General features: G+C 48.8%; 94 protein-coding genes and 2 pseudogenes (1 of these 96 only partly in view). 25 read left to right on the forward strand and 71 right to left on the reverse strand.

Annotated elements, in window-relative coordinates; genetic code table 11:
- Positions 1-1,149 (reverse strand): hypothetical protein (locus tag PSHG_RS30885; protein WP_162137287.1); only part of this gene is annotated, 1,149 nt, incomplete at its 3' end.
- 849 nt (positions 1,150-1,998) lie between these two features.
- On the opposite strand from PSHG_RS30885, the gene PSHG_RS13585 reads away from it, so the two are divergent.
- The 3 genes from PSHG_RS13585 to PSHG_RS27645 all read left to right on the forward strand — a co-directional run bounded on the left by PSHG_RS13585 (position 1,999) and on the right by PSHG_RS27645 (position 4,198).
- Positions 1,999-2,421 carry a MarR family winged helix-turn-helix transcriptional regulator gene (locus tag PSHG_RS13585; RefSeq protein ID WP_010273652.1) on the forward strand — a complete coding sequence of 141 codons (423 nt, stop codon included), beginning with the start codon at positions 1,999-2,001 and terminating at the stop codon, positions 2,419-2,421.
- A gap of 74 nt (positions 2,422-2,495) precedes the next feature.
- On the forward strand, positions 2,496-3,542 hold the full coding sequence (locus tag PSHG_RS13590; RefSeq protein WP_010273654.1) for an LLM class flavin-dependent oxidoreductase: 1,047 nt from the start codon (positions 2,496-2,498) through the stop codon (positions 3,540-3,542).
- A gap of 233 nt (positions 3,543-3,775) precedes the next feature.
- Positions 3,776-4,198: a Cif family virulence factor gene (locus PSHG_RS27645; protein WP_010273655.1), complete on the forward strand. Its 423-nt coding sequence runs from the start codon at positions 3,776-3,778 to the stop codon at positions 4,196-4,198.
- Between the two features lie 389 nt (positions 4,199-4,587).
- Here PSHG_RS27645 and PSHG_RS13600 read toward each other — a convergent pair whose 3' ends face one another.
- On the reverse strand, positions 4,588-5,652 hold the full coding sequence (locus tag PSHG_RS13600; protein WP_010273656.1) for an NAD(P)/FAD-dependent oxidoreductase: 1,065 nt from the start codon (positions 5,650-5,652) through the stop codon (positions 4,588-4,590).
- A 435-nt stretch (positions 5,653-6,087) separates the two neighbouring features.
- On the opposite strand from PSHG_RS13600, the gene PSHG_RS13605 reads away from it, so the two are divergent.
- From PSHG_RS13605 to PSHG_RS13620, 4 genes are all read left to right on the forward strand, one after another.
- The gene (locus PSHG_RS13605; RefSeq protein ID WP_010273657.1) at positions 6,088-6,492 is read left to right on the forward strand and encodes a CBS domain-containing protein; all 405 of its coding nucleotides are present in this window, start codon (positions 6,088-6,090) and stop codon (positions 6,490-6,492) included.
- Positions 6,493-6,758: 266 nt separating this feature from the next.
- Positions 6,759-7,694 carry an endospore germination permease gene (locus PSHG_RS27650; RefSeq protein ID WP_010273659.1) on the forward strand — a complete coding sequence of 312 codons (936 nt, stop codon included), beginning with the start codon at positions 6,759-6,761 and terminating at the stop codon, positions 7,692-7,694.
- A 154-nt stretch (positions 7,695-7,848) separates the two neighbouring features.
- A complete protein-coding gene (locus PSHG_RS13615) occupies positions 7,849-9,372 on the forward strand; it encodes a spore germination protein (protein WP_010273661.1) in 1,524 nt (507 codons plus the stop codon).
- Positions 9,369-10,535, forward strand: coding sequence for a Ger(x)C family spore germination protein (locus PSHG_RS13620; protein ID WP_010273665.1), 1,167 nt, complete (start codon positions 9,369-9,371; stop codon positions 10,533-10,535). Before PSHG_RS13615 ends, PSHG_RS13620 begins: the two co-directional genes overlap by 4 nt.
- 67 nt (positions 10,536-10,602) lie before the next feature.
- Here the strand turns inward: PSHG_RS13620 and fur are convergent, their stop codons facing one another.
- From fur to PSHG_RS13640, 4 genes are all read right to left on the reverse strand, one after another.
- Positions 10,603-11,088: a ferric iron uptake transcriptional regulator gene (fur, locus tag PSHG_RS13625; RefSeq protein ID WP_010273667.1), complete on the reverse strand. Its 486-nt coding sequence runs from the start codon at positions 11,086-11,088 to the stop codon at positions 10,603-10,605.
- Between the two features lie 168 nt (positions 11,089-11,256).
- Positions 11,257-11,655, reverse strand: a complete 399-nt coding sequence (locus tag PSHG_RS13630) for a DUF2500 domain-containing protein (protein WP_010273668.1) — start codon at positions 11,653-11,655, stop codon at positions 11,257-11,259.
- Between the two features lie 100 nt (positions 11,656-11,755).
- Positions 11,756-12,583, reverse strand: a complete 828-nt coding sequence (locus PSHG_RS27655) for a hypothetical protein (RefSeq protein WP_010273670.1) — start codon at positions 12,581-12,583, stop codon at positions 11,756-11,758.
- A gap of 55 nt (positions 12,584-12,638) precedes the next feature.
- Entirely contained in the window at positions 12,639-13,079 is a 441-nt protein-coding gene (locus PSHG_RS13640) for an OsmC family protein (protein ID WP_010273671.1), read from the reverse strand.
- 396 nt (positions 13,080-13,475) lie between these two features.
- Between PSHG_RS13640 and PSHG_RS13645 the strand changes: the two genes are divergently transcribed.
- Positions 13,476-15,452, forward strand: coding sequence for a tetratricopeptide repeat protein (locus PSHG_RS13645; protein ID WP_010273673.1), 1,977 nt, complete (start codon positions 13,476-13,478; stop codon positions 15,450-15,452).
- Between the two features lie 7 nt (positions 15,453-15,459).
- Here the strand turns inward: PSHG_RS13645 and PSHG_RS13650 are convergent, their stop codons facing one another.
- From PSHG_RS13650 to PSHG_RS30890, 9 genes and pseudogenes are all read right to left on the reverse strand, one after another.
- A complete protein-coding gene (locus PSHG_RS13650) occupies positions 15,460-17,424 on the reverse strand; it encodes an FtsX-like permease family protein (protein WP_010273675.1) in 1,965 nt (654 codons plus the stop codon).
- A pseudogene (locus PSHG_RS13655) lies at positions 17,399-18,170 on the reverse strand (ABC transporter ATP-binding protein). The gene PSHG_RS13650 and the pseudogene PSHG_RS13655 overlap by 26 nt, the downstream one beginning before the upstream one ends.
- Before the next feature lie 501 nt (positions 18,171-18,671).
- On the reverse strand, positions 18,672-19,430 hold the full coding sequence (gene nfsA, locus PSHG_RS13660) for an oxygen-insensitive NADPH nitroreductase (protein WP_010273679.1): 759 nt from the start codon (positions 19,428-19,430) through the stop codon (positions 18,672-18,674).
- A 581-nt stretch (positions 19,431-20,011) separates the two neighbouring features.
- A complete protein-coding gene (locus PSHG_RS29410) occupies positions 20,012-20,716 on the reverse strand; it encodes a hypothetical protein (RefSeq protein ID WP_010273682.1) in 705 nt (234 codons plus the stop codon).
- A gap of 581 nt (positions 20,717-21,297) precedes the next feature.
- Positions 21,298-21,612: a pyrimidine/purine nucleoside phosphorylase gene (ppnP, locus tag PSHG_RS13670; protein ID WP_010273684.1), complete on the reverse strand. Its 315-nt coding sequence runs from the start codon at positions 21,610-21,612 to the stop codon at positions 21,298-21,300.
- Between the two features lie 1,145 nt (positions 21,613-22,757).
- Complete coding sequence (locus PSHG_RS27665; protein WP_052310065.1) at positions 22,758-26,828, reverse strand: FIMAH domain-containing protein; 4,071 nt, start codon at positions 26,826-26,828, stop codon at positions 22,758-22,760.
- Positions 26,829-27,408: 580 nt separating this feature from the next.
- Positions 27,409-28,389: a polyprenyl synthetase family protein gene (locus PSHG_RS27670; RefSeq protein ID WP_010273687.1), complete on the reverse strand. Its 981-nt coding sequence runs from the start codon at positions 28,387-28,389 to the stop codon at positions 27,409-27,411.
- 1 nt (position 28,390) lies between these two features.
- Entirely contained in the window at positions 28,391-29,041 is a 651-nt protein-coding gene (locus tag PSHG_RS13685; protein ID WP_010273689.1) for a response regulator transcription factor, read from the reverse strand.
- Complete coding sequence (locus PSHG_RS30890) at positions 29,038-30,360, reverse strand: sensor histidine kinase (protein WP_162137288.1); 1,323 nt, start codon at positions 30,358-30,360, stop codon at positions 29,038-29,040. The genes PSHG_RS13685 and PSHG_RS30890 overlap by 4 nt, the downstream gene beginning before the upstream one ends.
- Positions 30,361-31,784: 1,424 nt before the next feature.
- Between PSHG_RS30890 and sda the strand changes: the two genes are divergently transcribed.
- On the forward strand, positions 31,785-31,937 hold the full coding sequence (gene sda / locus PSHG_RS31990; RefSeq protein WP_392392016.1) for a sporulation histidine kinase inhibitor Sda: 153 nt from the start codon (positions 31,785-31,787) through the stop codon (positions 31,935-31,937).
- Positions 31,938-32,207: 270 nt separating this feature from the next.
- On the opposite strand, the gene PSHG_RS31875 is transcribed toward sda, so the two are convergent.
- Complete coding sequence (locus PSHG_RS31875; RefSeq protein ID WP_010273694.1) at positions 32,208-32,636, reverse strand: AbrB/MazE/SpoVT family DNA-binding domain-containing protein; 429 nt, start codon at positions 32,634-32,636, stop codon at positions 32,208-32,210.
- Positions 32,637-33,331: 695 nt separating this feature from the next.
- Here PSHG_RS31875 and pxpB point away from each other — a divergent pair.
- The 4 genes from pxpB to PSHG_RS13725 all read left to right on the forward strand — a co-directional run bounded on the left by pxpB (position 33,332) and on the right by PSHG_RS13725 (position 37,791).
- Positions 33,332-34,096: a 5-oxoprolinase subunit PxpB gene (gene pxpB, locus PSHG_RS13710; RefSeq protein WP_042122072.1), complete on the forward strand. Its 765-nt coding sequence runs from the start codon at positions 33,332-33,334 to the stop codon at positions 34,094-34,096.
- On the forward strand, positions 34,093-35,145 hold the full coding sequence (locus PSHG_RS13715) for a 5-oxoprolinase subunit C family protein (RefSeq protein ID WP_010273699.1): 1,053 nt from the start codon (positions 34,093-34,095) through the stop codon (positions 35,143-35,145). The genes pxpB and PSHG_RS13715 overlap by 4 nt, the downstream gene beginning before the upstream one ends.
- Before the next feature lie 301 nt (positions 35,146-35,446).
- The gene (locus PSHG_RS13720; protein WP_010273700.1) at positions 35,447-36,226 is read left to right on the forward strand and encodes a LamB/YcsF family protein; all 780 of its coding nucleotides are present in this window, start codon (positions 35,447-35,449) and stop codon (positions 36,224-36,226) included.
- Positions 36,227-36,573: 347 nt separating this feature from the next.
- Positions 36,574-37,791: a nitric oxide synthase oxygenase gene (locus tag PSHG_RS13725; protein ID WP_010273701.1), complete on the forward strand. Its 1,218-nt coding sequence runs from the start codon at positions 36,574-36,576 to the stop codon at positions 37,789-37,791.
- A 628-nt stretch (positions 37,792-38,419) separates the two neighbouring features.
- Here PSHG_RS13725 and glgA read toward each other — a convergent pair.
- On the reverse strand, positions 38,420-39,916 hold the full coding sequence (glgA, locus tag PSHG_RS13735; RefSeq protein WP_010273702.1) for a glycogen synthase GlgA: 1,497 nt from the start codon (positions 39,914-39,916) through the stop codon (positions 38,420-38,422).
- Positions 39,917-40,182: 266 nt separating this feature from the next.
- Entirely contained in the window at positions 40,183-42,135 is a 1,953-nt protein-coding gene (gene glgB, locus PSHG_RS13740; protein WP_010273703.1) for a 1,4-alpha-glucan branching protein GlgB, read from the reverse strand.
- A gap of 224 nt (positions 42,136-42,359) precedes the next feature.
- Here glgB and PSHG_RS13745 point away from each other — a divergent pair, with 224 nt between their 5' ends.
- Both PSHG_RS13745 and PSHG_RS13750 read left to right on the forward strand, forming a co-directional pair.
- Positions 42,360-43,229: a class I SAM-dependent methyltransferase gene (locus PSHG_RS13745; RefSeq protein WP_010273704.1), complete on the forward strand. Its 870-nt coding sequence runs from the start codon at positions 42,360-42,362 to the stop codon at positions 43,227-43,229.
- A gap of 3 nt (positions 43,230-43,232) precedes the next feature.
- Positions 43,233-43,943, forward strand: a complete 711-nt coding sequence (locus tag PSHG_RS13750) for an RluA family pseudouridine synthase (protein ID WP_010273706.1) — start codon at positions 43,233-43,235, stop codon at positions 43,941-43,943.
- A gap of 448 nt (positions 43,944-44,391) precedes the next feature.
- On the opposite strand, the gene PSHG_RS13755 is transcribed toward PSHG_RS13750, so the two are convergent.
- The 17 genes and pseudogenes from PSHG_RS13755 to leuC all read right to left on the reverse strand — a co-directional run bounded on the left by PSHG_RS13755 (position 44,392) and on the right by leuC (position 69,977).
- Complete coding sequence (locus tag PSHG_RS13755) at positions 44,392-44,802, reverse strand: MarR family winged helix-turn-helix transcriptional regulator (RefSeq protein ID WP_010273707.1); 411 nt, start codon at positions 44,800-44,802, stop codon at positions 44,392-44,394.
- 727 nt (positions 44,803-45,529) lie between these two features.
- Positions 45,530-47,974 carry a DNA topoisomerase IV subunit A gene (gene parC / locus PSHG_RS13760; RefSeq protein WP_010273708.1) on the reverse strand — a complete coding sequence of 815 codons (2,445 nt, stop codon included), beginning with the start codon at positions 47,972-47,974 and terminating at the stop codon, positions 45,530-45,532.
- A gap of 15 nt (positions 47,975-47,989) precedes the next feature.
- Positions 47,990-49,961 (reverse strand): annotated as a pseudogene (gene parE / locus PSHG_RS27675) (DNA topoisomerase IV subunit B).
- Positions 49,962-50,165: 204 nt separating this feature from the next.
- Positions 50,166-51,158 (reverse strand): ABC transporter permease, encoded by a 993-nt coding sequence (locus PSHG_RS13770; RefSeq protein WP_010273711.1) that lies wholly within the window; start codon positions 51,156-51,158, stop codon positions 50,166-50,168.
- Positions 51,151-52,290, reverse strand: coding sequence for an ABC transporter ATP-binding protein (locus PSHG_RS13775; RefSeq protein ID WP_010273713.1), 1,140 nt, complete (start codon positions 52,288-52,290; stop codon positions 51,151-51,153). The genes PSHG_RS13770 and PSHG_RS13775 overlap by 8 nt, the downstream gene beginning before the upstream one ends.
- Positions 52,291-52,325: 35 nt before the next feature.
- The gene (locus PSHG_RS13780; protein ID WP_010273715.1) at positions 52,326-53,144 is read right to left on the reverse strand and encodes a GDSL-type esterase/lipase family protein; all 819 of its coding nucleotides are present in this window, start codon (positions 53,142-53,144) and stop codon (positions 52,326-52,328) included.
- 451 nt (positions 53,145-53,595) lie between these two features.
- A complete protein-coding gene (locus tag PSHG_RS13785; RefSeq protein WP_010273717.1) occupies positions 53,596-54,354 on the reverse strand; it encodes a sugar phosphate isomerase/epimerase family protein in 759 nt (252 codons plus the stop codon).
- Positions 54,355-54,480: 126 nt separating this feature from the next.
- The gene (locus tag PSHG_RS13790; RefSeq protein WP_010273719.1) at positions 54,481-56,331 is read right to left on the reverse strand and encodes an ABC transporter ATP-binding protein; all 1,851 of its coding nucleotides are present in this window, start codon (positions 56,329-56,331) and stop codon (positions 54,481-54,483) included.
- Entirely contained in the window at positions 56,328-58,103 is a 1,776-nt protein-coding gene (locus PSHG_RS13795) for an ABC transporter ATP-binding protein (protein ID WP_010273721.1), read from the reverse strand. The genes PSHG_RS13790 and PSHG_RS13795 overlap by 4 nt, the downstream gene beginning before the upstream one ends.
- A 677-nt stretch (positions 58,104-58,780) precedes the next feature.
- Entirely contained in the window at positions 58,781-60,217 is a 1,437-nt protein-coding gene (locus PSHG_RS29415; protein WP_052310066.1) for a dynamin family protein, read from the reverse strand.
- Complete coding sequence (locus PSHG_RS29420; RefSeq protein ID WP_052310067.1) at positions 60,214-62,475, reverse strand: dynamin family protein; 2,262 nt, start codon at positions 62,473-62,475, stop codon at positions 60,214-60,216. Before PSHG_RS29420 ends, PSHG_RS29415 begins: the two co-directional genes overlap by 4 nt.
- A gap of 90 nt (positions 62,476-62,565) precedes the next feature.
- Positions 62,566-62,838: a hypothetical protein gene (locus PSHG_RS13805; protein WP_010273723.1), complete on the reverse strand. Its 273-nt coding sequence runs from the start codon at positions 62,836-62,838 to the stop codon at positions 62,566-62,568.
- A gap of 107 nt (positions 62,839-62,945) precedes the next feature.
- The gene (gene nth, locus PSHG_RS13810) at positions 62,946-63,623 is read right to left on the reverse strand and encodes an endonuclease III (RefSeq protein ID WP_010273724.1); all 678 of its coding nucleotides are present in this window, start codon (positions 63,621-63,623) and stop codon (positions 62,946-62,948) included.
- Between the two features lie 259 nt (positions 63,624-63,882).
- Entirely contained in the window at positions 63,883-66,195 is a 2,313-nt protein-coding gene (locus PSHG_RS13815; protein ID WP_010273727.1) for an S-layer homology domain-containing protein, read from the reverse strand.
- 81 nt (positions 66,196-66,276) lie between these two features.
- Complete coding sequence (locus PSHG_RS13820) at positions 66,277-67,725, reverse strand: N-acetylmuramoyl-L-alanine amidase (RefSeq protein WP_081505141.1); 1,449 nt, start codon at positions 67,723-67,725, stop codon at positions 66,277-66,279.
- 215 nt (positions 67,726-67,940) lie between these two features.
- The gene (gene leuD, locus PSHG_RS13825) at positions 67,941-68,549 is read right to left on the reverse strand and encodes a 3-isopropylmalate dehydratase small subunit (RefSeq protein ID WP_010273733.1); all 609 of its coding nucleotides are present in this window, start codon (positions 68,547-68,549) and stop codon (positions 67,941-67,943) included.
- Positions 68,550-68,570: 21 nt separating this feature from the next.
- Positions 68,571-69,977: a 3-isopropylmalate dehydratase large subunit gene (gene leuC / locus PSHG_RS13830; RefSeq protein WP_010273736.1), complete on the reverse strand. Its 1,407-nt coding sequence runs from the start codon at positions 69,975-69,977 to the stop codon at positions 68,571-68,573.
- Between the two features lie 190 nt (positions 69,978-70,167).
- Between leuC and PSHG_RS13835 the strand changes: the two genes are divergently transcribed.
- Positions 70,168-71,082: a LysR family transcriptional regulator gene (locus tag PSHG_RS13835; RefSeq protein WP_010273739.1), complete on the forward strand. Its 915-nt coding sequence runs from the start codon at positions 70,168-70,170 to the stop codon at positions 71,080-71,082.
- A gap of 18 nt (positions 71,083-71,100) precedes the next feature.
- On the opposite strand, the gene PSHG_RS13840 is transcribed toward PSHG_RS13835, so the two are convergent.
- The gene (locus PSHG_RS13840) at positions 71,101-72,069 is read right to left on the reverse strand and encodes a carbon-nitrogen family hydrolase (protein WP_010273742.1); all 969 of its coding nucleotides are present in this window, start codon (positions 72,067-72,069) and stop codon (positions 71,101-71,103) included.
- 218 nt (positions 72,070-72,287) lie between these two features.
- Between PSHG_RS13840 and PSHG_RS13845 the strand changes: the two genes are divergently transcribed.
- From PSHG_RS13845 to mtnB, 7 genes are all read left to right on the forward strand, one after another.
- Positions 72,288-73,481: a pyridoxal phosphate-dependent aminotransferase gene (locus PSHG_RS13845; protein WP_010273745.1), complete on the forward strand. Its 1,194-nt coding sequence runs from the start codon at positions 72,288-72,290 to the stop codon at positions 73,479-73,481.
- A gap of 283 nt (positions 73,482-73,764) precedes the next feature.
- Complete coding sequence (gene proB / locus PSHG_RS13855) at positions 73,765-74,865, forward strand: glutamate 5-kinase (protein ID WP_010273749.1); 1,101 nt, start codon at positions 73,765-73,767, stop codon at positions 74,863-74,865.
- Between the two features lie 212 nt (positions 74,866-75,077).
- Positions 75,078-76,325 carry a glutamate-5-semialdehyde dehydrogenase gene (locus tag PSHG_RS13860; protein WP_010273753.1) on the forward strand — a complete coding sequence of 416 codons (1,248 nt, stop codon included), beginning with the start codon at positions 75,078-75,080 and terminating at the stop codon, positions 76,323-76,325.
- A gap of 13 nt (positions 76,326-76,338) precedes the next feature.
- A complete protein-coding gene (proC, locus tag PSHG_RS13865) occupies positions 76,339-77,202 on the forward strand; it encodes a pyrroline-5-carboxylate reductase (protein WP_010273756.1) in 864 nt (287 codons plus the stop codon).
- 5 nt (positions 77,203-77,207) lie between these two features.
- Positions 77,208-78,509 carry a 2,3-diketo-5-methylthiopentyl-1-phosphate enolase gene (locus tag PSHG_RS13870; protein ID WP_010273760.1) on the forward strand — a complete coding sequence of 434 codons (1,302 nt, stop codon included), beginning with the start codon at positions 77,208-77,210 and terminating at the stop codon, positions 78,507-78,509.
- Positions 78,506-79,213 carry a 2-hydroxy-3-keto-5-methylthiopentenyl-1-phosphate phosphatase gene (locus PSHG_RS13875; protein WP_010273763.1) on the forward strand — a complete coding sequence of 236 codons (708 nt, stop codon included), beginning with the start codon at positions 78,506-78,508 and terminating at the stop codon, positions 79,211-79,213. The genes PSHG_RS13870 and PSHG_RS13875 overlap by 4 nt, the downstream gene beginning before the upstream one ends.
- Entirely contained in the window at positions 79,192-79,866 is a 675-nt protein-coding gene (mtnB, locus tag PSHG_RS13880; RefSeq protein WP_010273765.1) for a methylthioribulose 1-phosphate dehydratase, read from the forward strand. The genes PSHG_RS13875 and mtnB overlap by 22 nt, the downstream gene beginning before the upstream one ends.
- A 125-nt stretch (positions 79,867-79,991) precedes the next feature.
- On the opposite strand, the gene PSHG_RS13885 is transcribed toward mtnB, so the two are convergent.
- The 19 genes from PSHG_RS13885 to PSHG_RS13980 form a co-directional block, all read right to left on the reverse strand.
- Positions 79,992-80,657 (reverse strand): DnaD domain protein, encoded by a 666-nt coding sequence (locus tag PSHG_RS13885; protein ID WP_010273767.1) that lies wholly within the window; start codon positions 80,655-80,657, stop codon positions 79,992-79,994.
- Positions 80,658-80,772: 115 nt separating this feature from the next.
- The gene (locus tag PSHG_RS13890; protein WP_042121943.1) at positions 80,773-81,990 is read right to left on the reverse strand and encodes an alpha-D-ribose 1-methylphosphonate 5-triphosphate diphosphatase; all 1,218 of its coding nucleotides are present in this window, start codon (positions 81,988-81,990) and stop codon (positions 80,773-80,775) included.
- A 342-nt stretch (positions 81,991-82,332) separates the two neighbouring features.
- Positions 82,333-83,835, reverse strand: coding sequence for an AAA family ATPase (locus PSHG_RS13895; RefSeq protein ID WP_010273775.1), 1,503 nt, complete (start codon positions 83,833-83,835; stop codon positions 82,333-82,335).
- A complete protein-coding gene (locus PSHG_RS13900) occupies positions 83,822-84,361 on the reverse strand; it encodes a V-type proton ATPase subunit C (protein ID WP_010273778.1) in 540 nt (179 codons plus the stop codon). Before PSHG_RS13900 ends, PSHG_RS13895 begins: the two co-directional genes overlap by 14 nt.
- Before the next feature lie 197 nt (positions 84,362-84,558).
- Positions 84,559-85,059 carry a cell wall elongation regulator TseB-like domain-containing protein gene (locus PSHG_RS13905; protein WP_010273780.1) on the reverse strand — a complete coding sequence of 167 codons (501 nt, stop codon included), beginning with the start codon at positions 85,057-85,059 and terminating at the stop codon, positions 84,559-84,561.
- 56 nt (positions 85,060-85,115) lie between these two features.
- Positions 85,116-86,420 carry an amidohydrolase gene (locus PSHG_RS13910; RefSeq protein ID WP_026021373.1) on the reverse strand — a complete coding sequence of 435 codons (1,305 nt, stop codon included), beginning with the start codon at positions 86,418-86,420 and terminating at the stop codon, positions 85,116-85,118.
- A 185-nt stretch (positions 86,421-86,605) separates the two neighbouring features.
- The gene (locus PSHG_RS13915; RefSeq protein WP_010273782.1) at positions 86,606-87,253 is read right to left on the reverse strand and encodes a redox-sensing transcriptional repressor Rex; all 648 of its coding nucleotides are present in this window, start codon (positions 87,251-87,253) and stop codon (positions 86,606-86,608) included.
- Positions 87,250-90,108: an ATP-dependent DNA helicase DinG gene (dinG, locus tag PSHG_RS13920; RefSeq protein ID WP_010273783.1), complete on the reverse strand. Its 2,859-nt coding sequence runs from the start codon at positions 90,106-90,108 to the stop codon at positions 87,250-87,252. Before dinG ends, PSHG_RS13915 begins: the two co-directional genes overlap by 4 nt.
- Positions 90,109-90,278: 170 nt before the next feature.
- The gene (locus tag PSHG_RS27685) at positions 90,279-90,959 is read right to left on the reverse strand and encodes a tetratricopeptide repeat protein (RefSeq protein ID WP_010273784.1); all 681 of its coding nucleotides are present in this window, start codon (positions 90,957-90,959) and stop codon (positions 90,279-90,281) included.
- 198 nt (positions 90,960-91,157) lie between these two features.
- Positions 91,158-91,544 carry an aspartate 1-decarboxylase gene (gene panD / locus PSHG_RS13930; protein ID WP_010273785.1) on the reverse strand — a complete coding sequence of 129 codons (387 nt, stop codon included), beginning with the start codon at positions 91,542-91,544 and terminating at the stop codon, positions 91,158-91,160.
- 15 nt (positions 91,545-91,559) lie between these two features.
- Complete coding sequence (panC, locus tag PSHG_RS13935; protein WP_026021374.1) at positions 91,560-92,453, reverse strand: pantoate--beta-alanine ligase; 894 nt, start codon at positions 92,451-92,453, stop codon at positions 91,560-91,562.
- A 2-nt stretch (positions 92,454-92,455) separates the two neighbouring features.
- Entirely contained in the window at positions 92,456-93,307 is an 852-nt protein-coding gene (gene panB, locus PSHG_RS13940) for a 3-methyl-2-oxobutanoate hydroxymethyltransferase (protein WP_010273787.1), read from the reverse strand.
- A gap of 415 nt (positions 93,308-93,722) precedes the next feature.
- Positions 93,723-94,688, reverse strand: coding sequence for a biotin--[acetyl-CoA-carboxylase] ligase (locus tag PSHG_RS13945; protein ID WP_010273788.1), 966 nt, complete (start codon positions 94,686-94,688; stop codon positions 93,723-93,725).
- The gene (locus PSHG_RS13950; protein ID WP_010273789.1) at positions 94,681-95,985 is read right to left on the reverse strand and encodes a CCA tRNA nucleotidyltransferase; all 1,305 of its coding nucleotides are present in this window, start codon (positions 95,983-95,985) and stop codon (positions 94,681-94,683) included. The genes PSHG_RS13945 and PSHG_RS13950 overlap by 8 nt, the downstream gene beginning before the upstream one ends.
- A gap of 1 nt (position 95,986) precedes the next feature.
- On the reverse strand, positions 95,987-97,168 hold the full coding sequence (gene bshA, locus PSHG_RS13955) for an N-acetyl-alpha-D-glucosaminyl L-malate synthase BshA (RefSeq protein ID WP_026021375.1): 1,182 nt from the start codon (positions 97,166-97,168) through the stop codon (positions 95,987-95,989).
- Between the two features lie 55 nt (positions 97,169-97,223).
- The gene (gene bshB1, locus PSHG_RS13960) at positions 97,224-97,928 is read right to left on the reverse strand and encodes a bacillithiol biosynthesis deacetylase BshB1 (RefSeq protein ID WP_010273795.1); all 705 of its coding nucleotides are present in this window, start codon (positions 97,926-97,928) and stop codon (positions 97,224-97,226) included.
- Positions 97,925-98,350 carry a methylglyoxal synthase gene (gene mgsA, locus PSHG_RS13965; RefSeq protein ID WP_010273796.1) on the reverse strand — a complete coding sequence of 142 codons (426 nt, stop codon included), beginning with the start codon at positions 98,348-98,350 and terminating at the stop codon, positions 97,925-97,927. The genes bshB1 and mgsA overlap by 4 nt, the downstream gene beginning before the upstream one ends.
- Before the next feature lie 41 nt (positions 98,351-98,391).
- Complete coding sequence (dapB, locus tag PSHG_RS13970; protein WP_026021376.1) at positions 98,392-99,198, reverse strand: 4-hydroxy-tetrahydrodipicolinate reductase; 807 nt, start codon at positions 99,196-99,198, stop codon at positions 98,392-98,394.
- A 213-nt stretch (positions 99,199-99,411) separates the two neighbouring features.
- Positions 99,412-99,720 (reverse strand): nucleotide pyrophosphohydrolase, encoded by a 309-nt coding sequence (locus tag PSHG_RS13980; RefSeq protein WP_042122076.1) that lies wholly within the window; start codon positions 99,718-99,720, stop codon positions 99,412-99,414.
- 302 nt (positions 99,721-100,022) lie between these two features.
- Between PSHG_RS13980 and PSHG_RS13985 the strand changes: the two genes are divergently transcribed.
- Positions 100,023-100,883, forward strand: a complete 861-nt coding sequence (locus PSHG_RS13985) for a YitT family protein (protein WP_010273802.1) — start codon at positions 100,023-100,025, stop codon at positions 100,881-100,883.
- On the opposite strand, the gene PSHG_RS13990 is transcribed toward PSHG_RS13985, so the two are convergent.
- The 10 genes from PSHG_RS13990 to PSHG_RS14040 form a co-directional block, all read right to left on the reverse strand.
- On the reverse strand, positions 100,884-101,756 hold the full coding sequence (locus tag PSHG_RS13990; protein WP_010273804.1) for a sporulation protein YpjB: 873 nt from the start codon (positions 101,754-101,756) through the stop codon (positions 100,884-100,886).
- 19 nt (positions 101,757-101,775) lie between these two features.
- Positions 101,776-102,459 (reverse strand): DUF1405 domain-containing protein, encoded by a 684-nt coding sequence (locus PSHG_RS13995; RefSeq protein ID WP_010273805.1) that lies wholly within the window; start codon positions 102,457-102,459, stop codon positions 101,776-101,778.
- A gap of 84 nt (positions 102,460-102,543) precedes the next feature.
- Positions 102,544-103,428: a menaquinol-cytochrome c reductase cytochrome b/c subunit gene (locus tag PSHG_RS14000; protein WP_010273807.1), complete on the reverse strand. Its 885-nt coding sequence runs from the start codon at positions 103,426-103,428 to the stop codon at positions 102,544-102,546.
- Between the two features lie 17 nt (positions 103,429-103,445).
- Positions 103,446-104,117 carry a menaquinol-cytochrome c reductase cytochrome b subunit gene (gene qcrB, locus PSHG_RS14005; RefSeq protein WP_010273808.1) on the reverse strand — a complete coding sequence of 224 codons (672 nt, stop codon included), beginning with the start codon at positions 104,115-104,117 and terminating at the stop codon, positions 103,446-103,448.
- Between the two features lie 15 nt (positions 104,118-104,132).
- Positions 104,133-104,681, reverse strand: coding sequence for a ubiquinol-cytochrome c reductase iron-sulfur subunit (locus PSHG_RS14010; protein WP_010273809.1), 549 nt, complete (start codon positions 104,679-104,681; stop codon positions 104,133-104,135).
- A 299-nt stretch (positions 104,682-104,980) separates the two neighbouring features.
- Positions 104,981-105,418, reverse strand: a complete 438-nt coding sequence (locus PSHG_RS27690) for a DUF2487 family protein (RefSeq protein WP_010273812.1) — start codon at positions 105,416-105,418, stop codon at positions 104,981-104,983.
- A complete protein-coding gene (locus PSHG_RS14025; protein WP_010273813.1) occupies positions 105,415-105,930 on the reverse strand; it encodes a gamma carbonic anhydrase family protein in 516 nt (171 codons plus the stop codon). The genes PSHG_RS27690 and PSHG_RS14025 overlap by 4 nt, the downstream gene beginning before the upstream one ends.
- Before the next feature lie 75 nt (positions 105,931-106,005).
- On the reverse strand, positions 106,006-107,202 hold the full coding sequence (locus tag PSHG_RS14030; protein ID WP_010273815.1) for a hypothetical protein: 1,197 nt from the start codon (positions 107,200-107,202) through the stop codon (positions 106,006-106,008).
- A 799-nt stretch (positions 107,203-108,001) separates the two neighbouring features.
- Positions 108,002-108,649 (reverse strand): anti-sigma factor family protein, encoded by a 648-nt coding sequence (locus PSHG_RS14035; RefSeq protein WP_010273816.1) that lies wholly within the window; start codon positions 108,647-108,649, stop codon positions 108,002-108,004.
- A 2-nt stretch (positions 108,650-108,651) separates the two neighbouring features.
- Positions 108,652-109,239 carry an RNA polymerase sigma factor gene (locus PSHG_RS14040; protein WP_010273817.1) on the reverse strand — a complete coding sequence of 196 codons (588 nt, stop codon included), beginning with the start codon at positions 109,237-109,239 and terminating at the stop codon, positions 108,652-108,654.
- Between the two features lie 117 nt (positions 109,240-109,356).
- On the opposite strand from PSHG_RS14040, the gene PSHG_RS14045 reads away from it, so the two are divergent.
- Positions 109,357-109,671 carry a hypothetical protein gene (locus PSHG_RS14045; RefSeq protein ID WP_010273819.1) on the forward strand — a complete coding sequence of 105 codons (315 nt, stop codon included), beginning with the start codon at positions 109,357-109,359 and terminating at the stop codon, positions 109,669-109,671.
- Between the two features lie 448 nt (positions 109,672-110,119).
- On the opposite strand, the gene PSHG_RS14055 is transcribed toward PSHG_RS14045, so the two are convergent.
- The 6 genes in view from PSHG_RS14055 to trpC are tightly spaced (at most 46 nt apart) and all read right to left on the reverse strand, a layout consistent with a single transcriptional unit that may run on beyond the window.
- A complete protein-coding gene (locus tag PSHG_RS14055; RefSeq protein ID WP_010273821.1) occupies positions 110,120-111,256 on the reverse strand; it encodes a prephenate dehydrogenase in 1,137 nt (378 codons plus the stop codon).
- Between the two features lie 21 nt (positions 111,257-111,277).
- Positions 111,278-112,378: a histidinol-phosphate transaminase gene (gene hisC, locus PSHG_RS14060; RefSeq protein WP_010273823.1), complete on the reverse strand. Its 1,101-nt coding sequence runs from the start codon at positions 112,376-112,378 to the stop codon at positions 111,278-111,280.
- A gap of 46 nt (positions 112,379-112,424) precedes the next feature.
- Entirely contained in the window at positions 112,425-113,231 is an 807-nt protein-coding gene (gene trpA, locus PSHG_RS14065) for a tryptophan synthase subunit alpha (RefSeq protein WP_010273826.1), read from the reverse strand.
- Complete coding sequence (gene trpB, locus PSHG_RS14070; RefSeq protein ID WP_010273828.1) at positions 113,231-114,424, reverse strand: tryptophan synthase subunit beta; 1,194 nt, start codon at positions 114,422-114,424, stop codon at positions 113,231-113,233. Before trpB ends, trpA begins: the two co-directional genes overlap by 1 nt.
- Positions 114,421-115,119 (reverse strand): phosphoribosylanthranilate isomerase, encoded by a 699-nt coding sequence (locus PSHG_RS14075; RefSeq protein WP_010273830.1) that lies wholly within the window; start codon positions 115,117-115,119, stop codon positions 114,421-114,423. Before PSHG_RS14075 ends, trpB begins: the two co-directional genes overlap by 4 nt.
- A protein-coding gene (trpC, locus tag PSHG_RS14080; RefSeq protein WP_010273833.1) for an indole-3-glycerol phosphate synthase TrpC crosses the window boundary here: on the reverse strand, positions 115,109-115,343 show its 3' portion. 581 nt of this gene lie beyond the right edge of the window; the window shows 235 of its 816 coding nt (coding positions 582-816); its start codon lies beyond the right edge, outside the window — the gene reads right to left on this strand; it ends in the stop codon at positions 115,109-115,111. Before trpC ends, PSHG_RS14075 begins: the two co-directional genes overlap by 11 nt.

Genomic DNA, 115,343 nt, shown 5'->3' on the forward strand with positions numbered 1-115,343 from the left:
CTCGAGCAGCCCCGCCTTTTCCGCCTCCGGCACCTTCGCAGCGGCATACTCCGCCAGCGCTGACGCCAGCTCGCTCTCCGCCCGCGCAACCTCCGCTTCGTCTGTGGAACTATTATACGCTACAGCCTCAGCATCATCTATTGCAGCAGCTAAAGCAGCTCGGCTTGCCGCAGGGTACTGACCGGGGTCATTTCCCTCGCGGGTGTCAGCAAGCAATGTATGTGCTTCCGAGATCCGTTCCCACAGATTCGCTTTCCCTTTACTGAAATCAAAAATAAATGCCGGAGCCAACGTCCCGTTGCCGGCGGCATCGGCTGCGAAAATTTCGAATCTATTAATGCTTGACAGGATAGGAGCTTTAATAAAAAACCGGCCATCTTCATTATTAATACTTCCATCTACCCGGACAGGCCCGTTATCTTCATACTGCCCGTAGACTTCAACGGCTGAATAATCGCCCAGCACCTCAATCAGCAGGTCACAGATAATTCGGCCGCTTATCGTTACAGCATCCTCATCAACCATAATTGGAGGACGGTCCAATTGGGAATCCGGGGCACTAACATCGACTACAAAGGGCGATTGCTGGTTAATAATTGGTCTTAAGTTATCAACAGTTCCATAAAAAGGGATGATAACATAGGGGCCTTCCGGCAAAAGTTTAATTTCATCGAGATCTGTTACGGTTCCATCCCATTCTCTAATAGTATAGCCTCCTATGCTCATACCCGAATGAAATTCTACAATCGTCCCTGCCCAATTCATGCCTTCGAGAGTGTAGACATCCAGAGAAAAGTATTCGGTGGGCTCGTTGATTCTAAATCGGATATCGGTTGTATCCTTTTCTCCATCATCATTCGGGGAAAAATAGACAGGATCTAACCTAATATCGGTGGCCACGTCCGGCTTGCTTGGCTCTTCCGCATCTTCCGGATTCCCTGATTCTTCTTGTTCCCCCGGGTCTTGTAAATTTTCCAAGGAAAAGAGCTCACCGTCTATATGTAAGGAAAAGGCACTGTTACGGTCTGCTGAAATCCACGAGCTAATATCCTTATCGATACTTCCGCCATGCGCTGACCTATATTCCCTCACAACCTGCCAATCTATTTCATGATTACCTGCCAATCCTTGATAAAACGGGATGTCCATAGCTCTCCCGCTAGAAGGAAAAAAAAGAGTAAGAAATAATACAGATGCTATCCAACATGATAGCCATTTGCCATATAAACGGTACTTATCCATACATTCCTCCTGCTTGTAATCTTTTCTATTTTTAAAAGTGTCATTGTATCTAGTTCCTATGATCTGATATCTATATATTTACTGGCTATATATCTAGCGGCTATATATCTAGGACTTATATACGGGGCTTATATATGGGGCTTATATATCTAGTGCTTATATATCTGATGCTTATATATAGTGCCTATATATCTAGTGCTTATATATTTAGTACCTATACCTATAAATCTGGTGACTATGTATCGACAATCGTGAACCATTCTCGATAAAATATGCATGCTTATCTCGTAATATAAAATCTATCACCTCAATAACGAATCCGCTAGGATCAATGGTTCAGAATAATTAGCCGTCCACGCAAGATATTATTCTGGACAAGACTTCATCAGCTCTCTTTGCTTAACGAACCCGCGAAAAACTAATTGCGAAAACATTCTGGATAATAATCTCAATCCTGTACTAAGGTACCATAGTGCTCTTTCGTCCGCAATAATCTAAATTATCTTTATAAGTCCTTTTTATTCCCAGCTTGTAGGCTTGTAAATACTGGGATTTTTCACCGATCCGGTTCCATCATCCCTGCGTCTCTCCAAGCCATCCCCTTGACGCAAGAGCAACCAGGAGATATGATTAGGGTACTAACTATTTAGATGATATATCGGCTTTTGTCAGACTTAGATGAACTGAGCTATTTTAGCCAAATCTAACCATACGTGAAGAATATGAATGAATGAGGAATTTAGAGGGGGCTGCAGATTGATTGATAACGAGATTCGCGAGCTGCTGGTGAAGCTGAGCGCGCAGAGCCGCCGCAATTATGCCGGAGCGCTGCGGCAATATAATATTCATGTAGGCCAGGATCACGCCTTATGTCAATTGTGGCTGGAGGAAGGAATTACTCAGCTCGAGCTTAGTGAACGGCTTGGCTGTGAACCGCCTACCGTTACGAATATGATAAAGAAGCTGGAAGAATACGGCCTCGTATATCGCAAAAAAGATGCCCAAGATGGCAGAATAACCCGGGTTTATTTGACAGAAGAAGGACGAAGCTTGCGGCAGCCTATTCAACAAATGTGGAAAAAGCAGCAGGACAAACTGCTGGAGGGGATTGTGCTGGAAGAAAGAATGCTTCTTCGCCGTCTGCTTCAGCAGATGGTCAAAAACATCACACCCGAATAGCATTCCTATTCGAATAAAGACTTTTACTGCAAGCAATTAATTAGCAACCTAAACTTTAACAAAGGATGATTGCTATGATCGAGCAAACAAGAAGCAGCCGCTCATCCAGCCGACTGAAGCTTTCCATTCTAGATCTGGCCACCATTTACGACGGAGATTCCCCTCATCAAACGCTGCAGCATTCGACGGAGCTGGTACAGTTAGCTGATCGCCTGGGGTATACCCGCTACTGGTTTGCGGAACATCATAACACCAAATACCAGATGAGCACCTCCCCCGAATTGTTAAGCGCCCACGCTGCTGCATTAACGGGCCGAATCCGGATTGGATCAGGGGGCATTATGCTGCCGAATCACAGTCCGCTGAAAGTCGCCGAGAATTTCTCCCTGCTTGAAGCTCTCCATCCGGGACGAATTGATCTCGGGATAGGGCGTGCACCTGGCACCGACGGACTAACAGCTCTTGCCTTGCGCAGGTCGCGGGAAGCTGTGACAACCTACGATTTTCCCGAGCAGCTGGATGAACTGCTGTCTTATTTTTCCCGCTCTTTTGCAGAGACTCATCCGTTCAGGAACATCACGCCATCCCCTTCCGCAGATTTAATACCTGCTCTTTATCTGCTGGGCTCGAGCGACGGGGGAATGCAGTTTGCCGCTAAGCACGGGCTTGGCTTTGCATTCGCGGCGCACATCACTCCCCACTTGGCAATCCCTATGCTACGCGCTTACCGCCAATATTTTCGCCCTTCTGCATATTTGCAGGAACCGAAAGGCATCCTGTCCTTGGTTGTCATTGCGGCAGAAACTGAAGAGGAAGCCCGGTATTTAGCAGGGCCGGCGGAGCTGCAATGGGCCCGTTGGGGAAGCGGAACATTCCACTTGGCTCCGCCTACTTTAGAAGAAGCCGCAGCGCATGTGTACACATCTCACGAAGAGAGCGTCCGCCGTGAAAACGAAGGAAGATTCGTAATTGGATCCATTGAGCAGGTCGTAGAAAAGCTGCAGACACTGGCTCATGAAGCCGAAGTCGATGAAATTATGGTGCTGAATATGTTGACTGAACGAAGCAGTCGTCACCGTTCATATACGCTGTTGGCTGAGGCTTTTCAGTTGGCCCCCTAACCAGGTAGGCAAGAGTTGACATGCTTCTAACAGCTGTGATTGCTTCTACTGATCGCCTGCTTCTAACAGCTGTAACTGCTTCTACTGATCGCCTGCTTCTACTGTTTGCCTGTGTTTTTCCCAGTTTAACAGTTCAATCCCACATCGACCGACCCCTGTGAGAAAGAGCACCACACGCTGGGAGTTCGCGTGTATGTGATGGTGAAAATCGGACCTTAAAGGAGGCTGCTCTAATGAAGAATACAGTATACAGTGATGGTGTTTCATTCCAAAAGCCGCGGATGACTGCCCCGACAAACTGCGGCAACTCTCCACGGCAGGAGCTTCTGCTTGAACTGACTTCAGCATTCTCCGCTCACAATATCCAAGCCATAAATACTGCCTTTTTTTCTGACCAAATGATTTGGAAACTGGCAGGAAGTCACAGCTTGCTTGGGAAACAATCAGTGCTGGATAACTATAAGCAGGTATGGCCGGCCGGTATCGAGGAATTGCTTATTCAGCACATCATTACTCATGGCAAAACGGCTTCAGTAAATGGTGAGCTTATGATGAAGGGTGGCTCACGGCTCTTTTTCTGTGATATTTATGTTTTCAGCAGTGCCGGTAATAAGTCACCAATCAGTGAAATCACCTCATACCGGGTCCGCCATTGAACACTATACCATTAACGAATTAAGCTTCTTAATCTGGCTTTAAAAGAAGTCAAAGAAGCCAAAGAGCCAGTGAGCAGCCTGCTGCGAATTCTAACGCTCGCGGTGGTCCTTATTTAGTAAAATCAGGCGGTTAAAAATTGTAACGCTTGCCACTTATTTTGCTCAGATCGCGGTTTTCAGCGCCAATTGTCACAAATAAGAGCGAGGATGAGCGTTAGAAATTTAATCCCTGCTTTTTCGTCTGAATAAGAGCGAGGGCGAGCGTTAGCGCAGGGCACCTTGCATCAATGTCTGAAGAACAGACATCACGCTGGGCACATCGCGCGGATTGTCCCGCGGCGCACGTCGCGGACTTTCCCGCAGTATACAACTTGGGAATAAGTAATCGCTTATACCGCGCCTTGAGCTGTGCTATACATTTGTTTGCGCAGCTCACGGTTTCTTTCATCAAACACTTCATTGTGGGAAGATACACGGCCATAAGCTGTAGCTTCCGGCTCAATGAAGAGCTTTGCCTTATTCACAGCGTTGGCTGCGTCCTGGAAAGCGCCTGCGATTAGATGAAGCTTTCCTTCATGGTGGAGCACATCGCCGGCAGCAAACAGCCCGGGAACGGATGTCTCACTCATCGGTGTGCCGGCCACATAGTATTCGTTAGCCATTTCAATATTTAACGGACTATTATGAATCAATTCTTTATCTCTTTCATATCCATGATTAATTATGACATCATCCACGGTTAGCTGAATCGGAGTGCCATCCTCAGCCTTCAGCTCAACTCTGTCGATTGTCTCATGATTAGGGGCAGCAATCAGCTTCTCTATCGTGGTGTTGAACAGGCATTCCACGGAACTGGCCATCAATTTATGAATGACAGCCTCGTGGCCTTTCAATTTATCCTTGCGGTAGGTTAAGTAGATTTTAGCTGCCAGGGGCTCCAATTCTGTTGCCCAATCGATGGCGGCATTGCCGCCCCCTGAAATCAGCACCGTTTTCCCGCGAAAACGTTCCAGAGATTTCACTGTATAGTGGAGATTGGAAACTTCAAATCTCTCCGCCCCTTCAATATCCAGCTTGATCGGTCTGAGAATACCACCGCCAACAGCCAGGATGACGGTTCTGGAATAGTGAAGCGCGCCGGATAGAGTATGGAGTATGAACGTACCCTCATCGTCCTTGGTGATCGATACGACTTTTTCTCCTAACACGACCTCCGGATCAAACGTCATCCCTTGAGCGACAATCTGCTCAATCAATTGCGCTCCCGTAATCGGGGTTAGTCCCCCGACGTCCCAGATAAGCTTTTCCGGGTATACATGAACCTTTCCGCCGAGTACAGGTTGAAACTCGATTACTTTGGTGGACATTCCCCGCAGCCCGCTGTAAAATGCTGCAAACATACCTGCGGGACCCCCGCCAATAATCGTTACATCCTTAATTTCCTTTGTTTCCATACGGGTTGCTCTCTCCTTATGCTTCCTGTAAATGGATGACACCTATTATTAGAAAGCGTTTTTGCTTACATCCTTGAGACATCCTTGAGACGCATTTTTGCTTACATCCTTGAGACTTTCATAGCCATAGCTCATGCTAATGGCTAATGGCTCATAGCTGATGCTAATGGCTGATTATCGAAACAAATGCTAACCGGGTTTTCTGTGATAATGATAATCGTTATCATTAAGATCAGCATAGCAAATGTTTTTCTTATTTGCAATCCCTGTTGGAAATTCCTTCTCATGACCGGCGGCTTACAAAACTTTTAAAGCGATATGATGAACAAAATCAGCTGAAAATCATGCATCATGTTTAGCCAAAAGATCGTAAATATGGTTTAATAAAAGAACTAAACCTCGCGAACTGATTAAATCAAAGGAGAGATCGCCTATATGGAAGTATCCGCTTTTTTATTTCCTAAGGATCAGGTTTCCTATATTACGACATCACTTTCCATGCTGGAGGCCATGGAACAGTTGGAGCAGCACTCCTACTCAGCCATTCCTATCATTGATTCCGACGGAAAATATGTGGGCACCCTTTCCGAAGGAGACCTGCTCTGGAAATTGAAAAATACGCCCGGGTTGTCTTTTGACGGACTGCGAGATGTCCCCGTAAGCGACATCCAAAGGCATGTGCATAACGAATGCGTCAATATTAATGCCGATATGGAAGACATGCTTACTCTTGCTGCCGACCAGAACTTCGTACCTGTGGTTGACGATCAAGGAGTATTTCTGGGCATCATCCGACGAAAGGACATTATCGAATACTACACGCGCAGTATTACTGATTGAATATTGATCAAGATGGGGATGTCTCATCATGTGGCCGATCGACCTCCGTCACGCAGCGAAACACCGCGCGCTGGGAGCCGCTCGCGGCGCGAAAAGACTGCATTTCAGAGAACCGTTTGTTCTTACTACAAGCGGTTCTTTTTTATGTCCTTTTTTTTGTTCTTTTTACGACGTGTCTTCCGGGCATGCTTAGGGATGCATGAATTCCGGGCTTTCGGCTCACAATATGAAAATATTGGCGCAGTGCCGGAGGGGGGAGCAACGTCATGAATAACGCGAAAGAAATCACCATACTCCAAACCCTGTTTCTAATAATCACTGCCGTCGGCTTCTCTAATCACGTGACCATCATCCCTATGCTGCTGCAGGCCGGTCTTCGTGATTCGTGGCTCAGTGTGCTGCTTACTTACCTTATCCTCAACGTCTGGCTGATTATCCCGTTTTATATATCCAAAAAAATTGGCAAACAATCTATGTACGAATGGCTCAAAAGCCATTATTCCCGTTGGCTGGCCTATTTCTTTGTTGGACTTGTTGCAATTTATATGCTGTCGATCGCGGCTATTACCATTAAAGAAACGACAACCTGGGTAGCCATTACTTATTTGCCGTATACCCCGGACATCGTCATCGCGCTCGGCTTGATTCTAATCTGCATCTTTATCGCCGGGTCCGGGCTGCAATCATTAGCCATTACGGCCGGTATATTGCTGCCAGTGGTGTGGCTATTGGGTTATTTTGTTATGTCCGCCAACTTTTTGTACAAGGATTATTCCCGTCTGCTGCCCGTACTTGCAGAAGGTGCCGGGCCAGTCATGCACACCATGCTATACGCGGGCGGCGGTTTCATTGAATTGATCCTTGTTCTGTTTATTAACCACAGCATATCAAGGCCAATGAGGATGATTCACTGGCTCATACTGGCTTTTATCATTACCGGACTAACTCTCGGCCCCTTAATGGGGGCAATAGCCACTTACGGCCCTATAGAAGCCGCCAACCAAAGATACCCGGCCTTTGAACAATGGAGGCTTGTTGTCGTCGGCAAGTACATTGCCCATGTAGACTTCTTCGCATTGTATCAATGGCTGTCCGGGGCCTTGATTCGGATCGGGCTGGCGCTGTTTATTATACTTGACCTCATCCGGCCCAAAAACCGGAAAAGCAAGCTTGTCAGTCTGCTCCTTCTCACTTTTTTTTAATTGGTATCATCATGCTGCCAATCAGTGATATGACCTATGTCAATTGGATAGCAAACTTCTATTACCCTGTTACTCTTACCGTCATGCTGGCTCTTTCCTTCATCCTGGCATGCCTTGTTCTAATCCACTCTTTCCGGAAAGGGAGGGAAGCTTCTTGAAGCTATTCAACTATTTACGCAAGCAAATGCACCGAGAGACGCCTATTGATCACACTCATACAGATTGGGTGCCCAGACAATGGAACGAAGAGACGGTCCATGTCATGTTCGGCAAGAGCGCAGATATTTCGGTGCACACCCGATACTACGGACCAGATCAATCGCTGAAAACGATCATGATATATTGCGATGGATTGACAGATATAAAGCGGATCGGGGAGTTTGTTCTTCCGAACCTGGAGCTTATGCTGAACGATGTGACGCCCAGCCAACCACTCAAGCTCAAGAAAAATCCTTTGATCCAGCTTAATAAAATTCAAAATGGCGACGATTTGCTTCATCAATTGTTCGAGGGGAATATGATTGTCATACTGGAACATCAGCAGCAATTGTTCTCAATTGACGTGGCCGACATTCCCGGCAGGGAACCGGAGGAGTCCAATACCGAAGTGTCGATTAAAGGACCGCGGGACGGCTTCACTGAAGAATTGGCAATCAATGTGGCATTAATCCGCAAACGTCTAAAGACAACATCGCTGCACAATGAACAGTTCCGTATTGGAAGAAGAAGTCAGACGAAAGTTTCACTTCTTTACATGTACGATATTGCAAGACCGGAAGTTATTGAGGAAGCCCGGCGGAGAATAAACAAAATCGATATTGACGGCTTGCTCAGCAATGAACAAATGGAGGAGGCCTTGTCTGATTATTCGCACTCGCTTTTTCCGCTGTTCGATTATATAGGCCGGCCAGACTTTGCCGCAGCAAGCCTGCTTCGCGGACGGTTTATTATTCTCATTGAAGGATCCCCTATGGCGATCATAGCCCCGATTAATCTGTCAGCCCTGCTGAAATCTCCGGAGGATCTCCACTCTCCTTTTTATTATGTCGCCCTGCAGCGGCTGCTCCGTTTTATCGGTTTTTCCGTATCCATTCTGGCACCCGGATTGTGGGTTGCCCTCACGTCATTCGATATCGATCAGCTGCCTTTCCAATTGCTGGCTACCATTAGCAATTCCAGAATTGGCCTGCCGTTATCGGGACCTATGGAGGCTTTCATCATGCTCGGCTTATTCGAGCTCTTCCGTGAAGCAGGGGTCCGCCTCCCGAAAGCAGTTGGAGAAACGATAGCGGTTGTCGGAGGGCTCATTGTAGGGGATGCTGCCATCCGGGCGGGGATTACATCTCCCACGATTTTATTCGTTGCAGCCATTACCGCGGTGGCTACCTTCACTTTGGTCAATCAGTCACTCGGCGGAACCGTCAGTGTGGTCAGGCTGTTCATCCTGATCTGCTCCTCCTTTCTCGGCATGTACGGATTTTATCTCGGGGTGCTCACTGTCGTCATCTATTTGTCGCGTCTGGAATCCTTCGGCCTTCCATATTTAGCTCCCTTTTCTCCACTATCGTTCAGGGATCTAATCTCCGGGCTCTCTATGCTGCCTGGCGACAAAAACAAAAAAAGAGCGGAAATGCTGCGAACGATTGATTCCACCTCGCAAAAGGAGGGGCCTTCATGAAGACTGCACGGCTTCTCGCCTGTCTATTATCCCTGCTCCTCCTCCCTTCCTGCTGGGATATTAAGGATCTGCAGTCAGTCAATTATGTAACATCGCTCGGTCTGGACTTTAGCGATGGCCAATATGTCGTTTACGCACAAATGCTCGATTTCAGCTCGGTAGCTAAGCAGGAGAAGGACAAAACAAACACCACCCCCAATATGTATGTTGGAAAAGGAGTCGGCGATTCCCTTAATCTTGCCGTTAACGATCTGTTTCGGACCGCACAGCAGCAAACTTCATTCAGTCATGTAAGTACGATCATTTTTACTAAAAACTTTCTGGACAGGGGTATGACGAATGCTGCAGACACCTTGTTCCGGTTTAAAGAAATTCGTCACACTCCATGGGTATTCGGTACGGATAGCTCTTTGCCTGATATTTTCACCACCGGCGGATTTTTTAATCTAACCACTCTAGCTACCATATTGAACGAGCCCAACGAGCTGTACAGACAAAGATCTACGATTGCACCCATACAGCTGGTTAATTTCGTATCCCAAGTGAGAGAACCCGGCCTAACGGTTCTGCTTCCTTCCATTTACGTTAACAAATCGCAATGGCGGGAAAATGAAAAGCCCGACAAGAAACTTGCTCTCAGCGGGATCTATGCGGTTGATAATCTGGAATTTGTAGGGGAGATGAAACGCGGCGATATCAAAGGGCTGCGCTGGCTGGAAGAGAGGATGGTCCGGGCCCCCCTGCAGCTTGAAAAAGACGGCAGAACGATTGCCGTTATTTCTACTAGCAAAATAAAGAGGAACATACGTCCAGTTGAACATGCAGAAACAGAATTGCCAAAGTTTAGCTTTGATCTGGAGTACAAGGGGAGCGTTGGTGAGCTGCTAACTAATGCCTCTATGGCCGAATTAACCGAATTAGCACAACAAACAATTGAACAAGAGATCCGGGATACATTCCTAACTGCCCTGGAGAAAGGAATTGACATCTATAGTCTGGAGCACGTCCTATACCGGAAAGATTATGCTAAGTGGAAACAGCTTCACGATGAAGGCCGCTTCCTTCTCTCCAAGGATTCTATTGCAAACATAACCCTGAAAATAAAAATCATGGACTCCGGCATGAACCGGATTCAGAAATTGAACCTGCCGCGCGAGGAATAGATTGGATTGGCTACAAACAAGCCCAGAGCTTATGATCGATGATCAATTCTCTGGGCTTTACTGAATATTATGACATGGTGACGGTAGCTTTCTCACGGGTGCAATGTCCCTTTTTACAATCGGAATAATGGCCCATGAAATCAAGACGGTGATCCAATACCTTGAAGCCATACTCCCGCTCCAGCTTTTGCTCCAGAACTAGCAGCCAATCATCCTTAATCTCTTCCACCGCTCCGCACTCGTTACAAATGAGATGATGATGCATATGCTCATGATCGTCATGACGCAGATCAAAGCGGGCCACACCGTCACCGAAATTCATCTTCTCCACAATGTGAAGCTCGTTAAGCAGCTCCAACGTCCGGTAGACGGTTGCAAGCCCAATGCCCGGATAAGTATCTTTAAGACGCATGTACACATCTTCAGCACTAAGATGATCTCGTTCATTCTCCAAGAGCACCCTAACAGTAGCTTTGCGCTGAGTAGTCAGCTTATATCCCTTCTCCATCATATGGCGATTGATTTTGTCCATTTCTTCATCGATATGAACCATGATTGCCAAACCACCTTTCTTACCTTCTTGCCTGCCGTCCTGCAGCAGAGACTGCCGGACAAATCGCGCAGTTTCTAATTGAGAGTGGTTATCTGTTTAGAATAATTATAATTAAATAATACCCTAAAAAGGGAAAAGATGCAACGGTCCAATCAACGCTTCGCCTTCCTACTGTCTTGTAAAGCTAACAATCCAATCTCCTTGAACCTCCGCATAGCCTCGATCGCCTTCTATCAGAAGACCGTACAATTGTTTCTTGTCCAAATATTCGCGCCGTTCGCCATTTGAAAATTCCAATGTAATGTAGTAGAACGTCCTGGAACTTGAATGAGGATGCGAAGTTTCCCCATGATGATGCGAGTAATGCCGGACATCCATTCTTTTTGCAATTACAGTGGCGTAATGCGATTCAACAGGTGATGTGGAATTCCGCAAGTAACGCGCCCCATTCTTAACTAATCCGAATATAACCAGCGCGAAACCAATCACAATTATAATCGGGACCAGCGTAAACATAAACTGAAAAGACCCGGATCCTCCAAAGGGAGAAGGAGAAAACTCGAACATCCCATGCAGCCTCCTTCCTGAAAACCATGCTTATGTAGTTACCCTATATTACGGGATGTTTCGCAGAAGGTTCCTGCTGCTGTTCGGATAAACGGCAAAGTCACAGCTCTAGCTTGATATAGGTCCGGTCATCGAAGGAAACGCAGCCTTTCTTGACGCCCTTGGCCAGTTTGTACTCCCTAAAGCAGAGCGGATCATGATCCAAAATAAACCGCAATTCCGCTTCACTTTCTTCCAAACTATCTCTCAAGCGGGGATAGCCATCTGAAGCCAACACAAGGCTGCGGACATGCTGAGGCACATTCACTACCTTAACCTGATCCAAATCAAAGGGAAACCCCGTCATTCCGATATAAGAGAACTCCGAATCCGACTTCGCATTCTGCAGCTCATACTGGGCTTGTAAAAAAGGCAGGATTGCAGCAAATCCCGTGTCATTCTCCATAAGCTGCTCTATCGTTTTCCCACGCATTAGCTCAGCCTCTAAAAATAAAGCTCTTGCCTGCGCCGTTACGTTATCAACGTCCTTCTCATTCGTATACAGCAGTCCATCCAGCATACATTGGCAGTCACCAATCATCCATACCTGGCGGAGATGACGGCTAAAAATTACCATTGCTGCAGACGGAAGAGAATGAGCATTTTCCGTAACCGATTCGTATATGCCCCTCTGCTTATAGGCTTGCAGCACTCCTTCGTTCAAACGGCGAACCGCTTCTTCCAAGGCTGCTTCCGGGGGAAGCAGGCGCACTCCTTCCTCCAATAGAGAAGCAATAACCTGACCGGAAGTCCGGCCGTCGTATCGTTTGCCTGATACGTCGGTTGCTCCGTCAATGACGCAGGCATAATGCTCCGTAACACAGTAACGGTCTTCACAGTCTGCTAGCTGTCCGGTTTTCGCTGCCAAATTTATCTCTACGATATCCATGTTAATGTCATTTCCTCCAATTCCTTGCTTGCTTCACTACAGCCTTACTACACCCTTACTCCAGCTCTACAAGCTGTCCATTTAAAATGAGCCGCACTATTAGCTCCGTGTTTAATGAAGCCGCTACCGGACAATACTTTTCCTTCTCGAGCATGATCGCCCGTTGGAAGCGTTTCACGTCCACCTCTCCCGCAGCCGTGAACGTCAGCACGACATTGCGCAAAGCATGAGGAGGTTCGCAGTCACGCTCTCCGGCAGCACCGATATTAAGGCTATCCAGCTGCTGGCGCATTTTCTCCAACGTATGTACGACGCCGATTCCCATGCATCCTGCAAGACTGGATAGCAAAAGCTCCTTAGGCGTATGACCGCTGCCTTCCCCTCCCAGGTCCGAAGACGCATCCATCAGGACGGACTCGCCTGAAGAGCCGGATGCCGTGAATCGCCTCTTTCCGTTCCAATCGACCGTCACCTTTACTTTGTCGCCGGTCACCATAAGCCGTGAAGCCCTCCCTTAACGAATATTCGCCTGACTCCGAAGAACATCAACAAACACGCGGCAAAAGCGGTGTCTAATTTTGCTTATCCAGGAAAGTTGCAGCGCTTCTTTGTTTCGTTTATTGTAAACCGATCTGCAGGATCGTTCAAACCAAATTTTTAATGCCGGCCTGTCAATCGCATTACTGCTTAGCAAATTCCCGAAGACCGTCCCTCTGCTCCCGTACTATTTAGGCCTGGATGAACATATTACGTAATAATCCCGTTCGCCTTTCTCCCGAATTCTCCCACTGTAATGGTGACTTTCGCCGCTGGCCGTGCATCCAGCCGGCTTATTGACTTGATCGCTGATCTAAGATTTAATAAGTAAACAACTGAAGGAGGAGGGCATCCCATGAAGCTTACAGCATGGTATCACCGATGGCGGGGCAAACAATTATGGAGCAACAGGATGCTGGACCAGGCGCTGCACCATTACAGCAGGCTGGCACTCCGTGAAATTCCTGCCTCTGACCGTGTCGATTACGCAATGTATTTTTATGAAAAGGAGCAAACAGAGAAAGCCCTTGCTATTCTTAATCAAATTATTGAGATAGAACCGGCAAACGACTACGCTTACGAGCGGAGAGCCCATTTGCTGCGTGAGCTGAACCAGCCCGAGTTAGCCATGCACGATGTATCGGAAGCCATTCGCCTCAACCCGGACCGCTATTTGTACTGGTATACCCGGGGACTTCTGTTTCGGGACAGGGGCGAATGGGATAAGGCCGCCGAGGATTTCCAGGAATGCATTAAGCGGGAACCGGAGTCCTCTGTTCATTCCACCTATTACGAATTGGGTATGTGCTGCTACGACAAAGAGGATTTTGCGGAAGCAAGCCGGATTTTTGCCAGGCTTCTGGAAGATCGGGACAAAGAGATCCCTTTTTACTACTATCGTCTTGCGCTGTCATTGAGCGAGGAACGCAAATGGAGCGAAGCAGCCGATGTGCTGAAGAAAGGCATCGCCCTGTTAGACATGTTCCAGGCTCAGCCGGATCAGGGAAGACAATGGCTGCTGCAAAGGGCGCAGTATGGAAGCGGGGCTTTCCACGAATTTCAGCTGATTGTGCTCCGCAGTGCGTCGTTCCGCAAAGACCTGGCGGAGCTCTACGAACGTCTGGAACAGTATGACGCTGTAGCGGCTGCCTGCGGCGACGGCTTGCGGCTGCACCCGGAGCGCCCGGATTTATATGTTAAGCGGGGCATGGCTTACCGCCATCTCAAGCAGTGGCAGGCAGCAGAACAGGATCTGGACCAAGCGATCGAGCTGGATCCGCGTTATTTGGAGCCCTATTTTGAAAAGGCGCTTTTATATCGCGTGCAAGGTCAGGAGGACAAAGCTCTTGACGTCCTGCTTGCGCTCCGCTCCTTGAAGCCAGAACTCCCTCTCACCCATTACTGGATCACCGATTCGTACAGTGTTCTGCAGCAGCATGAGCTGGCATTGGAAAGCAGCGCAAAACTTATTGAATTGGAACCGGACGATCCGCTGAACTATACCCAGCGGGGGGAGGTCCTGCATGAGTTAGGCCGGACATCGGAGGCACTGGAAGCATATGGTCAATCGATCGCCTTGGGTGATCACAGTCAGACACGGATGAAAAGAAGCTACCTCTACTATTTGCAGGATAAAAATGAAGAAGCGATGATCGATCTGCAGGCAGCAGCCGAGCTTAATCCGGCTCTGCTGCAGGAGGGCTCCTACCATAATGCGCTTGGCCATATTCTTCAGGGCATGGGGCAGACCGACCTCGCTATAGATTCTTATACACAGGCTATCCGCCATGAACCGGAAACCGCCAGCTATTATGAAAACCGCGCCAAATGTTACATGGAAACCGGCGAATGGGATTTAGCTGAAGAGGATTGCTTGAACGGGTTGATGCAGGATAACCATAATGGAGATTTAATCAGCCTGCTCGGCAGCATCTATTACCTGAAAGAAGACTACGATGAGGCATACAGCTATGCCAAGCAATACTGCAGCCTGTACCCGGAGCACGCGGTCGGCTATTTCAACATCGGGGTCATCCGCTATAAAAAAGGGGAACATGCCGCCGCGCTGAAAGCTTTCGATAAGGCGCTTATGCTGAATCCTTACGGAGGCAAGAGCTATTTGTATAAAGCGCACATTTATTATGATCAGCTCGACACGACGGCATGTGTAGACAGTATCGTAAACTGGAATTTATTTACCTTCAAAGAGATGGATCTGGAGGAACGGCTCCGCCGCATTCGAGAGCTGGACGGATTGGATGAGCAAACACTCGAACTCGCGGTGAAAAGCTTGGAAGCTCTATTTCATTCCACGTCCACGAATCTGAATTAGGTCATGTTCAGACCATTATTCGCCTAAGCTGCATCACATACCGCGCCCGGATTACTAAGAAAAACAGCAATTGCGCGGCAAAAAATGCACTGGAGGCCATTAGCACAGGCAGAGTGGTGACCTCAAGACTGAAATTTTCACCGAGAGGAGTCAGCACGACCAGCGCCTGGATGGTGGAAATAACGATTGGAATAAAGAACAGCACCGCCATTTGAATGGTCGCTGACTGCCTCATTTCGTTACGGCTAAGCCCAATCTTGGATAAAGAGCGATAAATATGCCGGTCTTGATTCAGCTCACTGAACAGCTTGAAATACAAAAAGCTCGCTGAAGCAATGGAGAATATAGCAGCCACGAACACACCGATAAAACCAAGAACAGAGGTCGATTGCTTCAGCTCATAATAATCGGATACCTTGGAACGGACGAAGTTCGCTGATGCATGGCCGCCCTCACCCTCCATCCAGGCCAACACCTGATTGCTGACCGCGACCGCTTCATCCTGCAGGCCTGGCGGCCGTTTGCCCTCCCAGGCAGGAATATGATAAAACACCTGCATGCGGCTCCAAATTTGGTCCTGCTCCCCGTATTCCTCCACGTAACGGGAATAGGCTTCGTCCGAGACAATCAGCTGCCAGGATGCTCCCCCTTCAAGATAAGCCACAAGTTCAGAACCGACTACCTGAATTTGCTCAGGATCCGCTCCGTATTGAAAATCAGCGTATATCACTTCCTTCACCGATGCATGAGAATCCGCGTATGAACTGCTAACGAGCAAATACGCCTCATCTCCGGAAAGATGTTCTGGAATATTCTTAAGGTATTCGGCCTCAGACCGCTTGGCCTGACTTAGCGGAACGAATTCCGTGTAGTATTCCGTGTAATAACCTTGTGTTCCTTCGTCCGACCTGGCGTCCGTGTAAAAGGAAGGCCAATCTATTCTTGTAAACTCCACATTATTTTGCTCTAAAATAGCTTCAATTCCCTCGGTTTCTTCGGTTATCGTCTCTTCATTGTTGACTTTGTAGACAAACGCGTACGGCATTGCTTCATACTTTTTTTTGTAGTCCATATCAATGGAAATGATCAGACCGGCACTCATACATGCCAGAGCAATAAACACGTTAACCATGAACAGCATTCTGGCGTTGTCTTTGAGCTTGTAAGCCATCTCCGAGAGCCACAGCAGATTCGTCCCTTTCCAATATAGATGACGGTTTTTCTTAAGCGCACGAATGAGCGGCACGGTCAACTGGGTATAGAAAAAATAAGTGCCGGAAATCCCTGTAATGACAGCCGCAAACAGATTTTTGGACGACAAATGTTCGGAATTGAGGTTAATGACCGACAAAGTGAGCAAAAGAACGGCAAGCAAAGCCAGCCACCACGATGTTTTAGGCTCTTCCTTGGGCTTGCTGCTGCCCTTGAGCAGCTCCAGAATCCGATTTTTGCGGATAAATACCAGAGTAAACAAAGATAGCAGGAAAAACAAAATTAAAAATGCTGTACAAGTCAGCAAAATCGCCTGGAGTGGCCAGTAAAAGGGCAGCTCCAGAATAACAATATTAGAACTTATCAGAAGAAAGGCTTTGGACAGCAGCAAGCCGCTCGCCACCCCGGCAATTACCGACGCAAACCCGATAATCATGTTCTCCATGAACACCAGCCGGTTAAGCTGCCCGGTGGTCGCACCGAGCAGAACTAGCACTCCGAATTCTTTTTGCCGGACCTTCAAGAATGTGCTGATCGAGTAAAGCACGAACAAAAAGGAAAAGATGTAAATAATGTACTCCGCCACAATCATTCCGGTCCGCGTCATCTCACCAATCCTATGCTCAAGTAAACCCGGATGGAAGATCAGCATAGCATAGCAGAAAAATATCATAACCATAAACGAGCTGCTCAGAAAAAAAGCTAGATAAGCCCGTCCGTTGCGGCGCACATTGTTAAATGCGAATTGGCGGAAGCTCATGAGCTCTCCCTCCCTGTAATCGCAAGAGAATCCATGATGCGGTGAAAGAACTCCTGCCGGCTTTCTCCCCGCCGAATCTCGTGATCGAGTCTGCCGTCTCTAATGAACACAACGCGATGACAATAGCTGGCGGCTACCGGGTCGTGACTGACAAGCAGCATTGTCGTTTCATCGCTGCGGTTTATCGCCTCCAGCATTTCCATAACGATCCGGGAGGAATTTGAATCCAAAGCGCCTGTCGGCTCATCCGCCAGCAGCAGGGAAGGTGAAGTGATCATCGCCCGGGCGATTGCGGCACGCTGTTTTTGTCCTCCGGAAATTTCATAGGTTCTCTTGTTCAGGATTTCCTGGATGCCTAGTCGCTGTGCCAATGTTTTCAGCTTGGCGTCCATCAGCTTCAGACTCTGCTTGTCCAAGGTCAATGGCAGTACAATATTTTCAGCAACCGTCAGGGTATCCAGCAGGTTAAAATCCTGGAACACAAAGCCCAGCTGACGGCGGCGAAAGGCGGCCAGCTGCGATGCTTTAAGCTGATAAGGGTTGGTTCCGCCGATAATCACTTCGCCTGAGCTTGGCGCATCAATGGTAGACACCATGTTCAGCAGCGTCGTTTTACCACTGCCGGAAGGCCCCATGATCCCCACAAATTCTCCTTTTTTTATCGCCAGGTTAATCTCGCTTAACGCTTGTGTTTTTACCTTGCCCTCATACGTTTTGTTAAGGGACTTCACCATGAGCATGTCCATAAGCAGTACTCCCCTTCTGACATTCTTTAATTCTCTCAGTGGATCGAGTTTTTCTACTGGTTTTAATGGTAGCCGTAAAAGGATAAAGAATCTTATGATTTGTCTTAAGCGAATCTTAAGTTTATCTAAAAGCAAACTGCACGATTTTTAAGATTTGCTTTTGCAGGTACAACAGCAGCAAAAGCGATCATTAAGCCGTTACATGACGCTGGTCACGGCCTGCCGGGAAAGATCATTACTTAGTACTGAGGCTTGTTCACGTGAGCTAAGCGTTTTTAAACCCGGCCTTTGTGCAAATTAAACGTTTCCTAAAGTCTTTATCTTCCTATTGCAATAAAAAAACCGTCTCCAATCGGCATTTCACATGCCGTGAGACGGGTGTAAGTTAAACAGCATATCGATCTATTCTGGTTTGCACTGCCCTGGTACTGCTCTCCGCTGCCCTGGTGCTGCTCTCCGCTACTCTGTTACAACCATCTGCTTTCAAAAAATTTGTTGAGATTATTTCAGCGGAAGCCCCTTGCTCTCCAGGAAAGATTTCATGTACAAACGGCTGGGCCGAGCCATTCTCGCCTGCATTTGAGCCGTCCAGCGATCTGCTCTTTTTCCTTGGGTACGCTCAAGATAATAAGCAGATATTTCTTCGTTATACTGCTGAAGCTGTCTCTTATACCGCTCCAGGTCCTGAGGATAAGCATCCTCGTGGTAAATATGGTCTGAAGGAAGTCTCGGCTTAGTCGCGGAAGGGGCGGACGGATACCCTGCCGCAAGTCCGAATAAGGGAATAACCCGATTAGGAGTATCCAGCAGCTCGGCAACCTCATGAAGCTGATTGCGCAGTCCGCCTATGTAGCAAATGCCAAGCCCCATAGACTCAGCGGCTATAGCCGCATTTTGCGCTGCCAGGGCGGCATCAATCACCCCGACCATGAACCACTCTGTGGATTCAAAGGAAGCTTGATAGTCGTTAGGGTCTCCTCCTTCCAGCTCAACGGATATCTCATGACGGTAGGAATCGAGACAAAACACGAAAAAATGCCCGTTCCGCCGCACCGCTTCCTGATTTCCCGCCAGCTCAGCCAGTTTGGCTTTTTTCTCGGGACTTTTGATACCTATGATGGAATATGCCTGAACGAAGCTCGATGTAGACGCCGCCTGTGCGCTTTTGACAATCCACTGGACTTGCTCATCGGTTAACGCCCGGTCTTCAAAGGCACGAATAGAACGGTGATTCAATATGGTTTCAATGACCGTGTTCATAAATCCTTCCCTCCTTCATATGTGCTGGTGGGTGCTATGCAGCATACATTTTACAGGAATTACCGTTTCTTTTCCAACGTCGGTCAAGGACAAACCTGCCATTACGGAGCCTCTCTAACCGAACCGTAACAGGCCTGCCCAACGGGCAGACCTGAAATCAATTTATATTGGAGATAGTGAACAAGGTTGATAACGGTCAGGGTTGCGGCTGGCGATTAATCGAGAATGAGCATTTCCCCGCGGTCTGTATGGTCGTCTGCACTATTTGTGAATTCTAACGCTCGCCATCGTCCCTATTTTGCTTCAAATCGCGGTTTTGGGGGCTTTTTGTAACCAATAAGAGCGAGGATGACCGAGGATGAGCGTTAGAATTAAAATCCCTGCTTTTTCTGTTAAATAAGAGCGAGGGCGAGCGTTAGAGCAAAACATCTTGCTAAACACACTCGGCTCATGGAGCACTGCGCTATACAAGGACGCCTCGCCCAGAACCGCATAGGCTGAGCATCTTGCAGACCGAGCGCGCTGGACATTTGTAGTTAAAGTGGTGTCCATGATAAATCGACAGCCTTAGGGTCCAGGAACTACTCGTAAATGAGAAAGTCATCTATCTCGCTCAAATGAAATGTATACACCCTGGATTCATCTACATGATAGACGGTCAGCATCTTCTCCTGCCGGCGGTAATTAATTAAACGGCAGGGCATACTCTCCTGAACACCCCTCCCTCTATTCACAACAACTCTCACAAGCTTGCGGTTGGCGATATATGCCTCAATCTGTGAGGCAATCTCATCGGCGTCTTCACGGGAGGACAGCTGACCCAAATAGTTATTCCCGTCTAAACTTGCTCCTTCAGAAGCTGCTTCTTCGGAATTTCTGCCTGTAGCTTCAGAGTTTCTGCCTATACCTTCAGAAGATGCTCCTACTCGATTTATCTGCTTGTGCTGGAGCTCATTACCCTCAGCCGAAAAAGAGATAACTGTCTTATTCCGAACGCTCGAAGTTTGGCAGTCGTTTGAATACCCTTCAGGCGTGTGCCGAGACTCTGCTTCCGCCTCCAACAAGTCCTTGGCCTCTCCATCATTCGGTGCTGAGCAGTATTTACCCGCAGCCCTCCTTTGTCTAATATCTTGCGTGTCATCAATGGGGGTGATTCTATAGTGCATTAACCCAGCTCCATTCAGCAACTCGGTAAGATATTCCAACGCCTGATCCAGACTCATCTTCTCCACCGTTAAATCAATCTGAAAGGAATGGGCTGACGGATGTCCTTTTGTTAATGGCATTTATTCACTCCAACCCTTCTCCGCTGGCATTAAATTTTTTGTGACTGGAGACCCAAACAAAAGTACTCCCACCTTGGAAAAAGATGGGTGAACCTCCTCATATATGTATCAGTATACTAGGCACTTAGACTTATGACAACTAGGATAAGGAATCTAAATTGAAATAGACCATTAGACCTAAACCTTTTCCACATGCAGCCTCCGATCGTCTGTTCGGAACGTTGTTCGGAGAGCCCTTACCGGAAGCCTGTTCAGAGATTCTGTCCGGAGCACCGTTCAAAAGTGTGTTCAAAAACCTGTTCGGAGCAAGTGTTCTGAGAGCATCTGCCCAGAGCAACTGATTTGAGCAGTTCTGAGCAACTGAATTTCACTGGATGACAACGGTCGGGTAAATCCCATTTTTCCTGCACTTCTATCAAGCAACCCTGAGGATGGCGGGGCTCCAGATGAATTCATGCGCATTAAAAACACGCGGTTCTTGGCAATAAAGCCAGGGCCGCGTGTATTCCCGTTGTCCCTTTTTGGAAAGCAAGTTCCGTCACATCTGTCCAGCCATGCTGTGTAGGTAAGCAGGTTAATGGTTACTCTTCATAGTAAGAGCAGCAATAATCGGCTACCTCATGAACTTTCAGCTGAAAGCTTTGGTTCGCAGGCACTTCGAAGCTGCCCTCCTGATTGATGGATTGCCACTCTCCATCCTGCAGTTTATAATCCAGCTTTCCTGCGGAAAACTCCATAATCTCACGCTGTGTTGTTGAAAATTCATATTCGCCCGGCAGCATAATTCCTAATGTTTTCTTTGTACCATCGGCAAAAACGATCGTCCGGCTTGTAACCTTCCCCTCAAAATAAATATTCGCTTTTTTGTTGATACTCACCTGTGAAAATTGTTCCATTCAGTAATCCATCCTTCACTGTAATTTCTATGTAGCTGTCGTGCCCTTCCTGCTGCTGCATGCCTTCACTGCTGCATTTATTCTTGCAGCTGCATGCCTATCCTGCTTCATCTTATTTCTGCTGCTGCATCCAACAAGCTGCTCTACAGCCAGACGAATAGATCTTGTTGATCTTTCTTTTTTATCACAAAACCGTTCATTTGAAAAGAACCTTCTAACGTTTAGCACTTATGGTCAACAGATGTCATCCATGACTGTTCCAAGGGCGGCATAAACAAAGCGGGGTTTTGCTTGCTTAAGCCCCCGCTTTGTTTAGTTTAAATCTATTCCCTGATCGACAAGACCTTATCCCGGCTCGCCCGCCGCTCTCAGCTTTGGCAGAACCGTTCGCATTAAACAGGCTCTTTCTATACGGTTTTTCGTATACATTGGTCGAGTCAGCCCGGGTGACGGCTCTTTCATACGATTTTTCTGTGAAAATAAGACGCCCCGCATAATGAGCAATCCTCGGGTAATCGTACCTCAATCACATAACTTGCTTCGAAATTTCGTCTGAACCACTGGCTGCAGGTGGCTGCTGGCCCTTAATAGCTTAAAGACCTTGCATTTGTACGATTTGTCATACAAATTTTAGGTAATTGCCCTTCAATCCCTTGTATTTGTACGACGTTTCATACAAATCTCCGGTATTCGAACTTTAACCCCATGCATTTGTACGACATTTCGTACAAATTGCAGGCACCAATCCCGCGCAGCCCTCGAACCCAGCCAACCTTGGCTATTTTCATGCTGGAGTTGTGCCTGAAAATTCAAAGGCATGACTGTTTTCGTATACATTCGCCGGGTCTGTACGGGTAACGGAACTTTCTATACGGTTTTTCGCATATAATGGCCGGGTTACCCGCTAGCTTTGCACCCACCCAGCGGCTTAGTTTATATGTGCTTAAATTTAATTTGGTTCCCCTAAACCAATCATTCATAAAAGGCATAGGCGGAAAGTTCTGTACGCCCCCGATGGACTACCCGAAGCCCTCGTGGGACCCGTACGACTCCGGGGGACTCTCGTTGGGCCCTGTACGACCCCGACGAACTCTCGTCGGGATCGTACGACTCACAAGGACTTCAGAACCCTCTTGGCACTAGCTCTACTGCCACGCGTTAAGCAGAGCATCGGCCAAGCGGTTCAGCTCAGCCTTGGCGTCAGCGTCCACATGGGAGCTCATAGCATGATGATTGAGCCTATCCTTGAACTGCTCAATATGCTTGATCGCCTGTTTCATCATATTCCGGCTGTACATCCGTTCCGCGGTCTCCAGCCGATTGGTTAACTGCTGAGCCAGGGGGCGGCGCAGCTCACCGCTGTCGATATATTGCTGCACAGTCTGCTGCAATTGAGACAGCTCCACCTGTGCCTCTAGCGTGGTCACTTCCAACACCTCGCTCGGTGCGGATTCGTTGCCCCACTCATCTTTCGCAGTTACATGAAAGGTATATTTGGTAGCCGGGGTTAATCCCTCTGCATGATAAACCGCTTCAGTTACACTGGCAAGCTTCTGTCCGTCCAGGTATACATTGTACGACAGCTCTCCGGTATCCCCGGGTACAACAGCGTCCCATACCAGCTTCACTGAGGTGGCGGTTATGTCCTCTGCTCTCAAATCGGAGGGCGCAGGCAGGTCGGCATCCTCTCCGGTCGTAAAGCTCCAGATTGGGGATACCGTGCGGCCGCCGAATTCATCCTTGGCCTCTGCGTACCAATGATAGGTTTGATTAGGTGCAAGCCCCTGCCATACAGTCTCCACTACTGATCCGCTGGCAGTTTGCGGATGCTGGCTGATCGGCTGTGCTTTGCTGTATACACTGACATCTACATAATTTGTAGCCACCCTTTTAAGCTTCGGCTCCAGATCAAGTGACAAAGTATACTCATCTGCCCATGGGTGCTCAACCGGATCATACCAGTTGTAGTCATCTTTATATGGGGAATACGTACGAACATGAAGCGTGTCGCTGGTCGTGTCAAAATGGAACAGCTTCATGTAGCCATCTCCGCCTTCGTTATGGTTCTGGTAGTCAGACAGCATCTGAAACACTCTGCGATCTGGAACACCATCTCCATCATCATCAATATCATCGGTAAGCAGCGAAGCACCAGTGTAGTGACCGCTTAACACCATGATAACATTAGGATTAGGCACCACTACATTTTCAAACAAGTAATTACCGGTAGTTGATCGTGTACCATCGGCACGAAGGTAATCGTGGAAGCTCAGAATCGCTTGGCGTTCAGGATAACGGGCCAACACATCATTTAACCAGGCGACCTCTTCCTCACCCTCGCCCCAACCCATGTAGACCATGATATAGTCATTGCCATGGGAGGAAATCAGATCATAATGACCGCGGTTGTCCTTGTAGGATTCTCCGTAGTGCGGAAGGTGCTCATAACGCGAGGCCCCGAAATAGCGGCTGTACATCGTGTAATCATTACCCGGCAGCACATCGTGATTACCTGCAAGAACACCGTTCGGAATTCCGGTAGCTTCCAACTCGCCCATTAGCCTGTCGGCTACTATCCATTGGTACTCCTGATGAGCGTTTTCTACAATATCGCCGGTGTGGAAAACGTACTCAATGTTCAATTCGTCCTTCATTTCGGCGATCCAGTCAATCTGAGCCTGCATGACATGTGACAAGGTCTGGGTGTAGTACTGTGAGTCAGACATCCAAACGAACGTGTACTGATAATCTTCACCAAGCTCCAGCTCATCCTGAATGAGGATGTTCAAGGTTCTGCCATCGAGATAGTCGCCTGCAACTATATCTCCGCTTAAGGTGAAGTCCTCTTCGGAATCCGCTACATGCAGATCGATCGTATCCCAAGTGCTATCCACCACATTCCATGCATACATGGTCACCTTGCGGCCTGGCAAGGAATGGCCTTCCCATAACAGATGAATCTCATCTGCGGCCTGCACGTTGGTGTCAACCTCTACTTCCATACGCAGATAAGGGAATTCTGTTGTGGCATCTACCGTAACGTATTGGTCGTTAACATCTGTCAGCCGGCTGATCTCTTCATCTGTCAGCATACGCTCCCCATGCGGCCGCGGGGAATCGGGCGGCTCCGTGGCGGCAGCGCCGGCGTACCAAGTAACGCTGTCCGTCCGGGAAGCATTATATTTGTAACCTTGATAGAAACTAACTTCCAGCGGGTCAGCAGACGGATCGCTGACGGTTACAGCCAAGGCCGGACTGAAGCCCGCAACGCTTTCACCGTTGGCCGGCTGTATAAGAACGGGAGTATGCGGGTGCTCTTCTGCTGTCGAGAAGCGGATCACTTCTTCCGTAAGGTTCCCGGCTAAATCTGTCGCGGTAATCACCAGTTCATGCTCTCCGGGAGGCAGCTGGCCAGAGGAAGTCGCATATGGCAGCTCAATCGGCTCCCCATTCAATATAGCCTCTACGCTATCCACACCTGTAACCGTATCCGCTGCGCTTACATCAATTAAGATTTCGCCTTTATAGCTTTGGCCATTCTGAACAGTCGTATTGAGACTTGGGCCTGTGTTATCGACCACAACGGTGACCGAGGTCGATTTATGATCGGGAGTAACGGCCTCAACGACGTACTCTCCATCCGAAAGCTGAGTCGTATCCCACTCCAAAACCTTTGCCGTAGCGTTCGCTGCCGGAACGGTAAATTCAAAGTCGACGACAGGCAAATATCTTCCATTGTCCCCCATATCCAGAACAAGAGTAGGATCACTGTACAGCGGATCACGAAGCACCGTACCGTCAGCCAAGACAAGACGGACATTGCGGACGTCGAAATCATCCAGATTCTCATGCGGAGCGCCATTATAAGGCTCGACTTGAGAGCCGGCAACGATGGATATGGTATTGACCCCGCTCTTGATCGTCTCCACAGGGGTAACTATCGTTTCAAAACCAACAACCCGGTAATCAATCAGACGGATGATTTCGCCTTCGGTCTGAATCGTGTTCTTAAAGTAATTATCGAATCCGTTCACCTCAAACACGAAGAAAGCGGACTCTTCCAAACCTGGATGAGCCGATGCGGCTTCCTCTCCATCGATACGCAAAGAAATATGTTCAGGGCTGTAGCCATTCGCGCCGGCCTTCAGGAGGTAAGTGCCGCTAACGATTTGGCCATCCTCAGCATTCAGACGGGGAGTTTGCGGGCCATAAGTAATGTCCAGTGTGTAAACTTCACTTGTCGTCTCGTTCGTCCCGTCATCGCCCACATAATAGTAGTCTATTGACTCCGCCCCCGCGGCATCCAGCACATCCAGCGTATAGCGGAAATAGCCGTCCTCGCGGTCAACTCGTAATACCTGCTCGGTATACTCGCTTTCATTATCTTTTTTGTAGAAGAGAGATAAGTTCTTGACCAGATTCTCATCGCGGGCATCAACAGTAAAAGTGATAGGCGTCCCCGGAAGTGCTGTTGGCGCGGTGAGATCCTCAATGACTGGCGGGATGACATCATCTTCAACAAGCAAAAGTTCATCCGGCACCTGTCCGGGATCCACACTGCCCGGTGTGGCAAATCTTTCTCTGGAGCTAATCTTGATCATTTCGTTCGAACCAGGCTCCGGATAGCGGTATACGACACCGAGGTCCGCTGCCGCGTCCGTCATTCCCAGATTGTAGGCGGCTGACACCAGCTCATGACCCGAATTGGTAGCTACGATCAGCCAACGGGTCCGGCTGCTGTGCATACCGACATCCATTTTGACTATATCCACGTCCTCTACCAGATTGGTACCGAAATGGGCGTTAAACGTATCGACGGTCTCGTTCACATTAGCGCTATTCTGCCCCCACAGAACGAGCGTCTTGCCCGGCTGGATGACAATGTCTTCCTTATAAGGAACCCACGTCAAATCATTATCGGGACTGGTTGGGTAACGATAAAGAATTTTGTAATCGGAAAAATCTATTGGCTGATTCGTGTTGTTATAAATTTCTATGTACTCAAAAGCATCATTCGTGGCGCTGCCATGAGTGGACCCTATCGTTGTAGGGACAATCTCGGTGATCAGAATGGGGGGAACGGACCATGGGGTTTCCGCAGATGACGAGACGACGTTCTTACTGTTTTCAGCAAAAGCAAGCGGAACAACTGTGGTAAACAGTAAACAGAAAACCAGAACAAAAGATACTTTGCGCAACATCCTACTTTTTCGCATTTGCAGCCTCCCAATTTTTTTTGTGAACGCTTACAGACATGCTTGCTACAGATTTGGACATTTGCTCATTATTAAACCTTTGCTTGATGCATTTATATCGTACCACATGCTGTCAAAGGATGTAAACTATTGGAATATAGTTTTGTAGACCTATTTTTATAGATTTGGTTGAAAATATTACGGCTGGATGAATGGTAGAGTTATAGCATAAAAAGCCCTTCCAAATAAAAACGGATCAATCAAACTAGCGGTTACGCTGATGATTGATCCGTTTTTATAGGATTAGATAGCCTAAATCTGCCGGGAGACGCCGACAAACCTTATTTAGCACCACGCCAGCTCTCAGCGCGCGGTGTTTCGCAGCAAGACGGCGTTTAATCGAGTACATGATACATCCAAGATCAATAGCATGCCTTGTGATTGGGGTGCTATAGATCGGGTGCTACTGCTGTTGGGATGCTAGATTAGGGCGCTATTACTATTTTAGGGGGCTATTACTATTGGGATGTGCGCTGCCAGTACGGCACAAATGCTATAGTATGTATGATCATTCGAAACTGTTCCCGATTGGACAATCTGCCTAATCTTCAGTCCCTTCCGGATGAAGCAGAGCCGAAGCGGCTTCTGAAGCCGGGCTTCTCTCACCTATCGTCATTACCCGCAGCTTCTCTTTCCACTCTTCTACCCCTTCCAGCAGATCGAACAGCTCGTGTGCTCTATCTATGTAAAGATTTTGAATAGCTCTACCATATTGCAGACAGCCGGATTGCTCTACAAAAGCAAGGCATTCATCCTGATGCTGAAGAAACTTCTCTTTACTTAATGCCCCCTCATAATATTGCTGCAATATTGGGAAATCCTCTTCGCTATAGCTTAATAAATATAGAACAGGAAGTGTTTTTTTGCGGCTCAGCAAATCACTTTTAGCATCGAGGCGGCCAACATCGCGGAGATCGTTTTCCAGTTGGGCAATGATGCCTAAGCAGCTGGCCAATTCGTCAAGGACGGCTAGCTGGGGGGAAGACATGGGCGAGACAGCCAGACCGAAATACATGGCGAGACGAATCAGCGATCCTGACTTCTGCTGCACCATAATGATATAATCTTCCTCCGATTCCACCGCATTACTAATATCCCGGTACTGCCCTTCAATAGAAAGCGCAGCCAAGCGGCTGGCTTCCCCTAATAAAGGATAAATGGCAAAAGGCTCGCTTTCCTTCAATCGGCCCAGTTCTCCATAGCAGCAGTTAAGCAGCCCCAGAACGGCATTTAACGTGTGGGAAGGCGGGGAAACCATCCACGGCTTGTCCACGTTGTCCTGGTCTTGAAGGTCGTCAACTATATCCAGGGCAAGCATGAATAGTTCACTGATGGCAGCCAGCCTGTAGATAGAGTCTGAGCTGCCGCCGGCCATCCAATGGGAGTACAGAGTGAGCTGCTGCCAATAACAGCTTTCCTGCTGCTTGTCCCTCAGGTAGGAATGAACAAGAGTTAACAAATCATTGGGTTGAATATAGTCATTTACCAGGCCTTCTGCTTGCTCCCATACTTTATCCCGCATGCTAATCTTCCTTTCTGATTTCTTCATAGTAGGGACTTTGGATATACTTTTCGATCGCTTTCACCTTCGAAGGGACTCCCAGCTTTTTATATATTTTTTTCAAATAATTGTCTACAGACCGTTTACTGGCATGGATAATCTCCGCTACTTGTTCATGGGTGTAGCCGCTCACGATCAAATTCATAATCTTGATTTCTTCAGGGGTTAGTTCTTCCTCCAATGCCCCCTCTCCTGATATTAGCCGCAGCCGCGTAAATAAAGACAATGGAATGACCGTATGATTATCAAGTATCGCAGAGACCATCGATTTGATCGTATGCTCGCCCGATTCCTTGGAAATAATCCCGCTAACGGGAATATCCAGCAGCTTATTATAAAACTCCTCGACCTCCTTACCGGTAAAAATCACGATGTGAGTGTCCGGATATTGGGCTTTTACACGCTTGGCTACTTCACTCCCCGGCATATCCGGCAGCTGATAATCGAGCATGACCAAGCCCGGCTTGGAATGCTCAATCATATCGAGACAAGCTTGGCCGCTATGGACAACCCCGATCACCTCGATTCCCTCCAGTCCCTGCAGCAGCTGTTTGGTTGCCTGAGCAATTAACGGATGATCATCGACAACAATTACTTCTATAGTAGCATTCACGCTGTCATCTCCTCGCTAATAGGAATTTGGATCGAAATTTGAACACCCTTTCCTTTCTCTGATTGCATCGTAAACTGGCCATTCAAGTAGTAAACCCGGCTTCTCAGCTGGTTCAGACCCATTCCGGAAACGCTGGTATCCAGCGGCTGCTTCAGGTCTACCCCGACTCCATCGTCCTCATAATGCAAATAAAAGAAGTTTCGCTCAATGCCTAGGGCGAGGTATACATGTTTTGCCTCCGAATGCTTCTTGGCATTAGTCAGCAGCTCCTGGACAACTCTGAACAAATGGCGATGGGTTTCCTGCGGCCATGCTTCAATCTTATCGGTATCGTTGCTATAGAAATGGATCTCGTAATCGCTGTGAAGCTGTTCCTCTTTAACCAATTTGTTAATCGTACCGATTAAGCCGATTTCGTTCAGCAAGTGCGGGTGAAGCTCGAAGCAGCTGTAGCGTAGACTCATATTGATCGTCTCCACATATTCAACCTGCTTGTCTAACTCTTGGTAGGTTTCGTTACCGGAGGCAAAGGAATCCCGAATAGCCCCAAGCTTCCGCTTCAAGAAAAACAGGTCCTGCATCGTCGTATCATGTAAATCATTGGCAATCCGTATCCGTTCCTTCTCCTGAAGCTCGAACATCAGCTTGCGGAACCACACAAAATCACGGGCCGACTGCTCATTCGGAAGCTGCCCTGCAAGCTGCTCCAGCTTAACGGACAATTTGCGAATAAGGTAAATATTTTCCAAGCTAACAGCCAAATAAGTTGTAATTAAGCGCAGCCAATCCTGTTCCTCTTTGCTTATAAAGGTCCCGTTCTTCTTGTGCCCAATCACCAGATAGCATGTATAATCTTCGTGCTTGGTCACCTCTAATTGAAAATATTGCTTATCAGCATCCGGAACTGCCAGTTCTTTCTCTACTATTTCTTTGTCCATTGTGCCTTCTAGTATGAACTCGCTATTGTCAGAATAAATAAGAACCAGCGCAGCGCCTTCTGCGTGCAAAATAGTTGCGATATCTTTCAAAATAATATCTTTCAATTGCCCAAACTGCGTGATTGATCTTAAATCTTTAGCCACTTTATTAAGCCCTATGTGCAAGTAATATCTACGAGGAAACATAATTTTCTCAATTTTGTTCGTAATGTACTCGAGCCAATATAAAATGACAGACATTATAGTAAGTGTAACCATAAAGCTGTACAAAAACTGATTCCCGCTGCTCTCCGGATGAATCACATAGGAAAGAATAAACGTTATCAGTAATGAGGGAATTAAAGCAAGTAGAATCGTAAAGAGAATCCGTCGGATGATCAAATCTACATCATAAAGCTTTTTTGTAAGTATAAGGTAAGCAAATGTTAACGGAAAAAACAAGACAAACCAACCGGTCACAAAAGAATTTGCCCATTCATGTCCGAATAACATTAAAGGCAGCATAGACAACGAAATGATCGGAGAAAATGATATGATTAATGACCAAAATACAGTTTTTATAATAGAGAGGATGTAACTCTCAGATTTGCGAAACTTGTAATAAATGTAAACCAAATAAGCAAGACTTGCCAAAATCCCAACAATCATTATGAATATATTGATATTGAGAATTGAAGAATAAACCGGGTAAATGTAAGCACTATCTGAAAAGAATAGCAGTTTAGGTAAGCAAAGAATAGCAACAGAAATATACATAAACTTAAACAATTTTGTGGAAAAAGAGATTCCTGTTTTTTCTTTAAGAAACACAATTAAAAAATGCAAAAACAAAATCGGGAGTACAGTTACTAATGTGCCTATAATTATTTTTCCTAGCGCATCTCCTCGGCTTGATGCCCCAAGACACATAAAAATAAAACCGATTATTACAAATAACATGCTTAAATACAAAGCAGAACGTGATTTTTTTAGATTTCGATACAGGAGAAAAGCTAGAGCAAAGCTAATTACTTCTCCGACTAACGGAAAGAAATCGAATATAGGCGAGCTTTGCGTGTTCTTAAAATTCATTGAGTAAGTTTTCCCGTCCCTCAAGTACTCAATCCCATTCGCCTGTTCTATTGTTCTCCATTTCTTCACAGTAAAATAATCTTCAGCCGGCATACCATCTATAGTTAAGATAATATCGTTCAAACGAAGACCGTTTTGGATCGCATTATTGTTCTCGTACAACATGGAAACTTCAGTTTGATTCAGTTCATTAAATTCAACAACAATTCCTTGAATGGGAGTTTTAAACGTAATACTCATAAACCAAAGCTGAACTACACAAAATATGATCAATAAAATGCCAAAAAAAACTTTGTTACGCAAATAAAAAACCCCCCACATTTTGACATTATTTGATATAATTCATTTGTAATTACAAAATATCAACAGCTAGAAAGGGAGATGTCGAATGAACAAAGTGTCCGTTAGCTGGTCACCCGCATTAAAGCAATCTGTCAGAGAGAACGCAGCCAAGCAAGCAGAGCTTCATCCTGTTAAAAAAGAAGCTCTTACACCATGGTTTTAATTTCTACTCTCTAAAGCTTGTCCATCTAATTAATAGATGGACAAGCTTTTTTTGCGCAAAACACAAATGGAAACTGATGGAAACGAAAAGAATTTTGCACTTTTATGCAACAAACTTGCGCTGACAACCTAACATCATCCCCATATAATGGAATACAAGATGGTTCATTACAAATTCGGCCGTCAGATGCCGATCTAACATATTGTGTGGAGGGGTAAGAATCATGCATATGCTTAGCAATCACCACTTAATAGGTTTGTATGAACAATCTGTGGCACTTGAACTGGATCAAGAGTTTCTAGATTTGATACTCTCGGAAATCAAGCGCAGAAATCTCAAACCTTACAACCAAGAATTAACTAGTACTTTAGGGCAAATCTAGTCTTAAAGTACTGATTGCTGAACTCATAATGGCAAAGCCTTACAGAAATTATACTACACTTAGTTAAGAGCCACTACGTTTTTTTACATTTCACGACCTTTACTCCAATCTTTTCCTTTTCAACCTAGAAAAAGCCCTAAACCTGCGAGGCTGCCACCTCTTTAAGTTTAGGACTGTAAATATACTTCATTATTGCTACGCCAGGTGGCGCAATTAAATCTCTTCTGCTAAAGAGAGTCTTTCTCCAGTGGCTGCTACCAACTTGAGAAATTACGTCAGTTCCTTAATCAATTGGCTGACACGCCCTTGTGAAATTCCCACCTGAGCGGCCAATTCCTTTTGCGAAGCGTGAGGAAACTTTTGCATTGCGGTCAGCAATCTTTGCATCGTATCCTTTCGCTTGACACGCTTCACTTCTATTTCCGGTATAGGTTCAGGTACCGGTTCTTTGTGTTTGCCCATACTGGTTATACAATGAGCACATATAAAGCGCTCCTTGAAGTAGCGAAGCTCTACTGTTCCTTTGCAGAATAAGCATTCCTCCGCCCGATATTTGCGAATCATGATACTCTGCTTTTCATCGTCGTAAAAAAACTCTACCGGGTCGCCCTCTTCCAATTCTAGTACTCTTCTTAATTCGATTGGAAGTACGATTCGCCCTAGTTCATCCACCAAGCGGACAATTCCCGTACTCTTCACTTGCTACCCTCCTTTCATGTCATCATTTTCCATATTATATCATAACTCACAAAATGACCAGACCTAATTGAATACGTTTCCCTATAGTCCTATATCCGGACAGCTATGGTTTTTCCCAGCAAAACCCTTGATTTCACTGAGTTTTTCTGCTCAACCGATGGTCAGATTCTAGCTAAAACGGATAATGAAGATTCTTGGTTTTATTACTTATTATTAGGTTAAGCCCATTTTTGTTTCCGGCCTGATCCTGTTAATAACCAAAATACTTTTTTGAAAAACGGATGCAGGCACAGCCCCTTTCATGTTAATGACTCCGACTGCAACTTACGCTTCCTGCAGGCTGCTTTTCATATCGGAACCATAGATATTTTATGGAACTTTTTTGATTACACCTATGACTTTTTCCAGCGGGTTCACTGTTTGCCGCAGGCCTTGGGTGACCTTGCGTGGCCCTTCGCCTTGCATGGCCTTCGGTGGTCTTATGTGTGGCCTTCGGTGGTCTTATGTGTGGCCTTTGGTGACCTGCTTGGCCCTTCGCCTTGCATGGCCTTCGGTGGTCTTATGTGTGGCCTTCGGTGGTCTTATGTGTGGCCTTCGGTGGCCTTGCGTGGACAGCGGCTTCCATTGTATCTTAGGATAATAGAATGATGATGCGGCGCTTCATCATCTGCTTAACCATTGGAGTTGATCAGCCTATGACCAAGTTTAGCTTGAGTCCAAAACAGCCCCGGCTTTTTCCGCTCGGGGAGGAAGCTGTACTCGCTCAATTCGCCAATGAAATCGGAGAGGAATGGTTGGTCCAAGTAGCCTCCCTTCACCAGGAGCTGCTGCTCCACCCCTTCCCGGGAATGCGGGAGATCGTTCCCGCTTATGCCTCGTTAGCCATATATTACGATCCATTGGAAGTGCTTTATGGCAGCGTGAAAACTGCCGATTGGCGCACCCCGTCTTCCACCTCTTCCCCTTATGAGCAGGTATGCCGATTTGTCGAAAAAGCTTGGCAGACGATGAACGGGATTAGCCTGGATCATCATCGCACGGTGACACTGCCGGTATGCTACGGTGGCGAATACGGCCCCGATCTGCTGGAGGTGGCCAGCTATCACGGCCTTACGGCTGACGAAGTCATTCGTCTGCATAGTGAAGCGGCTTACCGGGTTTACTTAATCGGGTTTTTGCCAGGATTTGCTTATATGGGAGGGCTGCCTGCCGAGCTGCATACTCCCCGCCTGGCGACACCGCGCAAGGAAATTGCTGCCGGTTCGGTTGGCATTGCCGGAGCCCAGACCGGTATTTATCCGCTTGCCTCACCGGGAGGGTGGCAGCTGATCGGGCGTACGCCGCTACCCTTGTTCGACCCGGCAGCCGCCCCTCCCTCTCTTCTGAGGGCCGGAGATATCGTCCGCTTCCAGCCCGTCACCCGTGACGAATATCAAAAATGGCAGGAGGATGCACGATGATTATAAATCCGAAGAATCACCTGCACATTTTGGAGCCCGGGCTGTGGACGACGATACAGGACAGCGGCCGCCGCGGCTACCAGCACGCGGGAGTCCCTGTCTCGGGAGCGCTGGATGCCACCGCTTTGCGGATTGCCAACCTCCTGGTTGGCAATCCGCGCGGTGCCGCCGCGCTCGAGATCACGATGGCGGGGCCTAGCCTCCGCTTTGCGGGCGATGCACTCATCGCCCTCTGCGGCGGGGACCTGGGCCCCTCCATCAACGGTGAAGCGGTGCCGGGCTGCCGCCCCGTTCTCGTCCGGGGCGGCAGCGAGCTTCGCTTCACCGGCGCGGCGCATGGCTGCCGCGCGTACCTCGCCGTCGCCGGCGGCGTGGACGTAGCGCTGGTGCTGGGCAGCCGCAGCACGTACGTCCGCGCCGCCCTTGGCGGGCTCGGCGGGCGGCCGCTCCAGCGCGGCGATAAGCTGCCGCTGGGCACGCCACCGGCCGCGGCGCTGGCGCTGGCGCAAGCGCTCGCTGAGACGCACAGCTCAGCAGAAGCGCGGGCGTTCCGAGCGGTGCGCTGGTACGCGGCGCTGGGCGCGGCTGCGGCGTCCGGCAGGGAAGCACTCGTCCGCTTCGTGCCGGGACGCGAGCACGGGCGCTTCACAGCGGACAGCCAGCGCCGCTTTGCGCAGGAGCGCTATACGCTTACGCCGCAGTCCGATCGGATGGGGCTGCGGCTCGCCGGCGCGCCCCTGCGGCTGGAGCAGCAGGAAGAGCTCGTTTCCTCTCCGGTTACGGAAGGAACTGTGCAGGTACCGGCTGACGGGCAGCCCATCATACTGATGGCCGACCGCCAAACGACTGGCGGCTATCCCCGCATCGCCCAGATTGCTGCTGTTGATCTGCCGAAGCTCGCCCAGCTGCGACCTGGGGCTTCCGTCGTTTTTCAGGAAGTCTCCAGAGAAGAAGCAGAACAGCTCTACTTGCAGAGAGAGCTTGAGCTGCTTGCTCTCGAGACCGGAATTCAAACCCTCATCCGCAGCAGTGAACCTATTAGCTGCTGACGGCCTTCAGAAGCTGCAGCAGTTGCTGGGCTGTGCCGCTCACGAAACTCACCATGCGTGCAATAGCAGACTTTACTGTGGCTTGCTGGGGCTGTGGCGCAGCAGACTTTGCTGGGGGCTTGCTAGGGCTGTGCTATAGCAAGCCTCGCTGATGCCGTGCGGTATTTCCGGACATCCGAAACAACATCGGCACATTTTGAATAGCTCGTGCCATGACAGCAGATAAAAGTTTAACCACAGATTTCTGAGCTGAGCCTATTGGTTCAGAACTCTGTAAACCTATAAAAAGGAAGTGTAAGTCATGCCGTCCACATACATCGATTTGAATAGCGACTTGGGAGAGCAATTCGGAATCTATCAATTAGGTCGGGATGACGCTATTTTGGAGCTGGTAACTTCAGCCAATATCGCATGCGGGTTCCATGCTGGAGATCCTTCCGTCATGCGCAGCACCGTAAAAAAAGCTTTGCAGCAAGGAGCCGCCATCGGTGCTCATCCGGGCCTGCCCGATCTTGCAGGCTTTGGCCGCAGGAATATGGCGGTTAGCCCACAGGAAGTTTATGATATGGTGCTTTATCAGATAGGAGCTTTAGCCGCTTTTGTCCAGTCTGAAGGCGGGAAGCTGCAGCATGTTAAGCCCCACGGAGCGCTATATAATATGGCCGCAGCTAATAAGAAGCTTGCCGCAGCGATTGCCGAGGCAACAGCGCGCTTTGATTCGTCGCTGGTGCTGTACGGGCTAGCCGGATCTGCGCTGATCGAAGCGGGACAGCAGTTCGGCTTACGCACAGCGAGCGAAGCATTTGCCGACAGAACCTACCAGGAGGACGGTTCCTTAACACCGCGCCATCTGCCCGACGCCTTAATTCATCAGCCTGAACAGGCCGCTGCCCAGGTCGTTCGCATGATTAAAGAAGGCAAGGTCCGTACCGTTCAAGGCAGTGACTGGACGCTGCAAGCGGACACGATTTGCATACACGGAGATGGAGATCAGGCGCTCGCTTTTTCCAGACATATTCGGGAAGCGTTGATCACCTCAGGTATTGAACTGCGAGCAATTGGCAGAACGGACAGCATATGAAAGAATATTTTCCAGTCTTAAGCAAACGTATTAGCTGATTAGGGGTTGTCCAGAAGTCAGTGAAAACTGACAACGGAACGCCCCGTTTCTGTTGTATAGCAAAAATCAGGCTGCGACCTAGGTCCTTCGCGTTTGCTTGAAATAACTATCAAGCTGCTCCCTCTTTAACTCAGCTTTTATAACAGCTTAGACAGTTTTGTGAACAAGCTTGTAAACAGCGGTGCTTCTGGTAGACTTTTAACTAACTCGTTTTGCTTATCGTGCCTCTTCAGGACAAGCTAAAATTACGGCAGATTTAACTTATTCTTTGGCGGATGCAGGTGGATGATATGAAGAAGGATAGTTTAATGAAGGATAGTTTAATGAAGGATAGCCTTGTGAGTGATAGCTTAGCGAAGAATAGTCTGGTTAGAGGTAATCTAGTGAGTGATAGCTTAGTGAGTAGCAGTCAGCTGAAGGGCGCTCTATGCAAGGACAGCCTTTTGAAGGAGGCTGGCGCCTTTATCGAAACCTGCTATGCAGAACTTAACAAAAGCAAGGAAGAAATCAATCGCCGTCTCCGGGAAGTTGCTGACAGTATCTATGACTCAGGAACGTATACTCATACCTATGAAGAGTTGGAGTACGGGGCCCGGATGGCTTGGCGCAATAACAGCCGCTGTATAGGGCGCTTGTTCTGGAAAAGCCTGCATGTCCTCGATCAGCGACAGCTCACGGACGAAGCTTCCGTCATGAAAGCTCTCCTGCACCATCTGGATTATGCCACTAATGGCGGTAAAGTCCTGCCTGCCATTTCCGTTTTCAAGCCGCAGACTGAAGACTTTCACTTAAGAATCTGGAACCATCAGCTAATTCGCTATGCCGGTTACGAAACATCAGAAGGAATACTAGGCGATCCGCATTCTCTCGCTTTCACTCGCTTATGTACGGAGCTCGGTTGGTCCGGCAGGGGCACTGCCTACGATGTTCTTCCTCTTGTCGTCCAGCTTAACGAGCGCCCTCCCATCTGGATGGAAATACCTAAAACGCTGATCAAGGAAGTCAGCATCACCCATCCCGTGAAGCGGGAGCTGGATGCATTGAATTTACGGTGGTATGGTGTTCCTTTCATCTCTGATATGCGTATGGTAATAGGCGGCTTACAGTATACGGCTGCTCCTTTTAACGGCTGGTATATGGTTACGGAAATAGCAGCGCGCAATCTGGCTGATGAACAACGCTACAACGTTTTGCCGCTAGTGGCAGAAGCTATCGGTTTGGATACTTCCTCGAACCACACCTTCTGGAAGGATAAAGCGTTGGTTGAGCTGAATGAGGCCGTCTATCACTCTTTCCGGGAGCACAAGGTAAGCATCGTCGATCATCATACTGCAGCCGAGCAATTCGCTATATTCGAGCGGCAGGAAGAGGAGCAGGGCCGAGAGGTGAACGGCAGGTGGTCCTGGCTAATCCCGCCCCTATCTCCGGCAACGACCGCTGTTTGGCATAAAGCCTACCAAGAGCGGAAAGTCAGCCCGAATTATGAATACCAGGAACCGAAAGGAAGCTGTCCGTTCAGCAAATAGCCTTTGTCCCCACTCGTGTGCCGATCGACCGCCGTCATGCAGAGAATCACTGTGCGCTGGGGGGGATGCTTGTTTTTGCCGCTATTTATATTCGAAATTTTTCAGAAAAGGAGTTTTCCATGAATCAAAAAATGAAATACCTGCTCGTTTTCCTGCTCGGCATGGTCACTTATTTTGTGGTATCCAGTATTATAAAGCTTATTTAACAGCACAACATTACTCAGCAAAAATTCTATATTGCGATTCGATTTCCATTTGCAAGCTTTTAGTCACGCTTACCAGGAGACCCCCTTGAAAATTGCCAAGAGAAACTGTGTTGGGAATCACCAATTGGACGACAAAAGGCCTCTCCCGTCCGAGGCTGAGCGTTACCATCTTCTAGCCACTAAAAGCGAACTAAGAGTGCTGATACACTTCCCGTTCGCTCGCAACATCGCATAGAACACTTCACGGACATCTCGCTGGGCACCGCAGAACACTTCGCGGCTTAAACACCGCTTATTTAAGCCCGCCTTGTTAAAAACTCTCAGGTCCAAGGACAGGACTTGGTTTCCAACATAAGGATTCCGCATCTCTGGCGCTTTTTCACCAATAGCCCAAAAACCACAATCCGGCCCTAAGCAAGCTTTTAGACGGCTGAACCAACCACAGCTGATCCGGCCATGGCTGAACCGGCCTGGTGGTGGTTTACGGTTTGCAGCTGGAGTGACTGATATAGCTCCAAATATTTTTTCGCGGATTGTCCCCAATCGTAATCGGTTTTACTTATGTTTTTCAGAAGTCGGCTCCAAAGCTCAGGCCGTTCATGATAGAAGGATACGGCTCTTTCAATGGTATACAGCATGTCATGAGCGTTAAAATTCGCAAAGCTGAACCCGGTACCCATGCCGGTAAATTCGTTATACGCCTGCACAGTATCCTTCAACCCTCCCGTCTCCCTGACGATCGGAGCAGAGCGGTAGCGAAGGGCAATTAACTGTCCCAGCCCGCAAGGCTCGAATCGTGAAGGCATCAGGAACAAGTCGGATGCGGCATAAATTTTGCGGGACATTGCATCATCGAACTGGATCAGTGCAGCCAGCTTCTCCGGATAGCAGCTCGCTGCATCACGAAACAATTGTTCATACCGCCAATCCCCGGTTCCCAGCACAACCCACTGAATATCGAGTCGGAGGATTTCATCAAGCACGCACTCGATTAGATCAAGCCCCTTTTGCTCGACCAAGCGCGAAACCATACCGATCATCGGCACGTCCACCCGCTCCGGCAGCCCTAATTCCTGCTGCAATTTTACTTTGTTCATCTGCTTTTTCGCTTGTGAATTACGGTAAGGCACATAAAGTGCCTCATCCTTCATCGGGTCATAGCTGTCGTTGTCAATTCCATTGACAATGCCGTGAAGCACGTTGGAGCGGTGCCTTAACACGCCATCAAGCTGCTCGCCATAGGCAGGCGTTTGAATTTCCTCGGCGTAGGTCTTACTCACAGTAGTCAGCAGATCGGCGTAAAACAGTCCGGCTTTCATACAGCTGCCGTCCCCATAGAATTCCAGACCGTCCAGCGCGAAAAAATCATCTCCCACACCGATCAAATCCTGCAGCCATTCTTTCGAGAAGCGTCCCTGATACTGTAAATTGTGAATCGTAAAGACAGTGCGAATCTTTTCATAAAAGGGCTGCCCCTGATGATGCACCTTGATGCAGAAGGGGACGAGCGCCGTCTGCCAATCGTGACAGTGTACAACATCCGGCTGCATATCCAGATGCGGAAGAGAGGCGGCAACTGCCCGGCTGAAAAACACGAAACGCTCCGCATCATCGCCGTAGCCATATATCCCCTTTCTGCGGAAGTAAAATTCATTGTCTATAAAATAATAAACCAGACCGTTAACCTCCACCCGTTGCAGACCACAGTATTGGTTGCGCCAGCCGATCGAGATCGTAAATTCCGTAATTCTTTCCATTCGTGCCTTCCAATTCTCAGGTATGTCTTCATATTTGGGTAAGATTACGCAAACTTCCGATCCGAGAGACCGCAAAGCATGAGGCAGTGAGCCAACCACATCGGCGAGCCCTCCCGTTTTAATGAAGGGAGTCGATTCTGATGCTGCGAATACAATATTCATTCTCGATCACCTTCCCTATTTGATAAATAGAGTAGAATTAGAACTAACTATTCATTTAACATTTTGCATTGCACAATACCGGTGAAATGTTTAATAAGATATAGATTAGGGCGGGTATCCATGTCTCACATCTACTTGTTTACTTACTATGACTAAATCTGCGGTCACCCTTAGTCTATATCCATCGTATTACATACCATCTCTAAATCTGCGGTCACCCTTAGTCCATTGCTACTTTCTTTTTCTATATTTACGATTTTCCTCTGCTAAACTTTTCTGCGTTCCTGGATAACTCTTGTTCCTTGCGCTCTTTGTCCTTTGCGCTGCTGCGGCACCCGCTTCAAGATTACAGCTCCTAAAGGGGGTACCGTCATCTCAATGCTGTAAGGACGTTGATGCCACGGTTCTTTCTGTGCTTGCAAATCCAGCCCGTTATACAATCCGGAGCCTCCGTAATCTCTTAGATCACTGTTCAATATTTCGCGGTAGCAGCCGCGCGACGGTACGCCAATCCGATAGCTTGGATAAGCCTCTGCGGTAAAATTGCAAACAATCAACAGCTCGTCTTTCTTCTGTCTTCCTTTGCGAACAAAGGAAATGACCGATTGCTCCGCATTATCCGCGTCAATCCATTCAAACCCTCCCCATTGATGGTCGTTCTGCCACAAAGCCTTTTCATTCTGATAGAGCAGATTGAGCGTCTTGACGAATTTGTGCATAGCACGATGCATATCGTAATCCAGCAAAAACCAGTCGATCTGTTCTAAGTCTTTCCACTCGGCGAAATGTCCCAGCTCCCCTCCCATAAATACCAGCTTTTTGCCGGGATGGGTCATTAAGTAAGTATAAAGCAGCCGCAGATTGGCGAACTTGCTCCAATAATCGCCGGGCATTTTATCGAGGAGCGATTTTTTGCCGTGCACCACCTCATCATGCGACAGAGGAAGAACATAATTTTCGGAAAAGGCGTAAAACAGGGAAAACGTGATCAGTTGATGATGATGCCTGCGTTCCTCCGGCGGCAGCTTCATATAGGCTAGCATGTCATTCATCCAGCCCATATTCCACTTATAATTAAAGCCGAGTCCATCTTCATAGGTGGGGGCTGTCACCCGCGGACGCGCCGAGGAATCCTCAGCGATCATTAACGCGTCCGGATAATGGTGAAACACCGCTTCGTTCAATGAACGGATGAACTGAATCGCTTCCAGATTGTCGGTACCGCCATGCTGATTAAGCGTCCACATCGAGGCGGGCTTGTCGAAGTTTAAATCGAGCATGCTGGCCACCGCATCTACCCGCAGGCCATCGATATGGTAGCAATCCATCCAGAAAATCGCGTTGGAGATTAAGAAGCTCATCACCTCGGGACGGCCAAAATCAAAACTCAGCGTTCCCCAGAGCGGCTTCTCCGCTTTACGCCAGTCAGCATATTCATAGAGCGGGGTGCCATCGAATGTTCTCAAGCCGTGCGCATCCTTGCAGAAATGACCGGGAACCCAGTCAAGAATGACTCCGATGCCGCGCTGATGACAGCGGTCAACGAAATACATGAATTGCTGCGGAGTTCCGTAGCGGCTGGTCAACGAATAGTACCCTGTGATCTGATAGCCCCAGGAGCGATCAAAAGGATGTTCGGCAAGAGGCAAAATTTCGATATGGGTATAGCCCATGTCGACCACATAGTCTATTAGCTCATCAGCCAGCTCTTCATAGCTCATATAAGTACCGTTCTCACGCAGCTTCCAAGTGCCTAAATGCACCTCATAAATCATCATCGGACGGTGGTAGCTTGGCCTGCGTTTTTTTTGCATGTACCAGGCTCGATCATTCCATTTATAACCATCCAAAGACCAGACGATTGAAGCCGTATTCGGTCTGAGCTCTGAATAAAAAGCGTACGGGTCGGCTTTCAGCTGCTTTTCCCCTTGCGGGGTCTCGATTTCATATTTATAAAGAGTGCCTTGCTCAAGTCCGGGAATGAACAAGGACCAAACACCTAGCTCCGATGATCGCTGCATGACATGCTGGGATCCCTCCCATCCATTGAAGTCTCCAACCACCTTGACGGAGCGGGCATTAGGTGCCCATACCGCAAACTGTACGCCATGCAGATCGTCCACCTCCGCCAGGTGAGCGCCTAGCAGCCGATAGCTGTGATGCAGCTTCCCTTCATGAAACAAATACAGGTCAGAGGATCGTTCCGCCAGCTTATTCATTATCTCTTCCCTTCTATCATTATGTATTCAGCCTTGCCGATAGTCTGATTAAAGATAAGACTACTGCCTGGGGTGCGAAATAAGCATCCGCTACATTCTTTAACCATAAATTGTGCTTTCAAAACGAACTAACTGGATAAGCAGTACGCGGCTGTTGTAGAATAAGATGGACATGGGCAAGGAAAAATGCCCGGCAAAAGAATAGGAAATGAGGCTGCAAGTTCATGTATGTTGCAAATCGCTGGAAAGATTATGAATTGATGGATACGGGAAACGGTGAGAAGCTGGAGCGTTGGGGCGGCTACATTTTACGCAGGCCTGACCCGCAAATTATTTGGCCTTCCTCCTCCGGTAACACAGGTCCCCTCTGGAATGAGGCCGCGGCCCACTATCATCGCAGCTCCAAGGGTGGAGGGCAATGGCAGGAGAGGGTGAAGCTGCCGGAGCGCTGGACAATTGAGTATGATCATTTGAAGTTCCACATCAAGCCTACCGGCTTTAAACATACCGGGCTATTCCCGGAGCAGGCTGTCAATTGGGATTGGATGATGGAGCGCATTCGTTCGGCCAACCGGCCGATCCGGGTTTTGAATCTGTTCGCCTATACGGGTGGCGCCACTGTGGCCTGTTCCTCAGCAGGTGCTGAGGTTTGCCACGTTGATGCGGCTAAAGGCATGGTTCAGTGGGCCAAGGAAAACGCAGCGCTCTCAGGACTTGCCGACCGGCCGATCCGTTACATTACTGATGATGTGTTCAAGTTCGTACAACGGGAACAGCGGCGAGGAAGCCGCTATGATGCCATTATTATGGACCCGCCTTCTTACGGCCGAGGGCCCAATGGGGAAATGTGGAAGCTCGAAGCGAACCTGTATCCTTTTGTGGAGAGCTGTGTCTCGATTCTCACAGAGCGCCCTTTGTTTTTCCTTATTAACTCTTATACTACCGGCATTTCAGCTTCGGTACTGACCAATATTCTGACATTGGCTCTGAAGGAAAAGTTCGGCGGACAAATTACTAGCGGCGAGATCGGTTTGCCAATAACCGAGTCCGGCTTAGTGCTTCCATGCGGGATTCTCGGACGCTGGGAGGCGTAGCGGATGACCAGCCGCAGAGAGCCCGCCATAAACGAGCCCGCCATAGAAGTGCTGTACGAGGACAACCATATTCTGGTCATCGTCAAGCCGGTCAACATCCCTACACAGGAAGACTCTTCAGGCGATCCGGATCTGCTGTCGTTATTGAAGGCTGATCTCAAGATCCGCCATAACAAGCCTGGCAATGTATTTCTTGGTCTGGTGCACCGGCTGGACCGCCCAGTCGGCGGGGTGATGGTATTCGCTAAAACCTCGAAGGCCGCCTCACGCTTATCCGACCAGGTGCGCACTCGCCTTCTGGACAAAACTTATACGGCTGTTGTTCACGGCTCAGTCACACCCTCCCAAGGCCGCCTAAAGCATTACCTGCTGAAGGATAACCGGACCAACACGGTACGGGCCGTAAGCAGCCATACCAGCGGCGCCAAAGAGGCGCTTCTCGACTATACGCTGCTGGATCAACGGGAAGGGCTCAGCCTGATTAAGGTCAATCTGATCACGGGCAGGCCCCATCAAATCCGGGTCCAATGGGCAACCCAGGGCCATCCGCTGTATGGAGACCAGCGCTATGGTCAGAGGTTGGCCAAGCCCGGACAGCAGATTGCTCTCTGGGCGAGCGAGCTCGCCTTCGACCATCCGACGCAGAAAACCCGGCTTAGCTTTCGCAGCTCCCCACCCCAGCGCGCTCCCTGGACGTTATGGGCTTCCTTGTAAAATGACCGCAGCAGCAGCAACTGACCTGCTCGAAGCGGCAACTGACCTGCTCGATTAGCTCTGAATAACGATTGGGGCCGCACTAAGGAGCGCCTTTTGCTGCCGGAGTTCGCCGCACATCTGCGGCACCGTTTGCCCGCACGCTCGCCACGGTCCTTATTTGAGGAAAATCAGGGTGTTAAAAATAAAACCCCTGCTTTTTTGGGCAAATAAGAGCGAGGGCGAGCGTTAGCGCAGGGACATTGCAGACTTCCGCGGTCGAGACCTTGCGGACACACATAAGAACTTTCGCTGCTTGCATCCTGCCAGACACACAACACAATACTTCACGTAGAAACTTCGCGCTTGGCATCTTGCAGGACTTATGCAGAAGCTCCGCACTTGTATCCTTCCGGACATCACACTGGACTTTCGCGCTTATAGCTTGCAGAGCACCTTACCTTATGAGCTAGGAGGCATTCGCAATCTTGCCTAGCAGGTAAACCAGCAGCTGCTGGTTATGAGAAGAAATCCGGCTCAGGTGTGAATCCAGAAATTGCTGGCGGATTTCGATACCCCGCTGACATTCCTGCTTGCCTTTTGCCGTACGCTTGACCCACACAATCCGGCGGTCCTTCTCGTCCCGTTCGCGAACGATGAGGCCGCCTTTTTCCATGCGGTCCAATAATGTTGTAATCGCTGCAGGGGTTGTAGTCAAATATTCTATAAAATCAGACGGCTTCATTTTCTCCCTATAGGAGAGCAATTCCAACACATGCAGCTGACCCTCGGTCAGCGATGGCGCTAAATGTACCTCCATATGAGTCTTCATATCTTTGGATAATTTAAACCACAGCTTGGCAAAATCATCAGAATACATAGCGTTTCCTCCATTTCTGTACATGGCACTTTCGTACACGATACTTCCCGCAAATGGTCTCTCCATACACGGTGCTTTCGTACGCTGTACTATTCGTACACGGTACTTCCCGCACATGTCTCTATACATGGCACTTTCCATACGCTGTACTTAACGTACATGGCACATCCATGCATGCAACACTCCGTACAAGGTACTTCCATACTTGGTACTTTACATACTTGGTACTTTCCATACGAGTTGATCAGGCTTGACCAATACTACAGCCAAAATTGGTGCGCCCGTAAAGCCGTGCCCCGCTTATATAAATTGTACGTTCTGCTGGCAGTGGGACCAGCTCTTTTGGCCAACGTTGTTGTTGGGATAGGATTTAGCTATAGTATAGCATCGTCCCCATGTCGATTTAAAGGTTAAGAGGATTAATACTTTATTACATTAATCGATGGAATCGCGTACCTTTTGACGATATTCTACATGCAATGCGGCCATGGAGCTCAAACGATGTAGAATTCCGTCCTCGTTATTCTTCAGCACGCAATACGGAATAGATTGACTGAAGCACAAGCCCGGCTTCTCTGGAACGCTTCACGCTTGAGCACAAGCCCGTTCTCGCTGGGCTGCATGAGGGCATAACAAAAAACAGCCCAGGCAGGAAGAATCGGCTCTGTGGCCGATTTCCTGCTTTGGGCCGTTTAGAACAAGCGGCAAGCTCCAAATCTCGCCGTACTTACTGCAAATCGGGCTTGATCCATACATGCGCCACTTTATTGGTCTTGGTGGCTGGCACCACCGATTTGCCTGTTGATTTCCGTTCATCAATCGGCACCTTTTCCGAAGATATCACGTGGATCTCCCCGTTCTCCAATACCGCCAGCCATTCGATCTCCTCTTTCACCGCAAAGGAAGCGAGCAGTGAAGTTCCGTTGGACCGGACGCGTTTGCCATCCTTGAACTCAAAGGTGAATACACCCTTGCCTCCTCGTCCCTGCAGCGGATAATCCAGCAGCAGCGAGCGTTTCGCATAACCAAGATCGGAAACGACCAGAACCTCTCCTTCTTCTCCTTGTACCCATTCTGCTGCGACAACTTCATCGTCATCCTTCAATTGAATGCCCTTCACCCCGCCGGCCGCTCTGCCCATCGGGTTAATTTCATCCTCCATGAAGCGGATGGCCATTCCGTTTTTAGTAATCAACAGCAGGTCTTTATCGCTGCCGGACAAGCTTATTTTAATAATTTCATCATTGGCCCCTACCTTGCAGGCAACAACTGCACTGGATCGGTTCGTATAATATTCCTTCAGCTCCGTGCGCTTGACCTGGCCCCGCCGGGTGACGAAGACAAGCGATTTACCGGGCTCGTCAAACTTGCTGACCGGAATCACGCCCGCAATTCTGTCCTCTTTGCCTAACGGGATCACATTGACAATCGCGGTTCCATTATCCTTCCACTTGTATTCCGGTATCTGATGAACCGGCAGCAGGAAGTACTGCCCTTTCGCAGTAAAAATGAGCAGGCTGTCAATGGTGTTGACATCCAGCAGATAACGGAGGTAATCGCCTTCCTTTAATCCTGTATTCGTACTGTCGCCGCCAGACCGCGTGAAGGACAGCTTGCTTGTCCGCTTAACATAACCTTCGTGGGACAGAGCGACAAGCACGTCCTCGGGAGCAACCATAACTTCGAGATTGACTTTGATCTCCTCGACCTCTCCCTGAATTTCCGAGCGCCTGTCGATACCGTAGGTGTTGCGGATTTGCATCAGTTCGTCCTTGATTACTTTGTACAGTTTATTTTTGCTTGATAAAATGGCACGGAGCGAGGCAATCGTTTTGTTAAGCTCCTTCATTTCCTTCTCAAGCGAAGTAATTTCGAGATTGGTCAACCGGTACAATTGCAGCACCAGAATCGCATCGGCCTGCCGCTCAGTGAAGTCGAACTTCTCCACCAGGTTTTTCTGCGCATCCTGACGGTTCTTGGAAGCTTTAATCGTCGCAATGACCTCATCAAGAATATTCAGTGCTTTAACCAGCCCGTCCAGCACATGGGCGCGGTCTTCAGCTTTATCGAGATCATAGCGGGTGCGGTTCGTAACGATTTCAATCTGATGCTCGATGTAGGCTTTCAGGATCGGGATAATACCCAATTGGCGGGGAGCCCGGTTCACGATCGCAACCATATTGAAATTGTAGGTCACCTGCAGGTCGGTTTTCTTCAGCAAATAGTTGAGAATGCCTTCCGAATCGGCATCCTTGCGCAGCTCCACCACGATTCTCAAACCGTTGCGTCCGCTCTCATCCCGTACCTCTGTAATGCCGTCAACCTTCTTCTCAATCCGGATGTTCTCCATTGCTGTAACGAGCCGGGATTTGACTACCTGGTAAGGAATCTCGGTAATGACAATCTGCTTCTTGCCGCCCCGCAGCTCTTCAATTTCCGTGCGGGAGCGTATGTATACGCGGCCTTTGCCAGTAGAAAACGCTTCGCGAATGCCTTCTTCGCCCATAATAATGCCGCCCGTAGGAAAATCCGGGCCTTTAATTATGTTCATCAAAGCATCCAGCTCCATATCCGGATTGTCCATCACCGCGATACAGGCATCGATAACCTCGCGCAAATTATGCGGCGGGATTTCGGTCGCAAACCCGGAAGAGATCCCGCTGACGCCATTCACCAGCAGATTCGGATAACGCGAGGGCAGCACTACCGGCTCCTTTGCCGTATTATCGAAGTTATCCTTAAATCCAACGGTTCGCTTATCGATATCCCTCAGGATTTCCATCGCAATAGGCGATAATCTCGCTTCGGTATAACGCATAGCCGCCGGCGGATCATCGTCAAGCGACCCCCAGTTGCCGTGACCGTCTATCAATACATGCCCCATCTTCCATGATTGGGCCATGCGGACCATCCCGTCATAGATCGAGCTGTCGCCGTGGGGATGGTAGTTCCCCATAACATCCCCGACCGTTTTAGCTGATTTGCGGTAAGGCTTGTCCGGCGTGTTGCCCGCTTCATACATCGAGTACAGAATGCGGCGCTGTACCGGCTTCAGGCCGTCCCGGACATCCGGTATAGCCCGGTCTTGAATTATATATTTGGAGTAGCGGCCAAATCGATCGCCAACCACATCTTCCAAAAAGGCGGGTAAAAATTGTTCTGATACACTCATGGCGTCACTTCCCCTTTACTCTTCAAATTCCGTAAAGTCGTACATTTTCCACAATCCAGCGTTTCCGGGGATCAACCTTATCCCCCATCAGAGTGGAGACCCGGCGCTCCGCCTTGGCCGCGTCCTCAATTCTGACTTGGAACAAAATCCGCCGTTCGGGGTCCATCGTCGTTTCCCACAGCTGCTCCGGATTCATTTCTCCGAGACCTTTGTAGCGCTGCAGTTCAACTGGCTTGCCCATCTTCTGAATCGCATCATGCAGCTCTTCATCCGAATAGACATATTGGGTTTTGACCGTCTTTCCAGATTTTTTGGTTACTTTGAATAACGGAGGCTGGGCTATATACACCTTGCCTTCATCGACCAACGGCTTCATATACCGGTAAAAAAACGTCAGCAACAGCACCTGGATATGCGCCCCATCCGTGTCGGCATCCGTCATAATGACAATTTTGCCGTAGCGGCTTTCCTCCAGGGAAAACTCGCTGCCTACCCCTGCCCCTATAGCGGCAATAATCGCTTTGTACTCATCATTGCGGAGGATGTCGGCAAGCTTCGCCTTCTCGGGATTCATCGGCTTGCCTTTGAGCGGCAGGATCGCCTGATGCTTCGAGTCCCGGCCTTGCTTGGCCGACCCTCCTGCGGAATCGCCCTCGACTATAAAGAGCTCATTGCTCGCATAATCCTTGGATTGTGCGGGCGTCAGCTTGCCGTTCAGGTTAGAGCTTTCGCTCTTCCCTTTTTTCCCGGAACGGATCTCCTCCCGCGCTTTGCGGGCCGCCTCCCGCGCTTTGGCTGACTGTACGGCTTTTTTCAGCATCATCTGTGCAACCTGAGGATTCTCCTCGAGAAAGACGGCCATTTTATCAGATACGACCGCATCGACCGCACTTCTTGCGGAAGAGCTGCCGAGCTGATCCTTGGTCTGTCCTACGAATTCGACATCGCCCATTTTAATATTGATGACCGACATCAAGCCTTCACGCAAGTCTGCCCCTTCAAGATTCTTGTCCTTATCTTTAAGAATACCCGCCTTCCGCGCATATTCGTTCATCACCCGGGTGTAGGCCGTCTTAAAGCCTGTTTCATGCGTTCCTCCGCCGCGGGTAGGAATAGAGTTGACAAATGAGGCGATCGTCTCGGTATAACCGTCATTATACTGAAGCGCCACCTCCACCTCGATGTCGTCTTTTTCCGCGTAAAAATGAATGACGTCATGAAAGGTCGATTTGCCTTCATTCAGAAACGCCACAAACTGGCTCGCGCCGCCGGAATATTCGAATACGTCCTGCTTGCCTTCGCGTTCGTCTTTGATCGTAATCTTCAATCCGGAGTTAAGAAAGGCCAGCTCCTGCAGCCTTTCCGAAAGGGTATCGTAGTTTACGCTAATACCGCTTTGAAAGACGCGACGGTCCGGCAAAAAGGTAATTTTCGTTCCGGTCCGGTTCGTATTCCCCAGCACCTCGAGTCCAGTGACCGGCTCGCCGACATGCTCCTTGCCCTCTTCATCCACCCAATATTCAAAGCGCTGCTTGTGAATCTTACCGTCACGGTAAATTTCCACCTCCAGCCATTCGGATAAGGCATTGGTAACCGAGGCGCCTACTCCGTGCAGCCCTCCCGATTTTTTGTAGCCTCCGCCTCCGAATTTGCCCCCGGCATGAAGGATCGTAAAAACGACTTGAGGGGTAGGGATCCCCATTTTGTGAATTCCCGTCGGGATTCCCCGCCCATTGTCATACACGGTGATCGATTGATTTTTATGAATAGTCAGTTCAATCTCCGAACAATGCTTTGCGAGATGCTCGTCCACCGCATTATCTATAATTTCCCACACCAAATGATGCAGGCCTGCCGAACTGGTGCTGCCTATGTACATCCCCGGCCTTTTGCGGACCGCGGTTAATCCTTCTAATACTTGAATATCATCCGCGCCATAATCCTGCGACGCCGGACGATCCGTAAATAAATTCAACTGCTCAGCCATTCACGTGCCTCCTATCAAAAAATAACATCAGACGAGTTCAGCTTCGTTCTATATTTCAGCATTACCAGTGTATACCAAACTATAATTGAGTACTGGCACAAATCCTAGTTTCCATGTAATCTATTTTACTGCTTGGATACTTACCGGCGTATTATGAAGCAGCATCGACTTTTAACGAAATCGAATTATGCATAAATCTGATAATTAATTAAGTATATCCTTTTTTGTGAAAACGATAAAGGCAACCAGCAAACCGGCGATTCCCCAAGCGCTTAACACAGCGAGCGAAAAAGTCAGCGTCATCCCTTCAATTGGCGGGAGAGAACCGGATAAATAGCTGACCATCTCCAAATTGACCATAAACAAATATTTGGCACTTTCCCAGGAGGAGACCATGTTCGCCAGAATCGTCCCGGCAATGAGGGCTGATAACATAATACCCATACTTGCCGCCGTGCTGCGCACAAGCACCGATACCATCAGCGACAGACAAGCCACAATAACACTGGAAAACCAGGCTAGCCCAAAGACCATAAGCAAATAGAGCCATTGTGGAACCGCATGCACGTTAGCGGTGCTTAATTCATCCCCAACTACTTCGTAACCGACTAGCACAGGCATGTTCCAGCCACCGTAGCCGAATACAATCCCGGAAATCAGGTAACAAAGAATCCCGGTAGTTAAAATAAGCAGAGCTACAAACAAGAGCAGAGCTATTAGTTTGCTCAAAAGAATTTTCCATCTTTGCACCGGTCTTGTCAACAGCAGCTTGATCGTCCCTGAGGAATGCTCGCCGGAGACGATATCGGCAGCAAGCACCGCAATCAGTAAAGGAATAAACAGGCTGACGGCATTTTCCATAAAGGTTCTGGTGAAGGTAACCGCATTCGGGGACTGTGGATTGATGTCCGTCTCCAGCGCATACTGCAGTCTTTGCACTTCTACCCGCAATACCTTTTTCCATTCCTCTGCTACCCGGCTGCTGTTCAGGCGATTGGTATAATCGATAATCTGCTGCTGGGTGGTTACCCGCCAATCCTCAGTTCCAAACTGCTTGCGCATCGTGTCTGCGACTTTCAGCTGCGCATAGGTAAACATCGGAATAAGAAGCGCCAGAATGAAGACCACCACAAGAAAACGGCGCTTTTTCAACATTTTAATCGTCTCGTTCTGGATCAGAGGATATAAACTAACCAATAGACTCACCTTCTGTCAAGCGCAGGAACAATTCTTCCAGCATCGGATTTTTGGGGACAACGGAGAAAATGCCGATTCCGGCGTTCATTAACTGCCGGTTGGCCTCTGGCACCAGGCAGTCTGCCATTCTAGCCACAACAACGCCCGCCTCTGGATTTGCTGCCGGGCCGGACGCTGTTTGTTCTTTCTTGTCCTTTGATGTGATTTGCTCCCACGACTGCTTGATTGCAGGCTTCCCCTCCCGTACCTCTCGGGGTGCAGCCAACACAGCGTTCCCAGGGGCAGCCCTCCCGGTTTCGGACTCATCTTCTCCGCTGTTCCCACCAGCCTCCTCTTCATCCAGCAGCTCCACATTGTCCATTCGACCAAGAACTTCCCTCGCCTTGGCAGGCTGGTCCACGGTCCAAACCAGCTTGCGCTCTGTCTGGTTTAACAGCTCGCTGACATGACCAACAGCAATGACCTTGCCCTTAGTTATAATGGCTACCCGGTCACACATCAATTGGATCTCATTAAGCAAATGGCTGGAAACAAAAACACTGAGCCCCGTTGCCGCCAATTGCCGGATAAATCCCCTCATTTCCTTAATCCCTTGCGGATCCAGCCCGTTAGTCGGCTCGTCCAATATTAACAGCTTGGGCCTGCCAAGCAGCGCTTGGGCGATTCCCAGCCGCTGTCTCATGCCGAGGGAATAGGTCTTCACCTTATCATGAATTCGTTTTTCCATGCTGACGAGTTGAACTACTTCCTTAATCCGATCCTGTCCAACTGCCGGAAGCATACGGGCAAAATGCTCGAGGTTATCCCAGCCGCTCATGTAGCTGTACAGCTCCGGATTTTCCACAATACAGCCAATATTTTGCAGCGCTCGGGTCGGATCGCTTTTCATTGATATTCCGCCCACCCGGATCTCGCCTTCTGTAGGACGGATCAGATCAACCAGCATGCGGATGGTCGTTGTTTTTCCAGACCCGTTGGGACCGAGAAAGCCGAACACCTCGCCTTCACGGATATCAAAGGATACTCCATGAATAATCCACTGTTTTCCGATTTTTTTCTTAAGATTTTGCACAGCTAACACGATGCCCGCGTTCTCCTGGTTATCCGGCATTTCCTTCGTATTGTCCGCCATAGCAGCTCTCCCTCCTTCTAAACCAAATCGGCCTGTTATTGCAGAACCTGAATGACACGCTCCGCCATGCGCTTATAACCGTCAGCATTCGGGTGAAAATGATCCTCGGACAAATAACGGGACAAATACGTCTGGAACAGATCATAGGTAGGTACCACCGTCAGATTGGGGTACACGTTGGACAGCTGGATAGCCCGGCTGTTCCACTCCTGGATCAGGGCAGAACCGAGACGGTCGTGATCAAAGCTAAGAAACGGATGATAGAGTCCTAAATAAATAATTCTTGTCTCCGGATTCAGCCCCGCAAGCTCCGCCAGAATCTCTTCCAGCCTGTCCACGGATTCCGGCAGCTTGTTGGCCACATGCTCAAAGTCGAGCTCCAGACTCTCTGGCTCATTCCTGCCAGCCTGTCCGATTCCCAGCTGGAACAAGTCATTGCCGCCAATCGTCAGCAGAACGATATCCGCCTTCGCTACGGATTGACGCACCTCGCTGTTCTCGGCCTTAATCAGCTCCAGCAGCTGATCGGTCCGGCTTCCGGAAACCGCATAGTTCCATACATAGACCTCTTTTTCCTCTTCACCTCTAAGAAAATCAGCCACCCGACCCACGTAACCTTCTCCTGTAGGGTCGCCAACGCCTCTGGTGAGTGAATCTCCGAGGCCTAATATCTGAATTCGGGATTGGTCTCTTACCGGATCTGGCTGTATCTGCCCGTCATTAGGTGCAGCCATTTCCACGTCTCCTTGGGGATTTAAGATGCTTTGCACGGCATATACAAACCCTCCGACAAATAAAACGGTAGCTGCTAAAGCTGCAATACCCGTTAGTCTCCAGAGCAGTCTCGTACTCATACAAACCTCCCCCTACAAGTTGTTGGTCTTTTTTATACAAAGCTCTCGATCTATACGATGATACCTTAACGTTTAGAGTAATGGTTCAGTAAGCAATTTGCAAATTCAGAGAGGATTCTTGAACTCCACAATAAAAAAAGCTTGCCGCATACCTGGAAAACCCTCGACTGTCCGCTTAGTCAACCTTCTTGTCAGCTGTACGCATTAGAAAGAAAAGAGAAAGATCCGCATCCTTCCCACGGAAAAAGCGGACCTTTCTCTTGCAGCTTTCAGGCCAAAGGTATAGCCACCCTTAGTCTTATCGGCAAGTCACAGCACTATAAGAACTGTTTTAGTAAAAAACGCTCATCTTGGACAGGCTGCAAGGCGTATCAAGCCATAGTCAGCGCTGCAAATCGGTCCGGCAGCGAGAACCCGGCAATGCATTCCGGGCGCCAGTTCAAGACTAAGCTTATCGGGCTCCGGCAAGCTGATGCAGATAGGTTAAGCTAATGCGCAAGCTATCCAGAGGATTCCCTGGACACTGGTCCTGTTCTACAGCATACCATTCGACACCGTATTTTTCTCCCCATTCCAGCAGCGGGGCGAACTCAATTTGTCCGGTTCCCAGCTCGGCAAAGGTTTCTCGCTCATCTGCTGACATATCCTTTAGATGAATGATGGGCATGCGGTGGCGGTACGTATCGATAAATGCCAGCGGATCCTGTCCGCCCTTCTTAACCCAATACACATCAATTTCTGCCAGAAGCGCATTATCATCTGCCGGCTCCAATAAATACTCCAATGCGGATTTGCCTTCTATCTCCGTATCGAATTCAAATGCATGATTATGATAGCTGATGCGGTATCCGTCCCCAGAGAGCCTCGCCGCAAGCTCATTCAGCTCCTGCCGCAGACTGCGGTACCCCTCTGCATTTCTGACTTCCGGCGGAATAGCCGGGCAGATCAGATCCTTGGTATCGAACAATAGCGCTTCCCTCAGAACCTCATCCAGGTCATTGCGAAGCCGGTCCAGCGCCACATGCATGCCGGCCGTTCCCAAACCTGTTTCTTTCAATACTGCGGCGATTTCTTCCGCGTCAAAGCCGTGCAGTCCGGAAATTTGCACCCCGGCCCACCCCATTTGTTTAAGCTCTCTCAATACTGCGGGAAAATCTTGTTTGAGCTCTTCTCTCAAAGTGTACAATTGCGCTGCAAATTTGTGCTTCAATCGATCTCGCTCCTCTCCCAACTATTGCAAACGTTTCCAGTGCGTATCATACCATAAAATGACCCGGACGTATATGTCCGGGCCGGGTAAATCTTCTAAGAAAACCGGTTAAACGAGTCTTTTTCTTCAACCGGTTTCTTCTGCTAGAAATTTGTATTGCGCTTGAATCAAGCCATAATAGATGCCCTGCTTCTTCATCAATTGATCATGATTGCCGGTTTCCATAATCCGTCCGTGGTCCAGCACCACAATGTTGTCGGCATGGCGGATCGTAGATAGACGATGCGCAATGATGAACGAAGTTCTTCCGGCAAGGAGCGTCTTCATAGCATCCTGTATTTTTAACTCCGTCTCGGTATCAATACTTGCCGTAGCCTCATCCAGAATCAAAATGCGGGGATCGGCAAGCAGCGCACGCGCGAAGGACAGAAGCTGACGCTGCCCCATGGACAGGATGTTCCCGCGTTCCTCAACCTCCGTGTCATAGCCGTTCGGCAGGTTGATAATAAAATCGTGAGCATGTACGGCCTTAGCGGCACGTTCCACCTCTTCATCCGTAGCGTCAAGCTTTCCGAAGCGGATATTTTCACGGATTGTTCCGGAAAAAATAAACGTATCCTGAAGCACGATACCGATTTGGGAACGGAGGCTCTGAATCGTAACTTCTCTAATATCCTGTCCGTCAATAATGACCCTGCCCTGCACCGGATCGTAGAAACGGCACAACAGATTGATAATCGTACTCTTTCCTGATCCTGTATGCCCGACCAACGCAATCGACTGGCCCTGCTGGACCTTAAGATCAATATCATTGAGCGCCGGGCGTCCCTTTTCATATTCGAATACGATCCGTTCAAGACGGATATCTCCCTTGATCGGTGCAAGCTTTTTAGCCTGTTTAGACTCGGCTACCGTAGGCTGTTCATCGATGAATTCGAAAATTCTCTCCGAAGAAGCCATCGCAATCAGCAATTGGGAGTACATCTGACCCAAACGGGTAATCGGCTCCCAGAAAAAGCCAATATAGGTGGCAAAACCGACCAAAACTCCCACTGACAATTGATTGTTGCTGATTAACGTCGTTCCGTACCAGAACAAGATGCAGTAACCAATGGCGCCCGTTACTTCAATGAGCGGGCCGAAAGATTGGTTTAAACGGGAAGCCCGGTCCCAGGACTTCTTGTTGACGTCATTCATATCGTTGAAGTATTTCATATTTTCACGCTCTTGCGCGAAGCTCTGCGTCACCTTCATCCCTTGAATGCTTTCATTCAAATGCGAGTTGATGCGGGACTGCTTCATTCTCACATCCTGCCAGGCTCTGCGGATTCGCTTCCGCAGCGATGTCGAAATCACGAACATGATCGGTACCGTAATCATAATAGCCAGGCCAAGCTTTACGTTAAGTGCAAGCAAAATAATGACAATTCCGATCAGTTGGATACAATCAATCAACAGATTGACGACACCGTTCGTAAACAAATCCTGCAGCGAGTTGATATCGTTGGTGATCCGCACCAGCACAGACCCTGCCGGACGCTTATCGAAGAAGCGAAAGGACAGGGATTGGATATGCCCGAACAAGTCCTTGCGCAGATCATAGATCATCTTCTGGCCGATGATCGAGGTATGGCGAATCCGGTAGCTGCTTGCCAGCCATTGGATAATATACAACACGACCATGACGAGTACTATAGTAATCAGCAGTTGGGGATTCGGTTTGGTTAATGCATGGTCTATTGCATAGGCGATCATCAGCGGAATCGCCAGCTTGGTCAATGTAACCAGAATCGTTACGAAGATAATCGGAATCATCTGCTTCCGATAAGGAGTAAGATATTTACCCAACCGTTTGACCTGACCCCAGTCAAACGGTTTTTCCATAATCTCATCATCCTGGTAGACAAAGCGCTGCTGAGACGGCTGCTGCTGGTTCAGGCTGTTATCCTTATGACTTGCTGCTTGTTTCGTACTCAATTGGCACACCTCTGCTTTTCTCTCACCTCAGCGGCAGTTTGCGGCCGGTCGGCATATTGAATATTGTAAGTATCCAGGTAAGGTCCTTCCTCATTTAGCAGCTGTTTATGGGTTCCTCTCTGTATGACTCGGCCTTTATCCAGCACAAGGATTTCATCAGCATGTCTCAAGGAAGAGATGCGGTGCGCAATGATAAAGGTTGTTCTGCCCTTCATCAATTCGCTGAAGCCCGCTTGGATTTCATGCTCAGTCTCCATATCCACCGCACTTGTAGCGTCATCGAGTATAAGGATTTTCGGATCCTTTAACAGGGCTCTCGCAATCGCAATCCGCTGCTTTTGCCCCCCGGACAAGCCCATCCCCCGCTCGCCCACTACCGTATCATAGCCTTGCGGCAGTTCCATAATGAAGTCATGGGCTTTCGCAAGCTTGGCCGCACGCACAATCTCGTCCATCGTTGCATTCCGGTTACCATAAGCAATATTGTTGCGGATTGTCGCGGAAAAGAGAAACGTTTCCTGAAAGACGACCGCGATCTGCTCGCGCAAGCTAACCAAATCATAGTCATTTATGTTGCGCCCATCTATCAAAATACGGCCTTCCTTAACGTTGTAAGCTCTCATCAAAAGCTGGATGACCGTCGATTTGCCTGCACCGGTCGCCCCTAGCAAGCCGATGACGCTCCCGGCAGGTGCCTTCAGCTGCAGATCGTAGAGGGAAGGCTGACTCTCCGGATAAGCAAATGTCACATGATCAAATTCCACATCGCCTTTTAAATTTTCCGCTGTAACCTGCACCGCTTTCTCCTTGTTCTTGACATGGACGTAATGGTGCAGCAGCTCCAGAATCCGTTCCCCGGACGCTTTTGATTGAGTATAGTTGTTGATATGAATTCCGATGCTCCACATAGGAGTAATGACATACCAGATCAGGCTGAAGAAAGCGACCAGCTCTCCTACAGTCAGCTGCTCTAGAATAACTAGATAACCGCCTACTCCCAGCAGCAGGATGACGCTGATATTGGCCAAAAGCTCAATTACCGGAAAATACTTTGCCCAGATATGGGCGGTATGCACGTTAGTTCCTTTGTAATTGTCGCTTTTTACAGCGAATTTTTCTATTTCGTAAGGCTCCCGCGCGAACGATTTAACGGTTCGGACCCCGGTGATGTTCTCCTGGGCTGCTGTAGTCAGCTCGCTAAGTGAACGGCGGATGCTGCGGAAAGCCGGATGAATCTTCCCTTCGAAGCGGATAGCTGTAATAGCGAGCAGCGGCATCGCAACCATGGTAAGCAGCGAGAGCTTCCAGTTAATGCTTAGCATCATCGCCATGCCGAAAATAAACATCAGCATGACATTAAGAATCTGGGCGAAACCAAATCCGATAAACTGGCGGATAGCTTCCAGATCCGCTGTCAATCTCGACATCAGATCTCCGGTTCTCGCCTTGTCATAAAATTGAAATGATAAGGTTTGCAGCTTGTCGTAAAGAGCATTTCTCAGGTTAAAAGCTACCCGATTGCCCAACCGCCCCCCGGCAAATCCATGTAAAAATTGAAAGAGGCCTTTAAGCGAAACGATCCCAAGAACGAGCAAGGCCAGATAAGGCACTGGTTCGAAATTCCTAGGCACAATCACGTCATCAATCAGATACCTTAGCAGATTCGGATAAATCAACCCGAGCGCCGTCGCAACGGCCAAGCATAAAATAGATGCAAAGAAAAACCGCTTTTCCTTCCAATAATACTCTTTCAGCTGCTTTAATACATTCATCCTTTTCCCTCCTAGTTTTGCCAAGCAAAACTTCGCATCGCCTGTGCAGGGCCCCCTCCCCCTCCACGAACCCCCCTTGTTCGTTGGCAAATTGGAAAGTATCCGCCCTACGTGTACGGAAGCAGCCAGGATGCCTGACTATAAGCTTATCTGTGCCCCGGAATTATGGATTTAGGGCAATCAAACAGGCTTTTCCGCTAAACCTTTAGGTATATTATCACCATCCGAATCCAGCGGCAATAAGGAGAAAACCTCTAAATGTCCTCAATATCCACATTTGCCTAAAAAAAACAGATACAATCCTCTATTATCTTTCAAATAGTCGAAATCCCCCCAATTGCTTGCGGTTTCCTCAACCTTTTAAAAATTCCTCTTTTTGACTAGAAAATATTCCGCTGGGCCTTGCTAGGCAAACGCTCATCTCCGGCACAACTACAATTTTTTCACCGCGCTGGGCTGCTCGCCTGGTTCCGCGTGTGCCACCCGCTAGGATCCGCGCTGGACCGACCGCCGGGCTACGCGCTGGGCTGCTCGCGGAGCTACCGCTCGGCTGCCCGCCGGGCGCAGTTAGTCGCAGGATGCATTTTAAACCACTTCTGAACAGCTCTTCGTTATACAACAAAAAACCGGCCTATGCGACCGGTTTTGCTCCCTCGTAAGGAAGAATGGGAATTCTATTAGGCTTCCGAAAGCTGCAGCAGACGCTGCCTTGCTGCTTTAAGCTGCTCCAGATCCACGGACAGCTGGAGGGCGTCTGTCCAGCCCTGAACTTGCTCGCCCAGTGATTCCATTTCTTTGGCCATTCGCTGCTGGTGTGCTTCGGCCATTTGTTTTTGATAAGAAGTGGTTAATAATGCCTGGTGACGCTCCGCATAACGCTCCATTACAATGCCAAACTGCTGCTCCAGCTCTGCTTTCAGCAGCTCCTTGCCATTCCCTTCAAAGAAGGACTTGCCGTTCTTGTACATTTTCAGCAGCATTTTCACATTAGGCTCTACGGCATCCAGGAACTCCTCTACCTGCGGGGTGGCAAAAGCAACAGCATCATAGGTTTCGTGAGGAAACTCAGGAAACCATACCGCATAATTCTCCCGCCAGCGGGCTAGAAGCTGTTCAAGAGTCCTGTTCATCCACTGTTCCACGCGCAAGGTGGTGGCCAACACTTCCTGGGACAGATCGTAGGAGAGCAGCCGGTGCAGGTCATAATGGCAGGCTCTCAGAGCCTGGCCCTTATCGCCGCCATCTGCCAAAGCGCTGGGATTAAAGGCCAAATTGTAGAGATCGGTAAACCTAAAGCCTACTCTTTGTTTAACGTAATATAATAGCTCGGCAATCTCTTTCTCCAAGTCTGCGTGCCAGTCCGCTTTCCATTCAGATTGGACGAGCTGCTCCAGCTTGGCATAGGCTTCCTGCAGCCGCTGTACCTCAGCTTCTCTCTCCGCTTTGCCTTTGGCTGCCTGAGTAATCCATTCCTGCAGGATGGCAGCTGCTCTTGCAAATTCAGAGCTCGCTGAACGCACGGCAATATCGGTCAGCTCTTCAAGCGTAAAGCGGATAAACTCGCGTTCGAACGTTGCGATGCCTGATTGATTCAGCAAGTCGGCATCCTTTGCCAGCTTGGCAGCAACGGCTTGCTGGCTGGACAGCGGATAAATTCTCGCATTGCGCACACCTTGAGCAAGCAAATTTGCCTCCACATGAGACACTACCGCATCCAGCTCCTCCTGGTCTTTCGCCAGATCAGCTGCGTTCACTATAAAAAACATTTTATCGAGCTCGAACGTATCTTTCACTCTGCCCAGCTGCAGCAGAAATTCCCGATCCGCCTGGGAAAAGGCATGATTATAGTAGGTCACGAACAGAATGGCATCCGCATTTTTTATATAGTTAAAAGCTACTCCCGTATGTCTTGCATTGATCGAATCGGCCCCTGGAGTGTCGACGATGACCATTCCTTGATCGGTCAAAGGGTTAGAGTGGTAGAGCTTGACGCCTTCAACAAAACAGGAGCGCTCCTCATTGGCCACATAATCATCGAATTCATGGAGGGTAACGGTCAGCGTCTCCCCGAAAACCCCACTCGCCTGCGGCCAGCCGCGCCCGACCGCCTTCAAAAACGTGTAATGGGGCTTGGCCCCTTCCGCAACATTGCCCGGCTGTAATTTTCAATAGCGGCCAAGGCAGCCTCTCGTCCATTCCAATCCTCGCCAAGCACCTCAAGCGAATACCGAATTTCTTCTTCAATTTTATCGGCTGTTTTCATCTGCACCAGTACAGTGCCATGCGGACAGTCCGCTGCAGGCGGCAAGATGGTGTTAATCGCGGCGGTTGTCGGATTAGGAGAGACAGGCAGAATCCGTTCTCCAAGCAGCGCATTGGCAAACGAGGATTTCCCGGCACTGAACGCGCCGAACAAAGCAATCGTAAAGCGGTTCGTCTCTAGCCGCCCCGCCTTCTCCAGCATCGACCGGGAAGCGGATCGAAGCGAGGCGATGTCGGCTATCAGGGCGGACGCTTCCCGCAGGTTGCGGGCTGTCTCCTGCATGCGTGCCCGTTGTTTTCTCACTTGCTCCAAAGCAGCTTGTTCATGAGCTACCTGCTCAGCTGCCCTTCCCGCTTCAGCCTCTTGAACGGCGACCGCTGCGGGCGAAGCTCCCTGCACGGCGGCAGCTGACTTGCCCGGTGCCTTTCCTTTCGCATTAGCAGAAGCCTGCAGGGCAGGCATCGCTAGCGATTCTGCTTCCAGAAATTGCTCGCGGTCAAAATCAGCGGGATTTGGCAGACGAAGCGCCGCTTCGTTCCATTCCTGCTCGATCTGCTGAATCATCAGCATGTACTCCTGCTGTTCTTCGTTCTCAAGAGTTTGAAGCTTGTGGTAGGCAGCCAGCTGCTGCTCTTGCTTGCTTACTATCTCCTTGAGTCCCCGAGCTTCTTCCTCCACCTGTACGGAAACAGCCTGCAAGCTCCATTCCAGCAGCTCCTGCACAGCGCGCCTATATTGACCCTTAATTTCCGACGCGATTTGCCTGCAGTAATTCAAAGTATATTCGCCGCTGAATTCGGCGCCGGAATGCACCTGAGAAGCCAGCCACCCGCCTTCCGGCTGCTGCTGGATACCATCCTGCAAGCTGTCCGGTAGCGAATCGGAAAGCTTGTGTGTCTGAACCAGCTTCTTAAAAAACGACTGCAAATGCCAGGTTAACCCTGCCTGCACCTTCTCCGCAAGGTCATCGCGAAACGCTTGCAGCCGGGCATCTATTTCTTTCGCGGTTTGCGCCGCGCGGTTAAAAAACCCGACCTTAAATCCAGGCTTGCGGCTATCCAAATAATGTTGAGCTAAATCACGAGTTACAGCAGGAGTCAGATTGGCGTTATCAATAATCGAGTCGGTTTCTTTCTTCCACACTGCATACCACTGTTCGGCCCGCTGCGCCAGCTCCTCTAATTTCCGCCGGTTCGATTCGTAGGCTTGTATCGCTTCATCAGGAGACTCCAGGGCCGACAATTCCTCCCGCCAAGCAGCTTTCACCTCTTGATTCGCTTCAGCTATATGCCGGCTGTAGTCTCCGACAAGCTGAACAGCCGAATCCCTTGCGCTTCTCTGCCTTAAATCTTCCGCCATCTGCATAAGATTGCGCAGGGTCCAGATGAGCGGCTGCCACTGCTGCTCAGGATGATCCGGCTCGCGCAAGCTTAAATAAAAAATACCTTGCGGCTGGATATTCCAGTTCGCAAACGCTTCCTTCACGCTGCGGGCGAACTGCTCGAAAGGCAGCTCTTCTTCACGATGCTTGTCTATCTGATTGACAATCAAATATAGCGGTTTGCCCCACTCCTGGAGGTGCTTCGTAAATGTTAAATTCATTTCCGACTGGACATGGTTATAATCCATTACATAGAACACCACATCTGCCAAATGCAGCGCCGACTCGGTCGCCAGACGGTGTGCGTCATCTGTAGAATCAATGCCAGGCGTATCCAGTAGCACGGTTTGTTCAGTCAGCAGCGGGCTCGGATAATGAATAGCCACGGTGCGGATGCGGTCCCCGTCCTTACAGTATTCCTCCAGCTGCTCTAACAGCACGGGCAGCGGTTCTTCCTGATCGTTATAATAAATGGAGGCAGCCGGCTCACCCCGCGCAATCGACACAATATTGGCACTCGTCGGAATCGGACTGGAAGGAAGTAAAGGGTGCCCGCATAATTGATTGATTAAACTCGATTTACCTGCTGAGAAATGTCCGCAAAACGCTATATAAAACTGGCCGTAATCCAGCTTCTTCTTCAATTGATGCATTTTAGCGGCGTTTGCCAAGTCTCCCGCCGACTCCATCTGCTGAGCCAAACGGATAATCGTTGCTTCTCCACTCATCCTGCATGTCTCCTGACTGTCACTATTCGTAAACATAGAAAATACAGCCTAAAAAAGGCCTAAAAGAAAAAAACCGAAATTCATCGGTTTCTAGTTTACCACACTTTCTTTTTCCGGGAGAAGTATTTCAAAAACATCTCCATGCTGGAGAATCGTAATTTCCGTATCTTTAATTTTCATAACAACGACCTCCGGCTTTGCTCTCATCCGTTCAAGATAGTTGTCCGGTACTGTTCCCGCTTCACTGACAACAACACCCTGAAACTCTTTTTCTTCGTTGTCCTCGAAGGAAGCTTCTAAAATTTCTTCATAGATGTCCGAAAACGATTCAAAATTGTTGGTATATACCGAGATACATTTCATTATAGTTGTCCCATCCTTTGTAGTTTGTCTAGTCTATGCAGCCAGCTTGATTTTTCCTGTTTGCCAATTTCCCTTCGGCGATTATGGCCATAGCGGGATGGTGCCTGTTACTTATTGTTTACTTCTACCGCTTTCCTATTCTTCCCAGACTTCATTCTTTTTTTACCTTCTCTGCAAATGTCCAGCAATGGACAGATTTCGCAGCGGGGATTCTGGGCTTTGCAGTGATACCTTCCAAAAAAAATCAAGCGATGATGGGTTTGCGTCCATTCTTCGCGAGGAACCTTCTTCATCAGGCTTTTTTCCACTTCTAGAACGGAATCTTTCAGTTTGGCTAATCCCAGCCTTTTGGAAACTCTCTCCACATGAGTATCTACAGCAATAGCCGGGACATCAAAAGCGTTGGAGACGACTACATTGGCCGTTTTACGTCCCACGCCCGGCAGCTCGACCAATTGCTCGTGCTCCCTAGGAATTTCTCCGCCGTACTTGTCCAAAATCATGGCACATAAGCTTTGGATATTCTTCGCTTTATTCCGGTACAAGCCAATCCTGCGGATGTCCTGCTCCAGCTCTGACAACGGGACAGCCAGGTAATCTTCCGGTTTTCTATATTTCTGGAACAAATCCGCTGTTACTTTATTGACCGTTTCATCCGTACATTGGGCTGACAACAACACAGCTATCGTTAGTTCGAACGGATTCGAATGATTAAGCTCACAGTGCGCGTCGGGAAACATCTCGGCGATCGTATCCAAAATATGACGGACCTGCTGTTTGTTCATACCGTTGTCTCCCTTCTACTGATGGTTCTTGCCGGCCGAAAGACCGCAACATCGAATACCCTACAGTGTAACTAATTTAATAACTACATTCAATGACCAAAAAGAGATAAAATCGAATATTTTATTACATTCACAGGTTCAAAAAAAATGCCGGGCAAGAGGGTCCCCCCCTGCCCGGCAGCTGCAGCTGCAATTCCATTACTGAACCTTTCAGGAATGCAAGAACTGCTGCCTGTTACTATGATGGCAAACCGACTCCTTAATTGTTCGCAACCAATTGAACTGTTTGAACCGATTTTCCATGGAACGTCACTTTAAGCTTCATACCTGCTGTCAGCTGACTCCAATTAATGGCGTTACCATTGGCATTCAATAATTTGGCCTGCTGAGGAACCGTATAAGACACCGTACGTCCGTTGGAATCCTTAACAGTCAGCTGGCGAGATGATTCAACACGGGAGACGAGTTCATAATCAAGCGTCTGCACCACTTGGATGTTGTACACCAGATTCTCATTCACTGCGAGAACAACTTTGACTTTATCTCCAACTTTAAGATCTTGAACGGTAAATTGATCTTCGTTAAGTTTTTCCACCGATACATGCGTGTTCAGCTTTAAAGGCAGGAATTGGTTATCTGGCATCGACAAGGTTAAATCACGTGTTGTCGGATTGATGTTGGAGATTACACCTTCATATCCGCTGTTCATGTTGATGCTGACCAGATCTCCGCTATTGTTAAACGTCAGATCTACCCGCGTACCCGCACGGAAAATAGTTGCAAAAGACTCGAGAGGGATGCTGGTTCCATTAGTATAGAAAGTAATGCGGTCATTCAGTGTGTAAATTTCGGGCACGTTGTTTTCTTTTACAATGAGGTACTTGTTGTCCTTGTCATAGCTCATGATTTCCGCATTGTAAACTTTGCTTTCTACACGCTCACCGACTATAATTTTTTGAATCAGGTTCTCCTGGTTCAAATACAGCGTCAAGTCATCCCCTATTTGCAGCTCAGCAATAGAAGACGTGTCCTTCCAAGGCATGACCACTTCTACCCGGTTGTCATAGGCATAGCTTCCAAACTGGTTATCCGATTTCTGCACAGTCACATAACGGGAGCGGCCATCCGTCTTAATGTCAATCATCCGTCCCTTTTCAATCGATTCGACTACGGAAGTGAGCACTTCAACCTCGACCAGTCGATTGTTCTCTACCTTGAAGCGAATCGTATCTCCAGCGAATAATTGGTTCAGCGGCCTCATTCCGTCCCTGTACTTAGCCGAAAGATTTTCTTCGTACGGGAATTGCTGTTCATCCCCGCCGTCCTCTTTGAACTTAAGCTTCTTGCCTTCGGTATCAACGGAAACAAAGGTGGCGATACCCGATTTATTTACCGGCACCTCATTTACGACAATCTTAACCACTTGACTGTTAGCCCCAGTTGTTCTGCTGATCTCTACTTGACTTCCCTTAACCAGAGCAGACAAGCTCAGTCCGTTGCCGTTTTTATCCGTGATCGCAACGTTGTTCAACAAGTTCAATGTCTCAGTTGTTCCGCCATGCACAAGGATAATGGTGCCTTCCAGGATATCAACCTCTTCCAGCACTCCCTGCAGTGTTTGATACGATGCTTCTTCCAAAACCTCAATATAATAGGCGGTATTGCCATCGACTACGGTATAAATCTGATAACCCGGCTGCAGGCTGCTGCGGGAGATGATATTATTGCTGGCATTGTAATAGATCGAATCCGATGTAGTCCGCAGATTATGGATATCTCCATCCTTGTCAATGACTTCAATAGAATTGGAAGTCACCTGACTGATCGTTCCAACCGTTACTTTGTCAGATTGAACAGGGGAATGAGGCTCCGCCCGGCTAATAAATGTGGCCATCTGAGCTCTGGTCACAGCTTGCTTCGGTTTAAAGGTATTATCCTCAAAGCCGTCAACAATTTTCAGCGCCACCGCTTCGTTAATGAAACCAACATTGCTGTCCGAAATTTGACCGTGATCGGCAAAGCCGCTCGATTGGTTCTTTTTGCGATCCGCTTCTGATTGTTTGTCTAATGCCCGGATAACGAGCTTCGCCACCCACTCGCGAGACGCCGGTCTAGTTCCCCAGGAAGTCTCTCCGGAACCTGCGGAAGTTTCCTCGCGTATAACAATTAACCCGTGCTCAATCGCCGTGATGACATAACCTCTAGCGTAATTGGATACAGTAAAGGGCAGCACGGTGTTATCTGTTTTTACAGCGAGCGCTTCTTCCTCAAGCCCCATCAAACGGATCGCCAGGATAACAGCATCCTGATGGTTAACCTGACTCTCTGGATTATATCTTCCACGGTCGTCACCCTGAATAATTCCTTGTAAAGCCAGCTTGGACACATAAGAGTGAGCCCAGTGCGATGAAGGCACGTCCGGGAATTGAAAATTTAGAGCGGCGGCTTTTACGGCACCCGGCGCGGAGTTCGCAAACACAGGCAGCGCGCCTCCTATCGGAGCTCCCAATAACAAAGTAGAGGCGACCAAAGAAGCCAGTAGTTTTTTCTCTTTCTTATTCCCCGATTTCATTCCTCTTCCCCTTTCACCTTTTAAGAAGACAACTTTAAAATGAAAACTCTTAAATGAAAACTATAAGAAGACAACGGTTAATTATACACCTAAATATTCTTTTATTCCATTGACTATTGCTTCCGCAACTCGCTGTTGAAATTCCTCTTCAAACATTTGCGGAGCTTCTATCTCATTAGAGAGAAACCCTATTTCCAGTAGTGTGGCGGGCATAGAAGTTACCGTAATAACACGGAAACGGCTTTTCTTCACTCCGCGATCCGGGAATCCTGTAGCTTCCAAAACATGCTTGTGGACAATATCTGCCAGCTCCCGGCTGTCGGCTTTGTAATAGAACGTTTCTGTTCCTCTCGTTTCCGGTCGGAAACTGTTTCCGTGAATAGATACAAACACATCTGCATTTTGACTGTTGGCAAAGGCAGCACGCTCGTCCAATTCAAGAAAAGTGTCATCATTGCGCGTAAGCAGAGGCTGAATTAACGGTTCGGCATCGAGAAGCTGCTTGACCTTGAGAGACATGCTGAGGTTAAACTCTTTCTCGGTTTTGCCTACAACCGATCCTGCGCCGGGATCTTTCGCCCCATGTCCCGGGTCAATGACCACATTATAAATAAACGGCTGGAAATTCATTACTACCTGATTCCACTCGTTCTGATCAACGAGCTTGTAGGATGCCTTGCTGTTCAGGTCAATGACGACGCGAACCGTATAGGGCTTGTCCGAATAAAGAGAATAGCGAATCTTCTCAATCATCGGATGATCTACATACAGCTCGCCGGTGTTGTTCACCATATTGGCCGCCATTTGCTCGCCCAATACAGTATTAGGCAAGTCTATTACGATTCGGTGCGGATTAACTAACGAGAAGTGATTGGCCCGAAGCTCGTCCGTACCCTGAATAACCAGCTGCTCATTATTCAGCTGAATCGACTCAATCCTGGGAAGCTGAACTTCCTCGCCGGGATTCTCGATTGGATCCGGAGCTGGTGTTCCTCCAGGCACTTGCGGGGCTCCCGGTTCCATTCCCGGTTCTGCAGGATGCTCCTCTGAAGGACTTTCCGGCTGATCAGGTTCCGTTACCGGCTGCTCCGGCTCGGGCTGTTCACTGATCATATGTACCGCTCGGTTCTCATTGTCCCATTTGACCATAAGGCCGAGATTCTCGGCAACAAAGCGGACAGGAACAAGCGTATTTCCCGCATCATTCATTGGGGGAACCTGATCCAGCTTATAGCTGGATGCATTAACAACAGCGTCCAGCTTGCCGATCCAGAGCCAGATCTTCGTCTGATCTACCGTTATCGTTACCTGCTGCTCATCTTGATTCCACTCCACATCTGCTCCCAGCGCCTCAGCTATGATGCGGACGGGAACCATCGTCGTGTCTTGAACAAGACGCGGAGGCACCTCCGGCTCCAGCCTTTCCCCGTTAAGGTAAAGCGGAATCGGCTCATCCGCACTGCTGACCATGGGAAGCATGAAGACTAAAAGAAACAAGGACAACGTGGAAAATAGCAGCTTTTTCATCATTCACCTCTGAGCTTTAGTAGATTATGCCACACGACAATTAATTAGACGTAATATTTTCCATAAAGTTGCGAAAAAAGCCCCTTGTCGACAGATTTTTCTGTTTTGACAAGAGGCTATCGGGGTAAATAGTCGTTAAACTGCGTGTACGTTGTCGATTTCTAGTCTATCAAAATATCCCGTTTCAAGCCATGCAGGCGGAACATAACTATTTTTGTTTATTGCGGATATGCAAGACGCTGGCTGTGCTTCTCTTCATAAGCGGAAATGGCATCACTATGCTGGAGAGTCAGCCCGATATCATCAAGACCCTGCAATAAAAATTGTCTGCGGTGCTCATCGAGATCGAAACTAAGCTCTAATCCTTGTCCATCTGTAATTTTTTTGTTCTCCAGATCCACAGTCAGCTCATAGCCTTCCTGCGCATTGGTGCGATTGAACAATTCGTCTACTTCCTCTTCTGACAGCTTGATAGGCAGAATGCCGTTCTTAAAGCAGTTGTTGTAGAAAATATCAGCAAAAGAAGGAGCAATCACTACTTTGAAGCCGTAGTCGAGAATCGCCCATGGAGCATGCTCGCGGGAAGAACCGCAGCCGAAGTTCGCTCTGGAGAGCAGCACAGATGCTCCCTTGTAACGAGGCTTATTAAGGTTGAACTCCGGAATTTCCTCTCCTTGCTCAGTGAAACGCCATTCATAGAACAGAAACTGTCCAAAGCCTGTTCTTTCAATTCTCTTCAAAAATTGTTTCGGAATAATTGCATCCGTATCTACATTCACCCGGTCGACTGGAACAGCCAGTCCGGTATGTTTTTTAAAAGCTTCCATTGTTGCGCCACTCCTCTACGGTTAATTAATTTTCCAATCGCGTACATCAACAAAACGGCCTTCGATCGCAGCTGCAGCAGCCATTGCAGGAGAAACCAGATGTGTACGGCCGCCGCGTCCTTGACGGCCTTCAAAATTCCGGTTAGACGTCGAAGCACAGCGCTCGCCTGGGCTCAGCACGTCCGGGTTCATAGCCAGACACATGCTGCAGCCCGCATCCCGCCACTCGAATCCGGCTTCGATAAAGATTTTGTCCAGACCTTCATTTTCTGCCTGAATTTTTACTCTGCCTGAGCCTGGAACGACGATTGCATTTACGCTAGGAGATACTTTATAACCTTTGGCAATAGCGGCCGCGGCGCGCAAATCTTCGATCCGGCCGTTCGTACAAGAGCCGATAAATACGCGGTCGATTTTGAGCTCGCTCATTGGAGTTCCAGGCTCAAGACCCATATATTCCAAAGCTTTCTCCGCTGCTTTTCTCGCATTTTCCGTAGTGAAGTCAGACGGATTCGGTACAGCAGCGGTAATATCCGTACCCATTCCCGGACTTGTGCCCCAGGTTACTTGCGGTTTCAGCGCAGCGGCGTCAAATTCAATAACGGTATCGTATTCCGCGCCCTCATCGGTTACCAGCTGCTTCCACTCAGCAACCGCCTGCTCGAAAGCTTCTCCTTGAGGAACATATTCCCGGCCGCGCAGATAGTTAAAGGTCGTTTCATCCGGAGCAATCAGACCAGCACGCGCACCAGCCTCGATTGACATGTTACATACGGTCATCCGCTCTTCCATCGACAAACCGCGGATGGCTTCTCCCGTATACTCAATAACATAGCCGGTGGCAAAATCTGTACCGTATTGAGCGATTATTCCCAAAATCAGGTCTTTAGCAGTAACGCCGATTGGCAGCTTGCCGTTGACCCTGACTTCCATCGTCTTCGATTTGGACTGCTGCAAGCATTGTGTAGCCAGCACGTGCTCAACCTCGCTCGTACCAATACCGAAAGCGAGTGCACCAAAGGCGCCATGTGTCGAAGTGTGGCTGTCGCCACAGACGATTGTTTTGCCCGGATGAGTCAACCCGAGCTCGGGACCCATAACGTGGACAACGCCCTGGTCGGTGCTTTCCAGGTCAAACAGCTTGACCCCGAAATCGGCACAGTTTTTGGACAGGGTATCAATTTGCTGCTTGGAAATCGGATCCGCAATGTTAAACCGGTCCTTGGTCGGAACGTTATGATCCATTGTTGCAAAAGTCAGATCCGGGCGGCGCACCTTGCGTCCGGCCAAGCGCAAGCCTTCAAATGCTTGGGGAGACGTAACCTCATGAACCAGATGAAGATCGATATAAATAATTCCCGGTTTGCCTTCCTCCTGATGGATGACATGATTATCCCAAATTTTCTCGTATAATGTTTTCTTCGACATCGTTTTCTCACCTCAACGGAAGTAGTTCATCGCTAGCAGCAATTCTGCTCGACAATAATTACTAATTATCGTAGCATTTCTTTCTTGATTGTTCCAAGATATAATATCTATAACTTCTATAGGAAAAGCTTATAACCGCATATTAACAACAGCCGCTATTCAAGAATTTACTTAAGGGGAGCTGTAAATTATGGAATTGAGACAACTGCAATATGCAATTCAAATAGCAGCGGAAAAAAACTTCTCTCGTGCCGCGGAGAAGCTGCACATCGCCCAGCCTTCACTCAGTCAGCAGTTAGCCAAGCTGGAGAAGGAAATCGGAGTTTTGCTGTTTCAGAGAAATACGAACTCAGTTGATTTGACCTATGCCGGCACCGTGTTTGTTGAAAAAGCGCAAATTATTCTCGACCAGGTTGCCCAGCTGAGAAAAGAGATGGACGACATCTCCATGATGCGAAAGGGAAAGCTGATTGTCGGCAGCCTTCCGATTACCGGCTCTCATATATTGCCTCTCGTACTGCCTGTCTTTCAGAACCTGTATCCGGAGATAGAAGTCCAGCTGGTGGAGGATACTACAGCCAAGCTGGAAAGTCTCGCCCTGAGCGGGCAGACGGATATCAGCCTGCTTTCTCTTCCTTTGCTTGAGCGAAGCCTGGCCTACAAAATCTTGATAGAGGAAGAAATTTGTCTCTCTGTCCCCGCTAACCATCCTTTGACCCGGCGCAGCGAAGGCGGCGAAGAGCAGCCTGTGAACATCGCGGAGCTCGCAGAGGAATCATTTATCATCCTGAAGAGAGGCCAGGGGTTTCGCCAAATTTCTATAGATTTGTGCCGGCAGGCCGGCTTTGAGCCTAAGCTTGTATTCGAAAGCAGCAATATGGATACGGTTCAGTCGCTCGTTGCTGCCGGAATGGGCATCGCCTTCGTGCCGAGAATGGTGGCCCGGAAGGTCAGCAGCCCGTTTACTCCCGTGTACCTGCCCCTTGGCGGCCGGCCGAGCCGCACCCTCGTCATCGCTTACCGCAATGACCGTTATCTTTCCAAAGCGGCCGAAGCATTCATAGAAACCATGATGAACGTAATCGGGCAAAGGCCGCTGGGATAAGCCAGGACTCCCTGCCAGCTATCTTGCAGGAGACGTATACAGGCCCGGTCTGCGGTCCTCGAATACGGGGATCATAGAGCGTACCTTGGCTACTTCTTCCAGCGATACGGTTGCGGTAAGCAGCGCCTCCTCTTCCCCGCCCTCCACGAGAGGTTCGCCCCATGGATTGATGATCATTGAATGGCCGAAGAAGCTGGACTTGCCGCTTATGCCTACCCGGTTACAGGCTGCTACGGCCATCTGGTTTTCGATCGCTCTGGCCTGCAGAAGCGTTCTCCAATGGTGCTTTCTCGGATTGGGCCACTGAGCGGGAACAAACAACAGGCGGGCGCCATCCAGTGCAAGCGTGCGCGCGAGCTCCGGGAACCGGATATCATAGCAGATTACTACTGCACAGGGTATTCCGTCCAGCTCGAACCGGCCCAGATGTTCTCCCTGCCGCAAATATTTCTCCTCTTCCATTAAGCGGAACAAGTGAATTTTATCGTATTCGGCAATCACTTCCCCCTGCCGGTTAAAGACGAATACAGTATTGCTGACCTGCCCGTCCTTTCGGTTTGCTACCGAGCCCGCTACTACATGAACCTGATGCTTGGCACAAAAGGGAGCGATCAGCTGTCTTGTCCGCTCTCCTTCCCTGTCGGCCAAGCGGTCGATTTCTGTAAGTGCGTAGCCCGTGTTCCACATTTCGGGAAGCACAATGACATCAGGCTTGTCTGCTGTTTGCACTGCCTGATTCAGCTTTTCCTCCACTACGGCAAAATTATGATCGGGATTCCCGATTTCTACATCGATTTGCAGAACAGTAATCGTAAGTGAAGAGTTTTGATCGCTCATAACATACACGTCCTTCTTTCCAGCCGTAATTGTTCCCGCTGCCTGTCGTCGCTCATTAACTCCACGGCAGCCCTGCAGTCTTAACCACAAGCTATTCTCTCTATCATAAGCCATTGCTTGCTGTACAGCAACGCCCGTTTTCAAATTCAAAAAACAGGCTTGCACCTCCCACAGTCATCAGTCCGCCGCCCGCAAATGCTTGCTGCTCTTCAACAATCATTTTGCCTATACAAGCAGTACAAAGTCATGATACATTATTGCTATTCCATAGCTTTATTGCTGTGTCCAGAACCATAATGTACAGATTAGCCGCTCTTAAGAGCTATCTACTATAAATTCGAACAAATTTTGGAGTGTGAGTCAATCAAATGAACCGCAGCAGCTCAATGTTCCGCATTCAACCCGCTGACCGGATTCTTTCTTTGCCGGAGCAGTTTTTTGCCAGCCTCGTCCGCAAGGCGAACCAGCGTATAGCAGACGGACACGATGTCATTAATCTGGGACAAGGCAACCCGGATCAGCCCACCCCGCCCCATATCGTAGCCAAGATGCAGGAGGCTGCGGCCAATCCCTTGTATCACAAATACCCTCCATTCAACGGCTTTTTGTTTCTGAAAGAAGCGATTGCGCACCGCTATAAAGAAGATTATGGAGTGGAGCTCGACCCTGAAACGGAAGTAGCTATTCTTTTCGGAGGCAAAACCGGTTTAGTCGAGATCAGCCAGTGCCTGCTCAACCCTGGAGATGTATGCCTTGTGCCGGATCCCGGTTATCCCGATTATTGGTCAGGGGTCGCCTTGTCCGGGGCAGAGATGGCATTTATGCCGCTTCTGGAAAGCAACGCCTTTCTCCCGGATTATTCCGTTATCAGCCGTTCAGTCCTCGAGAAGGCTAAGCTGATGTTTATCAATTACCCTAACAATCCGACAGCGGTTTGTGCCCCGGCATCTTTTTATGAAGAAACCGTAAAATTTGCCCGCGACAACCAAATTGTCGTCGCCAGCGACTTTGCTTACGGAGCAATCGGCTTTGACGGTGAAAAACCGCGCAGCTTTCTGCAAACACCAGGGGCAAAAGAAGTGGGGGTAGAGTTTTATACCCTGTCCAAAACCTACAACATGGCCGGCTGGAGAGTTGGCTTTGCACTCGGCAATCCGGAGCTGATCCGCATCATCAATTTGATTCAGGATCATTATTATGTCAGTTTGTTCGGGGGAATTCAGGCTGCTGCGGCTGAAGCCCTGACAGCCCCGCAGGACAATGTGAAAGCCCTGGTGGCGACTTATGAAAGCCGCCGCAACACCCTGTTCCAAGAGCTTCGGGAAATCGGTTGGAAAGCCAAGCCCTCGGAAGGTTCGTTCTTCGCCTGGCTGCCTGTGCCCGAAGGCTACACTTCTGCCGATTTCGCTGACCTGCTGCTTAATCAGGCTAATGTTGTAGCCGCACCTGGCATCGGCTTTGGCGCCAGCGGAGAAGGTTACGTGCGCATGGGTCTGCTTACTTCCGAGGAGAGGCTTCGTGAAGCGGTCAGACGCATAGGCAGGCTGCAGCTTTTTAAGTAGCCGGTACCCGGCTGGGGCTTGAATCTTTGTTATTGCCCGAAGACCGCTTGCATCAGGTTCTCAGCTTTACAATAAAGGAAAGATAATGCTATGCTAGATGAAATAAGAAGCGGCTTTTTCCTGCCCGGAAAGCCTTAAGAAAGCCCGGAACCAGGTGCTCGCCGAAGCGGCAAATGCGAAAGCTTACTTTCGTCCTTACTGGGCGAAAGTTTTTTTCCATTCCGAACCCTTCTACAGGCAGGCAGGTTCATTATATTTCGAGTAGGAGAAAGAAGGGATTGTTATGCAGCCTCGAACCGTTGTCAAAATTGGCAGCAGTTCCCTTACTTATAACGAAGGCGGCTTGCACTATGACAAAATCCGATATTTCATCGGTGAAGTGGCCGATCTGCGCAAGAGGGGCCAGCAGGTGCTGGTGGTCACGTCCGGAGCGGTAGCAGCCGGATTCGCCACCATCGGATACAAAAGGCGGCCCCGCATCTTGAAGGAAAAGCAAGCTGCCGCCGCAGTCGGGCAGGCACTGCTCATGCAATGCTACCAGCAGGAGCTGGGTCGCCTCGGAATTCCGGCAGCGCAAATCCTGCTGACCCGCTCTGATTTTTCCAATCGCAAACGGGCGCTAAATGCGTTAATGACTATCGAGGAGCTCTTGGCAAGAGGCGTGATCCCTGTCATCAATGAGAACGATACGGTGTCAGTAGATGAACTGAAGTTTGGTGATAACGATACTCTGTCCGCTCTCGTTGCTAATCTGGTTAAGGCGGACAAATTATTGATTCTGACCGACACCGATGGGCTGTACACAGACGACCCGCGAAAGAATGCCGATGCGGTAAGGATAGACCGGGTTGACCAAATCAGCGAGGAGCTGTTAAAGATCGCCGGAGGCAGCGGTTCGGCAGTCGGAACCGGAGGCATGCGCTCCAAGATTGAAGCGGCGCGTATTGCCATGCGCGGAGGAGTTCCTGTCTTCGTCGGGCGGGCTACAGAGCCTGGTGATTTGTGGGCAGCCTGGTGTAATCAAGGCAAGGGAACGTACTTTGACACCAAGCTTCACACTCTGCCGATGAAGAAACAATGGGTCGGCTTTCATTCCTTCCCGAAGGGCAGCATCATCGTTGACCACGGTGCGGAAACCGCTCTGCTTAAGGAAGGCCGCAGCCTGCTTCCTGCCGGAGTACAGACCATTGCCGGAGAGTTTCATCCGGGCGATGTCATTGAGGTCATGAACCGTGATCAGCAGGCGATTGGACGCGGTGTGGTCAATTATTCCTCATGGCAGCTGCAAGCGGTAGCTGGCCTGTCTACAGAGGAAGTAAAAAAACGAGTCGATGTGCCCCGGATTGAAGTGATTCATCGTGACGAATGGATGTCTTTGAATTAATTGACATAGTATAGGCCCTCTTTCTTTTTTCCGTTACAATTAGAATCAGCACTGCGTACTTTAAAAGAACAGACACCCGAATTTCAAACAATTAATTATAGAAATGATATTGAAATGATAATAAAGAAGAGCAGCTGAACGTGGTTTAAGCATAGTAAAGAGGATTAATTAGTTATGTGTAGGCGAGTTATTTTCCAGGAGGCGATTAGGCGATGAGTGAAGTAGTAACCAAGGCAAAACAAGCGAAACGTACAGCTCCCCTGCTTGGAAGACTGACAACAGCGCAAAAAAACGAGGCTCTGCTTATGATTGCCGATGCTTTGGAGGCCGAGCAGGAATCTATCATACAAGCTAATAAGGAAGATTTGCAGCGTGGGCAGCTGAATGGGATGGGCAGCTCTCTCTTGGACCGCCTGAAGCTGACGCCAGAACGGATCCGATCGATGGCTGAAGGCCTTCGCCAAATTGTTGAGCTCGATGACCCGATTGGCGATGTCCTGGAAGAGTTCGAGCGCCCGAACGGGATGCTTATCCGCAAGCTGCGAGTACCGCTCGGTTTAATCGGCATCATCTATGAGGCCCGTCCCAATGTAACGGTAGATGCAGCCGGTCTTGCCCTAAAATCCGGCAATGCCGTACTGCTTCGCGGCGGCTCAGACGCCCTCGATTCCAATAAACGGATTGTTGAAGTCATGCATGGTGCGATGGCTAAGACCGCCATACCGGTCGATGCACTGCAGCTGGTGAGCAACCCTGACCGGGCGAGTGTAGATGAAATGCTAACGCTAAACGGCATTCTCGATGTCGTCATTCCGCGCGGAGGAAGCTCACTGATTCGCCGTGTTGTCGAGAATGCAACAGTTCCCGCCATAGAGACGGGAGCGGGCATCTGCCATACTTACCTGGATGAATCCGCGAATCCGGATCTTGCCCTGCGGATAGCTATGAACGCCAAAATCCAGCGCCCATCCGTCTGCAATGCGATGGAAACGCTGCTCGTTCATGAACGCTATGCGGCGCAGCACCTGACTGAACTGACTGACAAATTTGTAACTGCAGGTGTCGAGCTTCGCGGCTGTCCAAGAACAGTTGAGATCGCTCCTTATGTCAAGCCGGCTACTGAGGCTGATTGGGGAACTGAATACAACGATTATATTTTAAACATTAAACTGGTATCCAGCCTGGACGAAGCTCTGGAGCACATTCGCACTTATGGAACGATGCATTCCGAGTGCATCGTAACGGAAACTAAGGCGAATGCCGAACGCTTTATGCAGGAGGTTGACGCAGCCGCTGTCTATGTCAATGCATCAACTCGTTTCACGGACGGCTTTGAATTCGGCTATGGAGCCGAGATTGGCATCAGCACTCAGAAGCTGCACGCCCGCGGGCCGATGGGGCTCCCCGCACTTACCTCAACCAAATTCTATGTTTACGGCAACGGACAAATCAGAGAATAGTCGGAGGATGGTTATGTCAGAAGGACTGGCAAGTCAGAATATATTGTTTATCGGCGCAGGCTCAATGGCTGAAGCCATCATTCGGGGCATCGTTTCCGCAAGGCTGCTGCCTTCCGAACGAATTTATGTCACGAACCGCAGCAATGAACAGCAGCTGCAGCAGTTGACTGCCGCTTACGGTGTGCGCACAGGCTGCGGCGAACAGGCCACACAGCAATATTTGCAAAAGGCTGACATCATCGTTCTCGCAATGAAGCCCAAAGATGCCAGTACGGCGCTGCAATCGCTAAAGCCATATCTGCGCGCTGACCAGCTGCTGATCTCCGTCATTGCAGGTCTATCCATCAGCGCTATCGAGCAGGCTGTAGGAAACGGCATGCCTGTAGTCCGCACTATGCCCAACACCTCCAGCTCTATTGGCCTGGGGGCTACCGGGCTGTGCTTTTCAGAGCGTGCTTCTGCTCGCAATCGTCAGCACGCTGCCGCCATCTTCTCGGCAATCGGCCTGACCGCCGAAATTGAAGAGGAGCAAATGCACGGTTTGACAGGAGTCTCGGGCAGTGGTCCGGCCTACATTTATTATATGATGGAAGCCCTGGTCCAAGCCGGCATCGACGAAGGGCTTAGTCCAGAGCAAGCCCGCGAACTGACCGTGCAAACCGTGCTTGGCGCCGCCTCGATGGTAAAGCATACCGGTGAAGATCCGGCTGAACTGCGGCGCAAGGTTACTTCGCCCAACGGCACGACCGAGGCGGCCATTGCTGTATTGAACGCTAAAGGCTTCCAGCCCGCTGTCCGCGAGGCGGTTCAACGTGCGGCGGAGCGTTCGAGGGAAATTGCGGAAATGATAGCCGGAGATATCATAGAAAGCAGGTGAGCTTTATGAATGACTATTGTACAGCTACGTATCGCTGTTATGATGAGTTGGCCGATTTTTCCAAGAAAGCTGCAAGCATCGCCGTTGGCTTAACGGTGGGCAGTTGGACTGACCTGCCCGAGGCTAAAAAAGAAGCCATGCAGCCCTATCTCGGACAAGTAGTCGAAATTGCGGAAGATCGCAATGAATTTGGTGAGCGATATGCGGATATTACTATTGCCTATCCTGATCGTAATTTTAGCCGGGATTTGCCGGCTCTCCTCGTTACCGTCTTCGGCAAGTTATCCATGGATGGCAAAATCAAGCTGATCGATCTGCACTTCTCGCCCTCCTTCCTATCCGCCTTTAGCGGGCCTAAATTCGGAATTACCGGAGTCCGGGAACAGCTTGGTGTATTCAACCGCCCGCTCTTGATGAGTATCTTCAAATCAGTGATTGGGCACGACCTGCCTGCACTGCGTGAGCAATTCCTGCAGCAGGCGCTCGGAGGAGTGGACCTGATCAAGGATGACGAAATCCTGTTTGAAAATCCGCTAAGTCCGCTTAAAGAAAGAGTAAAGGCTGGTATGGATGCCGCACGGGAAGCCGAGCAAGCCACCGGGCAAAAGCTGCTCTACGCCGTGAATTTAACCGGACCGACCTCGCAATTACTTGATAAAGCCCGCATCGCCATTGATGCCGGAGCTAATGCCCTTCTTTTCAATGCTTTGGCCTACGGCTTCGACACGCTGCATGAATTAAGCAAGCATCCAGATGTAACCGTACCAATTGCAGCTCATCCGGCAATGGCAGGAGCTTACTATCCGAGCCTTTACCATGGCATCGCTGCTCCTCTCCTGCTTGGCAAATTGATGCGGCTGGCCGGTGCCGATCTGGTGCTGTTTCCTTCGCCATACGGCTCCGTAGTGATGCCTAAGGAGGAGAATATGGCCATTCGCCACAACCTGCAAACTGAACAAATTGAGCAGGATTATACTTTCAACGGATCAGCGGCTGCGCAAGCGGACGTCAACTCTGCTTCATTAAACCAGAATCGCGTTTCGGTTCATTCCCTGCCGCCTTCTTTCCCAGTACCCTCTGCAGGCATTCATCCAGGCCTCGTCCCTTATATTTTGCGGGATTTCGGCAGTGAAGTTATAGTCAATGCGGGAGGGGGAGTTCACGGCCACCCAATGGGCGCCGCTGCTGGAGGGCGTGCATTCCGGCAGGCTATCGAAGCCACCCAACAAGGCATTTCATTGCGTGCTTACAGCCAGCAGCATCAGGAATTGAAAGCGGCGATCGAAACATGGGGGTGCCCGGAATGAAGCTTGATCCGAACAAGCAGACGGTCATTTTTTGCGACTTTGATGGAACGATCACTTTAACTGATAACATCATTGCTATTATGAAGCAGTTTCAGCCGGAGGGCTGGGAAACGATCCTGCAAAAGACGCTAGACAAAGAATTGACTCTGCAGGAAGGTGTCGGCGGGATGTTTGCCCTGCTCCCTGCTTCTCAACAGAAAGACATAGTCCAGTTCACACAGGATTACATCCGAATTCGTGATGGGTTTCAGGAGCTGCTGGATTATTGTAAACAGCGGAGTTATCCGTTTCTCGTTACGAGTGGAGGCATGGATTTCTTTATTTATCCGGCTCTCCGCCCGTTCCATATCCCAACTGAGAATATTTACTGCAATACTGGTGATTTCACCGGAGATCATATTCGCATTGATTGGCCTCATCCCTGTGATGAAAACTGTGCCAAGGGCGGCTGTGGAATGTGCAAAACAACCATCATACGAAGCTACCCTGCTTCGCAGTATAACCGGATTTTGATTGGCGATAGCTTGTCCGATTTTGCCGGGGCCCAGGTAGCCGATTATGTATTTGCCCGTTCCGATCTTGCGGAGGAGTGCAAAAAGCTGCAGCTTCCGCACAGTGAATATGAAACGTTCTTCGATGTCATTAACGGGCTGGAAAGCTTGCGAGAGGAGTCCCAATCGATATGCAGCAACAAATCCAATTAGAGCAGGCTCAAGCCGCGTTCCAGGAACTGCGGCAGTATAAAACTATGCTGGCAAGTAAAGGGTGGTTTCCCGCAACAAGCGGAAACATGTCCGTACGGATCGGGGATCATACCGGGCAGTCTGATTTTGTCTTTGCGGTCACTTCCAGCGGCAAAGATAAATCGCTTAATACCCCCGAAGATTTCCTGCTAGTCAATCAAGACGGGCAGCCAATACAGCAAACATCGCTCAAGCCTTCCGCAGAGACGCTCATTCATTGCGAGATTTACAAGGCAACTGGCTGCGGCGCTGTGTTTCATGTACACACTTTATATAACAATCTGATCTCTGAATGGTATGCCGGACAGGGACAAGCTCATATCCCAATTCAAGGCATTGAGCTGATTAAGGCTTTTAATATTTGGGAAGAAGATGCACGTATCGAGGTGCCTATTTTGCCCAATTACGCTGACATTCCAAAAATTGCTGCGCTGGTCAAGGACGCCATTGTTCCGCAAATTCCGGGTATTGTTCTGCGCAATCACGGGATATACGCGTGGGGCGCTAACGCTTTTGAAGCGAAGCGGCATCTTGAAGCGTTTGAGTTTTTGTTTGAATATATGTACCGCTGGCTGATTTTGAAGCAAGCGGCTAATTTTCCAAATCTTACTTAACGATAAAAAAAGGCCATCCTGCATCATGAAGTGAAGATCATGAACTAGGGGATGGCCTTCTGTATTTTAATCTAAGCAGCTGTTAATCTCATTGAATCTCAGAGCCCAAGGGGGACATCATTTCCTTATCGGCTGCCGCGAAAGCGCTGCGCGTGCTCCTTGGCCTGCTCTACCGTAAAAATGCGGTTGCGGCTCCATTCCAGGAGAATCCGGTCGATATAGCGAAAATGCACTTTGCCGGCGAACACCGCCTCTTTTAATGCCATCAGAATCAGCTCTTCCTTATACTGATCCTGATCAAGCCAGCCGCTGATCGTTTCCAGCTCCATTGGTGTAAGCGGCCGCGCAAATTCATTCTCAAAGATAGAGAAAATATCTTTTCCCGCACTGTTCACCGGGCCGGTTTTGGACTGTTCGGCTACCAGCTGTTCACTCCAAGCTGCGGCCAGCTTCTTCATCATGCCGTTCAGGTTATAGCGCTCGTACTGGATTCGGGATACGGGATCGACTTCTTCATCAATCGTAATCCATTCTTCTTTCAGCAATTTTTGCAAAGCCTTGATAACCTGCTCTGGAGTCGCTGCCATTCTCTGCTGAATCTCTTCTATCGTCGGAAATTCTTTCTTTTCTTTTTCCACAAACGTTATCAGATGAAGAAGCAGCATAGCCTCCGTTTCATTCAGGTTGAGAGCGGGATATAATTTGAAAAAAAGATGCGGAACCGTCACGGTTCCTTCGAGCAATCCCGCAAGTAAACCTTGCTCCAGGCGTTTAGCTTCCTGTTTCTTCAACCCATCACCTCATTAGTCATACCAACACTAAGCATAGAAAGACAAGCAATTCCTCCCTCATCACTCTTATGTATTAGTGTTAAGGGAGGCTCACCTCCCTCTGGAAAGAGCTTGGCTATCTGCCCGCGCTTGGTGAAGCTTGATGATAATAACCTGACTGATAAACCTGCACTCCATTCACCCAGGTTCCTGTCACAATAGGAATGCTATCCTTCACTGCAACTGCAATCAGATCAGCTTGCAAGCCTTCTGCAATACTTCCCCTTTCCCCGCTGACTCCAAGTGCTTCAGCCGGGTAATGCGTAGCCATTCTGACAGCCTCATGAAGAGCAGCCGCTCCTTCATCTGCAAGCTTAAATACCGCCATAAGCAGGGAAGAGGGATGGTAATCCGAGCAAAGCACGCGGGCATGTCCAGCTTGGATAGCGTCGATGGCCGACATGTTATTATCATGGGAGCCGCCGCGCACAACGTTGGGGGCACCGACACAAACATGCATCCCTTTAGCGGCAGCCCGTTCGGCTGCAGGAAGATTAAGCGGAAATTCGGATACGCTTACCCCGTAGGCTGCAAACTGCTCAACCCGCTCGGGACTGTCATCATCGTGTGAAGCAACCGCAATCCCGTTTTCTTTAGCGAGAGCGGCCAGCTGCTGTAAAATAGGCCATTCGATGCGGCTGCGGCGTTCCATTAAATCACGGACGATTTCACGAACCTCTACCACATCGACCCCCTGGTTTTTCATCACATAACGCTCAAATGAGCCCGGCTCTCTGTACTGCCCTTGACCAGGCGAATGGTCCATAAAAGATAAATAATCAATGAGACCCTCCCGAACATAACGCTCTACGATAGGCAGCCCCTCAAGATAAGACACCTCATAGCGCAAATGAATCCTGTTCCGCACAAAAGCACGCTGAGCCCGAATGTGCCGGATATGATCAACCAGTTCAGTTAATAAATGATCCCCTCTCAAGCTTAGACCTACACCTAACGACAAGGAATGATACATAGTAGTTATCCCGTGAAGCGGCAGCTTGCGCTCAAATTCCGCAAACGCCATAGCCCGTGGAAACAGCGTGTTCGGGCGCGGCTGAACTTCCTTCTCGATTGCATCACAGTGGATATCGATCAGACCCGGCAGCAAATAAGCCCCTTGCAAATCAATAATTTCTGCACAGTAATTATGATCTATGCCGGCTAAATCCGGCTCCCCGGATTGCCTTTCCGTAATGGCGTGTATGCAGCCGTCTTGCACAGCCACATCAGCCTCCGCAACCCGATCCGGCAGCACAACCCTGCCGTTAACATACAACAACCTCTCCCTCTTCATAACTCCTCCTCTCAGGACCGAGACTTTATCCCCTGACCTTGCTAATTAGCGTGCAGCTCTGCTTTTCTTAATCTCCGCTTCTATATCGTCTGCATGGGACACTGTCCTTTGTACCCCGCAGCCATTACCCGGACATTCCGCCTACTTATTTTACTATGTTTAAAACAAATTTGCATGGACTTCTTCCTCCCATATGCTCTATCCATGAAATAAAAACCGCCAGGCCCGCTTTATCCTGCCATTAGCAGATAAAGGAACAACTCCGGCGGTTTTTTAAAAGGTTAATTACTCCACTATTAGGATAATTATTAGAACAATAATGAATAGGCCAGATTCAAATGATTAGGCTGTGCTCTTTTGTTTCAGCATCGCCAGCAAGCTCCGGAATTGGTCCCCGGACAGGACTTCCTCTTTAATAAGAATGCTCAGGCTTTGTATAAAGACCGCACGATACGCTTCCAGCGTTTCTCTCGTACGTTCTGTCAGCTCCTCCAGGATGACGGAGTTGGCCTTCATGAGTTCTTCCTGGGTCACCATATCACGATCCACAATCCCGAGACTGGTAAGGCCTGAATCTATCATCATCTTCACCAAATTCAGCGCCTGCTCAAAGTCGTTTCGCGAGCCTGTGCTGCGATTGCCATAAAACATTTCTTCAGCCACCGCACCACCCAGTGCAATCATAATGCGCTGTTCGAGATATTCCTTAGTATATAAATACTGATCCTGTTGCGGATTGTGACGGACATAGCCAAGCGCAGGGCCACGCGGGCTTAATGATACTTGGGATACAGCGCCAGGAGTTACAACCTCTGCCATAATAGCATGGCCTAATTCGTGATAGGCCACTCTCTCCCGTTCTTCCTTACTCGTTTCCCGGTCTGTTTTCTCTCCCATCATAACCTTGTCAATGGCCAAGGTAAGATGCTTCTGCTCAATGAACTCATTATTGTCGCGCATCGCATAAATCGCTGCTTCATTCATTAAGCTTTCCAATTGTGCACCGGAAAATTGAAACGATTCTTCAGCAATTTTCTCCAGATTAACACTTTCAGCCAGCGGTTTATTTTTAGCATGAATGTTCAGAATATGCAGACGGCCTTTTTTGTCCGGAAGATCGACCTGGATGTGACGGTCGAACCGGCCGGGGCGCAGTAAGGCGGGATCCAGCATTTCCTTGCGGTTCGTTGCGGCGACAATCAGAATTCGCGGACTTTCCGATGTGTGAATGCCATCCATCTCCGTGAGCAGCTGGTTCAAGGTCTGATCATATTCCCGATGCTGACCTCCATCTCTCTTTCCGCCAATGACATCGATCTCATCGATAAACACAATCGCACTATCTTTATTTTCTTTTTGAGCAGCAGCCTTCGCTTTCTTGAACATTTCACGAATCCGGCTCGCTCCTACCCCGACATACATCTCAACAAATTCACTGCCGGAAGCGCCAACAAACACCGAATTAGTGTAAGATGCAGCTGCTTTTGCCATCAAGGTCTTGCCCGTACCTGGAGGCCCTGTCAACAAAATGCCTTTTAGCGGACGGATGCCAAACTTTTTTATCTCCTCGTGCTTGATAATAAATTCTAGAGCTTCTTTGAGCTCGTTCTTGGCTCTGTCCTGCCCGCCAATCTCATCAAATGACATAGGCGCAGGCTTTCTTAATTTGCTTCCGGGCGCTTCTCCTTTGGCCGGTATATTCATTTTGGGACGAACAATGAACAAGAGTGCGGCAATCAACGCTGCCATCATAATAAAGGGAAAAATATTAAATTCCAGGAATGCAAGAAAAACCAAAATGACGGGAATCACGCCAATTATAATTTCTTTGCTATATTTGCTCATTCGGCCACACTCCTAACTGCGCCGGTACTCTGGGCAATAAGATGTACTTAGTTGCCCCTTCGTAAGTTAACTGGACATAAACATTGGTGCTATCGATTTCGGTTACCACTTCCAGACCCGGCAGGTCCGCGGATTTCTCCTCAAGCGTCACGGGAATGGCCGAATAATTCCGTGTTTCCATCGCCTGTGCGATATCAAATAACACCCGAGACCACCATTGATCGATTGCAGGGCTTGGCTCCTCTTCAATATGAAGGTTAAGCTCTCGCTTCGCCAGCAGACCCGCACCTTCCTTCTGAATATGCTTGTAAATCTCACGTAAATTGGCATCTTGGTTTAACTTTAAATATATGTCAACAAAATTGTTGGTCAAGTTAATATCGGCTTCCTCCACACCAGGTGCTTCCGAAACGACTGTGGCCAATGGGGTTTCCATCGCGTAGCTGCGATAAACGAACCATCCGCCAAACAAAATTACACTCGAACAGGCAACGGTTAACAAAATCGGCAGCAATCTGAGTTTCATCTACGACCACCTTTCTATACGCAAAAAGATATACTAAGAGTATAGCACATAATATATCACCAATGTGAGAAAAAAGTGTGAAGTTCAGGAATCCCCTTCCTACCCTGGCAATGCTGTACAGACAAGAGAGCCGCCCTGAGGACAAGCCAGCCGTTTTCTAGCAGTATCGGCCGTAGCACCGGTTATTCATCCGCTGACTATGGTGTGGCCAGCCGATAAGTGTCTATTCGCGAGCCGTCGGAAAAATGATAATAATCGTAAAAAAATCGTTCGTTCTTCTCTTCATCGGTTTGCTTATAAAACACTTCCCACACAAACAAGTCCTGCAGCTTGCCAAGACTAACCTTTATAATTTCATTGCCGGCATTGGCGGCTTCCACCTGCTGGCGAATCTTCTCCTCCGACACTCCATCATCCGCCAGCTGCACATAAATTTCCTCTTCATTCAGCCACACAATCATCTCGTCTCCGTCAGCTGATTGGCCGTATACCACCATAAACGCGCGGTCCCCGGCAAAAGGCTCGACCTTGCTGACGTATTCCAAATCCGTTTGCTCCCTCGCTACAGCAGCCGCCTGCCTCTTGTCCGCGTTAGCTTCCGTAACAATGGAGCCTATCAGCCAGGAGCAAGCCGCAATCAGCAGAAGGACAGCTCCCAGAATACTGTAGAGAATCGGCTTCTTATATTGCTTAATCATACTATTCGTTTATCCACTCCTTTACTCCAAGAGCTCCCGTGAAGTCCTGGCCTTGACTACCCCAGCAGGCTGCTGTAACGCAAGTTGAATTCAGCCTTGATCTTCTCTTCGTCAAGAGTCAGACAAACCCGATTTCTAACAATAGCCTTGCCATCGACAAACACATCAGTTACATCATTAGCGGAGGCCGAATAAACAATATGAGATAAGTAATTCGAAGCCGGCAGCAAATGCGGCTGGTCGATATCTATCGCGATAAAGTCCGCTTTGTAGCCTGGCTCCAACAGGCCTATATGGTCAAGCCATATGGAGCGGGCGCCATCTACCGTCGCCATGCGGAAAGCAGTTTCTGCCGGTATGGATGTAGGATCACCGCTCACTCCTTTATGGATCAAAGCCGCTAGACGCATTTCTTCGAACATATCTAAGTTATTATTACTGGCCGCGCCATCAGTTCCAAGCGAGACGAGCACACCTGCCTGCAGCAGCTCTGGCACCCTTGCCACTCCACTGGCCAGCTTCAGATTGCTGCCGGGATTATGCGACACCCTGACGTCATATTGCTTGAGCAAATCAATTTCCTCATTGGTCAAATGAACGCCATGAGCGACCAGACATGAGCGAGAAAAAACGCCGAGCTTGGCCAAATGTTCCGGCGGTCGGCAGCCGTAATCCTGCACGTTGCGCTCTACCTCTGCAGCTGTTTCCGACATGTGTGTATGCAAAGGCAGATTAAGCTCATGCGCCGCTTCAACAATGCGGGTAATGTAATCAGGAGGACAAGTATATGGCGCGTGAGGAGCCATCATAGTCGTAATTCGCCCGTCTGCCGCCTTGTGCCAACTCCTTGCGAACTGCTTCGCTTCGTCGAGCTTTGCCTGCTGAACATCCGGCGGACACAGCCCGATCACTCCCCTGGTCAGACAGCCGCGCATCCCTGATTGTTCCACAGCTTTGGCCACCTCATCCATATGATCGTACATATCAACGAATGCGGTGGTTCCCCCTTTAACCATTTCCAATATGGACAACAGAGTTGCCCACCTCACATCCTCCGATGTGAATTTAGCTTCATTCGGCCACATCTTCTCTTCCAGCCAGACCTGCAGCACCAGGTCATCGCCAACCCCTCTTAATAAAGACATCGCCGCGTGGCCGTGAGTATTAACCAGCCCGGGCATATATAGGCGGTTGGTACCATCGATCCGGGCAGCCGTCTCCGGTATTTGCTCCTTCGGCACTTCCCCGATTGCCACAATTTTGTCTCCTTGAATGACCATAGTCCCTTTAACAACCGGCTGGTCAGCTCTAGTTAAAAAAGTTCCGTTATGAATAACTGTATAATTCAATTCACAGCCCATCCTTCTAAAAAAATGTCTTTTTTCCAATGTACCTCTTAGCCAGGTCAAAAGCAAGGCGGGCAAAGCTTGAATAGTTTTACTCGGCAAAAAGAAATCAAAAAGAGCGGCAGACAAGCCAAGCTTATCCCGCTCTTCTTCATTCTATTATGCAGAAACTTCATCCACAGCATCAGGCTGAATGAGCCTCATTCGCGGTTGGCATCGGTTTTTTCATTTTCTAAATAATAGGCCAGGCTCTGCAAATCTGTAGTAAAGTCCGCATGATGAACACGAACATGATCCGGCACACGGATCACGACGGGAGCAAAATTCAGAATCGCTTCGACTCCCGCCCCGACAAAATGATTGGCTACATTCTGTGCTTCTGATGCCGGTACAGTTATGATGCCTATGCGAATTTGCTTTTCTTTCACAACAGCAGCGAGCTCGTCCATCGAACGGACAGTCAAATTGTTCAGCTTTTCTCCTACCTTATCCGGCATTGCGTCGAATACAGCAACAATTCGCATATTATCCTGCAAGTAAGCATTGTAATTGCTTAACGCCCGCCCCAAATTTCCTGCCCCGACCAAGGCGACCTTAATCTCACGGTCCAGCTTAAGAATTTGGCGGATTTTTTCTATCAGGTAAGCAACATCATACCCTATCCCTTTTTTGCCAAACTCCCCGAAATAAGCTAGATCTTTACGGATTTGAGCCGGATTCAAATTTAATTTATTGCCCAAATCCTGGGAGGAAACGGTGGTGACGTTCATTCGGCTAAGCTCATTCAGAAAGCGCAAATAAATGGGAAGTCTGCGCACTACCGCTTCGGATATTTTCATTGACTTCATCCTTGCTCCTCCATCCATTGTTTTATGCGCGGTACCATCTGCTGGGTGCTCATATGCTCGATTTTAGGCCCTGGCAGAGAGTAGAGAAAGTGCTTGCCATATTGGGTTTCTATGACCCGCGTATCATATAAAATGACAATCCCCTTATCGCTCGCTCTTCTAACCAGGCGGCCGAACCCCTGTTTAAAGCGAATAACGGCCTGAGGCACTGACAGCTTCATAAACGGATTCTGATTGTTTTTCTTGAGTTCGTCCATTTTAGCCTCAGACACCGGGTGATTCGGAGGCTGGAAAGGCAAGCGGACAATGGCAAGACAGGTTAACGCCTCTCCCGGAATGTCAACTCCCTCCCAAAAGCTGTTCGTACCTAGAAGCACCGCTGCTCCGTTTTCCTGAAAGCTCTTCGTCAGCTTGCTCCGGTTGAAGCTGTCTATTCCTTGACCAAGCACCTGAATGCCAGCTTCAGAAAGCTTCTCCTTAAGCTCTGGATATACCGACTTCAGCATCCGGTAAGAAGTGAACAGCACCAGCATGCGGCCGCGGGTTTCTCTAGCTACCTCGGCGAGAGACGCTATCAGCTTCTCCACAAAGATCTCCTCACCCATACGTCCCCGGATTGCTGGAAAGTCACGGGGGATAACGACTAACGCTTGCTGGCGATAGTTGAACGGAGATTGAAGCTGCACGCTGTTCAGCTTGGTCGATGCTGCAAGACCCAGTTGACTTTTGGTGTAATCAAATGATTTGTTAACCGATAGCGTGGCCGAGGTCAGTACGACGCTTTCTTTCTCATCGAAAAAATATTTTTTTAATAAAGGACTGACATCAACCGGTACGCTAAAGAGATGAAGGGAGCGCATTCTGAACTGCGGATTGGCTTCCAGCCAGTAGACGTAGTTTTTATCTGTCCTCTTCATAAAGAACCTGACTGCATCCTTTTGCCGGTTCAATTCCTTAACGCCTCCCGCCAGATCAGTCAGCATCGATTTTAAATCAGCCGTCTCCTGTATGTCCTTCAGCTCTTGAAACAGCCGATCCAAACGGGACGAGGCATGATCCAGCTGGGTATATATATTTTCTTCCAGCTTCAGCATATCTTCCCATTGCGCAGGCATCTCCTCATCTTTAATGCGGCGAACCAACTGCCCGGCTTCTCCTGCGTCGGAAACCCTGGCCTCCAGGCATTGGTTAAGCGCCTCTGCCAGATGATCCCACTGCTGCTTGGCTTCGATTAACGCTTCAAAACTGCGGTCAAGCGAGGAAATCCAGTCCCCTGCCTTTTCAGACCATTCACCAGGGAGATTCATCAGCCGGGAACGCAAAACCGTCAATTGGCCGCTGTTCGCGTCCTTATACAGCCGCCAGATGCTATTGGTGACCGATAAGTAACTGGCCTCAATGCCCATATGCTTACTGGCCACTTCTTCGAGGTGATGAGCCTCATCGATAACCAGACGATTATACATTGGAAGCAGGCGGTGATCCGCCCGAATATCGGTAAACAGCAGCGAATGATTAGTAATAATAACATCCGCTTGGTTGGCCGTATGACGTGCACGATGATAGAAGCATTTTTTAAACCAAGGGCAGGCACGATTCATGCAGGACTCCGCATCACTGGAGACCGATCGCCAGAATTCCGCACCTCTTCCATGGATGTGCAGCTCCTCTTCATCCCCATGCTCCGTCTCGCTAAGCCACACAATCATTTGTCCTGCCGTTATCCGGTCTTCCTTAGGATATTCAAACTCACTTGTGTTAACTTTGTTCTCGAATTTACGAAGGCATAGATAATGGCTTCTCCCTTTCAAAACGGCCGCTCGGAAAGGAACAGGAAAAATATCCTGAAGCAGAGGCACATCCCTTGTTCTCAGCTGCTCCTGGAGATTAATCGTATGCGTACTGACAAGAACAGGCTCTTCATCTCTAATTCCATGATACAAAGACGGTATTAAATAGCCGAGGGATTTGCCCGTACCCGTACCCGCCTCGATCATCAAATGCTTCTGCTCATGAAAGGAGGCGGAAACCTCTTCAAGCATCTGCTTCTGCGCATCCCGCTCTTCATAATATGCGTCCCTTTGCTTCCACAAATGCTTAATTCTTTCGTAAAAAGGTTCGAAGTCTTCCTCAAGCTGGGTATGCTCTCCTGCGGGACGAACAGGCGCCTCGTCCCCCCAGTCGCCTACTTTAAGCACAAACTGCCGATGATAAGTAAAACCTTCTGCTTCTTCATCAGCGTCCGGCGCCGCTTCTCTCTCGTCCAGAATCGTCCGCAGCAGCCAGGCCAGATCACGGTGGGTATAATCCTGTTCAAACAGTGCGGTAAGCCGCTGTAAAGTAAGAAGCGGCAGCTCGCGCAGCTTGGTTAAACAACGAAGCCAGATTTCAGCCGTTACTTCCGCATCGGAATCTGCCTGGTGCGGCCGAATATGATCAATCTTAAAATAGTGGCTTACATGATTGAGCTGCAAGCTCTCAATAAACGGAAATAAGATCCGCAAAAAGTCAATGGAATCAAGAACCGGACCGGAAAAGGGCATATACCCGCTGCTGTCTAAAGCTCGCTGCAGAAAGGCGAGATCAAACCCGACATTATGAGCAACCAAAGCACTCTCGTGGAGCAAGGGCTGCAATTCCATAATTACCTGTTCCAAATCAGGGGCATCGGCGACCGTTTCTGCGTCTATCCCTGTTAATCCGGTTATAAATGGCGGGATTGGAATCGTTGGCTTGACATACGTGCTGTATCGTTGAGTGATTCGCTCATCTTCTATAATAACAAGGCCAACCTGAATGATCTGGTCTTCAGCCTGGCCTCCTGTCGTTTCAAAATCCATTACGGCAAATTTCATCGGAAAATGTTCCATCCTTTCCGTTTAACGACTGCTTTATTTAGAATACCAGACTGAAACCAAAACGTCTATTCGCCTAATTAGCCGCACAGCATGTGCATGCAAAAAAACGGATAGTCCAACGCCTGTAATAGGCAGGGACTATCCGAATGTTGGCAATCAGGAACATTTTACCACCTAAGCTCTGCGCCATAAGCAAGCACCGGCTCCACACAATAAGGATCTTCCTCATAGGCGAGCCCGAAGCACTCCAACGCTTTATCCAAGTTATTATTCTCCATATAGATGCAGCCTAAAGCGGTGTGGGAAATAGCTTTCATTTGCGGATGATCGACCAAGGGCAGCACAAAAGTCAAATGGCGGTAAGCTTCCGCAAATTGGCGAAGGTGCAGACAGCATAAGGCCAAATAAAGTCTGGCCAGCATAAAATCAGGCTCCTGCTCAAGGATGGCTTCAAGCTTTTGCTTAGCAAGAACAAACATGCCCAGCTTGTAGTAGCCTTGAGCAGAATCGAATAAAACCATCGTGGATTCTGAATAAGGCGCCGGTGCCAGGACCGCAGTCGGCTTACTGTCCGTTTCTTCCACAGAAGTCGAAGCAATGGACGGTGCCCCGACAGGCCCCGGCTCGGCATTGTCTTGGCCGGCAAACAGCTCAGCCTGGATTTGAGTCCACAATGGGGTCAGTTCTTCCTCGAACCGGATCCATTCATCAATGCATGTGTCACTCATGGACTTAAGGGTCAACAGCTGCTCTTCTAACACCTGTTTGCGATCCCCGCTTGATGACGGGTATTCCGCTTTAATTTGACTCAATAACTCATGCATGGTCGCGAATATGGGTTTGAACATAGGAATCTTACCACCCCGCAAGAAGAATCCACGGCTGAGGCCTCAGACGACGTGTATCTTCATTGTTTCCTTAGGCCGGGGTTTCATTCCGGGTTCCAGTCATTACATAGCCATGCAAATCCTCATCCATTTATCCATAAATTAAACGGTATTGGGCGCAAGCTAGGAAAGCACTGCTGATCTGTAAATACCTGATTATTATACGATAGCAGTTGAATGAGGCTCCTGCTTCATCAGCTGAATAACTTTGTTATGCTGACCCAATATGGCCACGGCAGGCTCATGACGTCTAGCCTCTTCATCCGTCATTAATGCATAAGAAATAATGATGACCGTATCCCCGGGCTGAACCAGACGGGCAGCCGCGCCATTCAAACAAACCACGCCAGAGCCGCGGGGACCGGGGATAATATACGTTTCCAGCCTGGCTCCGTTATTGTTATTGACAATTTGGACTTTCTCGTTAGGAAGCATATCCACGAGATCAAGCAAGTCTTCATCTATTGTAATGCTGCCTACATAGTTTAAATTGGCCTCTGTAACCGTTGCTCGATGCAGCTTGGCTTTCATCATCGTTCTGAACATCGTCCATTCCCCTCCTTAGGTGCGTAATCTTAACGGCAAAATACAGTTATCGATTAATCGCGTCTTACCAAATCGGACAGCAGCCGCAATCAGTATTTGGCTATCCGCCAGTTGTCCAGGTTCGAGCTTCTCCAATTGGTCCACTGTATAAAATGATGGATACGATACGACCTCCACATAATCAATATCAGCCAGTGGTGAAGCGGAAATTCGTTTAATTACCAGATCTCTCAGCTCGTGCAAGCCAGCCTTGCCCTCCCCGTTCAGCTGCTCCGCTTCTTTAAGAGCTTGCTGGATAACCAAGGCTTCTTGACGTTCTTCCGGGCTCAAATAAACATTCCTCGAGCTTAGGGCAAGACCGTCCGGCTCCCTAATTGTAGGGCAGGGCACGATCGTGACGTCCATATTTAAATCCTCGACCATTTTCTGAATGACAGCCACCTGCTGGGCATCCTTCAGTCCGAAATAAGCGCGATCCGGCTTTACAATATTAAACAGCTTGGATACGACTGTCGCTACACCATCAAAATGTCCAGGCCGGGAAGCGCCGCATAATAAGCCGGTCATTCCGGTTACGGATATGGCAGTTTGGATCGGACGCGGATACATCTCGCTGACCTCGGGCATAAATACTATGTCGACGCCTTCCTTCTCGGCGATCCGCAAATCCCTCTTAGGGTCACGCGGATATTTGTCAAAATCCTCCCCCGCCCCAAATTGCAGCGGATTTACGAAGATGCTCAGTACAACTAAAGAGCATTCTTCCCTGGCTCTTCGCAGGAGACTGGCATGCCCTTCGTGCAGAAATCCTAATGTAGGCACAAAGCCGACAAGGCTGGCCATATCTCTGTATGCATTAAGCTCGCTTTGGAGCTGGCGCATGTCCTGGATTGTCCGGACCACCTTCATCATTACTTACCCCCATATAAATAGCTTGCCACTTCGCTTTCGCCTTTAAAAGCATGTTCATCGTCCGGAAATTTCCTTTCCTTCACGTCACGAACATAGTCAGCAATTCCTTGACGAATCACTTCTCCTACATTGGCATAAGCTTTGACAAACTTTTTGGGTCGAATAGACGAACCATATTGCAGCAAATCGTGAAACACCAGCACCTGGCCGTCACAACCAGCTCCTGCTCCTATACCAATTGTGGGAATAGTCAGCTGTTCACTAATATGAGCTGCTAATTCATCCGTCACCAATTCCAGTACTACTGCAAAGGCGCCTGCCTCTTCCAGAGCTTTAACATCCTCAAGCAGCTTCTTTGCCTGCTCGGAGGTTTTGCCTTGTACTTTGTATCCGCCGATTTGATAAATCGATTGCGGAGTTAAACCCACATGTCCCATAACAGGAACACCCGCTTGTACACAGGCACGTACGGCAGGTGCGATTTCCGCCCCGCCTTCCATCTTGACGGCTTTGCAGCGGCCCTCCCTCATGAGCCGAGCTACGTTCTTTAACGTTTCATCCACACTGCCGTGGTAGGTCATAAAAGGCATATCCGTTACGACAAAAGGGACACTCACAGCTCTTGTCACAGCACGGGTATGGTAAATCATATCATCGAGAGTGACCGGAAGCGTTGCCTCATAGCCCAGCACTACATTGCCGAGTGAGTCCCCGACCAGAATCGCATCGACTCCGGCCTCTTCCGCTAGCTGGGCGGATGGGTAATCATATGCCGTAATCATGGTGATAGGATTTCCGTCTTTTTTCATTTTTTTCATTATTGAGGTTGTCACAGGTCTTCTTGTGCTCATAAAGAGACACCTCCTGGTTTGCTTGATAGATCGAACCGGAATATAAATCTGCTGCTCATTGTATTTTCACCCCAATGGGGAGCAGACATCCCGCTAAACCCCATTAACATAAAAAACTCCTTTCGGCCAAAACCAAAAGGAGGGTCAATGCATACATAATAAACCTGTACGTATGATTCCTTTCTGTCTCGGTCCTTACGGTTCTGAGCAGAATCCGACATCATCTTTCATAGGCTTCGTATTCAATTATGGAAGCTTGATCAGCATTACTGTTAAGAGGAGTGCGCTTCTTTGAGAAAGATAACGCCTCGTGTCATTAGTATACCAAAACAAGCTAAAAAACGACATCTTTTTTTGGCACAAAGCCAAATCAGCGCTTTAAATGCCCGCCGGTGCCTAAGACCAAATATTGTCTTTATAGCTGGATATCACCGGAGTACAGCTTCACCTGTTCTCCGTTGTCTGTTTGAACGGTTAAAGCTCCGGCATCGTCAATGGAAAGCGCTGTTCCTTCCATCCAGCCGTCGCGGGTATGAATTTTGATTCTCCGGTGAAGGGTAACGGTTAGCGCCTCCCACAGCGTCCGGATAGGGGAAAAGCCTTGCTGCAAATACAGGAAATAAAGCTTCTCCAGCTGCTCGAGAAAGCGCCGGATCAGCAGCGTTCGATCGATCATCTGTCCGCTCTCGAGACGAAGCGAGGTGGCAATATTCGATAGCTCTTCCGGAAAGTCCTCCTTGCTTAGATTCGCACTGATGCCAATCCCTGCAATAACATAATTCAAACGGTCATCCTCACCGCTTGATTCCAGTAAAATTCCACTGATTTTCTTACCTTCAATAAGCAGATCGTTAGGCCACTTGATTCCCACTTCCAAATCGAGCATTTCATTTAAAGTCCGGCATAAAGCAACGGCGGTCAGCAGCGTCAGCTGGGCAGTTTGTTTCAACGGAATTTGCGGCTTGAGCACAATACTCATCCAGATGCCTTTGCCTTTCGGGGAGAACCAGGACTTGCCCATCCTTCCACGGCCGGACGTCTGCTCTTCAGCCAGCACAATCGTGCCCTCCTCGCAGCCTTGCTGAACTAATTGCAAAGCTTTGTTTTGGGTGGAGTCGACAGACTCGAACACATGAATAGACTTTCCGATTAAAGTTGTCGACAACTCCTCCAACAGGTTGTCCACTCGGAGCGGTTCCGGCCGATAAATCAACCGGTATCCCTTACGCGGGACTGCTTCGAACTCGTAGCCGAGCCGGCGTAAATTCTGAATATGCTTCCAAACGGCCGTACGGGAAATGTTCAGCTCCCGGCTGATCTCTTCCCCCGATAAAAATTGATCAGCATGCTGATCAAAAAATTCAAGTAAGCGTTCATTCATAGGAATCACTCTTTAATAAAGATTTGGCCTTGTCGATGAGGACGTTCTTCTCGTTAGGCAGTTGATTGAGCACAACCTCACTCAATAATTGGCGGAGAAGCTTTCCGATCCACGGGCCCTCCCTTCGCTCGAAGGCGTGAGCTAATTCACCGCCCCCGATCTTAAGCTCGCTGATCTGAGTAGCTTCAAGCTCATCAAGCCACTGCTTGCCGTAATGGGCCATCTCGACAAGCCGGTCTACAGCTGTTTGTTCCTGTTCATAGAGCAGGACCGCCTTCTCTGCCAAATTAACCAGTTCGGCCCACTCCAGCATAACGGGCGCTCCCCACTGCAATATGGCTCTTTTCCACAAAAGCTGCGGGACGCACAGATTAGAGCCGCTTGCCTCTCCCAGCTGCCGCTTTACCCACTGATCGGCTTCCAGCAGCTTGGCCAGCGAACGGATAAGCTTGGAAGGCATCGTTAACACTCTAGCCCCGTTCTGGAAACTGACTGCATCAAGTCTCATTCCAATCGCCGCAATGGCCCAACGGCTGCCTGCAGCCATATGTTCCTCCATCACTGCCCATTCGTTAGGAACGTGCTGCCCTTGCCAATTGGCAATCGGCCAGTTCAGCGGTTTTTTCAAATAAGCGAGCAGGCCGCTGTCAACAAGCAGCTGCAAGCCGCGGAAAGCCCCGGTTCCTTCCATCATCTTGTGCCATTCCGCATAGATTCGTTCCATCGCTACATAACGGAGCAAAGCTTTACAGGAAGTTAACGCCTCCCAGGTCTCATTCTCTATTTCAAATCCGTAATTCGCAGCGAAACGAATAGCTCTCATCATCCGCAGCGCATCTTCCTGAAAACGTTCCTCAGGGGAGCCCACGCAGCGAACCCGCCCCTGCTTTAAATCCTGCCAGCCGCCGAATGGATCTACCAGCTCCCCATTGCGGTCGAATGCCATTGCATTAATAGTAAAGTCCCGCCGCTGAAGATCCTCAAGCAAATCGCTTACGAAAACAACCTGCTTCGGACGCCGGTGCTGTTCATAATCCGCTTCACTGCGAAAGGTTGTGACTTCATAAGCTTTCTTGTTTACAAGCACCGTTACAGTTCCATGCTGCAAGCCGGTAGGCACGGTATGCTCGAATAGACCGATAACTTCTTCCGGCTTGGCTGAGGTCGCTATATCAATGTCTTGCGTCGGCTTCTGCAGCAGGCTGTCTCGTACAAAGCCGCCTACCAGGTAAGCGTCAAAACCATTATGATGCAGCCTGTCAAGTACTGCTACCGCTTCGGGCTCCAATTCACGCATGTTAACACCTCAGGCAAAGATCTTTATCCCCATGGCCGGGTCGGCTATCAGAAGATGATTCGAGTACGCGGTAGTATATCGTTTCATATTCCTTTGTGATGATTTCATCACAAAATACGTTTCTCGCCCTTTCCAGGCAGGCATCCGTGAACCTTTGGTATAAGACTTCATCCTGAAGCAAACGGACAACCGCGTCAGCCATCGCATCGGTATCTCCAATCGGAGCCAGATAGCCTGTTTTCCCGTCTTCTACAAGCTCCGGTATCCCCCCGGCCATCGATCCTACCGTTGGCACACCGCAAGCCATCGCTTCCAAGGCGACAAGCCCGAAGCTTTCTTTCTCTGAAGGCAGCAGCATAACATCTGCAAGCGAGATGACCTGGGCCACATCATCCTGCTTGCCCCAGAACATAACCCGGTCGCTCAGCTTCATCTCTTCAACCTGGCTAATAATCTTGTTCAGCTCCGGTCCTTCACCGACGAATAAAAGCTTGGCAGGTATTTGCCTTTGCACCTTTTCAAACACTTTAACAACATCCGCGACTCTCTTCACTGGCCTGAAGTTAGAAATATGAATTAGAATCTTATCGGAAGAAGAGGCAATTTCGCTGCGCAATGAAGCAACGTCTCGCGGATAGTAGACACGCTTGTCTACGAAGTTATAGGTCAAATCAATCGGACGGTCGATGTTCAGCATCTCCACCGTTTCCGCTATCAGATCTTTGGATACCGCTGTGACGGCGTCACTTTCATGAATGGCATAACGAATTAAGTCTCTCAATGATTCGTCGTGACCCAATACCGTAATATCGGTTCCATGCAAGGTCGTGACTACCTTGATGTCATGATTCAGCATCTGCTTTGCCAGGAGGGCGCAGACCGCATGCGGAATGGCATAGTGCACATGCAGAAGATCCAACTGCTCCCGCTTCGCGACCTGGGCCAGCTTGCTTGCCAGCGACAGATCATAGGGTGGGTAACGGAAGACGTAGTAATCACTGACCTCGACTTCGTGATAGAAAATATTTTTATGAAATTTCCCCAGTCTAAACGGGATGCTGTGAGTAATAAAATGAACCTCATGCCCCTTCTCGGCAAGCAGCTTGCCCAATTCGGTTGCAACCACGCCGGAACCGCCTAAAGTCGGGTAGCATGTTATTCCAATCTTGAGCTTAGCCTTCAAGTGAACGGCCCCCTTAAAATGAATACCTTGATCTCCCATTGTATTCAGACAGTTCTTAAAATAGATTAACCAAATAAGGAAGCTCACTAACAAAGCCTTCTGCATATTTAACCTTGGCTTTATGACCTAGAAGCCGGTCCCTCAGCTCGATCTGCTCCAGATAGCCCTCATTTAATGGAGTAGCTACGTAATCCTTCGCTTGTCCGGCTCGAGCTACGAATTGGGAATAGTAAGCTTTTAACGCATCAGTTTTTCTAGAAAATTGCGCGGAAGTATCCACAATCAATTGGGCATCTGCGATCTCGTTAATAAAATAATAATAAAAATGGTCTACCTGGTGGGCCGGAAGCGTGTCGGGCAAATAATTTCTTAGCTTCGCATTAAATACCGCTTCCTTAACCATGTGACTGCAAGTGACATGATCAGGATGTCTGTCCTTGTAATACGGGGCAAAGACTACGCGCGGCCGGTATTTACGGATCGCTAGCGTAATCTCGTCGATCTGCTCCTTAGCCATGCTCAGCCCGCGATCCGGAAGACCCAGATTGGACCGCACTGAAAGGCCCAGCACTTTGGCAGCAGCTTCTGCCTCTTCCTTGCGCAGAGCAACCGTGCCATTTGAGGACATTTCGGCAAAGGTCAGGTCACAGATCCCCACCAGCTTGCCGGCTTCTACATGCTTGGCTATCGTGCCGCCCATGCCGATCTCCGCATCATCCGGATGAGCGCCGATAACCAGAATATCCAGCTGTCTGATCATTCGTCCAGCCCCGGTTTGTATTTGTGAACCAGCTCTCTCCAGGCAAAGTCCCCGCGATCCAGCGCTTTGATTAGAATTTCAGCCGTAGCTACATTGGTGGCTACAGGAATTCCTTGGACATCACATAACCTAAGCAGAGCGATAATATCCGGCTCATGCGGTTGAGCCATTAAAGGATCGCGCAAAAAGATAATTAAATCCAGTATATTTTGGGCGACCAACGCACCGATCTGCTGATCCCCACCCAATGGACCCGACATGAACCGGGTTACCTCGAGGCTTGTCTTATCCATGATCCGTTGACCCGTTGTTCCGGTAGCATATAGCTGATGCTTGGCCAAAACAGGCTCATACGCCGTCACAAAGTTTACCATCTCGTCCTTCTTCCGATCGTGAGCAATAAGTGCTATCTGCAGGCTCATGATTGACTCATCCTTCCTGTCTTCTCATCGATTTAATCCGATTAATCTATAAAACGGTCAAAGCCGTAAACAACCTTGTCAAGCTCCATTACTTTCTTGCAAGCTAAAGCTACGCCCGGCATATACCCTGCTCTTTCATAGGAGTCATGACGAATTTTCAAGGTTTGGCCAAAGCCTCCGAAAACAACCTCCTGTTGGGCAAAAACTCCCGGCAAACGTACACTATGAATGCGGAACCCATCATAATATCCGCCCCGGCTTCCCTCAATAGTCTCTTCTTCATCAGGATGTCCTTGTCTGAATTCTTCCCTAGCTTGCGAAATCATTTCCGCTGTTTTGATGGAGGTTCCTGAAGGTGCATCCAGCTTCTGCTCCCCGTGATACTCAATGATCTCGACATGCGGCATATATTTAGCGGCTTGTGCAGCAAACTTCATCATGAGGATGGCTCCAATGGAGAAGTTAGGGGCAATAACACCGCCAACGCCGGCCTGCTCACTGATCCGCTCCAGCTCCTCAATATGCGAAGGGCTTAAGCCCGTTGTCCCGATTACCGGTCTAACCCCATGCTTGATTGCCGTACGCGCATGTTCCATAACCGTAGAGGGTATAGTAAAATCAACCAGCACATCCGGTTTATATTCAACAAGAGCCATTTCCAGATCATCGGTTAAGAGGATGCCGGAAGGCTGTTTCCCGGCAATGACAGCAATGTCTTCTCCAACAGAGGAACGGCCGATTGCCGCAGCCAGCTCCAAATCAGGATCCTCTAAAGCCAATTTGACTACTTCGATCCCCATTCTTCCTTTTGCTCCTGCCACTGCTACTTTTATAGGCTGATTACTCATTCGGCTCACCTGATTCCTTTCTATAATTGAAGCTCAAATCCGCAATCCATGCTTGCTGGGAAGCACTGGTTTTTAGGTTGAGCCTAAATTGAACATCGCTATTTCTTTGTCTGCTGCTGGTAATCCTGTACCTTGCTTTCGAATGGATAACCAGTATTCCTAAACCTCCCGAGACCTTCGTCTCGTATAGCATATGTACCGATTTCTGTTTTGCTAATCAGAGTCAACTCTTGTCCAACGATCTGCATCGCGGGTTGCAAACTTATGCATAACCCGGTCATGGGCCTTTGTCAGATCAATACCTTGTGAATTGGCAAAGCAGATCAAAATAAATAATAAGTCCCCAAGCTCGTTTTCGATTGAATTTTCTTCCTCAGTCGGCTTTTTCGGCTTTTCACCATATACATGATTAACCTCTCTTGCCAGCTCTCCCACTTCCTCTGCAAGTCTGGCCAGCATGGAGAGCGGACTGAAATAGCCTTCTTTGAACTGTGAAATGTAACGGTCTACTTCCCTCTGCATCTCGAGCAAGGACTTATGCTGCTCTGTCACGGCTCATCCCTTCCTTCTATCCAATAAATTAAGCCCGGCATAAGTTGTTGTAAGGTGTATTTGATTTGTTAAGCATCAAACCTTAACTAACCTTCATGTTAACGCAAAGACGATTTGAAAACAAATCCTTTTTACAGGCTTTTTGCCAGAGCAATTTGCTTTTCTTCATTCGATTTCATCTGCGGGCGGTTCCAAAAATATAGACAAAATAGAAAAAGGGCATAATGAACTCACAAGGAGTCATTTACCCTTAAGGAGGATTTCCCTCGGTTATGATCAAGCTGTCTTTACCCTATCGGCAAATCATTCCTATCTTGATGGGAACCGCAATATATGCGTTTGGCCTCCATTACTTTGTCATTCCGAATGAGTTTATGGAAGGAGGAATGACAGGCGTAGCCCTGCTTATTAATTATGCTACCGGTATCCCGCCATCGCTGACCACGCTTGTGCTCAACATTCCTCTATTTATTTTAGGATGGAGGGTGCTGGGCTCTACCTCGATGATTTTAACGATAATCGGAACGCTCTCGCTTTCCTTGTTCCTTTGGGTTATGGAAATGCTCCTGAAGCTCGGCTGGCTGGTTCCGCTGCAAGCCAATGACTTTTTCCTTGTCACTCTCTATGCGGGAGTAACGCTAGGAACCGGGCTGGGCATCGTTTTCCGTTATGGCGGAACGACCGGGGGATCGGATATTGTCGCCCGAATCATCAACAAAACTAGAGGATTAAGCATGGGACAAATCATTCTAGTCATTGATGCTTTCGTCATCACTTCATCGCTGCTTTATATTGCCATAGAAAAAATACTATACACGCTGGTTGTCGTCTTTATCGCTTCCCGTTTAATTGATTTCATCAACCAGGGGTCCTATGCAGCCAAAGCCTTCACCATCGTAACCGATCATAGCCAGCAGCTGGCCGAGGCAATAACACGCGAGCTTGAACGGGGCGTGACCATTTTCCAAGCGAAAGGCGGTTATTCCAAGCACCCTAAGGAAGTCGTCTATTGTGTAGTCTCGCGTTACGAAACCCGGAAATTGCGCAATCTTGTTAAACAAATTGACCCGAACGCCTTTCTTGTCGTTTCCGATGTAAAGGATGTATTGGGTGAAGGCTTTACTCAGGATTAACTACCGGTCACGGGGGACCTTGGCAAACCGTTTGTCTGAATGAAACATTCTCCATGCGACAAAGGTCAGGACAGTCAAAATGATGCTTCCCACCCCGATTGACCAAATATAGGGCTCGCCTCCCCCATGCATTGGGAGATACGCGGTCTGATCCTGCTGCTTATAGAATATTTCATCAATTCCTTGTTGGAGGGCTTGCAGCGCATTCAGGATTTCCTCATAAGGCACATTGGCTTCTGCTGACCGGTTCTTGATAAAGGTCAGCAGCGAATCCAATTTGTTAACAGCTTCCGGATCTCTGCTAACCAGCAAAGAGGGCCGGATGGTTAAATAGCTTGCTTCCCAAAGCTTAACGGCACTTTGCGCGGATTCGAGCTCCTGCTTTTTGTAAGCCGTCTCCATTGTCCGATGCTCGGTCTTCATCCGGGGATAAAACTGAACCCACATCGGTTCATGAGGGTGGGTCATCGCATCAGCCAGCAAGCGGATTTTTACTGAAACCTCCAGAGCCTTCTGCGGTGAAAGATTCGCGGAGACCAGTGTACGTTTTGCCTCGTCCACAGCATCGGTCACGGCCTTCATGCCTTCCAAAGTACTAATTTCGGCAAAAGGCAGCGTCAGCAGCTCCTCTGAGAATTGATTCAACAGAAAATGTGCACCGCTTACATCCCCATTTTTTGCTCTATTATGCATGTCCTCGGCAATCCGATTCAGCTTTTTCAGCTTCGTGACCGTTTCCTCACTTGTTTGGGGCTGCGCCTCCCTCTCGTCCGGCATATCCGGCTTGCTCATACAGCCTGTCATTATCAGCAGCAGCATTCCTATGCAAAGCACCAGCGCCAACGTCCGCCGGGACCATTTTATTTTTAACATGGGACATCCCTCCTCATCATCATGATATGGAGGGATGTCCCAATTTAGACCGTGCGATTGTTAATTTTTTCACAAAATCCAGGGTGATAAACACCACCAGACTGACAACGCTTAAGGACCAGGTAAATCCGGCAATCCACCACAGATCATCGTGCAGCTGTTTTGGAAGGGCCGGAAAGATGCCGAACGAGTAATCCATCAGATCATTAGTAAAGATCCATAAAGCCGCAATCAGCCAGGCGATCGGCCGAATCCGAAAGAAACGGGCAAACAGCAGCGCCTCGGCAGCCATACCGAGATGGGAAGTAATCAGCATCGCATCCTGCCAGGAGGAAGGCGCGCCTTGATAATTTCCGGCAATTATCATGACAACTGCCCAAATGCCATATTTGAAGGAAGTCACCAAAGCCAACGCTTCAATAATATTTCTTAATAAAGAAGGAGATTTGTCATCGCCCCGGTAGCTGTCAGCAAGCAAATAACCGACAGATACGGTAAAAAATAAACTGGCGGTCGGACTGTCCGGTACAAAAGGCAGCATCCACCAAGGCTTATTATGCCAGGTATAGATTAATTGCTGCCCATACCAATAATACCCATAAATCGTTCCTAAACCGTTCACCCACAGCAGACTCCAAAGCATCCAGCGGGAGGTAAGAAACGATCGGCTCCATAATAAGGATAGCGGAAAACGATTGGACACCCAGTAACCCCCTTTTTCTCGCAAAATGATTTAAAAAAACCTGCCCTCACTGAATGGAGGGTCAGGTTTTTAAAAAACGTATGGTTATTCTTCCGGATTCGCAGATTGTTTAGCCAGCCATTCGGCCAGTGTATCAATCTCTTCATCGGTCAACCCTTTAGCAATATTATCTTCATACTGAGCCGGCATACCGCCGACCCCTTCATGAATAATTGCTAAAATTCCTTCTTTGTCATGCTTGTCGCCGATACCAAGCAAGCTCGGATTGCCGTTCAAATCAGGCATATGACAAGTTGCACAAGTCGCTCTAGTGTAAATCTCATAGCCTTCTTCATCTTCACCAACAATAGCAATCGGCTGCTGGTTTGGACGATTGGCCGTATCCGGCTCTCGTCCTTCTTCACGCGCCCGCTGCCTTTCTTCTTCAGCCCGGATATGGTCAGGCACAAGTCCTTGTCTTTCCAGCTCATGCTGGTAATGAACCCAGGAATAAACAGTCAGATAAGTAACGGCAGCTAAAGTAACGAGCATCAGGCTGGAAGCCATCGGCCTTTTGTAAAAGCGTCTTTCTTTCCCTGTATCGAGGAACGGAGCTAACAGCAAGGCACCAAACATGATACCAGGAACGATTACCGTACCGAAAACAAGATAATCTTCAGACGCATAAGGATATTTCAGCAGCTGATACATAAACAGGAAGTACCAGTCTGGCATTGGAATAATCGCGGTGTTGGTCGGATCTGCAGGGTAACCAAGCGGTGCAGGGTGAGACATAACCAACATCAGGAATCCGACAAGCACGACCGCACCGACCATCCATTCCTTCAGCAGAAAGTTGGGAATGAATGCCTCTGACTTACCGGGATAAGCGGTATAGTCGGCCGGATCGGGGCGATGAGTTTTTTTGCGGACACGCGAATCGCCTACATAAACTATTTTTTCATCATTCGAATGAGGACCATGGGCCACGCTTTACACCTCCATCCTTATAGCGGACCAGAAATACCTTGCCTGCGGATCATGATGAAGTGAGCGCCTAACAAGCCTAACAGCACAGCAGGCAAGAAGAAAACATGCAGTGCAAAGAATCTTGTCAAGGTTTGAGCCCCTACGATCGAACCGCCTTGCAGGAAGGTTTTAATGTATTCACCAATGAAAGGAACACTGTCCGCGATTTGAAGACCAACCTGGGTTGCGAAATATGCTTTGTTGTCCCATGGAAGAAGATAACCGGTAAAGCCTAACCCAAGCATTACGAAGAAAATAAGCATCCCTACTACCCAGTTCATCTCACGCGGATTCTTATAAGAACCTGTAAAGAATACCCTCAGTGTATGTAGGAACATCATTACGATAACTAGACTGGCACCCCAGTGGTGCATACCACGAACAATAACACCAAATGCTACTTTATGCTGCAGGTAATCTACGCTGTTATAGGCATTCACGATATCAGGCACATAGTAGAAAACCAAGAACATACCAGACAGAATCTGAATGACTGTAATGAAAAACGTCAGACCGCCAAAACAATAGACGAAAGCGGAAAAGTGATGAGCCGGGTTAACGTGCTCTGGAACTTCATGATCCGCAACATCCCGCCATATCGGTGTTACGTCAAGGCGTTCATCAATCCAGTTATAAATACTTTTCAGCATTTACTGTACGCCTCCTTAGTCAACTAATTGATTCGGGCCCAGACTGCCCAAATACACGAAACCACCCTCAATTTTCACTTCATACTGATCGAGTGGAAGAGGGGAAACGGCTAGATTCTTGCCTTCCTTCGTGTAATGAGCATCGTGGCAAGGACAATAATATTGATTTGGGAATCTGGGATTAGAGTTCCAGTTAACCGTACATCCCAAGTGTTTGCATGTTGGATTCAGTGCAAAGATTTTCCCATCTTCGCCTCTAGCGATCCAAGCTTCCAATGTTGGCTCGCTTTCATACCAGCCATCAATCTGCTTAACAACAAAAGTGAATGACTTTGGTTCATCCGTTATTTCACTTTCTTCAACGACTCGAACCCAATCAGAGTCTGAAGCAGGCTGCAGCAGAGGATCGACGGCGAAGCGCAGCATAGGAAGGACCGGACCTGCCGCCAAAAACGCGGTTGTTCCTCCGAGAGTATAGCCAAGGAATTGGCGCCGCGTCATTTCACGCTTGCCTCCATTAGCCCTCGTCGGTTGCTGCACTCTGTGGTCTTTATGCTCGCTCATGTGCTAGATTTACCCCCTTTGGCCATATATCTCACGTCGATTTCGACAAGTTTTACATTTATATACTAGGACATAACTTATAATAGCCTACGGCTATATAGGCGTCAAGAACGACAACCTGTCTATGTATGACGATTCGGAAAACGTATTAACTTTTTTAACGAAATTGTCACATCTTGTCCCTTGCTTTTTTCGGCTCGATGATTTTCAAAGATCCAGAATCGGAATTCACAATATTCATTGCAGATTCCATGAGAAATCCTCATCTTCTAACGATAGCTTGTCCTGATCAACGTTTATCATTCATCTTCCGTGGAATTTTCAGCCTCCTGAGACCAGCACGCTTCGACTAATTCACGCACCTGCAGCTTGCCCTTAGCTCCATCCTTAGCACGTATAAACAAATCGCATGCACTGAACTCCATCTGATTCAATCCTGAATCCGACGAGATGACAATTACATAGCGGAAGCCAAGCTCCTTAAACCCAAGACATAATCGGTTGACATGATCAATAAATGCTTCATCATAGGTTACATAGTGCAAAGCGGGATAAGTAACAATTCTCCCTTTAAACGGGAACTCCACATAATCCATTATATCCCGGAGCTTCTCCAGTTCCTCGGTCACCTGCCACGGGTTCTGATCTCCGGTCAATCCCGTAATCGGCAGCAGACAAGTATCCATATAAGGGCGCAGTTCCTCCCACTGCTCCTTGTTTACTTCGCTGAACTTCACAACCTCTCCTCCCCTCTGTATTCCCTGCCTTTTATCACATAACTGGCGGCCGTCTGCTTCATTCTCTCCAAATCCGCCTCGGTCAGCTCCCGGACGACTCTCGCCGGAGTGCCTAAGGATAACGTGTACGGCGGAACTACTTTGTTCTCCGTCACGACCGAGCCCGCACCAATGAGACTGTATTCACCGAGCACTGCGCCGTTCAATACAATCGCTCCCATGCCGATAAGCGAGCCTTTACCGATTTTGCAGCCGTGGATGATAGCGCCGTGCCCGACCGACACCTCGTCCTCCAGCCATAGAGGCTGATTCGCGTTAACGTGACCTATGCAGCCATCCTGAATATTGCAGCGTGCTCCGATCTCAATTGGCGAGAGATCCGCTCTTAGAACCGCATTATACCACAGACTGCTTTCTTCCCGGACATTTACCTCCCCGATAAGCTTGACTCCATCCGCTAGGAATACGCTCGGGTGAAGCTTAGGAAGCTTGCCTTTGTAGCCAATGACCATGTCTGTCCTCCGTACCTTTATTGTTCCGATGCCGGCTGCCCCGTGATTGTAGCAGAGCCCGCCAGAAGTTGTCAATTACGGGCTATGACTATCATCCAGTTGGATTTTCTCGTCTTCCGGAACGTAGCTTCCTTGTATGACGCTTGAGCCTAATTTATTGATTTGAACAACCTGTCCATGCACACTGTGCTCACCCATCTTAAGCATGCCCAAATGGAGCAGCATTTTCAATATTTTTTCCTGTAAAATAGCCTCTGGCTGATCATAGTAAAAAGGCTTGATCAGCGGCAAAAGCACCTGCTCCAAAGAACGGACCGTCGTCCACTCCGCTGCCAGCGTTTCAATCCATTGAACGATAGCCTGCAGATTTGGCACAGCTCCCTTATAAAGCTTAAGCCAGAATTGATACAGCGCCTTGATGCTCTCTTCCTTCCTTGCTGCAAGCCGTTCTAGTCCAGCGCTGCTGACAAGCAGCTGCTCTCCCGTTTCTTCAATCAGATGCTGATAATATGCATAATCATAGAGAAATGAAAAGCGGGTCGGGTATTCCCTAAACCTCCGCCCGTACCCGAACCTCCAGGCCGCGCGCCCCGGAAGCTCCTCTTGAACAGCCATCCCTTCAAGCAGATGCTGAAGCGGCCTCTTATAAATAAAGCCTTCCGCCGAAAGCTGGGGGCCATTCTGATGCACATAATGAAGAAAAAACAGCAGATCGTTGCTTAGCAGCCCCTGTTCCTCGCGGTAAACCTCCGGCTCTTCGCCTATCACTTCCAATTGCGAGGAAAAACGGCCGGCCAAAATCGCTTTTATCCTTTTTTTAATATCCCGCGGAACATGAAATAAATATCGGGTATTTTGCGAATGGCCATTGAACAACCAGCCTCTATGCTTGTTCTTCAGAATGAGTTCCCGCGGGTTCCAGGCGCTGATCTCTCCCTGCTCCTGCTCCTGCTCCTGGCCCTGGCCCAGATTCTGGTCCAAGGCTCCGTTACGGGAAGAACCGTCCGAGAAGCGGGTCTGATTGGCCCGAGCCAGCAAATCTTCCAGGCTGAAAGACTCCCGCTGGTCGAACAAGAGCGTATTCACAAACCGGATTTCTTCAAGACTCATGTCACCGATTTGCTTTTCCAACACATCTTTGCGTGTGGCATTGGATAAAATCGATTGGATCAACTCATTCTTGGAATGGGTGTTGCATTCGCAAGCATAAGTTTGAGCAATCTTGCTCAAATCTGCAATATCCGAATAACTCAGCATATCTGCCAAATTCATAGGTTATCCTCCGTTCATCCTTTTAGTTTTAGTATGAACGGAATTTGACAGGATATTCCTGTGACAAGCTATTCCTCCTGCTTCATTCAATTCTTATTTAGCTGCAGCATACTGCACAGGGCTGTCCAGAAAGGCCACCCAGAATGGTTGGCCCAATAATACGAATTTTCGAAGATGCACCGACTCTGTAGACCGTCTATAGAGTCGGTCCACAGTGATGGTCCAAAGAGTCGGTCTACTAGGTTCTCCGTCGAGCAAAGGTTTCAATATGAATCTTCGCCAGCGCCTACGGGGTAAAAGTATACGGAAAAATCGCATGCATTACCACACAACCAATCAGAGAAGATGGTTTTAAGGTGTTGCTCTAATGACTACTAATGAACCTTATCCATGCAAATTCTGCGAGAAGCGCAAGTTGCCTTGTGAGGTGCGTAGATTTGTGTGAAGTACATAGAATGGCGCGTCGGTCCGTGAAAAGTATCGCGAGGTGCATAGATTCCGTGAGATACGTAGATACTGTGATTCACATAGATTCCGTGAGATGCGCAGGTCCGTGATGTGTTTCGCGAGGTGTTCCGTCTAACGCTCACTTCGTGGACTGGACAAGGTACACGTCGAGTTTGGGATTGTGGCCATTGGCCCGCAATTTATTGAAAGCGGCAGGCATCCGCCCTCTGCTTTCCTGGCCAAGCAGCCGCACAAAAAAAGTTGAACGGAAAACGTTTTTTCCGCTCAACTTTTTATTTTTGGGGACTTATTGGACTGCCCCTTTCTTATGTGAGTCATTATTCTATACATGTCAAGCCTTCATCCGCGACCACCAGTTCAAAATCAGCAGCGCGGCAGTAATCCCCAAAAAGGACAGGACAACCAGGTAATCCGGAATCGTCTGAATTGGTCCTAACTTGAGAGGCTCGATAAGAACCTGGGAAGGAAGCGAGCCTGTGCTCATTAACCCGGTATCCACAGGGTGGTAATTATCCGAAGCGCTAACGGCTTGATGAAAACCGAATTTGCTTTGCTCCACTGCAAGGGGATCGTGGGGCTCTCTGATTACCAAAGAGTAGAGAAAGCTGAACACAAATACCGCAATGCATAATGCGATGAATGCAGTCAAATTACGGTGTGCTTTATAAGGTATGGAATAAATCCGATCAGCAATTGGAATTCTCCATGATTCTTTAGTGTAAATTTTATTCATGACCGAGCCGGTTAATGTTTCTGCAGGCTCTGGGATTGATGCCCCGGTTAAGATGCTGTTATTTCTGTTACCTTCACCAAAGTCCAGTTCTGCCTGTATCCAGTTATAGCTTTCTTTCCACACTGCCAGTTCTTCCGCACAGTCGGGACATCCGGCTGCGTGTTCATCCACTTGCAAACGCCGTTGATCCTCAGGCGACATCTCCATATATTGTTCGAGGATCTTCTGAACGTCAGCACATTTCATTATTAGTTCATCCCTTCACCATCAATAAAGATTGGTTCAAGAACGTAAGACTCCATCTGAATTCTGACGCTTGCTCTCGCTCGGAAGAGTAGGGATTTAACTGCGCTTACTGTCTGGCCGAGAATATTGGCAATTTCTTGATAATCAAGCTGATCATATTCTCTTAATATGAGTGCGGTTCGTTGCTTCTCGGGCAGATTGTTTATCGCATTCCTTACCAGCAGCACCTTCTCATTCCGAAGAATGGTCTGCTCAGGCAAGGTCTCAGCCGACGCTTCGGGAGTATGGCCGCTTTGTTCCAATGATACTTTGGCGTACTTGTGCTTGCGAAGTTCACTAAGAACCGTATTCCGCGCAATAGTATAAAGCCATGTAGAGAAAGAAGCCTCCACCTCACGAAACGTGGATAAACTCCGGTAAGCTTTATAAAAAGTTTCCTGGCACAAGTCATCGGCAATTGCGTCCAATCCGGAGCTTTTCAGCATGTGATAAACAAATGCGTAAATCTTCCGTTCATAGCGCTGCATCAATTCAGCATAAAGCTCAACATTGCCGTCCTTGATTTCTCTTATTAACTGGGAATCGGTCATTACAAACGATCCTCCTTGAGATTTCACGTTTGTTATCCCAGCTTTACTTGTAATACTAGGCTGGGAAGAAAAAGTTGCGGTCATGGAATAAGAAAAGCTTCCAACGATGTCCATGCGATGATGAATAACCCGGTATTAGCGGTAACTTTTCATGCCAATCAGAAAGCGGATTTTCGGATATCGAAACTTATTCTTTCTGATGTGGTAAGAAAAGCTTCCAACGATGTCCATGCGATGATGAACAACCCGGTATTAGCGGTAACTTTTCATGCCAATCAGAAAGCGGATTTTCGGATATCGAAACTTATTCTTTCTGATGTGGTAAGAAAAGCTCAAGAGCAGGATAGTGAAAAAAATCTCATGATCCTTATGTGTATGAGCATACGTAACGCTCCTAGCAAACATGACAAAAAGATTGGAGGAAAACCTTAATTCGACAAATCTTCATGTGGAGGATGGTGGAATCGTTTCATGCTTCTGGAATGAATACCTTCGTCAAAGCCTACTTAAATTCCTTCTTTTTCGCCAAGATTTTCATATTTATAGACGACATATATGGCAAAATTGTTTCAATAATTTTTTAAAATCCATATGTAGTTGTTTAAGAAGAAAATTTCCCTATATGTGGATTGCAGCAAATAACATAACCGGTCTGCCGTTCAAATTTTTTTATCTAGCTCGGGAAAAAACAACAAGCGAGTAAAAAACGCAAAAAAAACCACCGATAAATCGGTGGCTGCACAGTCGTGCAATTCGGATAGGAGTGGAGAGAAACCATACTGTACTTTTATTATATGTATCCGTTTTCAAAAAGTCAACGCTTTTTTTGTAAACGTTTTATTTTTTTGTACACAAGCCTCCCGAAGGAGGCCTTTTCTTGTTAAACATGTACCGAATATTCCGGCTTCAATAGCTGCACAGCACGTTCGAAATGCTGCTCGTCCCGAAAGGACAGCCTTAATATGCCCGGGGCATCTGCCCTGCTCTCCAAAATTTGAATGTTGCTCAAATTAATGCCTGCTTCCCCGAGCCGGGTCGCCAGCTTTCCGACAATTCCCGGATGGTCCGGAACATCCACATACAGGTCATAAGTCGCCACCAAAACGCCCTTGCGCCTTTCCGGCAATTTGTTGCGGAAATGCCCCGCACGCTGAAAGGCCTGTTCGATACTTTGGCCGTCTGCTTGCTCAAGCATTTGCACAAATTGCTCCATGCGCTCATTCCAGTCACGCAAAAGCTCGAGCATTACATCACGATTGTTAACGAGTATATCCCGCCACATCACCGGATCTCCGGCCGCAATCCTCGTAAAATCACGGAAGCCGCCAGCAGCCAAATTCTCATACAAAGTGTTCGCTTCGTTATAATCAACAACCTGATTCACGAGCGCTACAGCTATGATATGCGGCAAATGACTGATGGCCCCGACAATCTGGTCATGCTGGACGGGATCCATCTGCACAATTTGAGCGCGCGTATGACTTAATAGCCCGGTTAATCTTTCATAAGCTTCTGAGGGGGTCGAATCCATCGGAGTCAACACATAAAACGCATTCTCGTATAAATAGGAAGAGGCCGCTTCAACTCCCGAGCGTTCCGAACCGGCCATCGGATGGCCGCCAATAAAGTGGACCCCATCTGGAATCCACTTGCGGGCACTGGACATTACCGAAGCTTTAGTGCTTCCCACATCAGTAACAATCGCTCCAGGCTTCAGCGGAAGACACTGCAAACGTTCCAAATATTCATCCAGCCGTCCAACCGGAACACAAAGAAAAATAAAGTCAGCGCCTTCCACTGCCTCGGAGAGCGAAGTAGTCGCTTCATCCACCACTTCGCGCTGGAGATATTTGTTAACCGAGTCCGGGTTGGGAGAAAACCCGCATATTTTAACCCCCGGCTTGCCCTTAAAGCAAAGAGCGAGCGAGCCTCCCATTAAGCCAACTCCGATAATCGTAATTTTGGTGAAAGCGGAGCTGTCCGTTGATTTATTGATTTCTGTAATCCCTATATTCATCTAATCAACCTTATCTTCAATCTACGCTTGTACCGGCACTTCGGCCAATACGGATGCAAGCGCTTGGATAAATTTTTCATTCTGTTCCTGACTGCCTACCGTTACCCGAATTTTCGTCGGGAAATCGAGCTGATGCCCTCCGCGGACAATTATGCCTTTGCGCAGCAAGCCATCAAAGACTTGACCAGCCGGACGCCCCACATCTACCATAATAAAATTGCCGTATGCCGGAAAATAGGACAGTCCCATCTCAGAGAACTGTGAAGTTAAATATGTAATGCCTTTGGCATTAGCTTCACGGCACTGCTGGATGAACGCTTCGTCCTGTACGGCTGCCAGTGCTGCCGCTTGACCGAAACGGGACGTATTAAACGGCTCGCGCACTTGGTTGACCGATCGGATCACGTCAGCATGACCGATTCCGTATCCGATTCTAAGCGATGCTAAACCGTAAATTTTGGAGAACGTTCTAAGCAAAATAAGGTTCTTGTAGTTCTTCATTAAAGCGAAGCCGTCCGGATATTCGGCAGTCATATTATACTCGGCGTATGCCTCGTCCAAAACAACTAGCACGTGAGATGGAATCTTGCTCATAAATTGTTCCATCTCCGCATGTGTAACCATCGTACCTGTTGGGTTGTTCGGGTTGCAGACCCAAATGACCTTGGTTTTGTCTGTAATCCGGCTGGCCATCGCATCGAGATCATGCGTTCCGTCATTCAAAGGGACCTCAATGCAAACCGCCCCTTCTATTTCGGCATTGTGCTTATACTGGGGGAACGTATGAGATGCCATGATGGTCTCATCCCCCTGCTCAAAGAAAGCCCGGGCAATCATCAGGATCACCTCATCAGAGCCTGCACCGAAAATAATTTGATCCGGATTCACATCAAAGCGCTGCGCCAGCTCAGCCGTAAGCTGAACCGCTCCACCGTCCGGATAGATGCTTGTATTGCTTAATTCCGCGACAATCGCTTCTTGCGCTTTCGGAGAGCTTCCGAACGGATTTTCATTGGAAGCGAGCTTGATAACCTCGCTTAATCCCAGCTCTTTCTTCACTTCTTCAATCGGTTTGCCCGGCTGATAGACAGGCAGATGAACAATATGTTTTTTGGGCTGCATTGACAAACACCTCAAGTATAAAGAATTAAGTAAACAGTTAATTCGCCTACACTTTTAATTGTCGCACAAAATCACGAATTTGCAAGAGCCCCTGTTGTTTCGTTTGTTCATCCTGCAGCAGTGGAAGCGCCTCTTCTATTGTTCTAACAATTGCGCTGCCTACTACAATTCCGTCACATTTGGGCGCGAAGTTAAGCACCTGCTCCCGGTTGGAAATTCCGAAACCTAGCGCTATCGGCACATCGCTGGCTTCCTTCACTGCAGCAAGAAACTCATCGATCCCCTCAAAAAAGCTCGCCCTCGTTCCGGTAACGCCCAGTGAGCTGACACAATAGACGAAACCGGTTGCCTCACCGGCAATTCGCTGGACCCGTTCTTTGGAGGTCGGGGCCACCAGTGGAATCAGATGAATATTATACTGCTCCGCGAGCTTTAAAACCGGAGCGTTTTCCTCGATAGGCAGATCCGGTATGATAATTCCGCTTACGTCATTTTCTTTAAGCAAATCAAAGAACCGCTCAAGCCCAAGCTGGAGAACCGGGTTATAATAAGTAAAAATAATAAATGGCAATTGACTGCCCCGTTCTCTGCAGCGGCGGGCTGTTTGAATGCAGTCGACGATCGTAATCTTATGCTCAAGAGCACGCTGGGACGAGCGCTGAATAACCGGTCCGTCTGCCAGCGGATCAGAGTAAGGCACGCCCAGCTCGACGATATTGGCTCCGGCCGCTTCCAGCTCGAGGATGATCTCTACGCTCGTTTGCGGGTCAGGATCTCCCACTGATATAAAGGGAATGAGCGCTGTGCCATTCATTTCTTTTAGCGATTGAAACCTTTCGTCTATCCGATTCATTATGCGTCTCCCCCCAGCACATTCATGATTGACTCGACATCCTTGTCCCCCCGGCCGGAAAGACTCACGACAATTGTCTGGTCTTTCCCCATTGTTGGCGCCACCTTGATCGTTTGGGCAATCGCATGGGCGCTCTCTAATGCCGGAATAATCCCTTCCTTGCGGCTCAGCAGCTGGAGAGCATCCATCGCCTCCTGATCAGTTATCGGAAGATATTGAGCACGTCCGGAATCTTTCAAGTAGGCATGCTCAGGCCCAATTCCCGGATAGTCGAGGCCGGCGGAAATGGAATGAGCGGGCTGAACCTGGCCGAACTCATCCTGCAGCACATAGCTGAGAGATCCCTGGAACACGCCATGGGTGCCTTTAGTCATCGTAGCCGCATGCTCGTCCGTATCCACGCCTTTACCGGCGGCTTCCACCCCCATGAGCTTCACTTCGCTGTCCTGAATGAAAGGGTAGAACATGCCAGCCGCGTTGCTGCCTCCGCCTACGCAAGCGACGACGAGGTCAGGCAGCCGGCCTTCCGCTTCCAGAATTTGCTTGCGGCTCTCATCGCCAATGACCCGCTGAAAATCACGGACCATCATCGGATAAGGATGAGGTCCTGTGACACTGCCAAGAATATAAAATGTATCTTCAACATTCGCCGCCCAATAGCGGAGCGTTTCGTTACAGGCATCCTTGAGCGTGCGCGTACCGGAAGTGACCGGAATAACTTCGGCGCCCAGCAGATTCATCCGAAACACGTTCAGCTGCTGCCGCTTAGTATCCTCCTCCCCCATAAATACCTTGCACTCCATGCCGAGCAATGCCGCAATCGTTGCTGTCGCCACCCCGTGCTGCCCGGCTCCCGTCTCGGCAATCACCTTTTGTTTGCCCATCCGCTTTGCCAGTAATGCTTGGCCAATCGTATTGTTGATTTTGTGCGCTCCAGTATGATTCAAGTCCTCGCGCTTCAAATAAATTTTGGCTCCGCCGAGATGTTCACTCAGCCGCTTGGCGTAATACAGCGGAGTAGGCCTCCCAGAGTACTGCCGGAGCAGCTCCTGCAGCTCTTCAATAAAGTCTCTGTCCTGACTATAATGCCGGTAGGCCTTTTCCAGCCCCAGCAGTGCATTCATTAACGTTTCCGGAACATACCGCCCGCCGAAAGCACCGAACCGGCCATGTTCATCTGGCAACTGATTCATAATCCGATCACCCTTCTCACAAATTGTTTGATTTTGTTAACATCCTTCACTCCATCTGTTTCCACACCGCTGGATATATCAACCCCGTCAAGATCATACGTATCCAGTAATCTGCTCACGTTCTCGGGATTTAGTCCGCCGGCTATAAACAGCTTCATTCCCGCCTGATGGGCCTGCTCATAAAATTCAGGGATAACCTCCCAGGAAAATGTCTTTCCGCTGCCCCCGCCATGAACCGGGTCATGAGTGTCCAGCAGCAGAGCGCTCACACTATTCCCGTATTCCGCCACTTGCCATGCAGCTGGTCTTACTGGTTCAGAGGCAGAGCATGCCGAGGCAGCTGAGAAGGAAATGGCTTTAAAAATGTCGACTCCGAACCGCTGCTGTACTTGAGTGCAAAAAGCAGGACTTTCCTGCCCATGCAATTGAATGACATCCAGCTGCGCTTCCTCCATCGTTTGCTCGAGAAGCTCCAGAGTTGGATTGACAAAAACGCCTGCCGCTTTGGGCCTGAGCGGTTCAGGCGACTCTTTGACCGCCCGTATCAGTTTAGCCGCCTGCTGAGCTGTAACCTGACGGCGGCTCGGGGCAAAAACTAAGCCGATGTATGTTATCGGCAAAGATTGAATATCGCGTATCACCTGTTCCGTTTGCAGTCCGCAAATTTTGATTGCTGTCGGGGCGTTACCTGTCATGCCCAAGCCCCTTTTCCGCCGGTAATCCCATCAGGCTGCTTACAGCCTCCTTAACATCGGCCCTGCGCATGAAAGTTTCTCCAACAAGCACAGCATCTGCTCCAAGCGAGGACAGATAGGCAATTTCCTCACCTTTGGAAATTCCGCTTTCACTGACAATTACGGTCTCCTGCGGAATATAGGCAATCAGCTCCTCGGTAGTCTTGAGGTCCGTAACGAACGTC

The sequence above is a fragment of the Paenibacillus senegalensis JC66 genome (genome assembly GCF_000285515.1).
In the GTDB taxonomy this organism is placed as follows: Bacteria; Bacillota; Bacilli; order Paenibacillales; family NBRC-103111; genus Paenibacillus_L; species Paenibacillus_L senegalensis.

What these genes read in the sequence shown, in the direction of transcription:
- PSHG_RS13590 (WP_010273654.1), top strand. Translation starts at nt 2,496, where the DNA reads ATGATCGAGCAAACAAGAAGCAGCCGCTCATCCAGCCGACTGAAGCTT.
- PSHG_RS27645 (WP_010273655.1), top strand. Translation starts at nt 3,776, where the DNA reads ATGAAGAATACAGTATACAGTGATGGTGTTTCATTCCAAAAGCCGCGG.
- PSHG_RS13600 (WP_010273656.1), bottom strand. Translation starts at nt 5,652, where the DNA reads ATGGAAACAAAGGAAATTAAGGATGTAACGATTATTGGCGGGGGTCCC.
- PSHG_RS13605 (WP_010273657.1), top strand. Translation starts at nt 6,088, where the DNA reads ATGGAAGTATCCGCTTTTTTATTTCCTAAGGATCAGGTTTCCTATATT.
- PSHG_RS27650 (WP_010273659.1), top strand. Translation starts at nt 6,759, where the DNA reads ATGAATAACGCGAAAGAAATCACCATACTCCAAACCCTGTTTCTAATA.
- PSHG_RS13620 (WP_010273665.1), top strand. Translation starts at nt 9,369, where the DNA reads ATGAAGACTGCACGGCTTCTCGCCTGTCTATTATCCCTGCTCCTCCTC.
- fur (WP_010273667.1), bottom strand. Translation starts at nt 11,088, where the DNA reads ATGGTTCATATCGATGAAGAAATGGACAAAATCAATCGCCATATGATG.
- PSHG_RS13630 (WP_010273668.1), bottom strand. Translation starts at nt 11,655, where the DNA reads ATGTTCGAGTTTTCTCCTTCTCCCTTTGGAGGATCCGGGTCTTTTCAG.
- PSHG_RS27655 (WP_010273670.1), bottom strand. Translation starts at nt 12,583, where the DNA reads ATGGATATCGTAGAGATAAATTTGGCAGCGAAAACCGGACAGCTAGCA.
- PSHG_RS13640 (WP_010273671.1), bottom strand. Translation starts at nt 13,079, where the DNA reads ATGGTGACCGGCGACAAAGTAAAGGTGACGGTCGATTGGAACGGAAAG.
- PSHG_RS13645 (WP_010273673.1), top strand. Translation starts at nt 13,476, where the DNA reads ATGAAGCTTACAGCATGGTATCACCGATGGCGGGGCAAACAATTATGG.
- PSHG_RS13650 (WP_010273675.1), bottom strand. Translation starts at nt 17,424, where the DNA reads ATGAGCTTCCGCCAATTCGCATTTAACAATGTGCGCCGCAACGGACGG.
- nfsA (WP_010273679.1), bottom strand. Translation starts at nt 19,430, where the DNA reads ATGAACACGGTCATTGAAACCATATTGAATCACCGTTCTATTCGTGCC.
- PSHG_RS29410 (WP_010273682.1), bottom strand. Translation starts at nt 20,716, where the DNA reads ATGCCATTAACAAAAGGACATCCGTCAGCCCATTCCTTTCAGATTGAT.
- ppnP (WP_010273684.1), bottom strand. Translation starts at nt 21,612, where the DNA reads ATGGAACAATTTTCACAGGTGAGTATCAACAAAAAAGCGAATATTTAT.
- PSHG_RS27665 (WP_052310065.1), bottom strand. Translation starts at nt 26,828, where the DNA reads ATGCGAAAAAGTAGGATGTTGCGCAAAGTATCTTTTGTTCTGGTTTTC.
- PSHG_RS27670 (WP_010273687.1), bottom strand. Translation starts at nt 28,389, where the DNA reads ATGCGGGATAAAGTATGGGAGCAAGCAGAAGGCCTGGTAAATGACTAT.
- sda (WP_392392016.1), top strand. Translation starts at nt 31,785, where the DNA reads ATGCTTAGCAATCACCACTTAATAGGTTTGTATGAACAATCTGTGGCA.
- pxpB (WP_042122072.1), top strand. Translation starts at nt 33,332, where the DNA reads ATGACCAAGTTTAGCTTGAGTCCAAAACAGCCCCGGCTTTTTCCGCTC.
- PSHG_RS13715 (WP_010273699.1), top strand. Translation starts at nt 34,093, where the DNA reads ATGATTATAAATCCGAAGAATCACCTGCACATTTTGGAGCCCGGGCTG.
- PSHG_RS13720 (WP_010273700.1), top strand. Translation starts at nt 35,447, where the DNA reads ATGCCGTCCACATACATCGATTTGAATAGCGACTTGGGAGAGCAATTC.
- PSHG_RS13725 (WP_010273701.1), top strand. Translation starts at nt 36,574, where the DNA reads ATGAAGGATAGTTTAATGAAGGATAGCCTTGTGAGTGATAGCTTAGCG.
- glgA (WP_010273702.1), bottom strand. Translation starts at nt 39,916, where the DNA reads ATGAATATTGTATTCGCAGCATCAGAATCGACTCCCTTCATTAAAACG.
- glgB (WP_010273703.1), bottom strand. Translation starts at nt 42,135, where the DNA reads ATGAATAAGCTGGCGGAACGATCCTCTGACCTGTATTTGTTTCATGAA.
- PSHG_RS13745 (WP_010273704.1), top strand. Translation starts at nt 42,360, where the DNA reads ATGTATGTTGCAAATCGCTGGAAAGATTATGAATTGATGGATACGGGA.
- PSHG_RS13750 (WP_010273706.1), top strand. Translation starts at nt 43,233, where the DNA reads ATGACCAGCCGCAGAGAGCCCGCCATAAACGAGCCCGCCATAGAAGTG.
- PSHG_RS13755 (WP_010273707.1), bottom strand. Translation starts at nt 44,802, where the DNA reads ATGTATTCTGATGATTTTGCCAAGCTGTGGTTTAAATTATCCAAAGAT.
- parC (WP_010273708.1), bottom strand. Translation starts at nt 47,974, where the DNA reads ATGAGTGTATCAGAACAATTTTTACCCGCCTTTTTGGAAGATGTGGTT.
- PSHG_RS13775 (WP_010273713.1), bottom strand. Translation starts at nt 52,290, where the DNA reads ATGGCGGACAATACGAAGGAAATGCCGGATAACCAGGAGAACGCGGGC.
- PSHG_RS13780 (WP_010273715.1), bottom strand. Translation starts at nt 53,144, where the DNA reads ATGAGTACGAGACTGCTCTGGAGACTAACGGGTATTGCAGCTTTAGCA.
- PSHG_RS13795 (WP_010273721.1), bottom strand. Translation starts at nt 58,103, where the DNA reads ATGAATGTATTAAAGCAGCTGAAAGAGTATTATTGGAAGGAAAAGCGG.
- PSHG_RS29420 (WP_052310067.1), bottom strand. Translation starts at nt 62,475, where the DNA reads ATGAGTGGAGAAGCAACGATTATCCGTTTGGCTCAGCAGATGGAGTCG.
- PSHG_RS13805 (WP_010273723.1), bottom strand. Translation starts at nt 62,838, where the DNA reads ATGAAATGTATCTCGGTATATACCAACAATTTTGAATCGTTTTCGGAC.
- nth (WP_010273724.1), bottom strand. Translation starts at nt 63,623, where the DNA reads ATGAACAAACAGCAGGTCCGTCATATTTTGGATACGATCGCCGAGATG.
- PSHG_RS13815 (WP_010273727.1), bottom strand. Translation starts at nt 66,195, where the DNA reads ATGAAATCGGGGAATAAGAAAGAGAAAAAACTACTGGCTTCTTTGGTC.
- PSHG_RS13820 (WP_081505141.1), bottom strand. Translation starts at nt 67,725, where the DNA reads ATGATGAAAAAGCTGCTATTTTCCACGTTGTCCTTGTTTCTTTTAGTC.
- leuD (WP_010273733.1), bottom strand. Translation starts at nt 68,549, where the DNA reads ATGGAAGCTTTTAAAAAACATACCGGACTGGCTGTTCCAGTCGACCGG.
- leuC (WP_010273736.1), bottom strand. Translation starts at nt 69,977, where the DNA reads ATGTCGAAGAAAACATTATACGAGAAAATTTGGGATAATCATGTCATC.
- PSHG_RS13835 (WP_010273739.1), top strand. Translation starts at nt 70,168, where the DNA reads ATGGAATTGAGACAACTGCAATATGCAATTCAAATAGCAGCGGAAAAA.
- PSHG_RS13845 (WP_010273745.1), top strand. Translation starts at nt 72,288, where the DNA reads ATGAACCGCAGCAGCTCAATGTTCCGCATTCAACCCGCTGACCGGATT.
- proB (WP_010273749.1), top strand. Translation starts at nt 73,765, where the DNA reads ATGCAGCCTCGAACCGTTGTCAAAATTGGCAGCAGTTCCCTTACTTAT.
- PSHG_RS13860 (WP_010273753.1), top strand. Translation starts at nt 75,078, where the DNA reads ATGAGTGAAGTAGTAACCAAGGCAAAACAAGCGAAACGTACAGCTCCC.
- proC (WP_010273756.1), top strand. Translation starts at nt 76,339, where the DNA reads ATGTCAGAAGGACTGGCAAGTCAGAATATATTGTTTATCGGCGCAGGC.
- PSHG_RS13870 (WP_010273760.1), top strand. Translation starts at nt 77,208, where the DNA reads ATGAATGACTATTGTACAGCTACGTATCGCTGTTATGATGAGTTGGCC.
- PSHG_RS13875 (WP_010273763.1), top strand. Translation starts at nt 78,506, where the DNA reads ATGAAGCTTGATCCGAACAAGCAGACGGTCATTTTTTGCGACTTTGAT.
- mtnB (WP_010273765.1), top strand. Translation starts at nt 79,192, where the DNA reads ATGCAGCAACAAATCCAATTAGAGCAGGCTCAAGCCGCGTTCCAGGAA.
- PSHG_RS13890 (WP_042121943.1), bottom strand. Translation starts at nt 81,990, where the DNA reads ATGAAGAGGGAGAGGTTGTTGTATGTTAACGGCAGGGTTGTGCTGCCG.
- PSHG_RS13895 (WP_010273775.1), bottom strand. Translation starts at nt 83,835, where the DNA reads ATGAGCAAATATAGCAAAGAAATTATAATTGGCGTGATTCCCGTCATT.
- PSHG_RS13900 (WP_010273778.1), bottom strand. Translation starts at nt 84,361, where the DNA reads ATGAAACTCAGATTGCTGCCGATTTTGTTAACCGTTGCCTGTTCGAGT.
- PSHG_RS13905 (WP_010273780.1), bottom strand. Translation starts at nt 85,059, where the DNA reads ATGATTAAGCAATATAAGAAGCCGATTCTCTACAGTATTCTGGGAGCT.
- PSHG_RS13910 (WP_026021373.1), bottom strand. Translation starts at nt 86,420, where the DNA reads ATGGGCTGTGAATTGAATTATACAGTTATTCATAACGGAACTTTTTTA.
- PSHG_RS13915 (WP_010273782.1), bottom strand. Translation starts at nt 87,253, where the DNA reads ATGAAGTCAATGAAAATATCCGAAGCGGTAGTGCGCAGACTTCCCATT.
- dinG (WP_010273783.1), bottom strand. Translation starts at nt 90,108, where the DNA reads ATGAAATTTGCCGTAATGGATTTTGAAACGACAGGAGGCCAGGCTGAA.
- PSHG_RS27685 (WP_010273784.1), bottom strand. Translation starts at nt 90,959, where the DNA reads ATGTTCAAACCCATATTCGCGACCATGCATGAGTTATTGAGTCAAATT.
- panD (WP_010273785.1), bottom strand. Translation starts at nt 91,544, where the DNA reads ATGTTCAGAACGATGATGAAAGCCAAGCTGCATCGAGCAACGGTTACA.
- panC (WP_026021374.1), bottom strand. Translation starts at nt 92,453, where the DNA reads ATGAAGGTGGTCCGGACAATCCAGGACATGCGCCAGCTCCAAAGCGAG.
- panB (WP_010273787.1), bottom strand. Translation starts at nt 93,307, where the DNA reads ATGAGCACAAGAAGACCTGTGACAACCTCAATAATGAAAAAAATGAAA.
- PSHG_RS13945 (WP_010273788.1), bottom strand. Translation starts at nt 94,688, where the DNA reads ATGAATGAACGCTTACTTGAATTTTTTGATCAGCATGCTGATCAATTT.
- PSHG_RS13950 (WP_010273789.1), bottom strand. Translation starts at nt 95,985, where the DNA reads ATGCGTGAATTGGAGCCCGAAGCGGTAGCAGTACTTGACAGGCTGCAT.
- bshB1 (WP_010273795.1), bottom strand. Translation starts at nt 97,928, where the DNA reads ATGATCAGACAGCTGGATATTCTGGTTATCGGCGCTCATCCGGATGAT.
- mgsA (WP_010273796.1), bottom strand. Translation starts at nt 98,350, where the DNA reads ATGAGCCTGCAGATAGCACTTATTGCTCACGATCGGAAGAAGGACGAG.
- dapB (WP_026021376.1), bottom strand. Translation starts at nt 99,198, where the DNA reads ATGAGTAATCAGCCTATAAAAGTAGCAGTGGCAGGAGCAAAAGGAAGA.
- PSHG_RS13980 (WP_042122076.1), bottom strand. Translation starts at nt 99,720, where the DNA reads ATGCAGAGGGAAGTAGACCGTTACATTTCACAGTTCAAAGAAGGCTAT.
- PSHG_RS13985 (WP_010273802.1), top strand. Translation starts at nt 100,023, where the DNA reads ATGATCAAGCTGTCTTTACCCTATCGGCAAATCATTCCTATCTTGATG.
- PSHG_RS13990 (WP_010273804.1), bottom strand. Translation starts at nt 101,756, where the DNA reads ATGTTAAAAATAAAATGGTCCCGGCGGACGTTGGCGCTGGTGCTTTGC.
- qcrB (WP_010273808.1), bottom strand. Translation starts at nt 104,117, where the DNA reads ATGCTGAAAAGTATTTATAACTGGATTGATGAACGCCTTGACGTAACA.
- PSHG_RS14010 (WP_010273809.1), bottom strand. Translation starts at nt 104,681, where the DNA reads ATGAGCGAGCATAAAGACCACAGAGTGCAGCAACCGACGAGGGCTAAT.
- PSHG_RS14025 (WP_010273813.1), bottom strand. Translation starts at nt 105,930, where the DNA reads ATGGTCATTGGCTACAAAGGCAAGCTTCCTAAGCTTCACCCGAGCGTA.
- PSHG_RS14030 (WP_010273815.1), bottom strand. Translation starts at nt 107,202, where the DNA reads ATGAATTTGGCAGATATGCTGAGTTATTCGGATATTGCAGATTTGAGC.
- PSHG_RS14035 (WP_010273816.1), bottom strand. Translation starts at nt 108,649, where the DNA reads ATGAAATGTGCTGACGTTCAGAAGATCCTCGAACAATATATGGAGATG.
- PSHG_RS14040 (WP_010273817.1), bottom strand. Translation starts at nt 109,239, where the DNA reads ATGACCGATTCCCAGTTAATAAGAGAAATCAAGGACGGCAATGTTGAG.
- PSHG_RS14045 (WP_010273819.1), top strand. Translation starts at nt 109,357, where the DNA reads ATGATGAATAACCCGGTATTAGCGGTAACTTTTCATGCCAATCAGAAA.
- PSHG_RS14055 (WP_010273821.1), bottom strand. Translation starts at nt 111,256, where the DNA reads ATGAATATAGGGATTACAGAAATCAATAAATCAACGGACAGCTCCGCT.
- hisC (WP_010273823.1), bottom strand. Translation starts at nt 112,378, where the DNA reads ATGCAGCCCAAAAAACATATTGTTCATCTGCCTGTCTATCAGCCGGGC.
- trpA (WP_010273826.1), bottom strand. Translation starts at nt 113,231, where the DNA reads ATGAATCGGATAGACGAAAGGTTTCAATCGCTAAAAGAAATGAATGGC.
- trpB (WP_010273828.1), bottom strand. Translation starts at nt 114,424, where the DNA reads ATGAATCAGTTGCCAGATGAACATGGCCGGTTCGGTGCTTTCGGCGGG.
- PSHG_RS14075 (WP_010273830.1), bottom strand. Translation starts at nt 115,119, where the DNA reads ATGACAGGTAACGCCCCGACAGCAATCAAAATTTGCGGACTGCAAACG.